At 68.3% G+C, this 108758-nt stretch carries 108 protein-coding genes and 2 pseudogenes (2 of these 110 cut by a window edge); 46 read left to right on the top strand and 64 right to left on the bottom strand.

The window, feature by feature from the left end; all coding sequences use genetic code 11:
* Positions 1–605 carry the 5' portion of an SDR family NAD(P)-dependent oxidoreductase gene (locus tag HFGMBDPB_RS24450; RefSeq protein ID WP_016450161.1) on the bottom strand. 193 nt of this gene lie to the left of the window's left edge, so the window shows 605 of its 798 coding nt (coding positions 1–605); its start codon is at positions 603–605; its stop codon lies beyond the left edge, outside the window.
* Positions 606–723: 118 nt separating this feature from the next.
* Here HFGMBDPB_RS24450 and HFGMBDPB_RS24445 point away from each other — a divergent pair, with 118 nt between their 5' ends.
* Complete coding sequence (locus tag HFGMBDPB_RS24445) at positions 724–1623, top strand: LysR family transcriptional regulator (RefSeq protein WP_016450162.1); 900 nt, start codon at positions 724–726, stop codon at positions 1621–1623.
* Between the two features lie 29 nt (positions 1624–1652).
* Here HFGMBDPB_RS24445 and HFGMBDPB_RS24440 read toward each other — a convergent pair whose 3' ends face one another.
* The 3 genes from HFGMBDPB_RS24440 to HFGMBDPB_RS24430 form a co-directional block, all read right to left on the bottom strand.
* Complete coding sequence (locus tag HFGMBDPB_RS24440; protein ID WP_017406504.1) at positions 1653–2645, bottom strand: Bug family tripartite tricarboxylate transporter substrate binding protein; 993 nt, start codon at positions 2643–2645, stop codon at positions 1653–1655.
* A 73-nt stretch (positions 2646–2718) separates the two neighbouring features.
* Entirely contained in the window at positions 2719–3561 is an 843-nt protein-coding gene (locus tag HFGMBDPB_RS24435; RefSeq protein WP_189354077.1) for an alpha/beta fold hydrolase, read from the bottom strand.
* A gap of 115 nt (positions 3562–3676) precedes the next feature.
* On the bottom strand, positions 3677–4465 hold the full coding sequence (locus HFGMBDPB_RS24430) for an IclR family transcriptional regulator (protein ID WP_074923052.1): 789 nt from the start codon (positions 4463–4465) through the stop codon (positions 3677–3679).
* Between the two features lie 274 nt (positions 4466–4739).
* Between HFGMBDPB_RS24430 and HFGMBDPB_RS24425 the strand changes: the two genes are divergently transcribed.
* From HFGMBDPB_RS24425 to HFGMBDPB_RS24410, 4 genes are all read left to right on the top strand, one after another.
* A complete protein-coding gene (locus HFGMBDPB_RS24425) occupies positions 4740–5717 on the top strand; it encodes a tripartite tricarboxylate transporter substrate binding protein (protein WP_016453777.1) in 978 nt (325 codons plus the stop codon).
* Positions 5718–5750: 33 nt separating this feature from the next.
* Positions 5751–6542 (top strand): enoyl-CoA hydratase/isomerase family protein, encoded by a 792-nt coding sequence (locus HFGMBDPB_RS24420; protein ID WP_212646469.1) that lies wholly within the window; start codon positions 5751–5753, stop codon positions 6540–6542.
* Between the two features lie 4 nt (positions 6543–6546).
* Entirely contained in the window at positions 6547–8649 is a 2103-nt protein-coding gene (locus tag HFGMBDPB_RS24415) for an acetate--CoA ligase family protein (RefSeq protein ID WP_212646468.1), read from the top strand.
* Between the two features lie 72 nt (positions 8650–8721).
* Entirely contained in the window at positions 8722–10059 is a 1338-nt protein-coding gene (locus tag HFGMBDPB_RS24410) for an MmgE/PrpD family protein (RefSeq protein WP_047326045.1), read from the top strand.
* Positions 10060–10082: 23 nt separating this feature from the next.
* On the opposite strand, the gene ssuD is transcribed toward HFGMBDPB_RS24410, so the two are convergent.
* The 14 genes from ssuD to HFGMBDPB_RS24340 form a co-directional block, all read right to left on the bottom strand.
* A complete protein-coding gene (gene ssuD / locus HFGMBDPB_RS24405) occupies positions 10083–11237 on the bottom strand; it encodes an FMNH2-dependent alkanesulfonate monooxygenase (protein WP_016450170.1) in 1155 nt (384 codons plus the stop codon).
* Entirely contained in the window at positions 11234–12394 is a 1161-nt protein-coding gene (locus HFGMBDPB_RS24400) for a sigma 54-interacting transcriptional regulator (protein ID WP_212646467.1), read from the bottom strand. The genes ssuD and HFGMBDPB_RS24400 overlap by 4 nt, the downstream gene beginning before the upstream one ends.
* Before the next feature lie 9 nt (positions 12395–12403).
* The gene (locus HFGMBDPB_RS24395; RefSeq protein ID WP_043791122.1) at positions 12404–13585 is read right to left on the bottom strand and encodes an acyl-CoA dehydrogenase family protein; all 1182 of its coding nucleotides are present in this window, start codon (positions 13583–13585) and stop codon (positions 12404–12406) included.
* Positions 13582–14199: an FMN reductase gene (gene msuE, locus HFGMBDPB_RS24390; protein ID WP_212646466.1), complete on the bottom strand. Its 618-nt coding sequence runs from the start codon at positions 14197–14199 to the stop codon at positions 13582–13584. Before msuE ends, HFGMBDPB_RS24395 begins: the two co-directional genes overlap by 4 nt.
* 271 nt (positions 14200–14470) lie before the next feature.
* Entirely contained in the window at positions 14471–15781 is a 1311-nt protein-coding gene (locus HFGMBDPB_RS24385) for an acyl-CoA dehydrogenase family protein (RefSeq protein ID WP_212646465.1), read from the bottom strand.
* Between the two features lie 125 nt (positions 15782–15906).
* Positions 15907–17271, bottom strand: a complete 1365-nt coding sequence (locus HFGMBDPB_RS24380; protein WP_212646464.1) for an LLM class flavin-dependent oxidoreductase — start codon at positions 17269–17271, stop codon at positions 15907–15909.
* Positions 17272–17296: 25 nt separating this feature from the next.
* Positions 17297–18121: a MetQ/NlpA family ABC transporter substrate-binding protein gene (locus HFGMBDPB_RS24375; RefSeq protein ID WP_012203704.1), complete on the bottom strand. Its 825-nt coding sequence runs from the start codon at positions 18119–18121 to the stop codon at positions 17297–17299.
* A 25-nt stretch (positions 18122–18146) separates the two neighbouring features.
* On the bottom strand, positions 18147–19424 hold the full coding sequence (locus tag HFGMBDPB_RS24370; RefSeq protein ID WP_046988047.1) for an SfnB family sulfur acquisition oxidoreductase: 1278 nt from the start codon (positions 19422–19424) through the stop codon (positions 18147–18149).
* Between the two features lie 5 nt (positions 19425–19429).
* The gene (locus HFGMBDPB_RS24365) at positions 19430–20722 is read right to left on the bottom strand and encodes an SfnB family sulfur acquisition oxidoreductase (protein WP_212646463.1); all 1293 of its coding nucleotides are present in this window, start codon (positions 20720–20722) and stop codon (positions 19430–19432) included.
* An 83-nt stretch (positions 20723–20805) separates the two neighbouring features.
* A complete protein-coding gene (locus tag HFGMBDPB_RS24360) occupies positions 20806–21468 on the bottom strand; it encodes a methionine ABC transporter permease (protein ID WP_012203707.1) in 663 nt (220 codons plus the stop codon).
* A complete protein-coding gene (locus tag HFGMBDPB_RS24355; RefSeq protein WP_212646462.1) occupies positions 21440–22612 on the bottom strand; it encodes a methionine ABC transporter ATP-binding protein in 1173 nt (390 codons plus the stop codon). The genes HFGMBDPB_RS24360 and HFGMBDPB_RS24355 overlap by 29 nt, the downstream gene beginning before the upstream one ends.
* Positions 22613–22635: 23 nt before the next feature.
* On the bottom strand, positions 22636–23442 hold the full coding sequence (locus HFGMBDPB_RS24350; RefSeq protein ID WP_016454128.1) for a MetQ/NlpA family ABC transporter substrate-binding protein: 807 nt from the start codon (positions 23440–23442) through the stop codon (positions 22636–22638).
* A 47-nt stretch (positions 23443–23489) separates the two neighbouring features.
* A complete protein-coding gene (locus HFGMBDPB_RS24345) occupies positions 23490–24305 on the bottom strand; it encodes a MetQ/NlpA family ABC transporter substrate-binding protein (protein ID WP_016449091.1) in 816 nt (271 codons plus the stop codon).
* Between the two features lie 267 nt (positions 24306–24572).
* Positions 24573–25145 carry a MarR family winged helix-turn-helix transcriptional regulator gene (locus tag HFGMBDPB_RS24340; RefSeq protein WP_016454129.1) on the bottom strand — a complete coding sequence of 191 codons (573 nt, stop codon included), beginning with the start codon at positions 25143–25145 and terminating at the stop codon, positions 24573–24575.
* A 141-nt stretch (positions 25146–25286) separates the two neighbouring features.
* Here HFGMBDPB_RS24340 and HFGMBDPB_RS24335 point away from each other — a divergent pair, with 141 nt between their 5' ends.
* The 4 genes from HFGMBDPB_RS24335 (at position 25287) to HFGMBDPB_RS24320 (ending at position 28194) form a co-directional block, all read left to right on the top strand.
* Positions 25287–25745, top strand: coding sequence for a VOC family protein (locus tag HFGMBDPB_RS24335; protein ID WP_012203712.1), 459 nt, complete (start codon positions 25287–25289; stop codon positions 25743–25745).
* 39 nt (positions 25746–25784) lie between these two features.
* On the top strand, positions 25785–26471 hold the full coding sequence (locus tag HFGMBDPB_RS24330; protein ID WP_209802696.1) for a flavin reductase family protein: 687 nt from the start codon (positions 25785–25787) through the stop codon (positions 26469–26471).
* Between the two features lie 10 nt (positions 26472–26481).
* Positions 26482–27285, top strand: coding sequence for a 2-oxo-hept-4-ene-1,7-dioate hydratase (hpaH, locus tag HFGMBDPB_RS24325; RefSeq protein ID WP_209802694.1), 804 nt, complete (start codon positions 26482–26484; stop codon positions 27283–27285).
* A gap of 138 nt (positions 27286–27423) precedes the next feature.
* A complete protein-coding gene (locus tag HFGMBDPB_RS24320; RefSeq protein WP_013803947.1) occupies positions 27424–28194 on the top strand; it encodes an SDR family oxidoreductase in 771 nt (256 codons plus the stop codon).
* Between the two features lie 18 nt (positions 28195–28212).
* Here the strand turns inward: HFGMBDPB_RS24320 and HFGMBDPB_RS24315 are convergent, their stop codons facing one another.
* Complete coding sequence (locus tag HFGMBDPB_RS24315) at positions 28213–29220, bottom strand: AraC family transcriptional regulator (protein WP_016449087.1); 1008 nt, start codon at positions 29218–29220, stop codon at positions 28213–28215.
* A gap of 192 nt (positions 29221–29412) precedes the next feature.
* Here HFGMBDPB_RS24315 and HFGMBDPB_RS24310 point away from each other — a divergent pair, with 192 nt between their 5' ends.
* The 8 genes from HFGMBDPB_RS24310 (at position 29413) to cutA (ending at position 36384) form a co-directional block, all read left to right on the top strand.
* Complete coding sequence (locus tag HFGMBDPB_RS24310; RefSeq protein WP_012203717.1) at positions 29413–30204, top strand: SDR family oxidoreductase; 792 nt, start codon at positions 29413–29415, stop codon at positions 30202–30204.
* A gap of 36 nt (positions 30205–30240) precedes the next feature.
* On the top strand, positions 30241–31536 hold the full coding sequence (locus HFGMBDPB_RS24305; protein WP_212646461.1) for a styrene monooxygenase/indole monooxygenase family protein: 1296 nt from the start codon (positions 30241–30243) through the stop codon (positions 31534–31536).
* Between the two features lie 14 nt (positions 31537–31550).
* A complete protein-coding gene (locus HFGMBDPB_RS24300; protein ID WP_212646460.1) occupies positions 31551–32078 on the top strand; it encodes a flavin reductase family protein in 528 nt (175 codons plus the stop codon).
* Positions 32079–32137: 59 nt separating this feature from the next.
* Positions 32138–33373 carry a dienelactone hydrolase family protein gene (locus tag HFGMBDPB_RS24295; RefSeq protein WP_016449084.1) on the top strand — a complete coding sequence of 412 codons (1236 nt, stop codon included), beginning with the start codon at positions 32138–32140 and terminating at the stop codon, positions 33371–33373.
* A gap of 144 nt (positions 33374–33517) precedes the next feature.
* Complete coding sequence (locus tag HFGMBDPB_RS24290) at positions 33518–34063, top strand: MarR family winged helix-turn-helix transcriptional regulator (RefSeq protein ID WP_123692842.1); 546 nt, start codon at positions 33518–33520, stop codon at positions 34061–34063.
* Positions 34056–34889: a class II aldolase/adducin family protein gene (locus HFGMBDPB_RS24285; protein WP_257786537.1), complete on the top strand. Its 834-nt coding sequence runs from the start codon at positions 34056–34058 to the stop codon at positions 34887–34889. The genes HFGMBDPB_RS24290 and HFGMBDPB_RS24285 overlap by 8 nt, the downstream gene beginning before the upstream one ends.
* An 18-nt stretch (positions 34890–34907) precedes the next feature.
* The gene (locus HFGMBDPB_RS24280) at positions 34908–35933 is read left to right on the top strand and encodes a 2-dehydropantoate 2-reductase (RefSeq protein ID WP_212646459.1); all 1026 of its coding nucleotides are present in this window, start codon (positions 34908–34910) and stop codon (positions 35931–35933) included.
* A 52-nt stretch (positions 35934–35985) separates the two neighbouring features.
* Entirely contained in the window at positions 35986–36384 is a 399-nt protein-coding gene (gene cutA, locus HFGMBDPB_RS24275; RefSeq protein ID WP_133072566.1) for a divalent-cation tolerance protein CutA, read from the top strand.
* Here the strand turns inward: cutA and HFGMBDPB_RS24270 are convergent.
* On the bottom strand, positions 36371–37360 hold the full coding sequence (locus HFGMBDPB_RS24270; RefSeq protein WP_096915397.1) for a Bug family tripartite tricarboxylate transporter substrate binding protein: 990 nt from the start codon (positions 37358–37360) through the stop codon (positions 36371–36373). The genes cutA and HFGMBDPB_RS24270 overlap by 14 nt on opposite strands.
* 254 nt (positions 37361–37614) lie before the next feature.
* Positions 37615–38835: a signal recognition particle-docking protein FtsY gene (gene ftsY, locus HFGMBDPB_RS24265; RefSeq protein ID WP_047326032.1), complete on the bottom strand. Its 1221-nt coding sequence runs from the start codon at positions 38833–38835 to the stop codon at positions 37615–37617.
* A 28-nt stretch (positions 38836–38863) separates the two neighbouring features.
* Between ftsY and HFGMBDPB_RS24260 the strand changes: the two genes are divergently transcribed.
* The 4 genes from HFGMBDPB_RS24260 to coaD all read left to right on the top strand — a co-directional run bounded on the left by HFGMBDPB_RS24260 (position 38864) and on the right by coaD (position 43065).
* Positions 38864–40342: a M16 family metallopeptidase gene (locus HFGMBDPB_RS24260; protein WP_212646458.1), complete on the top strand. Its 1479-nt coding sequence runs from the start codon at positions 38864–38866 to the stop codon at positions 40340–40342.
* A gap of 26 nt (positions 40343–40368) precedes the next feature.
* Positions 40369–41730 (top strand): M16 family metallopeptidase, encoded by a 1362-nt coding sequence (locus tag HFGMBDPB_RS24255; RefSeq protein ID WP_212646457.1) that lies wholly within the window; start codon positions 40369–40371, stop codon positions 41728–41730.
* Positions 41727–42434: a 16S rRNA (guanine(966)-N(2))-methyltransferase RsmD gene (gene rsmD, locus HFGMBDPB_RS24250; RefSeq protein ID WP_070080628.1), complete on the top strand. Its 708-nt coding sequence runs from the start codon at positions 41727–41729 to the stop codon at positions 42432–42434. Before HFGMBDPB_RS24255 ends, rsmD begins: the two co-directional genes overlap by 4 nt.
* Before the next feature lie 130 nt (positions 42435–42564).
* On the top strand, positions 42565–43065 hold the full coding sequence (gene coaD / locus HFGMBDPB_RS24245) for a pantetheine-phosphate adenylyltransferase (RefSeq protein WP_016449072.1): 501 nt from the start codon (positions 42565–42567) through the stop codon (positions 43063–43065).
* Positions 43066–43118: 53 nt separating this feature from the next.
* Here the strand turns inward: coaD and HFGMBDPB_RS24240 are convergent, their stop codons facing one another.
* From HFGMBDPB_RS24240 to HFGMBDPB_RS24220, 5 genes are all read right to left on the bottom strand, one after another.
* The gene (locus HFGMBDPB_RS24240) at positions 43119–44237 is read right to left on the bottom strand and encodes a zinc-binding metallopeptidase family protein (protein WP_212646456.1); all 1119 of its coding nucleotides are present in this window, start codon (positions 44235–44237) and stop codon (positions 43119–43121) included.
* A 165-nt stretch (positions 44238–44402) separates the two neighbouring features.
* Complete coding sequence (locus tag HFGMBDPB_RS24235; protein WP_012203732.1) at positions 44403–44723, bottom strand: BON domain-containing protein; 321 nt, start codon at positions 44721–44723, stop codon at positions 44403–44405.
* A 70-nt stretch (positions 44724–44793) separates the two neighbouring features.
* Positions 44794–45183: a hypothetical protein gene (locus tag HFGMBDPB_RS24230; protein WP_016449070.1), complete on the bottom strand. Its 390-nt coding sequence runs from the start codon at positions 45181–45183 to the stop codon at positions 44794–44796.
* A gap of 111 nt (positions 45184–45294) precedes the next feature.
* Entirely contained in the window at positions 45295–45456 is a 162-nt protein-coding gene (locus tag HFGMBDPB_RS24225; protein ID WP_013803930.1) for a DUF1328 domain-containing protein, read from the bottom strand.
* A gap of 244 nt (positions 45457–45700) precedes the next feature.
* A complete protein-coding gene (locus HFGMBDPB_RS24220) occupies positions 45701–47050 on the bottom strand; it encodes a sensor histidine kinase (RefSeq protein ID WP_016449069.1) in 1350 nt (449 codons plus the stop codon).
* A 143-nt stretch (positions 47051–47193) separates the two neighbouring features.
* On the opposite strand from HFGMBDPB_RS24220, the gene HFGMBDPB_RS24215 reads away from it, so the two are divergent.
* On the top strand, positions 47194–47826 hold the full coding sequence (locus HFGMBDPB_RS24215; protein ID WP_012203736.1) for a response regulator: 633 nt from the start codon (positions 47194–47196) through the stop codon (positions 47824–47826).
* 89 nt (positions 47827–47915) lie between these two features.
* Here the strand turns inward: HFGMBDPB_RS24215 and HFGMBDPB_RS24210 are convergent, their stop codons facing one another.
* The 4 genes from HFGMBDPB_RS24210 to gpmA all read right to left on the bottom strand — a co-directional run bounded on the left by HFGMBDPB_RS24210 (position 47916) and on the right by gpmA (position 51559).
* Positions 47916–48314, bottom strand: a complete 399-nt coding sequence (locus HFGMBDPB_RS24210; protein WP_013803928.1) for a response regulator — start codon at positions 48312–48314, stop codon at positions 47916–47918.
* A 119-nt stretch (positions 48315–48433) separates the two neighbouring features.
* On the bottom strand, positions 48434–49186 hold the full coding sequence (locus HFGMBDPB_RS24205; RefSeq protein WP_212646455.1) for a HesA/MoeB/ThiF family protein: 753 nt from the start codon (positions 49184–49186) through the stop codon (positions 48434–48436).
* Positions 49187–49257: 71 nt separating this feature from the next.
* Positions 49258–50694: a S41 family peptidase gene (locus HFGMBDPB_RS24200; RefSeq protein ID WP_016449067.1), complete on the bottom strand. Its 1437-nt coding sequence runs from the start codon at positions 50692–50694 to the stop codon at positions 49258–49260.
* A gap of 121 nt (positions 50695–50815) precedes the next feature.
* Positions 50816–51559 carry a 2,3-diphosphoglycerate-dependent phosphoglycerate mutase gene (gene gpmA / locus HFGMBDPB_RS24195; protein WP_016449066.1) on the bottom strand — a complete coding sequence of 248 codons (744 nt, stop codon included), beginning with the start codon at positions 51557–51559 and terminating at the stop codon, positions 50816–50818.
* Between the two features lie 98 nt (positions 51560–51657).
* Here gpmA and HFGMBDPB_RS24190 point away from each other — a divergent pair, with 98 nt between their 5' ends.
* The 4 genes from HFGMBDPB_RS24190 (at position 51658) to HFGMBDPB_RS24175 (ending at position 54127) form a co-directional block, all read left to right on the top strand.
* Positions 51658–52065 carry a rhodanese-like domain-containing protein gene (locus HFGMBDPB_RS24190; protein WP_016449065.1) on the top strand — a complete coding sequence of 136 codons (408 nt, stop codon included), beginning with the start codon at positions 51658–51660 and terminating at the stop codon, positions 52063–52065.
* Between the two features lie 88 nt (positions 52066–52153).
* Positions 52154–52411, top strand: a complete 258-nt coding sequence (grxC, locus tag HFGMBDPB_RS24185) for a glutaredoxin 3 (RefSeq protein WP_016449064.1) — start codon at positions 52154–52156, stop codon at positions 52409–52411.
* A 129-nt stretch (positions 52412–52540) separates the two neighbouring features.
* The gene (gene secB / locus HFGMBDPB_RS24180; protein ID WP_013803924.1) at positions 52541–52996 is read left to right on the top strand and encodes a protein-export chaperone SecB; all 456 of its coding nucleotides are present in this window, start codon (positions 52541–52543) and stop codon (positions 52994–52996) included.
* 120 nt (positions 52997–53116) lie between these two features.
* Entirely contained in the window at positions 53117–54127 is a 1011-nt protein-coding gene (locus HFGMBDPB_RS24175; RefSeq protein ID WP_017404234.1) for an NAD(P)H-dependent glycerol-3-phosphate dehydrogenase, read from the top strand.
* 190 nt (positions 54128–54317) lie between these two features.
* On the opposite strand, the gene lysA is transcribed toward HFGMBDPB_RS24175, so the two are convergent.
* Entirely contained in the window at positions 54318–55571 is a 1254-nt protein-coding gene (gene lysA, locus HFGMBDPB_RS24170; RefSeq protein WP_212646454.1) for a diaminopimelate decarboxylase, read from the bottom strand.
* A 102-nt stretch (positions 55572–55673) separates the two neighbouring features.
* Between lysA and HFGMBDPB_RS24165 the strand changes: the two genes are divergently transcribed.
* A complete protein-coding gene (locus HFGMBDPB_RS24165) occupies positions 55674–56603 on the top strand; it encodes a LysR family transcriptional regulator (RefSeq protein ID WP_212646453.1) in 930 nt (309 codons plus the stop codon).
* Between the two features lie 16 nt (positions 56604–56619).
* On the opposite strand, the gene HFGMBDPB_RS24160 is transcribed toward HFGMBDPB_RS24165, so the two are convergent.
* The 6 genes from HFGMBDPB_RS24160 to HFGMBDPB_RS24140 all read right to left on the bottom strand — a co-directional run bounded on the left by HFGMBDPB_RS24160 (position 56620) and on the right by HFGMBDPB_RS24140 (position 61568).
* Complete coding sequence (locus tag HFGMBDPB_RS24160) at positions 56620–56832, bottom strand: DUF3079 domain-containing protein (RefSeq protein WP_017404237.1); 213 nt, start codon at positions 56830–56832, stop codon at positions 56620–56622.
* Between the two features lie 45 nt (positions 56833–56877).
* Positions 56878–57729, bottom strand: coding sequence for a pantoate--beta-alanine ligase (gene panC / locus HFGMBDPB_RS24155; RefSeq protein WP_016449059.1), 852 nt, complete (start codon positions 57727–57729; stop codon positions 56878–56880).
* A gap of 74 nt (positions 57730–57803) precedes the next feature.
* Positions 57804–58685, bottom strand: a complete 882-nt coding sequence (panB, locus tag HFGMBDPB_RS24150) for a 3-methyl-2-oxobutanoate hydroxymethyltransferase (protein ID WP_012203749.1) — start codon at positions 58683–58685, stop codon at positions 57804–57806.
* Between the two features lie 87 nt (positions 58686–58772).
* Complete coding sequence (locus HFGMBDPB_RS29845) at positions 58773–59654, bottom strand: hypothetical protein (protein WP_249343669.1); 882 nt, start codon at positions 59652–59654, stop codon at positions 58773–58775.
* Positions 59655–59681: 27 nt separating this feature from the next.
* Positions 59682–60335, bottom strand: coding sequence for a hypothetical protein (locus tag HFGMBDPB_RS29840; RefSeq protein WP_249343667.1), 654 nt, complete (start codon positions 60333–60335; stop codon positions 59682–59684).
* Between the two features lie 3 nt (positions 60336–60338).
* Positions 60339–61568, bottom strand: coding sequence for an ATP-binding cassette domain-containing protein (locus tag HFGMBDPB_RS24140; protein WP_074923072.1), 1230 nt, complete (start codon positions 61566–61568; stop codon positions 60339–60341).
* A 165-nt stretch (positions 61569–61733) separates the two neighbouring features.
* On the opposite strand from HFGMBDPB_RS24140, the gene HFGMBDPB_RS24135 reads away from it, so the two are divergent.
* From HFGMBDPB_RS24135 to HFGMBDPB_RS24115, 5 genes are all read left to right on the top strand, one after another.
* Entirely contained in the window at positions 61734–62459 is a 726-nt protein-coding gene (locus tag HFGMBDPB_RS24135; protein WP_026062088.1) for a Crp/Fnr family transcriptional regulator, read from the top strand.
* Between the two features lie 221 nt (positions 62460–62680).
* Positions 62681–62992, top strand: a complete 312-nt coding sequence (locus HFGMBDPB_RS24130) for a DUF4148 domain-containing protein (RefSeq protein WP_016449055.1) — start codon at positions 62681–62683, stop codon at positions 62990–62992.
* Between the two features lie 189 nt (positions 62993–63181).
* Positions 63182–64351, top strand: coding sequence for an aminodeoxychorismate synthase component I (gene pabB / locus HFGMBDPB_RS24125; protein ID WP_209802656.1), 1170 nt, complete (start codon positions 63182–63184; stop codon positions 64349–64351).
* A gap of 14 nt (positions 64352–64365) precedes the next feature.
* Positions 64366–65001: an aminotransferase class IV gene (locus HFGMBDPB_RS24120; protein ID WP_017404243.1), complete on the top strand. Its 636-nt coding sequence runs from the start codon at positions 64366–64368 to the stop codon at positions 64999–65001.
* A 138-nt stretch (positions 65002–65139) separates the two neighbouring features.
* Positions 65140–66123 carry a Bug family tripartite tricarboxylate transporter substrate binding protein gene (locus HFGMBDPB_RS24115; RefSeq protein WP_212646452.1) on the top strand — a complete coding sequence of 328 codons (984 nt, stop codon included), beginning with the start codon at positions 65140–65142 and terminating at the stop codon, positions 66121–66123.
* 48 nt (positions 66124–66171) lie between these two features.
* Here HFGMBDPB_RS24115 and HFGMBDPB_RS24110 read toward each other — a convergent pair whose 3' ends face one another.
* The 10 genes from HFGMBDPB_RS24110 to HFGMBDPB_RS24065 all read right to left on the bottom strand — a co-directional run bounded on the left by HFGMBDPB_RS24110 (position 66172) and on the right by HFGMBDPB_RS24065 (position 73228).
* On the bottom strand, positions 66172–66810 hold the full coding sequence (locus tag HFGMBDPB_RS24110; protein WP_212646451.1) for a tRNA-uridine aminocarboxypropyltransferase: 639 nt from the start codon (positions 66808–66810) through the stop codon (positions 66172–66174).
* Positions 66811–66825: 15 nt separating this feature from the next.
* Positions 66826–67185, bottom strand: coding sequence for a 5-carboxymethyl-2-hydroxymuconate Delta-isomerase (locus tag HFGMBDPB_RS24105; protein WP_012203756.1), 360 nt, complete (start codon positions 67183–67185; stop codon positions 66826–66828).
* A gap of 31 nt (positions 67186–67216) precedes the next feature.
* Positions 67217–68434 (bottom strand): 8-amino-7-oxononanoate synthase, encoded by a 1218-nt coding sequence (bioF, locus tag HFGMBDPB_RS24100; protein WP_212646450.1) that lies wholly within the window; start codon positions 68432–68434, stop codon positions 67217–67219.
* Positions 68431–69132: a dethiobiotin synthase gene (gene bioD, locus HFGMBDPB_RS24095; protein WP_043790591.1), complete on the bottom strand. Its 702-nt coding sequence runs from the start codon at positions 69130–69132 to the stop codon at positions 68431–68433. The genes bioF and bioD overlap by 4 nt, the downstream gene beginning before the upstream one ends.
* Complete coding sequence (gene bioA / locus HFGMBDPB_RS24090) at positions 69129–70451, bottom strand: adenosylmethionine--8-amino-7-oxononanoate transaminase (RefSeq protein ID WP_016449048.1); 1323 nt, start codon at positions 70449–70451, stop codon at positions 69129–69131. Before bioA ends, bioD begins: the two co-directional genes overlap by 4 nt.
* Positions 70452–70478: 27 nt before the next feature.
* On the bottom strand, positions 70479–70859 hold the full coding sequence (gene panD / locus HFGMBDPB_RS24085) for an aspartate 1-decarboxylase (protein WP_016449047.1): 381 nt from the start codon (positions 70857–70859) through the stop codon (positions 70479–70481).
* A 151-nt stretch (positions 70860–71010) separates the two neighbouring features.
* On the bottom strand, positions 71011–71376 hold the full coding sequence (locus tag HFGMBDPB_RS24080) for a 6-pyruvoyl trahydropterin synthase family protein (protein WP_016449046.1): 366 nt from the start codon (positions 71374–71376) through the stop codon (positions 71011–71013).
* 8 nt (positions 71377–71384) lie between these two features.
* Complete coding sequence (gene queE, locus HFGMBDPB_RS24075) at positions 71385–72023, bottom strand: 7-carboxy-7-deazaguanine synthase (RefSeq protein ID WP_212646449.1); 639 nt, start codon at positions 72021–72023, stop codon at positions 71385–71387.
* Positions 72024–72082: 59 nt separating this feature from the next.
* The gene (locus HFGMBDPB_RS24070; protein WP_026062089.1) at positions 72083–72949 is read right to left on the bottom strand and encodes a segregation and condensation protein A; all 867 of its coding nucleotides are present in this window, start codon (positions 72947–72949) and stop codon (positions 72083–72085) included.
* 75 nt (positions 72950–73024) lie between these two features.
* Complete coding sequence (locus HFGMBDPB_RS24065; RefSeq protein ID WP_016449043.1) at positions 73025–73228, bottom strand: DUF3460 family protein; 204 nt, start codon at positions 73226–73228, stop codon at positions 73025–73027.
* A 46-nt stretch (positions 73229–73274) separates the two neighbouring features.
* On the opposite strand from HFGMBDPB_RS24065, the gene bamE reads away from it, so the two are divergent.
* Both bamE and HFGMBDPB_RS24055 read left to right on the top strand, forming a co-directional pair.
* Positions 73275–73772, top strand: coding sequence for an outer membrane protein assembly factor BamE domain-containing protein (bamE, locus tag HFGMBDPB_RS24060; RefSeq protein WP_016449042.1), 498 nt, complete (start codon positions 73275–73277; stop codon positions 73770–73772).
* A 173-nt stretch (positions 73773–73945) separates the two neighbouring features.
* Positions 73946–74596 carry a YitT family protein gene (locus HFGMBDPB_RS24055; protein WP_016449041.1) on the top strand — a complete coding sequence of 217 codons (651 nt, stop codon included), beginning with the start codon at positions 73946–73948 and terminating at the stop codon, positions 74594–74596.
* 2 nt (positions 74597–74598) lie between these two features.
* On the opposite strand, the gene HFGMBDPB_RS24050 is transcribed toward HFGMBDPB_RS24055, so the two are convergent.
* The 4 genes from HFGMBDPB_RS24050 to HFGMBDPB_RS24035 form a co-directional block, all read right to left on the bottom strand.
* Complete coding sequence (locus HFGMBDPB_RS24050; RefSeq protein ID WP_016454162.1) at positions 74599–74883, bottom strand: hypothetical protein; 285 nt, start codon at positions 74881–74883, stop codon at positions 74599–74601.
* A gap of 12 nt (positions 74884–74895) precedes the next feature.
* Positions 74896–76962 carry a methionine--tRNA ligase gene (gene metG / locus HFGMBDPB_RS24045; protein ID WP_034366112.1) on the bottom strand — a complete coding sequence of 689 codons (2067 nt, stop codon included), beginning with the start codon at positions 76960–76962 and terminating at the stop codon, positions 74896–74898.
* A 139-nt stretch (positions 76963–77101) separates the two neighbouring features.
* Complete coding sequence (locus tag HFGMBDPB_RS24040) at positions 77102–78340, bottom strand: patatin-like phospholipase family protein (RefSeq protein ID WP_012203769.1); 1239 nt, start codon at positions 78338–78340, stop codon at positions 77102–77104.
* A 56-nt stretch (positions 78341–78396) separates the two neighbouring features.
* Entirely contained in the window at positions 78397–78957 is a 561-nt protein-coding gene (locus tag HFGMBDPB_RS24035) for a restriction endonuclease (RefSeq protein ID WP_034398227.1), read from the bottom strand.
* A 138-nt stretch (positions 78958–79095) separates the two neighbouring features.
* On the opposite strand from HFGMBDPB_RS24035, the gene apbC reads away from it, so the two are divergent.
* Positions 79096–80187: an iron-sulfur cluster carrier protein ApbC gene (apbC, locus tag HFGMBDPB_RS24030; RefSeq protein WP_012203771.1), complete on the top strand. Its 1092-nt coding sequence runs from the start codon at positions 79096–79098 to the stop codon at positions 80185–80187.
* 19 nt (positions 80188–80206) lie between these two features.
* Positions 80207–81166 (top strand): LysR family transcriptional regulator, encoded by a 960-nt coding sequence (locus HFGMBDPB_RS24025; protein ID WP_212646448.1) that lies wholly within the window; start codon positions 80207–80209, stop codon positions 81164–81166.
* Here the strand turns inward: HFGMBDPB_RS24025 and HFGMBDPB_RS24020 are convergent.
* The 5 genes from HFGMBDPB_RS24020 to HFGMBDPB_RS24000 all read right to left on the bottom strand — a co-directional run bounded on the left by HFGMBDPB_RS24020 (position 81163) and on the right by HFGMBDPB_RS24000 (position 87050).
* Entirely contained in the window at positions 81163–83487 is a 2325-nt protein-coding gene (locus HFGMBDPB_RS24020; RefSeq protein ID WP_212646447.1) for a xanthine dehydrogenase family protein molybdopterin-binding subunit, read from the bottom strand. The genes HFGMBDPB_RS24025 and HFGMBDPB_RS24020 overlap by 4 nt on opposite strands.
* A 107-nt stretch (positions 83488–83594) precedes the next feature.
* Complete coding sequence (locus HFGMBDPB_RS24015; RefSeq protein WP_212646446.1) at positions 83595–84272, bottom strand: N-carbamoylsarcosine amidohydrolase; 678 nt, start codon at positions 84270–84272, stop codon at positions 83595–83597.
* A complete protein-coding gene (locus HFGMBDPB_RS24010; protein WP_012203775.1) occupies positions 84269–85354 on the bottom strand; it encodes a 2,5-dihydroxypyridine 5,6-dioxygenase NicX family protein in 1086 nt (361 codons plus the stop codon). The genes HFGMBDPB_RS24015 and HFGMBDPB_RS24010 overlap by 4 nt, the downstream gene beginning before the upstream one ends.
* A gap of 50 nt (positions 85355–85404) precedes the next feature.
* Positions 85405–86250: an alpha/beta fold hydrolase gene (locus tag HFGMBDPB_RS24005; RefSeq protein ID WP_074923075.1), complete on the bottom strand. Its 846-nt coding sequence runs from the start codon at positions 86248–86250 to the stop codon at positions 85405–85407.
* A gap of 11 nt (positions 86251–86261) precedes the next feature.
* Complete coding sequence (locus HFGMBDPB_RS24000; RefSeq protein ID WP_043824574.1) at positions 86262–87050, bottom strand: maleate cis-trans isomerase family protein; 789 nt, start codon at positions 87048–87050, stop codon at positions 86262–86264.
* 323 nt (positions 87051–87373) lie between these two features.
* On the opposite strand from HFGMBDPB_RS24000, the gene HFGMBDPB_RS23995 reads away from it, so the two are divergent.
* The 4 genes from HFGMBDPB_RS23995 to HFGMBDPB_RS23980 all read left to right on the top strand — a co-directional run bounded on the left by HFGMBDPB_RS23995 (position 87374) and on the right by HFGMBDPB_RS23980 (position 93890).
* The gene (locus HFGMBDPB_RS23995) at positions 87374–88531 is read left to right on the top strand and encodes an FAD-dependent monooxygenase (protein ID WP_016449030.1); all 1158 of its coding nucleotides are present in this window, start codon (positions 87374–87376) and stop codon (positions 88529–88531) included.
* Between the two features lie 108 nt (positions 88532–88639).
* Complete coding sequence (locus HFGMBDPB_RS23990; protein ID WP_016454170.1) at positions 88640–89197, top strand: (2Fe-2S)-binding protein; 558 nt, start codon at positions 88640–88642, stop codon at positions 89195–89197.
* Positions 89194–92220 carry a cytochrome c gene (locus tag HFGMBDPB_RS23985; RefSeq protein WP_212646445.1) on the top strand — a complete coding sequence of 1009 codons (3027 nt, stop codon included), beginning with the start codon at positions 89194–89196 and terminating at the stop codon, positions 92218–92220. The genes HFGMBDPB_RS23990 and HFGMBDPB_RS23985 overlap by 4 nt, the downstream gene beginning before the upstream one ends.
* Positions 92221–92573: 353 nt before the next feature.
* Positions 92574–93890 (top strand): MFS transporter, encoded by a 1317-nt coding sequence (locus tag HFGMBDPB_RS23980; protein WP_016454172.1) that lies wholly within the window; start codon positions 92574–92576, stop codon positions 93888–93890.
* 90 nt (positions 93891–93980) lie between these two features.
* On the opposite strand, the gene HFGMBDPB_RS23975 is transcribed toward HFGMBDPB_RS23980, so the two are convergent.
* The gene (locus HFGMBDPB_RS23975; protein ID WP_016449026.1) at positions 93981–94424 is read right to left on the bottom strand and encodes a MarR family winged helix-turn-helix transcriptional regulator; all 444 of its coding nucleotides are present in this window, start codon (positions 94422–94424) and stop codon (positions 93981–93983) included.
* Positions 94425–94723: 299 nt separating this feature from the next.
* Here HFGMBDPB_RS23975 and HFGMBDPB_RS23970 point away from each other — a divergent pair, with 299 nt between their 5' ends.
* Genes HFGMBDPB_RS23970 through HFGMBDPB_RS23960 form a run of 3 tightly spaced genes read left to right on the top strand, consistent with a single transcriptional unit; the run spans position 94724 to position 100134 of the window.
* Positions 94724–96943, top strand: coding sequence for a formate dehydrogenase subunit gamma (locus tag HFGMBDPB_RS23970; RefSeq protein ID WP_212646444.1), 2220 nt, complete (start codon positions 94724–94726; stop codon positions 96941–96943).
* A gap of 12 nt (positions 96944–96955) precedes the next feature.
* On the top strand, positions 96956–99892 hold the full coding sequence (gene fdhF, locus HFGMBDPB_RS23965) for a formate dehydrogenase subunit alpha (protein ID WP_212646443.1): 2937 nt from the start codon (positions 96956–96958) through the stop codon (positions 99890–99892).
* On the top strand, positions 99892–100134 hold the full coding sequence (locus HFGMBDPB_RS23960; protein WP_212646442.1) for a formate dehydrogenase subunit delta: 243 nt from the start codon (positions 99892–99894) through the stop codon (positions 100132–100134). Before fdhF ends, HFGMBDPB_RS23960 begins: the two co-directional genes overlap by 1 nt.
* Here the strand turns inward: HFGMBDPB_RS23960 and HFGMBDPB_RS23955 are convergent.
* On the bottom strand, positions 100131–101015 hold the full coding sequence (locus tag HFGMBDPB_RS23955; protein ID WP_071954523.1) for a LysR family transcriptional regulator: 885 nt from the start codon (positions 101013–101015) through the stop codon (positions 100131–100133). The two genes, HFGMBDPB_RS23960 and HFGMBDPB_RS23955, sit on opposite strands and share 4 nt — an antisense overlap.
* A 72-nt stretch (positions 101016–101087) precedes the next feature.
* Between HFGMBDPB_RS23955 and HFGMBDPB_RS23950 the strand changes: the two genes are divergently transcribed.
* On the top strand, positions 101088–102044 hold the full coding sequence (locus tag HFGMBDPB_RS23950; protein ID WP_202758654.1) for a DMT family transporter: 957 nt from the start codon (positions 101088–101090) through the stop codon (positions 102042–102044).
* Positions 102045–102060: 16 nt separating this feature from the next.
* On the opposite strand, the pseudogene HFGMBDPB_RS23945 reads toward HFGMBDPB_RS23950, so the two are convergent.
* The 5 genes and pseudogenes from HFGMBDPB_RS23945 to HFGMBDPB_RS23925 all read right to left on the bottom strand — a co-directional run.
* A pseudogene (locus HFGMBDPB_RS23945) lies at positions 102061–102891 on the bottom strand (Bug family tripartite tricarboxylate transporter substrate binding protein); the annotation flags it as partial.
* A 278-nt stretch (positions 102892–103169) separates the two neighbouring features.
* Positions 103170–104085 (bottom strand): annotated as a pseudogene (locus tag HFGMBDPB_RS23940) (dioxygenase family protein).
* A 47-nt stretch (positions 104086–104132) separates the two neighbouring features.
* Positions 104133–105125, bottom strand: a complete 993-nt coding sequence (locus HFGMBDPB_RS23935) for a Bug family tripartite tricarboxylate transporter substrate binding protein (RefSeq protein WP_046984479.1) — start codon at positions 105123–105125, stop codon at positions 104133–104135.
* 42 nt (positions 105126–105167) lie between these two features.
* Positions 105168–105446, bottom strand: a complete 279-nt coding sequence (gene catC / locus HFGMBDPB_RS23930; RefSeq protein WP_012203794.1) for a muconolactone Delta-isomerase — start codon at positions 105444–105446, stop codon at positions 105168–105170.
* Positions 105447–105474: 28 nt separating this feature from the next.
* Complete coding sequence (locus HFGMBDPB_RS23925) at positions 105475–106662, bottom strand: muconate cycloisomerase family protein (RefSeq protein WP_043790607.1); 1188 nt, start codon at positions 106660–106662, stop codon at positions 105475–105477.
* A 282-nt stretch (positions 106663–106944) separates the two neighbouring features.
* On the opposite strand from HFGMBDPB_RS23925, the gene HFGMBDPB_RS23920 reads away from it, so the two are divergent.
* The gene (locus HFGMBDPB_RS23920) at positions 106945–107205 is read left to right on the top strand and encodes a hypothetical protein (protein ID WP_212646441.1); all 261 of its coding nucleotides are present in this window, start codon (positions 106945–106947) and stop codon (positions 107203–107205) included.
* A gap of 107 nt (positions 107206–107312) precedes the next feature.
* Positions 107313–108455, top strand: a complete 1143-nt coding sequence (locus HFGMBDPB_RS23915; protein WP_212646440.1) for a hypothetical protein — start codon at positions 107313–107315, stop codon at positions 108453–108455.
* Positions 108456–108622: 167 nt separating this feature from the next.
* Here HFGMBDPB_RS23915 and HFGMBDPB_RS23910 read toward each other — a convergent pair whose 3' ends face one another.
* Positions 108623–108758: the end of a TonB-dependent siderophore receptor gene (locus HFGMBDPB_RS23910; RefSeq protein ID WP_212646439.1), read on the bottom strand. 2246 nt of this gene lie beyond the right edge of the window; only the last 136 of its 2382 coding nucleotides appear in the window; its start codon lies off the right edge, out of view; the stop codon is at positions 108623–108625.

The following is a 108758-nucleotide window of genomic DNA, read 5'->3' as shown; positions in this document are numbered from 1 at the left end:
CGCGCTTGCACCATGGGGGTGTGCAGCTGGCCCGGCACCACCGTGTTCACGCGAATGCCGTCAGGCGCATGCTGCACGGCCACCACGCGGGACAGGTGGATCACGCCGGCCTTGCTGGCCGCATAGGCGACCTGCGCGCTGCCGGTCCAGCGCAGGCCCGAGGTGGACGCCACGTTGACGATGGCGCCGCTGCCGCGTTCGACCATGTGCGGGAGCACATGCTTGCAGGTCAGAAAGACGCTCTTGAGGTTGATGTCGATCTGGCTGTCCCAGTCCTGCTCGCTCAGCTGAATGGGGCCGCCGGCTGCGGAGCCGCCCACGTTGTTGATCAGGATGTCCGGGACGCCCCAGGCCTGCAGGCAGGTCTGGACCATGGCCTTGACGCTGGACGAGTCGGTGACATCGCAGATGCAGGTCGTGATGGACGCTGCCGCCTCGCCGGCCAGGGACAGCGTTTCGTCAAGCCGCGCCTGGTCACGGTCCACCGCCAGCACCTTCGCGCCTTCCTCCGCTAGGCGCACGGCCATGGCCCTGCCGTTGCCCCAGCCTGCTGCCACGCATCCGGCCCCCGTAACGATGGCTATCTTGGACTTGAACCTGCTCATTGGCTTTCCTCATGTGACACGGTGGAGCCGCTGTGGCAAGCGGCGATGCAGGCCAGTTTGCGATCGATGCCGGCAAAGTTAAACTGGATGGCGCCTATACCAGCTATGTTGAATACCTATGGATCTGCGCCAACTGGAGTACTTCGTCGCCGTGGTGGAGCACGGCAGCATCAGCCGCGCGGCCGTGGCGCTGAATTTGGCGCAGCCGAGCGTGAGCCGCCAGATCGCACTGCTGGAAGAGGAGCTGGGGCAGCGGCTGCTGGACAGGACAGGGCGCGGCGTGGCAGCAACCGCGGCCGGGGAGACACTGCTGTCGCATGCACGCACGATGCTCAACTCGGCCAGCCAGGCGCTGTCCGATCTCAAGGAAATGCATGCCGAGCCCGTCGGCAGCGTGGTCGTGGGCCTGCCCCACCGGGTGGCGGCAAGCCTGGCCGTGCCGCTGATACGGGAGTTCCGGCGCCGGCTGCCGCATGCACTGCTTTCGGTGGTGGAGGGGCTGAGCCTGTCCTTGCGTGAGGGAATGATTGCGGGCCGCATCGACCTGGGTCTGATGTTCGACCCCGCTCCGACGCCCCTGCTGTCCTACGAACCCCTGATGCGCGAGTCCATGCTGCTGGTGGCTCCCAAGGGCTACCGGTTGCCTTCGCGCATCGGCCTTTCGGCCCTGGCGGACTTTCCGCTGGTGCTGCCGGGCACCCATAACCCGATACGCAGCCTCGTGGACGCCGTCCTGCTGCCGCGCAAGATCCGGCTGAACGTGGTGGCCGAGGTGGGGGCCGTGCACACGGCGCTGTCCGTGGTGGAGGAGGGACTGGCTTGCTCCATTCTTCCGGACAGTGCGTTGAATCTGGCCGGTGCCCGCACTGGCATACAGTCTGCGCCCATCGGCCCGCCGGCCATACGCAACCAGCTCGTGCTGGCCATGCCCAGGGCGCGTCCCGCGAACCGGCTGATCGCGGAAACCGCCAAGTTGCTGCGCGAGCTTGACTTTCGCAAGGGCGCCCGCGCCGTGTAGGGCATGCCTCCCGGATCGGAAGCGGCAGGTCAGTCGATGCGGATGCCCGCTTCCCTGACGGCCTTGCCGATCTTGTTCAGGTCGTCAGCGATCAATTTCCGGAACTGCGCAGGACTGGACTTCGCGGGGACAAAGGACAGTTCGGCGAACCTGGATTTCAGCGACGGCGCCTCCACGGCCTTTGAAATTTCGGTGTTCAACCTGTGGGTGATGTCTGCGGGCAGGCCGGCCGGGCCCCAGATTCCGTACCAGGACAGGAGCTCGAACCCGGCAATGGTGCCCTCCGCCAGCGTCGGCACATCGGGCAGCGACGGGACGCGGGTCTTGCTGGTGACGGCAAGGGGCCGCAGACGGCCGGCCTGCACGAAGGGCATGACACCCGGCATGGGCGAGATGGCCGCGGAGACATGGCCGCCGATCACGTCCGTCAATTGGGGAACGGCACCCTTGTAGGCGACGATGTCCATCTGCAGGCCAAGGGCCCGGTTCAGCATCTCTTCGCTCAGGTGGCTGGTGGTACCCAGGCCGGAAGTCGCCCAGGTGTACTTGCCTGGATGGGCCCTGGCCAGTTGCACGAACTCTGCCACGGTCCTGACGGGCAACTCGTTGGTGACCGCCACGATCAGCGGCACGTACCCGATTTGCCCCACGGGCGTGAAGTCACGCTCGGCGTCATAGGTTTTCTTGGAACTGACCAGCGGCAGGTAGGCATGGCTGGAGGCATTGAAGATGAGCGTGTATCCGTCAGGCTTGGCCTTCTTGACCTGCAGGGTTCCCAACAGGCCGGAAGCCCCCGGAACGTTCTCGATCACGATGGCCTGGCCCAGCTGCCTTTGCAGTTGGTCGGCCACCAGGCGGCCCACGGTGTCGATCGAGCCACCCGGCGTGTACGGAATCACCATGCGGATCGGCTTGCCCGGATAGTCTTGCGCGCCCACCAGGGTGCAGGTGGCCCAGGCAGCACAGGTCATGGCGATCTTCCAGGTTTTCCTGATGGCGGCTGCGGGCGTGTGGATGGTCATCGTTGTCTCCTGAGCACTGTTTCTGTCCGGCGCATCCCCGAAGGGGCCGGGTGTCTTGCGGGCAAGGGCTGGCCTAGGCGGCGTACACGCGGCGCGTGAATGCCGCAATGGCGTCTGCCATGGCAAGGGGCTGCTCGGGCGCCAGGGCGTGGCCCGCGTCGGCAATCACCTGTTCCGTCACCCGCTCGCCCAGGCAGGACTTCATCACATGGGGGATCACGACCGCGTCATGTTCGGCCCGAAGGTCCAGTATGGGAACGGTCGTTCCTGCGCTGAAGTAGTCATCGACGGGCGTGACGCGCCGTGCATGGCCTTGCGCTTCATGGGCCTGGGCGTTCCACCCGTCCAGCCAGGCGCTGGGGTCATGTCCCGGGGCAAAGAAGGCGCGGCGCAGGCAGTCCAGGCGCTGCTCCCTGGACAGCCGTGCATCGCCCGCGCCGTCGATTGCGTCCCGCAGGCGGCCATACGGCATTTCGTCCGATCCCGGCGGCAGCTTGCCTGCCGAGGCGGCGGCCATGACGACGCCGCGCACCAGGTCCGGCCTGTCGGCCGCCAGCATGCGCGCCGGCTGGCTGCCCCAGGCATGACCCACGACCACGACAGGGCCGGTGGCTTCGTGGTCGATGACGGCCGCGACGTCGGCTGCGAAGTCATGCAGCGTCAGCCCCTGCATGGGGCCACGGCTTTGGCCTATGCCCCGAGGCTCGGGGCGCAGTACCCGCAGCCCTTGCGCCTGCAGATGGCGGGCAACGACGTCGTAGTCCCGGCCGGAACGGGCCAGCGATGGCAGCATGCAGACGACCGGCCCTGCGCCCTGGTCCGCATACTCGATTTGAATCTCGTCCTTCGCAGCCTGCGGGCGGTAGCGCACGAGCCGGCGAGTGACGCCGGTTGTCTCCAGATGGGTGTTTGTCATGCCGCCAGTCTGGGTTTCGGGCGCCATTGCGATAAGGCAATGCAGCCTATATCAGCTATGTTTTTTCCCTATGCAAAGCGGGCCGCCCGCAGGTGCGTGGAACGGCGGGCAAACCTCACCGTTTCTCCAGCAGGCTCTGAATCTGGCGGCCCAGCTGCAGCAACGCCGGGTGCAGCTCCTGCACGATGGCTGGCACAGGCTCCGTCGTGGACACGCTGCAGTTCAGGACATAGATGGCATCGGGTGTCACCAGCGGCGTGGCCAGTGCAACCACTTCCGGCTGCCACGATGCAGCGCAGAAGCCTTGGCTTTTCACGGACCTGATGGCCGCCTGGATCTGTTTTTCCAGGTCGCGCCATTGGGCGCCTCTCTTGAGCCTGAAGCTGTCGAACAGTGCCTTGCGCCTGGCAGGCGGCGCCACGGCAAGGTAGGCACGGCCCAGCGACGTCAGCTCCATGGGCACGCGCTGACCCGACACCACATGCCTGAGCACAATCCGGCGGTTGTAGCGGATCGATTCCAGATAGACCATCTCGTCCCTGTCGGGACAGGCCAGGCCCACGTTGATCCTGCGTGTCTCGGCGAGGGTGCGCATCAGGGGGGCCGCCATCGACAGCACTGTCGATCCGGTACGCATGGCGTGCGCCAGGCTCAGGACAGCGGGAGCCAGGCGAAAGGCGCGGCTTTGGTGATCGGCCTGCAGTATGCCGCAGCCCACCAGGGTCTGCGTCAGCCGGCTCACGGTGGCCTTGGACAGTCCGGTGCGTTCCACCAGGTCGCCGTTGCCCAGCAGTTCCGACCCGGGCCTGAACGCACGGAGTATTTCGATGCCTCTTTCCAGGGAGCGGTTGCTCGGGGACTGACCGGGCTTGTCATGGAGTATGGGGGATCGCCTGTGGGTCATGTTGCTGCCGCCTGCGGGAGGACCGGTTCATCCTCGGTTGAAAGCCTGGTTCTTGCTGCACAGGCGCGGGCGCCTGATGGCGTGGAGTATTCCACCGAAAGGATGGCAGATGAAAACGCAAGTCCTGGCGCGCTCGCTGTGCGGTTTCACTGGTTGGAACATGGGGGATCACAACTGCGGTGCGTTTCCCTAAGCTTTCACCAATCCGTCGCCAGCGTCATCGCAACGCTTGCGCATGGAACGGACCTCTGCCCATAGAACCAGGAGACACACCATGCTTCGTTTCGCCGCCCGCCGTTGCGCCAGGGCCATTGCGCTCATTGCCGTGCTCGCGACTGCCTGCAACGCAGTCTTTGCAGCCTTCCCGGAAAAGCCCGTGCGCCTCGTCGTGCCCTTCGCGCCCGGTGGCGGAACCGACCTGATCGCACGCACGCTGGGGGCCGAGATGGCCAAGGACCTGGGCCAGCCCGTCATCGTGGACAACAAGCCCGGTGCCGGCACGATCATCGGCACCGACAACGTTGCCAAGAGCGCGCCGGACGGCTACTCCGTGGTCGTGGCTTCCTTCGCGCACGCCGTCAATCCGGCGCTGCAGGCCAAGCTGCCGTACGGGAGCAACAAGGCCTTCGCGCCGGTGATCCTGATCGGCCGCGGCCCCAACGTGCTGGTGGTGCCCGCCGCCAGCCCGTACAAGACGGTGGCGGACGTGATGGCCGCCGCCAAGGCCAGTCCCGACAAGCTGACCTATGCCTCGCAGGGCGCAGGAACGTCGGCGCATCTGGCGGGTGAGCTGTTTGCCAACCTGGCCAAGGTCAGGATCACCCATGTGCCCTACCGTGGCGCAGGCCCGGCACTCACCGATCTGATGGGTGGCCAGGTGGACATGATGTTTGCCACCGCGGCGGCGGTATCCACCTTCATCGACAACGGCAAGCTGCGCGTGCTGGGTGTGACCACTGCCGAGCCGTCTGCGGCCTTCAAGGATGCGCCGCCCATCGCCGTCACTGTCCCGGGCTACCGCGTCGAGAGCTGGTACGGCCTGTACGTGCCGGCCGCCACGCCCGCTGCCGTGATCGAGCGCCTGAACACTGCGGCCCGCAAGGCGGCCCGTTCGCCGGACTTCGTTCGCAAGCTGGAACACGAAGGCCTGGTGGTCAATGCCGGGCCGGCGGCGGAACTGGACACCTATGTGCAGGCCGAGGAAAAGCGCTGGGCCCAGATCGTCAGGCAAAACAACATCCATCCCGATTGATCGCATTGCCCGCGATCGCCTTGAGAGCACGCCATGAACTACGAACTGATCCAACTGAATGTCGCCGATGCGGTGGCGACCGTGACCCTGAACCGCCCCGACAAGCGCAACGCCATGAGCGATGACATGCGCACCGAGTTCATCGATGCCCTGGAGCGCGTGGCGGCAGACAAGGCCATCAAGGCCCTGGTGCTGACAGGCGCGGGCAAGGGCTTTTGCGCCGGCGGGGACATTGCCGGAATGCAAAGGCGCATGAATGCGCCTGCGGGCGAGGTGGGCTTCAACGGCTGGCAGCGCCAGCAGCGCGTGCACCACGTCCAGGCCCTGTTGCACACCATGCCCAAGCCCGTGATCGCCGCCGTCAACGGCGCAGCGTCGGGCCTGGGCGCGGACACGGCGCTGGCCTGTGATTTCGTCATCGCCAGCGAGTGGGCCAGCTTCGCCTGGAGCTATGTGCTGCGCGGCATCATCCCCGACGGCGGCGGCATGTACTTCCTGCCGCGCCGCGTGGGCCTGGCCAAGGCCAAGGAGCTGATCTTCACGGGCCGCCAGGTCAAGCTGCCGGAAGCCCTGGCCCTGGGCATCGTGGACCGCCAGGCCAGCGCCGAGACCTTGGTGGCAAACGCCCAGGCCTGGGCGCGCGAGCTGTCCTCGGCTTCTTCCACCGCGCTGGCATTGACCAAGACCATCCTGAACCAGAGCTTCGAGCTGTCTTCGCACGATGTCTTCGCACAGGGAAGCCAGGCCCAGGGCATCTGCTACACCAGCAGTGAACACCGCGCATCGGTGGAGGCCTTCCTGGCCAAGACGGCCGCCAAGGAGTGATGCCATGAGCGAAGCCATTGCCAAGCTGCTGTCGCCGCGCAGTGTCGCCGTCATAGGCGCCTCTGCCGACCTGAAAAAGACCACGGGCCGCCCGGTGGCCTACCTGCAAAAGCACGGGTTTGCCGGCCGCATTCTTCCCGTCAATCCGCGCGTGGAGCGCATCGGCGATCTGGCCTGCTATCCCGATGTGGCCTCGTTGCCTGAAGTGCCCGATGTGGCCGTGGTGCTGCTGGGCGCCGAGCGTGCGCACCAGGCCGTCAGGGAGCTGTCGGCGCTGGGCTGCGCGGCAGCCATCGTGCTGGCCAGCGGCTATACGGAAACGGGCGAGGACGGGGCGCACCGCCAGCGGCAGCTGATCGAGGCGGCCGGCAGCATGCGCCTGCTGGGGCCCAACACCATCGGCCTGGTCAACCTGACCGACCGGATCGTGCTGTCGCCCTCGGGCGCGCTGGAGATGGACGAGTTCCCCGTCGGAGGCATTGGCGTCGTCTCGCAAAGCGGCGGCATCCTGGGCTCGCTGCTGTCGCGCGCCGCCGCGCGTGGCATCGGGCTGTCCAAGCTCATTTCCACCAGCAATGAAGTGGATCTGGAACTGGCCGACTTCATCGATCACCTGGCCGATGACCCGGCCACCAAGGTGATCGCGCTGTATGTGGAAACGGTGCGCCATCCCGCCAGGTTCCGTGCCGCCTGCCTGAAGGCCGCGCGTGCCGGCAAGCCCGTGGTGGCCTTCAAGATCGGCCGCTCCGAGGCCGGCGCCAAGGCCGCCGTATCGCACACGGGCGCCATGGCCGGAGCCGATCGCATGTACGACGCGCTGTTCCGCCAGGTCGGCGTGATCCGTGCGCACAGCTTTGCCGACCTGCTGGACGTGCCCGCTGCGCTGGCCACGGGCCGCAGGCTGCGCGGTAGGCGTATCGCCATCCTGACTTCCACCGGCGGTGCGGGCACCCTGGTGTCGGACGATCTGGGCGTGGCCGGATTCGACACGCCTGCGCCGGACGAGGCGACGGCCGATGCACTGCGCGCGCTGCAGACCGGCAGCGAAGCCGTGCTGGACCGCAACCCCATCGACGTGACCCTGGCGGGCCTGCGTCCCGACCTGCTGCGCGGCGCCATCAATGCCCTGCTGGCAAGCCCCAGCTACGACGCGCTGGTCATCATCGTCGGCTCCTCCAGCCTGGCCATGCCCGAGCTGCTGGCCGGCGCCATCCAGGACTGCCTGCCCCACTCCGACAAGCCGGTGCTGGCCTACGTCAGCCCGCATGCGCCGGAAATCGGCGCGCTGCTCACGCAACGCGGCGTGCCGGCCTTCGCTGCGGCGGAAAGCTGCACGGCCGCGCTGGCGGGCATGCTGCGAGTCAACGGCTTCCAGGGTGCGCCTTCCGAGCTGGTCGTCGGCAAGCACACCCTGCAGGAACCGGATCTGCCCGTCGGCTGCCTCGATGAAGCGCAGGCCAAGTCCGTTTTCCGCCGCTTCGGCGTGCCGTGCGCGGCCGAGCGCGTGGTGCATACCGCCGAAGAGGCCGAAGCCGCCGCGCGCGAACTGGGCGGCCGGGTGGTGCTCAAGATCCTTTCGTCCCGGATCACGCACAAGAGCGATGTGGGCGGTGTCGCCGTCGGCCTGACGGCGCAGACCATAGGTGCCCGGTTGGGCGCGATGGTGGCCGACGTGCAGGCCAGGGCGGGTGTGCGCCCGGACCGGTTCCTGGTGCAGCAGATGGTGACCGGCGGCACCGAGCTGATCCTGGGCCTGCACAAGGATGCGCTGGGCACCGCCGTGATGCTGGGCATGGGGGGCGTTGCGGCCGAATTGTTCCAGGACACCACGCTGCGCCTGCTGCCAGACGATGGGACACAGTTGGGTGTGCTGAGCCGCTCAGAAGCGCTGGACATGGCCAGGGAGCTCAAGACCTGGCCGCTGCTGGACGGCTTTCGCGGCCGCCCCAAGGCGGATGTCGATGCCCTGGCCGATGCCATCGTCGCGTTCTCTGCGATGGCCGCCCAACTGGGCGACCGCGTGATCGAGGCGGAGATCAACCCGGTGTTCGTGCTGCCGCAGGGCCAGGGCGTGTGCGCTGCGGATGGTGTGCTGGTTCTGGCTTGAGGGGCCGGCCACTGCACATTTGTGCCAAAAAAGTGAGACTGCCCCGGCCAGTGTTCATCCAGGAGACCACGCATGCATGCGACCGAAGTGTTCGGACAATTTGCCTCTCGATACCAACGCACCGAGCTTCCCGACACCGTCATCCACCACGCCAAGCGGGCCGTGATCGACTGGTATGCCTCCCTGTTCCCGGGCCTGGGCTGCGCGCCTCTTGCACAGTTGGAACAGGTGCTTGCCGAGGATCTGGACCGCGGGTCCTGCCGGCTTGGAAACGGCCGCATGGCCACGGCGCGGGCGGCGGCACTGTTCAACGGCTCGGCGGCCCATGCCGCCGAGGTGGACGACAGCTTCCGCGATGCCATGTACCACCCCGGGGCCGCAACCATTGCAGCGGCGTTGGCGGCAAGCCAGCAGGCAGGGGCCAGTGGCCTGGAATTCCTGCGTGCCGTGGTGCTGGGCTATGAGGTCTCCACCCGCATCGGAGTGACCCTGGGCCGGGCCCACTACCGCTTCTGGCACAACACCGGCACCGTGGGCGTCTTCGGGGCAGCGGCGGCCGCAGGGTATGCGCTGCGGCTGGATGCAGGGCCATTCGCCCATGCACTGGCCACGGCGGCCACCTTCTCTGCGGGTCTGCAGCAGGCATTTCGCATGGATTCGATGTCCAAGCCCCTGCATGCCGGGCGCGCAGCGGAGGCCGGCCTGCTGGCTGCGCAACTCGCGCACAGGGGGGTGACGGGATCGCTGGATGTGCTGGAGGGGGAGTCGGGCCTGGGCCGCGCTGTCAGCGACGGACCCGACTGGTCAGGCATCGGGGACACGCTGGGCAGGGACTTCCACATCACCCGGCTCACCTTCAAGAACCATGTCGGCTGCGGCCATACCTTTGCGGCCATCGACGCCGCGCTGGCTCTGCGCAGCCAGCATGCCCTGCGGGCGGACGACATCTGCAGCGTGGCCGTGGCCACCTATGGCCCGGCCCTGGATATCGCCTGCTACACCGATCCCGTGACCGAAAACGAAGCGCGCTTCAGTCTCCGGTTCGTGGTGGCGACGGCCTTGGTCCATGGCAGCGTGCGAATGTCCGCTTACACCCCCGAGCGCCTGGCCGATCCCGCCGTGCGCGCGATGCTCGAGCGCGTCCAGGTCTCGGTGGACCCGCAAATCGATAGGGCCTTCCCGGGAAAGAGATCGGCGCGCCTGGAAATCGTTGCCAGGGATGGACGCCGCCATGTCTGGTTGCAGCCCGATCGCAAGGGCGATCCCGAACTGCCGTTGTCGGATGGGGAGCTGGAGGACAAGTTCATGGAGCTTGCCGCTCCCGTCGCCGGCGCGGGACGTGCCCGGCAGCTGCTGTCAAACATCTGGGGGCTTGAGCGGGCGAGCTGCCTGCGGGGTCTTGCGGTCTGACAAGGCGCAAGCCCGGGGGCGGCTCACGATGCAGACTGCCGGCGCTGGATACTGCGGATGTCGAAGGCGCCGCCGGTCTGGGCCTGGTCGCTGGTGGTGACGGCCTGCTTGCCGAGCAGGGGGAAGACCAGCTCGGCAAAGCGGATGGACTCCTCCAGGTGCGGGTAGCCCGAGAGCACGAAGCTGTCCGCACCCAGCGCGGCGTATTCGCGCAGGCGCTCGGCCACGGTGGCCGCGTCGCCGACCAGGGCCGTGCCCGCGCCGCCGCGCACCAGGCCCACGCCGGCCCAGAGGTTGGGCGCCACCTCCAGCCGGTCGCGCCGCCCGCCGTGCAGCGCTGCCATGCGCGACTGGCCCACGGAGTCCATGCGCGCATAGCCGGCCTGGGCGCGGGCGATGTCCTCGTCGGTGAGCTTGCTGATCAGGCGCTCGGCATCGGCCCAGGCCTCCTCGTTGGTCTCGCGCACGATGACGTGCAGCCGCACGCCCAGGCGGACCTGGCGGCCCTGCTGCGCGGCGCGGCGGCGGATGTCGGCGAACTTTTCGGCCACGGCGGCGGGGGGCTCGCCCCAGGTGAGGTAGGCGTCCACCTGGCGCGCGGCCAGGTCGTGGGCGGCGTCCGAGGAGCCGCCGAAGTACAGCGGCGGATGCGGCTTTTGCACCGGAGGAAAGAAGTTGCGGCCCTGCTTGACCTTGAAGTATTTGCCGTCGAAATCCACGGCCTCGCCGGCCAGCAGGCGGCGCCAGATGGTGAGGAACTCATCGGCATAGGCATAGCGTTCGTCATGGGCCAGGAAGATGCCGTCGGCCTCCAGCTCGGTGGCATCGCCCCCTGGCACCACGTTGAGCAGCAGGCGCCCGCCCAGGGCCTGGTCCAGCGTGGCGGCCTGGCGCGCGCTGGAGACGGGCGCGCCCAGCGAGGTGCGCAGGGCCACCAGCAGCTTGATGCGCTGCGTGACGGGCACCAGGCTGGAGGCGACCACCCAGGGGTCCAGGCAGGAGCTGCCGGTGGGGATCAGCAGGCCGTCGTAGCCCAGCTCCTCGGCCGTGACGGCGATCTGGCGCATGTAGGCGTTGGTGGGGGCGCGGCCGAAGTCGGAGGTGCCGAGGTAGCGCGTGTCGCCCGAGGTGGGCAGGAACCAGAAGATGTCTGGCGATGCGTGGGGGTCTTGGCTCATGGGATCTCCGGGGACGATGGAAAAGACGGTGGCGCGGCCTCGCCCGGCACCTGGCCCAGGCGCTGCAGCCGCGCGCGCACCACGCTGCGGCTGATGCCCAGCTGGCGTGCGGTCTGCACCTGGTTGCCGCGGTTGCGCTGCCAGGCCTTGAGCAGCAGGGCGCCCAGCACGTGCTGCTCCAGGCCTTCGGCATGCACGTCGCACAGGCTGTCCAGCGCTTCGCCCAGGGCCAGTTCGGCGGCGGCGGCCTGGGCGCCGTGTTCGGCCTCGCGTGTGGGGACGGGATCGGGCTCGCCCTGGCTGCTGGCGATGTGCAGGTCGCCCGCGCCGATGTGCATGCCCTGGGTCAGCAGCAGGCTGCGGTGGATGACGTTCTCCAGCTCGCGGCTGTTGCCGGGCCAGTCGTGCTCCAGCAGCTTGCGCTGCGCGTCCTGGCTCAGTGCCATGGGCGCGTAGCGCATGCGCTGGCAGTAGCTCGCGATGAAGTGGCGCGCCAGCGGCAGGATGTCGGCCGGGCGCTGGCGCAGCGGCAGCACGGTGAGGGTGACGACATCGAGCAGGTAGTACAGGTCTTCGCGAAAGCGCCGCGCCGCCACCTTGGTGTGCAGCGGCGCGCTGCTGGCCGCGAGCACGCGCACATCGGCCGGCGTGCGCTGGCTGGCGCCGATGCGGGTGACCGCCTTGTCCTGCAGCACGCGCACCAGCTTGCTCTGGATGTGCAGGGGCAGGTCGTCGATCTCGTCCAGCAGCAGGGTGCCGCCGTGGGCGTCCTCGAAGCGGCCGGGCAGGTTGCCGAAGGCACCCGTCAGCGCACCGCTTTCATGGCCGAAGAGCTCGGCGTTGATCAGGGCCTCGGACAGCGCGCCGCAGTTGACGGCGACAAAGGGGCCGTGGCGGCGCGGGCTCAGGCGGTGGATGTGGCGGGCCACCATTTCCTTGTCGGCGCCGCTGTCGCCCAGGATGAGGACGCCGGCCTCGCTGGCGGCCACCTGTCCCATGGTCTTGAGCAGGGCCTGCGAGGCCGGGTCTTCCAGTATCCACGGCGCGGGCGCGGCGCCGTCATCGTGCGCGGCAGAGGCTGCGGGCGCGGGCGCAGGTACGGGCGCAGGTGTTGCCGAGGACTTGCCGGGCGGCCAGGTGGGCAGACGGGTGTTCATGGCGCGGCGTCACGAGTAGAAGCTGGGCTGCGGATGGGTTCCGTTGAGCACCCAGTCGCCCAGCTCCTGCAGCTTGTAGTGCAGCGGGTCGTGCAGCGTCTGCGTGCGCAGGTTGCGCCAGAAGCGGTCAAAGCGCAGCGCCGCGTGCGTGGCGCGCGCGCCCGTGGCCTCGAAGATGCGGCTGGACAGGTCCAGCCCCGAGCGCGTGGTGGCAATCTTGGCGGCCGTCACGGCTACGGCGACTTCGCCGCGCTCGTGGGCGGTCAGCGCCGGGCCACGGCGCCAGGCGGCGTCAAAGCGCTGCGCGGCCTGCAGGGTCAGCAGGCGCGCGCCTTCCAGCGCGGCCCACAGCTCGCCATACAGCGCCTGGATGTGGGGGTCTGCGCCGGCTGCATCGGCAGGGGACTTGAACCAGGGCCGTGCCTCGTTCAGCGTGTAGCCGCGCGCCTGCTCCAGCGCGCCCTGGGCAATGCCCAGGAACAGATGGGCCAGGATGAGCTGGGCCAGCAGCGGGCGCAGCGCGGCATGGGGCGTGGACAGCGGGCCGGGGTCCAGCAGCAGCTCGGCCGCCTCCACGCGCACGCGCTCGAACAGGGCCGAGCCGCTGTCGGTCTGGCGCTGGCCCATGTTGTCCCAGTCGCGCAGCAAGGTGATGCCCGTGCGCTCCGTGGGCACCACGCCGATCAGCAACTGGCCGCTGTCGGCATCGATGGCCGAGGCCACCAGCATCTGCGAGTCCAGTGCGCCCGATGTGAAGCTCTTCTTGCCCGAGAACTCCCAGTGGCCGGGCTGGCGCGTGGCCGTGGTGCGGCGGTCCAGCGGATTCAGCGTATTGCCCCAGAACCAGCGGTGGCGCGCCGTCTGCAGCAGCCAGGGCCGCCACTGGGCGGGCTGGCCGAACAGCTGCACGGTGGCCAGGTGCAGGTGCTGGAAGCCGTAGACATGGGCCAGCGAGCCGTCTGCCGTGGCCAGGATGCGCACCGTCTCCAGCGTCTGCACCCAGTCCGCGCCCAGGCCGCCCAGCGCGCGCGGAATGCTCAGTGCCAGCAGGCCGCTGGCGCGCAGCGCATCGCGCTCGGCCTTGGGCGTGCCGCCTGCGGCATCGCGCAGGGCCGCCGTGGCGGCAAGGCGCTGCGCCAGATCCTGCGCAGTGGCTATCGGGTCCGCAGGGACGGCCTCTGACTGGCTCACGCGGGCTGCCCGGCCAGGGCCAGGTCGGCGGCTTCGGGAACGGGCTGCTGTACCTCGGCCTGCACCAGCTGCTGCAGCGCACCGCGCAGCACCGGGGCCGACAGCTGCACGGTCAGCTCGATGCGCTGGCGCAGCGATTCGCTGTGGACCTGGCCGTCCTGGATGTCCTCGGGCGTGGAGTACACGCCAATGGGCAGGGTGAGGGCCGAGAAAAAGCCGAACAGCGGGCGCAGCTGGTGGTCCAGGATGAGGGCGTGGCGCGGGCTGCCGCCGGTGGCGGCCAGCAGCACGGGCGTGCCCTGCAGCGCGTCCAGGTCGATGAGGTCGAACAGGTGCTTGAGCAGGCCCGGCAGGCTGGCGCGGAAGACCGGGGCGCCGACGATGAGGAAGTCGGCCTGCTCGATGGCTTCGATGGCCTGCAGCGTGGCCGGCGGCAGGTCGTTCTTGGACAGGGCCGCGCCCAGGTGGGGCTGCAGGTCCAGCAGGTCGATGACCTGTGCCTGCAGCGGCAGCTCCTGGCCCAGGCGGGCATGCAGGGCGTCCAGCAGGACACGGGTGCGGGAGGGGCGGCTCAGGCTGCCATTGACGATGACAGTCTTCAGCGATCGGCTCATGGAAACTCCTTGGCGTGGGTTCCAGGAGGCAGCGCGGCATGCGGTTTGCGAAGACTGCCAGCCCGGATGAGGTGGGATGGATGCCTTCATTACAGGGCCGAACGCCGGTATGGCGAAAGAAACTTAACGCATTTGCTTATCGGTTTGGGTGCCTTGGCAAGTGCTTGTTTCTGAAAGGGATTTTGTGGCGCATGGCATGTGCTAATGCGTTCTGGCGATATGCGCACGGCCGCTGCGCCCGTCCCTGCGCAGCGCGGCCGCGCAAGGGCCTTCAGCCCGCCACGCCCGTCACGCCCGTCACGCCCACGTGCCAGTAGTAGATGGGGTCGGCGCCGTTGAGCAGGATGTCGCCCGCCGAGCGGGCCTTGTACAGCACGGGGTTGTGCGAGGCCAGGGTGCGCGCATTGCGCCAGTGGCGGTCCAGTGCCAGGTCTTCGGACAGGGCGCTGGAGCCGCCCACCTCGAACAGCCGCGCGGCCGCCTGCAGCACGGTATCGACCACGGCCACCTGGGCCTGGGCTGTGCGCAGCTCCAGGGCATGCAGCTGCTGCAGCGGCACCTGGCGCCCGGCCTCGCGCTCGCGCGCGATGCGGCCCAGCTCGGCGGCCACGTCGGCCACGGCCAGTCCCGCGATGTAGGCCGTGCCGGCCAGCTGGCCGACGATGTGCTGCACCAGCGGATCGTCCTTGGGCAGGGTGGCGCTACCGTGGCTGAACACGCGGCGGCGCGCCTGCACATAGGCAATGGCATCGCGCTGCAAGGCCCGGGCAATGCCGGCCAGGGTGGCCAGGTGGGCCAGCTGGAAATAGGCCACCAGGGGCGTGGGCTGGGCGCGCGGGAAGCGGATCACGGCGTCGTCGGGCACGCGCACCTGGCTGAGCACGGTGGTGCCCGAGCCGGTCAGGCGCTGGCCAAAGCCGCGCCAGTCATCGAAGCGCTGCACGCCGGCCTCCGAGGTGGGCACGACGGCGTGCACGGTCTGGTCTTCCTTGCCCGGCTCCACCGCGCGCGCCACCACGGTCACCCAGTCGGCATACAGCGTGCCCGTGCTGTAGAACTTGCGCCCGTCCAGCCGCCACCAGCCGGGCTGCGCATCGGGCACCAGGGTGGTCTGCAGCGTGCCCAGGGTGCCTGCGCCCACCTCGGTGGTGGCATTGCCGAACACGGCGCCGCGCGCGGCCAGCGGCAGCCAGCGGGCCTGGGTGGCGGCATCGCGGTCGATGAGCACGCGGTCCAGAAAGCCGAAGTGCGGGCGCAGGATCTGGGCGACGTTGGAGTCGGCCTCGGCCAGCTCGGTCCACAGCGCAAACAGCTGCTCCACGCTGGCGCCGGCTCCGCCAAGGCGGCGCGGCACGCGCAGCGCGGTGAAGCCGCTGTCACGCAGCCAGGCGATGGGTTCATGGGCCAGGCTGCGCGTGCGTTCGCGCTCGGCCGCACCCTGGGCGATGCGGTCGAACACGGGGCGAAAGCGTGCTTGCAGGGATGGCAGCGAGGGCGCGTCGGGATCGGCCGGGCCGTCTGTGGTTGGGCCGGGCGCCGCGTAGGCCGCAGGCTCGGTGGCGCAGGGGAGGGTGGTGGTCATGGCTTTGCAAATTCAAAGGCCCGCCAACCCGGCCTGCCTGCAAGGCAGGGCCGGGCCACGGGCCGGTGGGGAGAGGGGGGCGAAGGCCTGCAACGCTGCCAGCGCCTTCAACGCCTTCAACGCCTTCAGCGCCGCCAGCGCGCGGCGGCGTGGCTGGCGGGCAGGCGGTCGCCCTGGCCGAACAGGCGCTGGCGCAGCGTGGCGTCGTCGCCGTAGCTGGTGCGGTAGCGGCCCCGGTTCTGCAGCTCGGGCACGACCAGACGGGCGAAGTCTTCCCAGGTCTCGGGCGCGACGATGCGCGTCAGGTTGAAGCCGTCGATCTCGCCCACGTCGATCCAGCGCTCCAGCTCGTCGGCCACCTGGGACGGGTCGCCCACGATGGTGGCGTAGCGGCTGCCCAGCGTGAACTGCTCCAGCAGCTTGCGCCGCGTGGTCCAGCCCTGCTTCTGGGCGGCCTGGGCCGCCGACTGGATGGCGTTGGTGTTGCCGAAGGAGATGGGGTCGTCCAGCCCGTACTGCGCAAAGTCCACGCCGGTGCTGGCGGCAAAGTGGGCCAGCCCGCTTTCCGCGCTGGCGTGGGCCAGGTAGTCGGCGTATTTTTCGCGCGCCTCGGTCTCGGTACGGCCGGGCACCACGGCCACGCCGGCGTAGATCTTGATGTCCTCGGGACGACGGCCCGCGTCCACGGCGGCCTGGCGCAGCTGGCGCGAGGCCTCGCGCGCGGCCTCGGGCGTGCGCGCGCCGATGAAGATGCCCTCGGCATGCCGGCCTGCAAAGCGCAGCCCGCGCGGCGAGGTGCCGGCCTGGAACAGCACGGGCGTGCGCTGGGGCGAGGGCGCGCTCATGTGGATGGCGTTGGCACGGTAGAACGGCCCCTCGTGCACCACCGGGTGCACCTTGCCGGGCAGGGCGTGGATGCGCCGCGCCTTGTCGGCGATCACGGCACCCTCTTCCCAGCTGCCTTCCCAGAGCTTGTAGGAAAGCTCCAGGAAGTCGTCGGCGCGGTCGTAGCGGCTGTCGTGCTCGGCCAGGCCGTCCTGGCCCAGTCCGCGCGCGCCGCTGTCCACATAGCCGGTGACGATGTTCCAGCCGATGCGGCCGTTGGTCAGCTGGTCCAGCGTGGTCACGTCGCGCGCGAAGGTATAGGGCTGGTGCGCGCCCACGGTGGCCGTGAGGCCGAAGCCGATGTGCCGCGTCACCGCCGCCATGGCCGAGACCAGCAGCCAGGGGTTGTTGACGGGCAGCTGTATGCCTTCGCGCAGGGTCAGGTCCACGCCGCCCTGGTAGACGTCGTAGTAGCCGACCACGTCGGCGATGAAGATGCCGTCGAACAGGCCTTCCTCCAGCACCCTGGCGATGTGGGTCCAGTAGGCCAGCGTGCCGTACTCGGTGGAGCGGTCGCGCGGATGGGTCCACAGGCCGTGGTGTATGTGGCCCACGCAGTTCATGTTGAAGGCGTTGACGTGGATGTGGCGCTTGGCTTGCGTCATGGGGCGGGTCCTGCAGTCCGTTGCGTCAGTTCTTCAACCAGGCCAGGCGGTAGAGCTTCTGGTCGTTCAGGTAGAAGGCGTGGATGGTCTTGCGCACCACGTCGGAGTTTTTGTAGATGTCCAGGAAGCGGGCGATGCGCGGGTCGGCCGCGCGGTCGCTGCGGGCCACGAACTGGATGGCCCAGGAGTCGTCCTCGTAGCTGGTGTAGGCCAGGCCCTTGCTGGCATCGAAGGCCTTGGAGGCGATGATGAAATACGGAAAGCCCTGGGCCAGGTCCACGTCGGGCGTGGTGCGGGCCAGCTGCGGGCCCTCGATCTCCACGAACTGCAGCTTCCTGGGGTTGGAGACGATGTCCGCCTGGGTGCCCAGCAGCCCGGTGTCGGGGCGCAGCGTGATCAGGCCCGCGTGCTGCAGCAGGCGCAGGCCGCGGCCCACGTTGACGGGGTCGCTGGCAATGGCCACCTTGGCGCCCGTGGGCAGGTCGGCCAGGGATTTGTGGCGCGTGGAGTACAGGCCCAGGTAGGACAGGATGCCCGCCTGCACGCTGGTGAACTTGAAGCCCTTGCTGCGCGCTGCATTGGCCAGGTAGTTGCTGTTCTGGTAGTAGTTGAGGTCGATATCGCCCGCGTCCAGCGCCACGTTGGGCGTGGCCCAGTCGGTGAATTCCACCACCTGCACGTCCAGGCCCTGCTTCTTGGCCTCCTTGGCGGCGGCTTCCACCGAGTCCGCGAAGATGCCCGGCACCACGCCGATCTTCAGGGGCGCGGCCAGGGCGCTGCCCGCGAGCAGGGCAGCGCCCAGGAAGGCGGCCAGCCGGGGCCAGAGGGTAGGGGAGGTCGTTGTCATCATTGCATTCCTGTGTCGTTGATAAAGGTCAGAGCGCGCCATGGCGCGGCGGGCGTATGCCGTTGAGCACGTAGTTGCCCACGGCGTGGTATTTCCAGCGCACGGGGTCGTGCAGGGTGTGGGTGCGCGCGTTGCGCCAGAAGCGGTCCAGGCCCTGTCCCGCCAGGGTGGAGGCCGTGCCCGCCAGCTCGAACAGCTTGCTGCCCGCCAGCAGGCTGGCGCTGGTGCTCAGCGCCTTGGCCTGGGCCACGGCCACCGAGGCAGCGGCCACGCTGTCGTCCGTGGGCGCGCGCTGGGCGGCGTCCACGGCCAGGGCCGCGCGGGCCACCAGGGCATCGGCGGCGCGCAGGCGCACGTGGACATTGCCCAGTTGCTGCAGCAGCAGCGGGTCCTGCGTGGCGCTGGCCACGCCCGCGTCCACCCAGGGCCGCGCATGCTCGCGGATGAAGGGCAGGGCGGCCTGCAGCGCGCCGTGGCCAATGCCCGCGTCCAGGGCGGCATGGATGATCTGGGCAAAGGGGCCGATGGTGGTGGGCCGCTCGAAGGAACTGGTGAAGGGCACCACCCATTCGGGCTCCACGCGCACGCGGTCGAACTGCACGGAGCCGCTGCCCGTCACGCGCTGGCCGAAGCCGTCCCAGTCGTCGGTGACGGTGACGCCGGCCGCATCGCGCGGGATGAAGACCAGATACATGCGCTCGCCGTGCCCCGGCGCCTCTTCCTGCGCGCTGACCAGGGTGGGAATCCAGTGCGCGAACAGGGCGCCCGTGCAATAGAACTTGCGCCCCTGCACGAACCAGCCGCCGCTGTCGCGCAGCAGCCGGGTGCGGCGCTGGAAGTCGCGGTGGCCGATCTCGGCCAGCGCATTGCCCAGGCGCTCGCCGCGCAGCACACGGTCATAGAAGAAGGCCTTTTGCGCGGGCGATCCGCCCACGCGCAGCACTTCCAGCGAGTAGTAGTGGTTCTGCGGAATGTGGCCGAAGTTGCCATCGGCCGCCGCAATCAGGGCAATGGCCCGCGTCAGCGTGGCCGTGGACACGCCCGCGCCGCCGTACTCCCGGGGAATGGTGATGCCCCACAGGCCGCTCTGGCTGAACTGCTCCACCTCCTGCCAGGGCAGCAGGCGGTCGCGGTCGCGCGCCAGCGCGCCGGGGGCGATGAGGGCGGCAAAACTGCGGGCCGCTTCCAGCGCCTCGGCCTCGCTGCCGATGATGTGGGCGGGCCGGGCCGGAGGCGCTGCGGGAGCGGGCTGGCTGCCCGGCGTGGAGGCCAGGGCCTGCAGCTCTTGGGTCGATGTCTGTGTCATGGCGGTCAGTTCCACTGGTGGCGGCGCGGCAGGGCGCCGTTGAGCAGGTAGTTGCCCAGCAGGTGGTATTTCCAGCGCACGGGGTCGTGCAGCGTGTGCACGCGGGCGTTGCGCCAGTGGCGGTCCAGGCGGTGGGCAGCGCGGCTGGCCGAGGAGCCGGCCAGCGCGAACAGGTGCTCGCCGGCCTGCAGCGCGGCCTCGGTGGTGAGGATCTTGGCCTCGGCCACGGCCACCGAGGCCTGGGCGCTGGCCTGCTCGTCCACCGCGCCACCCGCCGCTGCAGCAAGCGTATCCAGCGTGCGCGCGGCCTCCAGCAGCACGGCATAGGCCGCATCCACCTCGATCTGCAGCTGGCCGACCTCGTGGATGAGGTGGGGATCGTCGCTGGCGCGCGCCACGCCCGAGTCCATCCAGGGCCGGCTCTTGTCGCGCACGAAGTCCACCGCGTCGCGCAGCGCGCCCTGGGCAATGCCCGCGTCGATGGAGGCCTGGATCAGCTGCGACACCGGGCCGGACAGCGAGGGCGTGGCCTCGAACTGCCAGGCAGGCACCACGTCCTCGGGCTGTACCTGCACCTGGTCCAGCTGCACGCTGCCGCTGGCCGTGGTGCGCTGGCCGAAGGAATCCCAGTCGTCGAACACGGTCACGCCCGGCGCATCGCGCCGCACCCAGACCTGCACGATGCGGCCCTCCTCGTCCTGGGCACGGAAGGGCACCCAGTGCGCGAAGGCCGAGCCCGTGGAGTAAAAGCGCGTGCCGCTGACGCGCAGGCCGCCTGCCGCATCGCGCGACAGGCGCGCCGTGGCCTCCAGCACATGCGCGGCGCGCCCCTTGCGTTCCGGCCCGGCATTGCCCAGGCGGTGGCCGGCCAGCACGTCGGCGAACCAGCGGCGCTTCTGGGGCTCGCTGCCCATGTCCCGCAGGTTCTGCAGCACGGCGAAATGGTTCTGCGGAATCTGGCCCAGCGAAGGGTCGGCCGCGCACAGCGTGACGAAGACCTGGGCCAGCGTCTCGTACGAGGCGCCCAGGCCGCCGTAGGCGCGGGGCACGGTGATGGCGCCCAGCCCGCTGGCCGTGTGGCGCTCGATTTCCTGCCAGGGCAGGCGCCGCTCATGGTCGCGGGCGGCTGCGTCCACGCGCCATTCATCGGCCAGGGCCTGGGCGGCCTGCAGGGCCTCGGCCTCGCTGGTGATGCGGTGCGGTGTGGAGGGCGGCAGGGGCAGGCGCCGCAGCGCCCCGCCCGGGGTGTGGTGTGTGTTGCCGGGCAAGGCTGCGCCCAGGGCATCCGGTGTGGTCATTCCGTGCCTCGTTGCTGAGTCGGTGGGGAGAGGGCCGCCAGGCGGCGGCCCCGGAGGGAAAGGCGTGGTGCCTGTTTTCAGCGTCAGCGGCTGCGCAGCCGGCGCACGTAGCGGTCGCCCAGCACCTGGACCACGGTGACCAGCGCGATCAGCACGGCAATCACCAGCAGCATCACCTGGGTGTCAAAGCGCTGGTAGCCGTAGCGGATGGCCAGGTCGCCCAGGCCGCCCGCGCCCACGGCGCCGGCCATGGCCGAGGAGCTGATCAGCGCCACCAGGGTGATGGTGAAGCCGCCCACGATGCCGGGCAGGGCCTCGGGCAGGTAGACGTGGCGCACGATGTCCCACTTGCGGCAGCCCATGGCCTGGGCGGCTTCGATGAGGCCGGGATCGACCTCGCGCAGGCTGACCTCGACGATGCGCGCGAAGAACGGCGTGGCGCTGATGGCCAGCGGCACGATGGCCGCCCACACGCCGATGGTGGTGCCCGTCACCAGCCGCGTGAACGGGATCAGCGCCACCAGCAGCACGATGAAGGGCGTGGCACGGAAGCCGTTGATCACGCTGCCCAGCGCGCGGTGCGTGCGCGGCGAGGCCAGGAAGCCGCCGGGCGCGGTGACGATGAGCAGCACCGCCAGCGGAATGCCCGCTGCCAGCGCGATGCCGCCCGAGACGCCGACCATCATCAGCGTGTCGGCCAGCGCGTTGCCGTAGCGCTCAATGGGAATGGACAGATTCAGCGACATATCCGAGATCCTTGATGTCATGCGCAATGGCCGCCGGGCCCTGCGTCAATGTGTGCCAGTCATGCGCGGCCGTGCCGCCGCCCAGCGCGATCAGCAGCTGCCCCTGGGCATGGCCCTGGATGCGGTCCACGCCGCCATGCAGCAGGCGCACCCGGCCGCCCAGGGCCTGGGCGATGCGCGGGAAGTCGGGCTCCAGCCCGTCCTCGCCGCGGTAGGCCAGCTGCAGGATGCGTTCGTGGCGGCCTGCGGGCGCGGTGCTCAGCAGGCGCTGGCGCAGGTCGTCGGGCAGGCCGTGCTGCAGCGGTGCCAGCAGGGCGCGCGTGGCCGGGTGCTGCGGGTTGCCGAAGACCTTCCAGACCTCGCCCAGCTCTGCGATGCGGCCCTGCTCCAGCACCAGCACGCGGTCGGCGATCTCGCGGATCACGCTCATCTCGTGCGTGATCAGGACGATGGTGATGCCCAGCTTGCGGTTGATGGTGCGCAGCAGCTCCAGGATGGACTGCGTGGTCTCGGGGTCCAGGGCCGAGGTGGCCTCGTCGCACAGCAGGATCTCGGGGTCGGTGGCCAGGGCGCGGGCAATGCCCACGCGCTGCTTTTGCCCGCCCGACAGCCGGCTCGGATAGGTGCCAGCCTTCTCCTGCAGGCCCACCAGGGCCAGCAGCTCATTGACCCGCGCATTGATGCGTGCGCGCGGCAGGCCCGCCACCTGCAGGGGCAGGGCCACGTTGTCATGCACCGTCTTGGCCGACAGCAGGTTGAAGTGCTGGAAGATCATGCCGATGCGCCGGCGCAGCTGCACCAGCTGCGATTCGTCCAGCGTGCCGATGTCCACGCCGTCGACCCGCACCTGGCCGCTGCTGGGCTGCTCCAGCCGGTTGATGGTGCGCAGCAGGCTGGACTTGCCCGCGCCGCTGCGCCCGATGATGCCGAAGATGCTGCCCGGCGCGATCTCCAGGCTGATCGCGTCCAGCGCCTGTACGGGTCCTGCCGAAGACTGGTAGGTCTTGCCCACGCCGCTGAAGGCCACGGCGCCGGGTCCGCGGATGGATTCCCGCGTGCTGCCGGCCGCTGCCGATGAGCGCCTGCCCGCCTCATGGGCCGGCCTGTCCGCCAGGGGCTGCCTGGCTGCAATGCTGGTTGACATGGCTGAAGTCCTCCCCGTGCCGCTCAGGGCTTGACCCAGGCCAGGTTGTACAGGCGCTTGTCGTTGGAGAAGGCGCGCTGGGCCTCGGCCTTCACCGCATCGGAGTTCTGGTAGATGCGGATGAACTTCTGCACCACGGGGTCCTGCGTGCGGTTGGCCTTGACCACGAACTGGATGGAAAAGCGCGCATCCTCGATGCCCGAATACGCAAGCCCGCTGGACGGATCGAAGGCCTTGGCCGCCACGATGAAGTGCGGGTAGCCCTGGGCGATGTCCACGTCGCCCGTGATGCGCACCAGCTGCGGCCCCTCGACCTCGACGAAGCTGAGCTTCTTGGGGTTCTCGACGATGTCATTCAGGCTGCCCAGGTAGCCCACGCCGGGCTTGAGCTTGACCAGCCCCACCTTCTGCAGCAAGAGCAGGCCGCGCCCCTGGTTCACGGGGTCGTTGGCAATGCCCACCTTGCCGCCCTGCGGCACCTGGGCGATGGCCTTGTGCTTGAGCGAGTACAGGCCCACGTTGGCCAGGATGCCCGTGCCCGCGCTGGCCAGCTTGTAGCCGTTCTTCTGGATGGCGTTGTCCAGGAAGGGCTGGTGCTGGAAGTAGTTGATGTCCAGGTCGCCCGAGTCCACGGCCACGTTGGGCGTGGTCCAGTCGGTGAACTCCACCACCTGCACATCGATGCCCTGGGCCTTGGCCTCCCTGGCGGCCACGGCCACCGAGTCGGCGTAGGCGCCGGGCACCACGCCGATGCGCAGCTTGTCGGCAGCGTGGGCGGAGAACAGGGCCAGGGCGGCCAGCGGGGCGATCAGGGCACGGGAAAGCTTCATCGGGATCTCCGGAAAAAAAGGTTCGAAAAAGGCAGGAAGGGGCCGCGTCACGGCTTGCGCCACGGCAGGCTGTACAGCCTGTCGTTGGCGGCGAATGACTTGTGGATCTGCGCCTGCACGGCGCCCGAGGTCTGGTAGATGCGCACGAACTGCGCAATGCGCGGGTCCCGGGCGTTGTCCTGGCGCGAGACGAAGCGGATGGCGTAGTACAGGTCGTCAATGCCCGAATACAGCAGCGCATTGCCGGCCACCTGCGGCCGCCCGGCGTTGACGAAGTGGGCCGGGTAGCCCTGGGCCAGGTCCACATCGTCCAGCGCGCGCACCAGCTGCGGCCCTTCGATCTCGACAAAGCGCAGCCTGCGCGGGTTGGACACGATGTCGTCCAGCCCCGCGCGCGGGCCCTTGCCTTCGCGCAGCTGGATCAGGCCGGCCTTCTCCAGCAGCAGCAGGCCGCGCCCCTGGTTGACGGGGTCGTTGGCCACGCCGACGCGCGCACCCTCCTTCAGGTCGGCAAAGCGCTGGGTCTTGAGCGAGTACAGGCCGATGTTGGGCAGCAGGCCCGTGGCCACGCTGGTGAAGGCATAGCCGCGCTCGCGGATGGCGTTGTCCAGGAAGGCCTGGTGCTGGAAGTAGTTGAGGTCGATGTCGCCGGCCGCCAGCGCCGTGTTGGGCGTGGTCCAGTCGGTGAACTCGATGACCTGCACGTCCAGCCCCTGGGCGCGCGCCTCCTTGGCGGCGACCTCCACGGAGTCGGCCAGCGAGCCGGGCGTGACGCCTATCTTCAGCGCGGCGGCCGCCGCAAGGCCGGGCAGCGCCAGCGTGGCGGCGAGCGACCAGAGCAATGTGTTTCTGCGCGTGGGCAAGGCGTGGTTCCTCCAGCTCGGCCAGGCCCGGCGCCGGCGCCCACATGGCGCCTGCCGGCATGGCCTCTGAAGGCATTGCAACACCCGGCCCCGGCGCGCACCACGACGGAATTCACATTTCCTTATAGCGAGCCATGCGCGGCGCAAGGCATTGATCGCAAAGGAAATTTTGCACAGGCAAGATTGAGCTTATGCCCGCGCGAAATATGGCACCGCGCCGGCTGCGCAGGCTTGCGGCAGCCAGGGAGGCCTGCCGCGCTCGCAGGATCAAGCGCCCTGTTGCGCCTTCATCCTCGTCCAGGCCTTGAAGAGGATGGACTGCAGGCTGGCGCGCTCGCCCTCGTCCAGGTAGTCGACCAGGGACTCGCACATGCGCCAGAAGGCCGGCAGCGCGCGGGCCAGCACCTCGCGGCCCTGGTCGGTGAGCGCCAGGTCGAAGCTGCGGCGGTCTTCCTGGCTGAGGCTGCGCGCCAGCAGCGAGCGCTTTTCCAGCCAGTCCAGCAGGCCCGTCACCGACGAGCGCGTCACGCCGACGTAGCTGGCGATATAGGACGGCGTGACCACCGTGTCGCCCAGCAGCCCGCGCTCGGCCAGGCCGAAGATCATGAGCACGTCGAGCTTGCTCTCGGACAGGCCGAACGCCTGCAGCGATGCGTTGGCGCGCTGCTCCACATCGTCGGCCAGCCACAGCAGCAGCAGGCCCAGGCCGGCGGCCGGCGTGTCGGTGCCGGGCTGCGCGGTCTCGGCCATCAGGGCCAGGTGCGGGCGCAGCGCTTCGGGGGCGTTGGCGAGGGGGGTGGAGTCGGGGGCCGGTGCGGCAGCGGTCTTGCGCGGACTCATTGGAGTGGATGGAAGCGGTTGAGGCCGGGATGAAGCCGGGAGAAGAAAGGGCGGTTGATTTTACGGCTTTCATATATTACGCTTTATGTATAGTACGTTAATCGTATTATTTGGCAGCACACAAATATGCAAGGACATCCCATGCCCATCAAAGTTCTGGAACTCCACCATGTCGGGTTCGGCGTCAACCACGCCCAGGCCGACGCCATGCTCGACTTCTACCGCGAAGTGCTGAACCTGCCCCAGGACGCCGCGCGCTGGAAGATCCCCGGCATCTACGGCTCCTGGATCAACCTGCCCAACGGCAGCCAGTTGCACATCCTCGGCAGCGAGGGGCCGTCGCGCTATGCGCAGGGCCCGGGCAAGGACCCTGTGTCCAACCACATCGCGCTGGCCGTGGACGACATCCTCGGCGCCGAGCAGGAGCTGCAGGCGCGCGGCGTCGATTACTTCACGCTGGACAACGTGGCATCGCCCAGCCTCAAGCAGCTGTTCCTGCGCGACCCGGCCGGCAACCTGGTGGAACTGCACCAGTCCAATGCGCGCGCCCCGGGCATCGCCCAGGCCGAGCAGGACGCGGCGCGCGCCGGCAACGAGTGACGCGACGCCCTCCCTTTTTCCCTTCCCCTCCGGATTCCCATGTACTTTGAAATGCAATCGCTCAACAGCGAGCAGCGCAGCAACATCCTGCACTCCCTGGTTCTGCCCCGTCCCATCGCCTGGATCAGCTCGGTGGACGGGGACGGCACGGTCAACGTCGCGCCGTTTTCCTTCTTCAACGCCATGTCGGGCGATCCGCCGCTGCTGTGCGTGTGCATCGGCTCGCGCCAGGGGGTGCTCAAGGACACGGCGCGCAACATCGCGGCCACGGGCGAGTTCGTGGTGAACCTGGTGTCCGAGCCGCTGGCGCGCCGCATGGCGGTGACGGCCATAGAGTTCGGCGCGCAGGTGGACGAGTCGGCCCAGGCCGGCCTGGTCCTGGGCGATGCCCGGCGCGTCAAGGCGCCGCGCATCGTGGACAGCCCTGCGTCCTTCGAGTGCCGCGTGCGCCAGATCATCGATATCGACGGCGTGCGCAGCCTGGTGCTGGCCGACGTGCTGGCCGCCCATGTCATGGATGCGGCCGTGGTCGATGGCGAGCTCATGTACTTCGACCCCGCGCCCATGGAGCTGATCGCGCGGCTGCAGAACCCCGGCTGGTATGGCCGCGTGGGCGATGCCTTCCAGATGCCCACGCCCTCGGTGGCGCAGTGGGATGCCATGCAGCGCCAGGGCGTGTCCGACAGCTACCTGGCCTGGACCGACGATGGCGCCGCCGCGCGCTGAAGGGCCGCCCATGCTTGCGCAACACACCATAGACAGCCTGGCGGCCGAGCTGCACGCCAGCGAAAAAAGCCGCGTGCAGGTCCGGCACTTTTCCCGCCGCCATCCGGACATGACGGTGCAGGACGGCTACGCCATCTCGCGCGCCTGGATTCGGCTCAAGCGCGCCGAGGGCCGCACGGTCAGGGGCCACAAGATCGGCCTGACCTCGCGTGCCATGCAGCAGGCCGTGCAGATCACCGAGCCCGACTACGGCACCCTGCTGGACGACATGTTCTTCGAGCCCGGCGGCGACATTCCCTTTGCGCGCTTCATCGCTCCGCGCGTGGAGGTGGAGCTGGCCTTCGTGCTGGGCCGCACGCTCAAGGGGCCGGGCGTCACCCTGTGCGATGTGCTGGCCGCCACCGACTGGGTGGTGCCCGCCGTGGAAATCATCGACGCCCGCATCGAGCAAAAGGACCGCGATACCCAGGCCATGCGCACGGTGCGCGACACCATCGCCGACAACGCGGCCAATGCCGGCATCGTCATGGGCGGGCGGCCCGTGCGCCCAGACGCGGTGGACCTGCGCTGGGTGTCGGCGCTGCTGCAGCGCAACGGCGTGATCGAGGAATCCGGCGTGGCGGCCGCCGTGCTCAACCATCCGGCCACGGGCGTGGCCTGGCTGGCCAACCGGCTCGCGCAATGGGATGAGCAGCTGGACGCAGGCCAGGTGGTGCTGGCCGGCTCGTTCACGCGGCCCGTCACGGCCCAGGCCGGCGACAGCTTCCATGTGGACTACGGGCCGCTGGGCTCCATTGCCTGGCGCTTTGCCTGAGCTTCGTCCGCAGTGCGGCGATGGTGTCGCCTGCGGCACAGTCCGCAGGCCCGGCGCGTCGCCGACAATGCAGCGGCGCCGCCCGCCACCGGTGCGCGGGCGGCGGCTGCAATACATGCACTACAGGATGGACAAGCAATGGAGATGAAGAACGCAAAGACGGCCGTGGTCACGGGCGGAGGAACCGGCGTGGGCAAGGCCGTGGCGCTGGCCCTGGCGGGCGCGGGCTACCAGGTGGTGGTGGCGGGCCGCCGCCAGGCGCCGCTGGATGAGACCTGCGCCGAGGCCCAGGCAAAGTACGGCGCGGGCGAGCGCATGCTGGGCATTGCCACCGATGTCAGCGACCCGGCTGCCGTGGAGCAGCTGTTCGCGCGCACGGTGCAGCGCTTCGGTCGCGTGGACCTGCTGTTCAACAACGCCGGCCGGGGCAATCCGCCCGGCTCCTTCCTGGACTGGACGCCCGAGCAGTGGCGCGAGGTGGTCGATGTCAACCTCAACGGCATGTTCTATTGCCTGCAGCAGGCGTTTCGCACCATGCGCGACCAGTCGCCGCGCGGCGGCCGCATCATCAACAACGGCTCCATCTCCGCGCATGCGCCGCGCCCCAATTCCAGTGCCTACACGGCCACCAAGCATGCCGTCATGGGCCTGACCAAGACCGCTGCGCTGGACGGCCGTGCCTACGACATCGCCGTGGGCCAGATCGACATCGGCAATGCCATGACCGAGCTGGCATCGCGCATGGCCAAGGGCGTGCCCCAGGCCAATGGCGAGATCGCGGTGGAGCCGCTGATCGACGCGGATGTGGTGGGCCAGTCCGTGCTCTACATGGCCAGCCTGCCGCTGGAGGCCAATGTGCTGTTCCACACGGTGATGGCCACCAAGATGCCCTTCGTGGGCCGGGGCTGAAACGGCAAAGGCAGGCCCTCAGGCCTGCACGCGGCGGCTCGCCGTCTCGGACGGGAGCTCGCCGAAGCGGCTGCGGTACTGGGCCGCGAAGTGGCCCAGGTGCAGGAAGCCGTATTTCTGCGCCACGTCGCGCACGCCGGAGCCGGCTGCGGCGCCCGGGCCCTTGGCTGCCTGGAGTTCGGCGCGCACCCGGTCCAGCCGCAGCTGGCGCAGGAAATCCATGGGCCCCATGCCCGCGTGCTGGCGGAAGGCGGCCTGCAGCGTGCGCGCGCTGCAGCCGGCCTCGCGGCAGACATCGGCCAGCGACAGGGGCTGGTCGGCATGGGCCTGCATGTACTCCTGGGCCTTGCGCACGCCGCGCGGCAGCAGGCTGCGCCGGCTGTCCCCGGCCAGTGCGCGGCTGTGGCTGTGCGTGGCCGACATCAGCAGGCTGGTCAGCAGGTATTCCTCCGCATGCCGGGCCAGCGCCTGTGTGGCCTGCAGGGCGTTGCCCGCATCCAGCGTGTGCCGCAGGCAGTCGATGAAATGCACCAGCGGTGCCAGCGCCGGCTGGTCCAGCGGCACGCCCAGATCGAACACCAGGGGCCGGCCTGCGGGCGCCTGCAGCAGCGCCTCCAGCCGCGCCACCAGGGCGGGGCGGGCCATGCGCACGATCAGGTGCGGGCTGTCGTCGGCCCAGCGCATGGACAGCGGCTCGGTCGGCGAGGGCAGGGAGGCCAGGCGCGGCGTGGCATCCACCTGCTGCGCGCCGCAGCGGATCTCGGCACTGCCGCGCAGGGGAATCTGCAGCAGGAAGAAGTCCCGCAGGTAGCCGGGCTCGATGTGCACGCCGGGGCCGTACTGCACATAGTTCAGGCTGACGTTGCGGGAAAGCGGCGCGCTGTGGTGGCAGGCGTCCAGCTCGGCGCGCGGGCGCAGCATGCCCAGGCCATGCGGACAGAAGACGCGCGCCACGCTTTCGCGGGCCTCGTCCATGTCGTGGCTCTCGAAAAGCCGGTAGCGCTGCAGGGGCAGCGGTGTGTGCATGGCGTGTTCCATAGGCTGGGCAGAACGTAGCAAAAACCACCCGCTCCCACAATTCGGACCATTCCCCGGGAGCCAATTTCTGCGCGCCAGGGACAGTGCCTGCGCTTGCCGGATGCCTGCGCGGCCCGGGCCCCCGTAACGTGTGCTGCACAGGCCAGCCCGGCCTGGCATCCACACGGGAGAACAAGCGTTATGTTCAAGGGACTCGAAGGCAAAAGCGCCATCGTCACCGGCGGCTCCACCCTGATAGGCGCCGGCGTGGTGCGTGCGCTGCACGCGGCCGGCGTGAAGGTGGTCATTGCCGACATCGATGCCGACAACGGCCAGGTGCTGGCCGATGCGCTGGGCGAGGGCGCGCTTTTCGTGCGCACCGACATCACCGACGACGCGCAGGTCGCCGCCTGCGTTCAGCAGGCATGCAGCCGGCACGGCGGCGTGCACATCCTGGTCAACCTGGCCTGCTCCTATGTGGATGAGGGCCTGCAGTCGCCGCGTGCCGACTGGCTGGCCTCGTTCAACGTGAACGTGGCCAGCGCCGTGGCCATGCTGCAGGCCGTGCACCCGCACATGGTGGCCGCCGGTGGCGGGGCCGTGGTGAACTTCACCAGCATCTCCTCCGAGGCCGCGCAGACGGGTCGCTGGCTCTACCCGGCCAGCAAGGCGGCCATGAAGCAGCTCACGCGCAGCATGGCCATGGACCTGGCGGCCGATGGCATCCGCGTCAACAGCGTCTGCCCGGGCTGGACCTGGTCGGCGGTGATGGACCGGCTCAGTGGCGGCGACCGCGCCAAGACCGACCGCGTGGCCGCGCCCTTTCACCTGCTGGGCCGCGTGGGCGATCCGCATGAGGTGGCCCAGGTGGTGCTGTTCCTGTGCTCGGACCATGCCAGCTTCGTGACGGGGGCCGACTATGCGGTGGACGGCGGCTACGGCGCCATGGGGCCCGAGCGCGCCGTGGCCGCCATTCCCCAATTGATGGACTAGTACGCAGTACGGACACGGAGCCGCAAGGAGACAGCCATGAAGAAAATCGCCATCGTCGGAGCCGGCCAGTCGGGCCTGCAACTGGGCCTGGGCCTGCTGGCCGCGGGCCATCAGGTCACGATACTGAGCAACCGCACGGCGCAGGACATCGCCCAGGGCCGGGTCATGTCCAGCCAGTGCATGTTCGACAGCGCGCTGCAGATAGAGCGCGGCCTGGGCCTGGACCACTGGTCGCGCGAATGCCCGGTGGTCGAGGGCATCGGCCTGTGCGTGCCGCATCCGGCGCAGCACGGCGGGAAAGCGGCCGACAAGGCCATCGACTGGGCGGCGCGGCTGAACGCGGGCGCGCAGTCCGTGGACCAGCGCCTGAAGATCCCCGCATGGATGGACGACTTCCGCCGCCAGGGCGGCGAGCTGGTGCTCAAGGACGCGGGCATCGCCGAGCTGGAGGAATGCACGCGCAGCCATGACCTGACCCTGGTTGCCAGCGGCAAGGGCGAGATATCGAGGCTGTTCGAGCGCGATGCCCACCGCTCGCGCTTCGACCAGCCCCAGCGCGCGCTGGCGCTGACCTATGTGACGGGCATGAAGCCGCGAGAGCCGTTCTCCGCCGTGTCCTTCAACCTGCTGCCGGGCGTGGGCGAGTATTTCGTGTTTCCGGCGCTGACGACCACGGGGCCCTGCGAGATCATGGTGTTCGAGGGCGTGCCCGGCGGCCCCATGGACTGCTGGGGCGATGTGAAGACACCGGAGCAGCACCTGGAGCGCAGCCGCTGGATCCTCGACACCTTCGTGCCCTGGGAGGCCGAGCGCTGCCGCGACATTGCGCTGACCGATGACAACGGCATCCTCGCGGGCCGCTTCGCCCCCACGGTGCGCAAGCCCGTGGCCACGCTGCCGTCGGGGCGCAAGGTGCTGGGCATGGGCGACGTGGTGGTGCTCAACGACCCCATCACGGGCCAGGGCTCCAACAACGCGGCCAAGTGCGCCGACACCTATCTGCGCAGCATCCTGGCGCGCGGCAATGGCGACGGAAATCGTGACGGAAATTGCGCCTTCGACGCCGCCTGGATGCAGCAGACCTTCGACCGCTACTGGTTCGGCTATGCGCAATGGGTCACGCAGTGGACCAACATGCTGCTGGCGCCACCGCCACCCCATGTGCTCAAGCTGCTGGCCAGCGCGGGCACGCTGGCACCGCTGGCCAGCGCCTTTGCCAACGGCTTCGACGACCCGCGCACCTTCTTCCCCTGGTTCGCGGACGCGGGCGAGGCAGACCACTACATCGACAGCTGCGCGGCCATCGCCGCCATGGCAGCCGTCCCCGCCTAGCCGCAGAGGCCGCCATGAGCACATGCGACACCCCGGCCGCCGCCACGGCCTGCTCCTTCGATCCGCGCGAGCTGCGCAAGGCCTTCGGCCAGTTCACCACGGGCGTGACCGTCATCACCACGCGCGCGCCGGACGGGCGGCGCGTGGGCATGACGGCCAACTCGTTCTCCTCGGTCTCGCTGGACCCGCCGCTGGTGCTGTGGAGCCTGGCGCGCCAGGCGCCCAGCGTCTGCGATTTCCAGGGTGCCAGCCACTTCGCCATCCACGTGCTGGCTGCGGGCCAGCACCTTCTGTCGCGGCGCTTTTCCACGCCGCAGCAGGACAAGTTCGGTGGCCTGGACTGCGCGGAAGGCCCGGCCGGCGTGCCCCTGATCGATGGCGTGCTGGCCCGCTTCGTCTGCCGCAACATCCGGCAATACGATGGCGGCGACCACCTCATCTTCATCGGCCAGGTCGAGCGCTGCGAACGCTTCGACGGCGAGCCCCTGGCCTTTCACGCGGGCTACTATCAGGTGACGGTGCGGCACCCCGAATGCGTATGACGGGCCATGAAAAAAGCGGCACCGCAGCTTTCCCCACCCTTTGAAACGGAGACAGACCCATGCAGCAGAAAGAACCCCCGGCCAGCCGCCATGTGCGCATCAACGCGCTGGACGGCAGCGGCAGCTTCAACGCCTACCTGGCCGTGCCGGCCTCGGGCAGCGGCCCCGGCCTGGTGCTGGCGCAGGAGATCTTCGGCGTCAACGCCACCATGCGCGAGGTGGCCGACTACTACGCCGAAGAAGGTTACGTGGTGCTGGTGCCCGACCTGTTCTGGCGCCAGCAGCCCGATGTGGAGCTGGGCTACACGCCGGCGGACTGGGAGCGCGCTTTCGGTTTCTACAAGGGATTCGACGAGGCCCTGGGCGTGCAGGACATCCAGGCCTGCCTGAACGCCTTGCGCCAGCGCCCCGAGGTCACGGACGGCAAGGCCGGCGTGCTGGGCTTTTGCCTGGGCGGCAAGCTGGCCTACCTGGCCGCCTGCCGCACCGATGCCGATGCGGTGGTCGGCTACTACGGCGTGGGCATCGAGGCGGCGCTGGACGAGGCCGAGCGCATCCGCTGCCCGCTCACCCTGCATGTGGCCGAGCTCGACGCCTTCTGCCCGCCCGAGGCGCGCCAGCGCATCGTCCAGGCGTTGGGCGGGCGTCCCGGCGTGGCCGTGCATGTCTATCCCGGCGTGGACCATGCCTTTGCGCGCAAGGGCGGCGACCATTTCCACCGCGCCTCGGCCCTGATGGCGCATGAACGCAGCATTGCGACGCTCAAGTCCGCCATCGGCCCGCATTTCGACCTGGCCGCGCTGTGGGACAAGCACTGCGAGTACGAGTTCGCCACGCGCAACGTGGACGACACCATGGCCACCATGGTGGCCGAGCCCTATGTGAACCACATCCCCACCATGACCGGCGGCGTGGGCTTCAGCAACCTGCACGCCTTCTATACGAACCACTTCGTCAACAGCAATCCGCCCGACACGTCGCTGACCCCGATTTCACGCACGGTGGGGGCCTCGCAGGTGGTGGACGAGATGCTGTTCTGCTTCACGCACACCACCGAGATCCCGTGGATGCTGCCCGGCGTGCGGCCCACGGGGCGGCGCGTGGAGATCCCGCTGCTGGCCGTGGTCAAGTTCCGGGGCGACAAGCTCTACCACGAGCACATCTACTGGGACCAGGCCAGCGTGCTGGTGCAGGTGGGCCTGCTGGACCCGGCGCTGCTGCCCGTGGCGGGCGTGGAGACGGCCCGCAAGCTGCTGGACGAGACCCTGCCTTCCAACGAACTGCTCAAGCGTTGAGCGCGGCGCGGGCGCACGGGTTTCACCCTGCGCCCGCTGGCGGCCTGCAGGCCGCCAGGGCTCTCAGGGTTGCCACCAATGTTGATATGTCAACATTGGTGGATCATGCGGCCATCGCAATCGCCGCCCGATTCCCTCCGCCCAATGCCCCGCCCACGCACATCCACGATCCCTGCCGCCGATGCCGCCACCGGCCCTGCACCGGACACGCAGGTCTGCCCCCAGACGCTGGCGCTGGAGGACTTCATCACCTTCCGCCTGGGCGCGCTGTCCAATGCGCTGCAGACCCAGGTGACGCGCCACTACATCGCGCCGGCATCGCCCGTGGGGCTGACCGAGTGGCGGCTCATGGGCCAGATCCAGCGCCATGGCGAGCTGCATGCCAGCGCGCTGTCGCGCCTGAGCCTGATGGACAAGGCCCAGATCAGCCGCGCGCTGCAGCCGCTGATCGACCGGGGCTGGGTGCTGCGCCGCGCCGACCCGCAGCACGCGCGGCGTCACCTGCTGCAGCTGAGCGAAGCAGGGCAGGCGCTCTTCGACGAAGTGCTGTCCCGCGCACGCCCCTACCAGGCGGCCCTGCTCAATGCCCTGACGGCAGATGAGCGCGCCATGCTGGACCGCATCCTGGACAAGCTGGGCCGTGCCTCCCAAGCGCTGGACCAGGGGCTGGACCAGGGGCTGGATGCCTGATTTCCCCACAAGCCACTGCACAACCCACCTCAAGACCCACCTCAGAACCCACCCCACGAGCCACACCATGAATTGCTCCATGCACCCTGAAGAGCGGGCCGCCCGCATCGAACTGGCCGCCTGCTACCGCGTCTTCGCCATGCTGGGCTGGGACGAACTGATCTACAACCACATCACGGTGCGCCTGCCCGACAGCGTGACGGGCGGTGAAAAGCAGTTCCTGATCAATCCCTTCGGCCTGCATTACGAAGAGGTCACGGCCAGCAACCTGGTGCGCATCAATGTGCGCGGCGAGGTGCTGGACGGCTCGCGGCATCCGGTGAATCCGGCCGGCTTCGTCGTGCATGCGGCCATCCACGACGGACTGCCGGGCGCCCACTGCGTGATGCACACGCACACCACCTCGGGCATGGGCGTGGCCTGCCTGGAGCAGGGCCTGTCGCAAAGCAACTTCTACAGCGCCCAGCTGCACGGCATGGTGGCCTACCACGACTTCGAGGGCATCACCATCCATGCCGACGAAGGGCCGCGCCTGCTGGCCAGCATCGGCCACCGCAAGGCCGTGATCCTGCGCAACCATGGCCTGCTCAGCTGGGGCAGCGACCTGCCCCAGGCCTTCGTGGTGCTGTGGACGCTGCAGCGCGCCTGCGACGTGCAGATGGCCACCCTGTCCATGGGCGCGCCGCGCATGGTCTCCGACGCCATGGCCCAGCGCTGCAACGAGGACTCGCTGACCTTCAACGCCAGCCACGGCGGTGCCCGCGATGTGTTCGACCATCTGGTGCGCCGTGTGAACCGGCGCGACAGCAGCTATCTCGATCTTTGAACCCGGAGCTTCCCTCGCATGACCATGGAACAGACAAGCATTTCATTCGACAAGGCCTGCATCTTCGGCGCCGGTGCCATCGGCGGCTGGATGGGCGCGGCCCTGGCCCGCGCCGGCTGCCAGCTCAGCGCCGTGGCGCGCGGCGCCGCGCTGCAGGCCCTGCGCACCGAGGGCCTGACCCTGGTGCACGGCGAGCAGCGCGAGCACTTCGCGCTGCGTGCCGAACAGGACCCGGCCGCCCTGGGCGTGCAGGACCTGGTCATCATCTCCGTCAAGGCGCCGGGCATGCCCGATGTGGCCGAGCGCATCGCCCCGCTGATCGGCCCGCAGACCGTGGTGCTCACGGCCATGAACGGCGTGCCCTGGTGGTTCCTGCACGGCGGTGTCGATGCCAGCGTGCGCGGCAAGCAGCTGAAAGCCGTGGACCCTGAAGGCCGCATTGCGCAAGCCATACCGCTGGGCCAGGTGCTGGGCTCGGTGGTCCATGCCAGCTGCTCCAACGATGCGCCCGGCGTGGTGCGCCGGCACTTCGGCAACAGCCTCATCCTGGGCGAGCCCCTGGCCACAGGGCCCGGCCAGCCGCCCACGCCGCGCCTGGCGGCACTGGCCCAACTGCTGCAGCGTGGCGGCATCGAGGCCAAGGTCTCCGACAACATCCAGCGCGACGCCTGGTACAAGCTCTGGGGCAACATGACCGTCAACCCCGTCAGCGCGCTGACGGGGGCCACCTCGGACCGCATCCTGGGCGACGACCTGGTGCGCGGCCTGATCACGCGCGTGATGCTGGAGGCCAAGGAGATCGGCGCGCGCATCGGCCTGCCCATCAACGAATCGCCCGAAGACCGCCATGCGGTCACGCTCAAGCTGGGCGCCTTCAAGACCTCCATGCTGCAGGACGTGGAAGCGGGCAAGCCCGTGGAACTCGATGCCCTGGTGGGCGCGGTGCGCGAAATGGGCCAGCTGTGCGGCGTGGACACCCCGTTCACCGATGCGCTGCTGGGCTTGGCGCGGCTGCAGGCGCGGCAAAAGGGGCTGATGGCCTGACGCCGCAAGGGCCAGTACCGGCCTGCAGCACGCAACCGTAGACTACGCCTCCATGACTTCCGCCAAGAACCCCGCCTCGCCCTGGTCCACGCTGTGCGTGGTGGCCACCACCGTCCCCAGCGCCGAGGAGGCCGCCCATCTGGCGCGCAGCCTGGTGCAGCAGCAGGCCGCGGCCTGCGTGCAGGTGGAGGCCATCACCTCGCACTACGTGTGGGACGGCGAGATGCACGCCACGCCCGAGTGGCGGCTGGTCTGCAAGACCTTGCCCGACGTGCTGGAGCGCCTGGCCCGGCTGCTGCGCGCCGGGCACAGCTACAGCGTGCCGCAGATCACCATGCGCACCGAGCGCTGCATGGCCGACTATGCGCAGTGGCTGCGCTCCCAGGTCTCGACCCGGGACGTGGCGGACACTGCAGAAAGGGTCGCCGCGCCCCGCATCACTGCGGCGTGACGTTGGCGGCCTTGATCACGGGCACCCAGGTCGCTGTCTCCTTGCGGATCAGCTCGCCGAAGGCGCTGCCCGTGACCACCCAGGGCTCGATCCCCTGCAGGTCCAGCTGCCTGACCACGGCCGGCGTGTTGAAGATCTCCTGAATATCCTTTTCCAGCTGCTTTAGCACGGCCGGCGGCGTCTTCTTTGGCGCCATCACGCCGTACCAGGACGAGATGGCAATGCCCGGCACGCCCGCCTGGGCCAGCGTGGGCACCTCGGGCAGGTACTTGCTGCGCGCCGGGTCGGTCACGGCCAGCGCGCGCAGCTTGCCCGACTGCACATGCGGCAGCAGCGCGGGCACATTGCCCACGATCATCGGCACCGTGCCGCCCAGCACATCGTTGAGGCCGGGCGCCGTACCCTTGTAGGCCACGTGCAGGATGTCGGCGCCGGTCTGCTGCTTGAACAGCTCGCCGGCCAGATGCAGGCTGGAGCCCACGCCGGGCGAGGCATAGCTGATGGTGGCCGGCCTGGCCTTGGACAGGGCCACTAGCTCCTGCACCGTTTTGGCGGGCACGCCGGGGTGCACGGCGATCACATTGGCCGCCTTGGCCAGCGAGGCCACGGGCGCGAAGTCCGCCTCCACGCTGTAGCCGGGCCTGGCCAGCAGCGTGGGATTGATGGTCAGGTTGCCCTGGGGCACGACCAGCAGCGTATGGCCGTCCGGCGCGGCACGCTTGACCATGTCGATGCCGATATTGCCGTTTGCCCCGGGCTTGTTCTCCACCACCGAAGTCTGCTTGTAGCGCTCGGCCAATCCCGTGGACAGCAGGCGGGCCAGCGCATCGACCGGGCCTCCGGGCGGAAAGGGCGCGACGATGGTGAAAGGCTTGGCGGCCAGCTGCTGCTGCGCGGCGGCATCCTGGGCCAGGGCGCTCTGGCATGCGGCTGCTGCCAGCAGGGCGGCAGCGCCGAGCAAGGTGGGGGCTTTCATGGGGAACTCCGGGGAACAAGGCAAGGCAGGTACAAGCAAAAGAAATGCCTGAGGGCTATCGATTGTTTCTTGTATAAAACAACGTTCTTCTTATAAATCAACGCAAAGCATAAAACCTGCGGCTTGATTCGAATCAAGGGAAAACCCTTGCCTGCATGCCTGCATGCCTGCATGCCTGCGCCTTCGCTGCGCTCGCATGCCCATGAAAAAAGGAGCGCAGCGCGCTCCTTTGGGTGGTGGTGTGCCGGGTGGCCTCAGGACAGCAGCGCCTGCGCGAATTCCCTGGCGTTGAAGGTCTCCAGGTCCTCGACCTTTTCGCCCACGCCGATGAAGTACACGGGGATCGGCCGTTCCTGGGCAATGGCGGCCAGCACGCCGCCCTTGGCCGTGCCGTCGAGCTTGGTGACGATCAGGCCCGTGAGCTGCAGTGCATCGTCGAAGGCGCGCACCTGGGCCAGCGCGTTCTGGCCGGTGTTGCCGTCGATGACCAGCAGCACCTCGTGCGGTGCCGTGGCATCGGCCTTGGTGACCACGCGGCGGATCTTGCGCAGCTCTTCCATCAGGTGCAGCTGGGTGGGCAGGCGGCCCGCCGTGTCCACCAGCACCACATCCTTCTTGCGGGCGCGGCCGGCGGTGACGGCATCAAAGCTCACGGCTGCAGGATCACCGCCTTCCTGGCTGACGATCTCCACCGTGTTGCGGTTGGCCCAGACGCCGAGCTGCTCGCGCGCGGCGGCGCGGAAGGTGTCGGCGGCAGCCAGCAGCACGCTCTGGCCTTCGTCGGCCAGATGCTTGGTCAGCTTGCCGATGGAGGTGGTCTTGCCTGCGCCGTTGACGCCAGCGACCATGACCACGGTAGGCTGGTGCTCGCCGATGATCAGCGGCTTTTCCAGCGGGCGCAGCAGGTCGGCCAGTGCATCGGCCAGCAACGCCTTGACGGCGGCGGGGTCGGTGGCCTTGGCTTCCTTGACGCGGCGGCGCAGGTCGGTGAGCAGGTGCTCGGTGGCCTTGACGCCGGTGTCGGCCATCAGCAGGGCGTCTTCCAGCTCTTCGTACAGCGCATCGTTGATCTGCGTGCCGGTGAAGACCGTGGCGATGCTGCTGCCGGTCTTGCGCAGTCCGGCCTTGAGGCGCTGCATCCAGTTCTGGCGGCTGGCGCCTTCGGCTTCGGGCTTGGCCGTGGGCTCGGGTGCGGCAATGAAGTCGGCAGGCGCGAGCGTGGAAGCAGCAGCAGTGGGTGCAGTGGGTGCGGCAGGCGGGGCGGCATCGCCCTTGCCGCCGCCGAAGGGCTTGCGCCACCAGGCGCTGCCTGTGTCGGCTGCGGCCGGTGGGGCAGGCGTGCCAGGGGGCAGGTCTGGGGCGCGGTCCTGCGGCGGGGTTGCGGGAATGCCGGCCTCTTCAGGTGCGGCGCTGCTGTCCGCCGGGGAAATCTCGGCGGAGGAGGGGGTGGGCTTTTTCTTGAAAAAACTGAACATCGGCAGGTTCTTAGAATCACAGCATTCTATGAAACATGCACTCACCCTCCTGGGCTTAATGGCCTGCATGGGCACCGGGGCTGCTTTGGCAGCCCCGGATGCATCCTCTTCCTCCCCTTCGTCACTGCTGCAGACGGTGGCCAGCCAGGCCGCAGGCGGCCAGCGGTCCGCCACAGCAGCGCAGCAATTCACCCTGAAGAACGGCATGCAGCTCATCGTGCAGCCCGACCGGCGCGCGCCCACGGCCGTGCACATGGTCTGGGTGCGCGTGGGCGCCATCGACGAGGTGGACGGCACCTCGGGCGTGGCCCACGCGCTCGAGCACATGATGTTCAAGGGCTCGCGCAAGGTGGCGCCCGGCGAGTTCTCACGCCGGGTGGCGGCCCTGGGCGGCCAGGAGAACGCTTTCACCAGCCGCGACTACACGGGCTACTACCAGCAGATTCCGTCCAGCCGGCTGGAGGAAGTGATGAAGCTCGAATCCGACCGCTTCGCCAACAACCACTGGCCCGACAGCGAGTTCAAGAAGGAGATCGAGGTCATCAAGGAAGAGCGCCGCATGCGCACCGAGGACCAGCCGCGCGCCGTGCTCATGGAGCAACTGATGGCGGCGACCTTCATGGCCTCGCCCTACCACCGGCCCGTGATCGGCTGGATGAGCGATCTGGACGCCCTGACGCCCGGCGACGTGCGCGATTTCCACAGCCGCTGGTATGTGCCCGGCAATGCCACCGTCGTCATTGCCGGTGATGTGGACGTTGCCAAGGTCCGCGCCTGGGCAGAGAAGTACTACGGCAGCATTCCCGCACGCGCCGTGCCGGTGCGCAAGCCGCGCACCGAGCCTGCGCAGATCGGCATCCGCCGCATCGAGGTCAAACAGCCGGCCGAGCAGGCCCTGGTGGCACTGGCCTTCCGTGCGCCCTCGCTGACGCGCGTCAGCGATCTGCAGGCCGATGACCGCGATGCGCTGGCGCTGCTGGTGCTCTCGGCCGTGCTCGACGGCTATGACGGCGCCCGCCTGGAGCGGGCCCTGGTCCAGGGCGAAGGCCGCGTGGCCGACGGCGCGGGCAGCTCCATGTCGCTCATGAGCCGCGGCCCCGGCCTGTTCATGCTGACGGGCGTGCCCGCCACCGGCAAGACTGCGGCCGAGGTCGAGGCCGCGCTGCGCGCCGAAGTGGCCAAGGTCGCCAAGGATGGTGTGGAGCCCGCCGAGCTGGAGCGCGTGAAGACGCAGTGGATGGCCTCCAATGTCTACGAGCGCGATTCGGTCATGGGCCAGGCCCAGAGCCTGGGCAATTACTGGATACAGGGCATGCCGCTGGATGCGGAAGACCAGTTGCTGACCCAGCTGCGCACCATCACGCCCGATGACGTCAAGCGTGTGGCTGCCAAGTACTTTGGCGATGACCAGCTCACGGTGGGCACCCTGGTGCCGCAACCCCTGCCCGAAGGCGGCAAGCCCCGTCGCCCCGATGCGGGTGCCGGCATCGGCGGACCCCTGCATTGATGCCCCCGAAGCACGCTGGAGTGAAGATGAAGAACATGAAAAAAATGGTGGCCAGCACGGTGTTGGCAGGCGTGGGCCTGGGCTTTGGTGCCACGTCCGCATGGGCCTTGCTGCCCATCCAGCACTGGACCCAGCCCAGCGGGGCGCAGGTCTGGCTGGTGGACAGCCCGGGCATTCCCATGGTCGATGTGCAGATGGATTTCGACGCCGGCAGCCGGCGCGATCCCGCCAACCAGGTCGGCCTGGCCAGCGCCGTGGCGCTGATGGCGTCCAAGGGCGTCACGGCCCAGGGCAGCGCGCCTGCTCTCGATGAAAACGGCCTGGGCCAGGCCTGGGCCGATCTGGGTGCCAGCTTTGGCGCCCAGGCGGGCCGCGACAGCTTCAGCTACGGGCTGCGCTCCCTGACCGAGCCCGCGCTGCTGCAGCGCGCCGTGGCCCTGGCCGCGCGCCAGATCGCCAGCCCCAGCTGGCCGCAGGATGTGTGGCTGCGCGAGCGCGAGCGCTGGACTGCGGCCATCAAGGAGTCGGACACGCGCCCCGGAACGGTGGCCGGCAAGGCCCTGAGCCAGGGCGTGTTCGGCACCCACCCCTACGGTGCGCGTGCCACGGCCGAGAGCCTGTCGCGCATCGACCTGTCGGACATGCAGTCCTTCCACCGCCGGCTGATCGCCGCCTGCCGTGCCAAGGTCAGCATCGTCGGCGCCGTCAGCCGCGAGCAGGCCGACCAGCTGGTGCAGCAACTGCTGGCTCCGCTGCAGGCGGCGCAGGGCCAGGATGCGGGCGCCTGCGCTCCGCTGCCCGACGTGCCCAAGGTGCAGGCGCTCAAGGCGCCGGTCAACGAGAACATCCCCTTCGCCTCGGCCCAGGCGCAGGTGCTGATCGCCCAGCCCGGCATTGCACGCAACAGCCCGGACTTCATGGCCGTGCTCGTGGGCAACCACATCCTGGGCGGCGGCGGCTTCACCTCGCGGCTGACCGAGGAAGTGCGCGAAAAGCGCGGCCTGAGCTACAGCGTCTACAGCGACTTCTCGCCGGGCCTGGACGCGGGTGCCTTCACGATCGCCCTGCAGACACGCCCCGACCAGGCGGCCGAGGCCTTGAAGGTGTCGCAGGACACGCTGCGCCGCTTTGTCGCCGACGGCCCGACCGAGAAGGAGCTCAAGGCCGCCAAGGACAATCTGATCGGCGGCTTTGCGCTGCGCATAGACAGCAACCGCAAGCTGCTGGGCAATGTGGCCAACATCGCCTGGAACGGCCTGCCGCTGGACTATCTGGAGCACTGGACCGAGCGCGTGCAGGCGCTGACCGTGCGTGATGTGCGCGAGGCCATGCAGCGCATGCTGCAGCCCGATCGCATGGTGACCGTCGTCGTGGGAGGCAAGCAATGAGCCGCAACAGCATCAAACTGCATACCCCTGCCGGCAAGCGCTGGCTGGAAAAGGCCACGGCCGAGGCCGCGGCGCCCAAGGCGCCTGCCGCAGCACCGGCCGCAAAGGCAAAGGCGGGCAAGCCGGCACCCTCGGGTGCGGGCGAGGTCCGCATCATCGGCGGCCAGTGGCGCCGCACGCGTCTGCCCGTGGCGCAGCGCCCGGGCCTGCGCCCCACGCCGGACCGCGTGCGCGAGACCCTGTTCAACTGGCTGGGCCAGGACCTGACGGGCTGGCACTGCCTGGACGCCTTCGCGGGCACGGGTGCGCTGGGCTTCGAGGCCGCATCGCGCGGCGCGACCAGCGTGCTGATGAACGAGCAGGACGCCGCCCTGGTGCTGCAGCTGCAGCGCCTGCGCGAGCGCCTGGACGCCCAGTCCGTGCGCGTGCTGCGCGGCGATGGCCTGGGCTGCCTGCGCCAGGTGGCGCCGGGCACGCTGGACCTGGTGCTGATCGATCCGCCGTTCGACCATGCCGAGCTGTTCGAGCCTGCGCTGAAGGCCGCTGCGCTGGCCGTCTCCGCCCAGGGCTATGTCTATCTGGAGGCGCCCCAGGCCTGGACCGAGGAGCAACTGGCCGAGGCTGGCGGCCTGCAGCTGTTCCGCCATCTCAAGGCGGGTGCCGTCCACGCCCATCTGCTGCGCAAGGCCGCGCAGGACGAGTAGGCTGGCGCCGCAGCCGTGTTCCAGCGCAGGAATGCGGCTGTCGCGCAGCCGACGGGCCATGCTGCAGTGCAATGCATAATGCGCCATCCGTGCCGGACCAGGGCACGCGCAGCCAAGGAAAGTGAACGCCATGAGCCACGACGTGATTGCCGTCTACCCCGGAACCTTCGATCCGATCACGCTGGGCCACGAAGACGTGGTGCGCCGTGCGACCCAGCTGTTCAGCCACGTCATCGTGGCCGTGGCGGCCGGCCACCACAAGAAGACCATGTTCAATCTCGAGGAACGCATGGAGATGGTGCGCGAGGCCGTGTCCATCTATCCCCATGTCCAGGTCGAGAGCTTTCATGGCCTGCTGCGCGACTTCGTGGTCGAGCGCGGCGGCAAGGCCATGGTGCGCGGCCTGCGCGCGGTCACCGACTTCGACTACGAGTTTCAGCTTGCCGGCATGAACCGCACGCTGATGCCCGAGGTGGAAACCGTCTTCCTCACGCCCAGCGACCGCTACCAGTTCATCAGCAGCACCTTCGTGCGCGAGATCGCCACGCTGGATGGCGAGATCGACAAGTTCGTCTCGCCCAACGTGCGCACGCGACTGCTTGAGAAGGTGCAGGCCAATCGCGCTCCTTGAGAGAGGGAGGCCGGCCAGGCGCCTTGGCCCGCCCCCATGACGAGTTCACGATATCAAGCGCTCTGCGTGGCGGCACTTGCATTCACGGCCGCATGCACGAATTCCAGCTTGCGCCGCGCGCCCATTGAAAGAGCGAACGGATAGGCATCCCCGTGGCCCAGGCTGCGGTTGAGGCTGTTGGTCAGCAGTGTCAGCGGCACCCACTGGTCCAGCATGGTGCCGAAGTCCGGCCGGGCAGGGACCGCGAACGGGTCCTGCACGCACAGCGCGGCCGGCGTTCCCATGCCCGCCGCCGTGCCTGCGCCTCCTGGCAAGGTGATGCAGGTGCCATAGCTGGCCCCAGTCTCCAGCAGATCCACCATGTGCAGGTAATGGGCCCAGCTTTCGGCCCAGTCTTCCCACGGGTGGGAGGTGGCATAGGCGCTGACGAAGTTGTCGCGCCACTGCCCATCCAGCGGGCTGCGTGCGTAGTAGTTCTGCAGGGCCTGGGCATAGTCCTGGCGCTCGTCGCCGAACAGGCGGCGGAATTCCTCGATACGGCCCGCGCCCACCACCAGCCTGTCCCAGAAGAAGTGGCCGGACTCATGGCGCAGATGGCCCACCAGCGTCCGGTAGGGCTCATGCAGCGCCTGGCGGCGCCGGGCACGCTCGGCATCGTCGGCCTCCACCACGTTCAGCGTGATGGTGCCGTTGGCATGGCCGGTCATCACCGGCGCCTGCCCGGGCAGGTCGGCCAGCAGTTCGAAGCGCGGCCCGTCCTCTCCAGGCCTGGGGCCCAGGCCCAGGCGGGCCAGCGTATAGAACAGCTGGCGCTTGGCCGCCTCGATCTTGGTCCAGCGCAAGGCATTGGCCGGGTCTGACAGATCGGGCAGCCAGCGTGTCTGGCGGCAGGATTCGCACAGCGCGTGGGGGTCGTCGGCGGGCAGGGCGAAGTTGCACTGGCCCACAGGTCCCCGGTGGCTGCACATCTTGTAGAGGCGGCCTGGCGGCTTGCCTGCGCCCAGGGAGGACAGGCTCTCCCACAGCGCGCTGTCCCGCGCGCCGGAAACCGGTCGCAGGCAAGCCACATGCAGTCGCTCTGGCAGGAAGGCCAGGGTGGCGCCGCAGTGCACGCATTGAACGCTGTCGAAGAAAACCGGGTGGCCGCAGGCATCGCAGTTGAAAACTCGCATGTCGGTCACTTTACGCCGTATGCCCTGGCGCCATGAAAAATGATTCCCATGTCGCCCTGGCGCTGCAAGGTCAGATTCCCCCAACGGTGGTTTTCACCGGGGTGGCCCTGCAATGAAAAAAGGCCGGATGACACCGGCCTTTCGATGGCCCCATGGGGGCCTGCATCAGGGGCGAACCACGATGCTGTTGCGCACTTCACGCACGTTCTTGGTGGTGCGGGCGATCTCGGCGGCGCGGGCCTTTTCCGACTCCGACTTGGCAAAGCCCGACAGTTGCACCGTGCCGTTCAGGGTCTCGACGCTGATGGAGGTGGCCGAGACGCTCTTGTCCTCTGCCATCTTGGCCTTCACGGCAGTGGTGATGCCGGCGTCATCCACATACGAACCCACGGTCTGCTGGTCGCGGGCCACGGAGCAGGCGGTGGTGCCGAGCACGGTGGCGCCGGCGACGAGAGCGAAAGCGATGGCACGGGTGTACTTTTGCATGGTCAGTTCTTTCTTGGACAAGAAATGGAGGGAAACGGTAGTCGAGGGAACTCGGGGGCTGGGCTGCAGCTCACTTGCGCGAGCGGGAACTCATAAAGAACGCGGTGGCCAGGGCTGCGCCCGTGGCTGCTGCCAGCAGCATGGAGCGGCCAGGCTGCTCGATGACGTAGCGCGTAGTGGCTTCCGTGGCAGATTGCAGCTGGCGGCGGGCGCGGTCGGAGCTGTCGGCGCAGAAGTTGATTCCGCGCGTGGCCAGTTCCTGGGCACGTGCCGCGAGGTCGTCGATGACGGGATTCAGTTCACGCTCGATGGACTTCACGCCTTCCTCGGCCTTGTCCAGAGCATTTGCTGCAGTGCGGCGCGTGGTGTTGACGGCTTCCTTGGCAGTGTCTGCTACGTCCTGGGCAACGTCCTTGGCGGTATCGGCGGCTTTGTTCACGGCTTTCTCGGCTTGGCTCATTGGTTCTATCTCCTCAAAACTTGCATGAATGGGAAAGGCGGTCGGGCTGCCGGGCTGGCTGCCCGCCGGAGGCGGGCTTGGGCTGGCAGGTGGCTGAAGGCGGCGCCGCCGCTACTTCTTGATCAGGCTCATCACAAAGGTGACTACAGCCATGATCACGAAAATATAGAACAGGATCTTGGCGATGCCTACAGCACCTGCCGCAATTCCGCCAAAGCCGAAGATGGCGGCGACGAGAGCGATCACGAAAAACACGATGGCGTAGTGCAGCATGTAGAACTCCTTGGTTGTTCGTTGCCAAGAAACGGCATCTGGCTGTCAGGAGCCGAGTGCTGTTCCCATGCGATTGACTGTACCGAGCCGCCCGAGGCCGGATTGACGGTGCCCGGCGTGGCATGGCGTCAGGGTTAGGCAGGGGGTGGGTGTAGGAAAAGCGCCGGCCCGCAGTGCCCATCAAGAAAAACCCCTGCCAGGGCGGTGCCGGGCAGGGGTTGTGCGTGCAGGCGATGCGTCGTGGTCAGGCGGATGCCGGGCTCAGCGGAATGACGGCGGAGATGGCCGTGCCCTTGCCCAGTTCGGAGGAGACGGTCAGCCGCCCGCCTGCCGCCTCCACGCGATGGCGCATGCCGGCCAGCCCGTGGGAGTTGGGGCGCATGGCCGAGGTCTCGAAGCCCTCGCCATCGTCCTGGATCTGCACTGTCACATAGGTCGGGTAGTTGTGCACGGAGACCAGTACGTGGCTGGCCTTGGCGTATTTGCCGATATTGGTCAGCGACTCCTGCACGATGCGGTAGACCGTGAGCTGGGTCGACTCCGGCAGCTCCACCTGCTCCAGGTTCGCTGTGACCTCGATGCCGCTGCGTTCGCCGAATTCGCGTGCCAGGATTTCCAGCGCCGTGGTCAGGCCCAGGTTGGACAGGGACGAAGGACGCAGGTCCTCGATGATGCGGCGCTTGAGGGCAATGCCGCTGTTGAGCGTCTCCACCAGATGGCTGACGCGCTCTCCCACGTCGGGGGCGCTGAGGTCGATCTTGGATTTGAGCCGGGCCACATCGAGCTTGGCCGCCGTCAGCAGCGAGCCCAGTTCATCGTGCAGCTCGCGCGCCAGGTGGCCGCGCTCATCCTCGCGCACCTGCTGCAAGTGGTTGGCCAGCTCCGTCAGCGTGGCCGTGCGTTCGCGCACCAGGGCTTCAAGGCGGTTGCGCTCGTCACGCTGGATTTCCTGCTCGCGCTGATGGGCCTGCTGCAGCGCGTGGGCCTGGCGCAGGTACATGAAAAAGCCCAGCACGCCCAGCGCGGTCACCGTGGCAATGCCTATGCGCGACAGCGACAGCGTGTGCTCGATATCCTGCAGGTTCTTGGCCGAGCGCTCGTCTATGCCTGACAGCAGCTTGCCGGTGTAGTCCCGGATGGCATCCATGTTCTCCATGCCCACGTCCGTGAACATGACGAAGCGCCAGGCTTCCTCGTTGCCCTGGCGGTACAGGCGCAGGCTCAACTCCATCTCGCTCATCTTGCGCTCGACCTGGCGGGCCAGCGGCGTGAAGATGGCCAGTTCCTGGGGGTCGTAGATGAAGATCTGGCGCAACTCGTCCATGTTGTAGTTGATGGCCGTGATCGCCTTGCTGTAGGGCTCCAGGTAGCGCTCCTCCCCCGTAAGCAGGTAGCCGCGCAGGCCGGTCTCGGCATCGAGCATCAACCGCAACAGTTGGCTGATTTCCGAGCGGGTCGCCTGGGTCTGGGTCATGGCCTCCAGCGCCTTGGTCGAGCGCTTGTAGCTGGCCTCGTTAATGCTGACAAGCAGCACGGCCGCAACGATGGCAAATGCCAGGCTGATCGCAATTCTTCGGAAATTTATCCAACGCATAAGCATCCTCTCACCTACAAGATCTTCGCCGATATTCTGCATAATTCGTGTTATCGGCAGCCGGAGCAGTTCCTGCCCCGGCCGTTACCATATATTGTTTGCACGACCGGCGTTCCTGCTGGTCCCCCGAAAAAGAGGTATTCATGATCAGAATCGGCATTGTGGACGACCATGCAATTGTGCGCTCGGGTCTGCGTCAGTTTCTCTCGGAACATGTGGACCTGCGTGTAGTCGGTGAGGCCGCCAATGGCCGTGAGGCCATCGACTTGGTCCGAGCCCACGAGATCGACGTGCTGTTGATGGACCTGTCCATGCCCGGGCAAAGCGGCATCGATGCGCTGGCCATGCTGCGGGCCAAGGCCCCCGACATGGGCATCCTGATCCTGAGCGGATATCCCGAGGAGCACTACGCGATCAACCTGATCCGCCAGGGCGCCAGCGGCTACCTGAACAAGGAATGCGATCCCCAGGAGATTGCCGAAGCGATCCGCACCGTGGCCCTGGGCCGCCGCTACCTGACGCCGGCCGTGGCCGACCTGCTGGCCCAGCAGCTCAACCGCAAGGATGACGCGCCAGCGCATGAACAGCTGTCCGAGCGTGAGTTCCAGGTCTTCCTCAAACTCGCGCGCGGCGAAACGGCAGGTGATATTGCGAAATCGCTCTCGCTAAGCGTGAAGACGGTCAGTACCTATCGCACGCGGCTTATGGAGAAAATGGGATTGTCATCCAACAGCGATCTCACGTATTACGCGCTGAAAAACCGGCTGATCGACTGATTTCCAGTCAATAGAAAATACGGGCTGCACGATTATCAAGTCGTGCAGCCTTTTTCTTTGATGGAGAGTAAAAATGCCGTGTTTTGGGTTCAGGCTGTTTTGAGTTGATTGAGCGATGCGGCGTCGATATTCATGCAATAGTCCATGAGTGCATCGATCTCATTGGACTTGTCGAAGACCGCATCCACGCCGAGCTGGGCGCAGCGGCTGCGGATGTCAGGGGTGGCGTAGTTGCTGAGCACCACGATCTTCTGGTGCGGCTGGCGCTCGCGGCAGGCGGTGAGCACACCCAGGCCGCTGCCCTGGCGCAGGAACAGGTCGACGATGGCCAGATCCCATGCGTCGGGGTTCTGCTGAAGCCAGTCCGTCCCCGCGCTTTCCGTCTCGGCGATGCCCACGGCCTCGACATCGGCGAGTTCCTCGAGCGTGGCGATCAGGTTCTCGCGGATCGTAGGGTTGTCTTCAACAAGATAGGTGCGCAATTTCACGGCTGTATCCAATAGGGACGCGGATGGCAATCGGAGTCCGGCGGAACCCGGCCTTCATTGTCCTGCGCGACAGCGGGCGATTGTGCCAGTGGGGGATCGGCCTGGAAGTCAGCCGATTCCTACGCCTTTTTGCCGCAAACGGGACAGTCCGGCACACGGGTGGTTTGCATGCTACTCCAATCGAGGCTGCGGCTGTCGAACATGGTCAGGCGGTTTGTTGCAGGCGTGCCAAAACCCGCGATCAGCTTGAGGGCTTCGGCCGCCTGCAGCGTGCCCATGACGCCGACCACGGGGGCGAAGACGCCCATGGTCGAGCACTGCACTTCCTCGAACTGCGCCTCCGGCGGGAATACGCAGGCATAGCAGGCGCAGTTCTCGTCGCGTGGGTCCATCACCATGAGCTGGCCGTCCAGGCGGATGGCCGCCCCCGCCACCAGGGGTACCTTGTGCCGCACGCAGGCCGCGTTGATCATGTGGCGCGTGCGGTAGTTGTCCGTGCAGTCCAGCACCACCGTGGCTTGCGGCACGAGCTCGTCGAGCAGGGCATCGTCTGCGCGCTGCTGGCGGCAATCAATGCGGATGCCGGGGTTGATGGCATGCACGGCCGTGCGTATGGATTGCACCTTGGGCTGGCCCACGCGATCGGTGGTGTGGGCAATCTGGCGCTGCAGGTTGGTCATGTCCACGGCATCGTCGTCCACCAGGGTGATGCGGCCGATGCCGGCCGAGCCCAGGTACAGCGAGGCAGGCGCGCCCAGGCCGCCTGCGCCGATGATGAGTACATGCGCTGCCAGGATGCGCTCCTGGCCTTCGATGCCGATCTCGTCCAGCAGGATGTGGCGCGAGTAGCGCAGCAGTTGATCGTCGTTCATTCGCGTCTCCAGACGTGAAAAAGCCGGGCGCGGGCCCGGCTTGGTGGGAGCGCGGACTCGGTCCGCGCTCTTCAGTTTTCCTTCTTTTCGGGCTCGCGCTCGGTCAGGGTCTTGCTGACCATGACGGGCTGGCCCTTGAGGCGGTTGAGCGCCTGCTGCAGCTGGAAGTCCTTTTCTGTGCCGAACTCGGGCAAGCGGCGCTCGGCCAGGGGTTTCTTGGCCTCTTCCTCCAGGCGCTTGCGGGCTTCCTCGCGGGCCTTCTCGCGCACTTCGTCCTTGACTTCGGCGCCCTGTCCGCTGGACAGGTGCTTTTCCAGGTCGGCCTCGCGCATGCGCAGGGCAGCGAACAGATCGCCTTCAGGGGTCTCGTCCACCATCACGTCAGGAACGATGCCCTTGGCCTGGATGGATTTGCCGCTGGGCGTGTAGTAGCGGGCCGTGGTCAGCTTCAGGCCCGTGTCGGGACCCAGCGGGCGAACGGTCTGCACCGAGCCCTTGCCGAAGGTCTGGCTGCCCATGATGACCGCACGCTTGTGGTCCTGCAGGGCGCCGGCCACGATTTCGCTGGCCGAGGCCGAGCCTTCGTTGACCAGAACCACCAGCGGCAGCTTCTTGAGCGAGGCGGGCAGGCGCTGCAGCGGGTCTCCCATGCCGCGGCGGGCATAGAAGCTGGGAGAGGCCTTGTAGGTTTCCTTGCTCTCTGCCAGCTGGCCGTTGGTGGACACCACGGTCACATCGGGCGGCAGGAAGGCTGCCGAGATGGCGACGGCCGCGTCCAGCAGGCCGCCCGGGTCGTTGCGCAGATCCAGAACCAGGCCCTTCATGTTGGGTTCCTGCTTGTACAGCTCTTCGACCTTGCGCACGAAGTCGTCCACCGTGCGTTCCTGGAACTGGCTCAGACGAATCCAGCCGTAGCCGGGCTCGATGACCTTGCCCTTGACGGATTGCGTCTTGATTTCCTCGCGCGTGATGGTCACGGGGAAGCTGCGGCTTTCATCCTTGCGCAGGATGGTCAGCTGCACCTTGGTGTTGGGCTCGCCGCGCATGCGCTTGACGGCGTCGTTGAGCGACAGGCCCTTGACGGCCGTGTCGTCGATCTTGGTGATCAGGTCGCCGGTCTTGAGGCCCGCGCGGAAGGCGGGGGAGCCTTCGATGGGCGAGACGACCTTGATCAGGCCGTCTTCCTGCGTGATCTCGATGCCTACGCCGACGAAACGGCCCGAGGTGCCCTCGCGGAATTCCTTGTAGGACTTCTTGTCGAAGTACTGCGAATGCGGATCGAGGCTGGACACCATGCCGGAGATGGCATCGGTGATCAGCTTCTTGTCGTCGACCGACTCGACATAGTCGGTCTTGATCAGGCCGAAGACGGCGGACAGCTGCTGGATCTCTTCCAGCGGCAGCGGGGTCATGGCACCGCGGGCCACGGTCTGCAAGGAAACCGTGGTCAGTGCTCCGGCGATTACGCCTACGGAAACCCAGCCGGCAATTTTGATTTTCTGGCCCATATCACCCCTTTAACCGCGTCAATATACACCCGCTTGGAAAGGCAAGCGCCCGCGTGGTTCCCTAAAAACGGCGCAGCAAGCGCAATTTCCGTAGCAGGCGCTCACCTCAGGCGGGTCAGGCTCAAGCCTTGCCCTGTGCGGCCACGGCGGCAGCCGCCTTGGCGGCAGCCTCGGCATCGCCCAGGTAGTAGTGGCGAATGGGCTTGAGATCGGCATCCAGCTCATAGACCAGCGGAATGCCATTGGGCACGTTGACGCCGACGATGGCGTCATCCGAGATGCCGTCCAGGTACTTGATCAGAGCGCGAATGGAGTTGCCATGCGCGGCAACCACGACGCGCTTGCCGGACAGGATGGCGGGCGCGATGGACTCGTTCCAGAACGGCAGAACGCGGGCGACCGTGTCCTTCAGGCATTCGGTCAGCGGCACCTGGCTGGGGTCCAGCTGGGCGTAGCGTACGTCGCTGCGCTCGCTGCGCGGGTCCTGGGGCTCCAGGGCCGGCGGGGGCGTGTCGTAGCTGCGGCGCCAGACCAGCACCTGGGCGTCGCCGTATTGCTTGGCCATGTCGGCCTTGTTCAGTCCCTGCAGGCCGCCGTAGTGGCGCTCATTCAGGCGCCAGCTGTGCTGCACGGGCAGCCAGGTGCGGTCCATTTCGTCCAGCGTGTGCCACAGCGTGCGCGTGGCGCGCTTGAGCACGCTGGTGAAGGCCAGGTCGAAGTCGTAGCCTTCGGCCTTGAGCAGGCGGCCGGCGTTCTTGGCCTGTTCGACGCCGGTGGCGGTCAGGTCCACATCGGTCCAGCCGGTGAAGCGGTTTTCGAGGTTCCAGGTGGATTCACCGTGGCGGATCAGCACGAGCTTGTACATGGCGGCTTTCTAAGTCTCTCGATGCGACAAAGCTGGGCTGTCGCGGGGGCAAAAGCCAGCATTCTAGAATTGACAGGTTTGCCAACCCAAGGAATGACGTGAAATTCATCATCGATAACTGGTATTTGATCCTGATCGCGCTGGCTTCCGGCGTGATGCTGCTGCTGCCCCTGGTGCGCGGCGCAGGCGGCGGCTCGCTGACGGCGGCGCAGGCCGTGCAACTGATCAACCGCCAAAAGGCCGTGGTCATCGATGTCTCCGAGCCCGAAGAGTACGCGGCCGCCCATGCCAATGGCGCCAAGAATGTGCCGCTGGGCCAGTTCGAGGAAAAGCTGCCTGCCACCGTGAAGAACAAGGCCCTGCCGCTGGTGCTGATCTGCACCAAGGGCAACCGCGCCTCGCGTGCCGAAGGCATTGCGAAGAAGCTGGGCTACGAAAAGGCCCAGGCCCTGGCCGGTGGCCTGAAGGCCTGGCGCGATGCCGGCATGCCGGTTGAAAAGGCCTGAAGCGCCTCCAGTTGATCACGATGGAAGCCGCTGCGCCGCGTCCCCGGCGCCTGCAGCCGGCAAGCCGCCCACTCGAAGAAAGTCGCATATGCAAGCCGTGAAGATGTACACCACCGCTGTCTGCCCCTATTGCATTCGGGCCAAGCAGATCCTCAAGTCCAAGGGCGTGGAGCAGATCGAAGAGATCCGCATCGATACCGACCCTGCCGCGCGTGACGTGATGATGCAGAGCACGGGCCGCCGTACGGTGCCCCAGATCTTCATCGGCGACCACCATGTGGGCGGCTGCGACGACCTGATGGCGCTGGACGCCGACGGTGGCCTGGTGCCCATGCTGCAAAGCTGAAACACGGGCACTGCATAATGCAGGCCCAGGTGCCCGCTGCGCAACCTATTGGCAGCGGGCATTTTGTTGGTGATTTTTTTGATGCCCTGGCCGCCGTGCCAGGGTTTTTTGCCCAGAAAGACTGATTCCATGGCCGAACAGGACACTCCCGTCTTCCAGATCCAGCGCGTCTACCTCAAGGACCTGTCGCTGGAGCAGCCCAATTCGCCCGCCATCCTGCTGGAGCAGGAGCAGCCCAGCGTGGACATCCAGCTCGGCGTCGAGGCGACTCCCGTGGCCGAAGGCATCTACGAAGTGGCCGTGACGGCCACGGTGCAGACCAAGATCCAGGACAAGACCGTGTTCCTGGTCGAGGCCAAGCAGGCCGGCATCTTCGAGATCCGCAACGTGCCCGAAGACCAGATGGGTGGCGTGATCGGCATTGCCTGCCCCCAGATCATCTATCCCTACCTGCGCGGCAACGTGGCCGACGTGGTCACACGCGCCGGCTTCCCGCCCGTGCACCTGGCCGAAATCAACTTCCAGGCCATGTACGAGCAGCAGCAGGCAGCCGCCCAGGCGGACGGCAACTCGCTGCCGCAGTAAGCCGGTACCATCCCGGCCGATGAGATTTGCGCCCAGGCGCGTCGCATCGCTGTGGTACAAGAAAAGAGGCCCGAGGGCCTCTTTTTTTCATCAACGTCGCTTCTTCAACGTCGGGCAGATATGAACATTGTGGTGATTGGTGCAGGCGCCTGGGGCACGGCGCTGGCAATGAGCGCGGCCTCGCGCGATGACGGACGTGTCGTGACGCTGTGGGCGCGCGACGCTGCCCAGGCGCAGGCCATGCGGGACAGCGGCGAGAACGCGCGCTACCTGCCGGGCGTGGCGCTGCCTGCCGCGCTGCAGGTGGTGCATGGCGAGATCGACGGCCATCTGGCTGCGGCAGACCTGATCGTGATCGGCACGCCCATGGCGGCCTTGCGCGAATGGCTGGGCCGCCTGCGCAATGTGCGGGCGCCCGTGGTGTGGCTGTGCAAGGGCTTCGAGGCCGTGCCCGCAGGCGCGTCGGCCGCCGCCCATGGACTGATGGCGCACGAGGTCTGCGCCCAGGTGGCGCCCGATCTGCTGTGCGGCGTGCTCAGCGGCCCCAGCTTTGCGGCCGAGGTGGCGCGCCACCAGCCCACGGCCCTGGTGGCGGCCAGCCGGCATGCCGAGGTCAATGACGCCCTGGTCGCGGCCTTCCATGGCGATGCCATGCGCGTCTACGCCAACGCCGACATCGTGGGCGTGGAAGTGGGCGGTGCCGTGAAGAACGTGCTGGCCATTGCCACCGGCCTGTGCGACGGCCTGCAGCTGGGCCTGAACGCCCGCGCCGCGCTGATCACGCGCGGCCTGGCCGAGATGACGCGACTGGGCCTGGCCCTGGGCGCGCGGGTGGAGACCTTCATGGGCCTGTCCGGCCTGGGCGATCTGGTGCTGACGGCCACGGGCGACCTGTCGCGCAATCGCAAGGTGGGCCTGCTGCTGGCCCAGGGCCGCACGCTGGAGCAGGCCGTGGCCTCGCTGGGCCATGTGGCCGAGGGCGTGTACAGCGCGCGCACCGTGCTGGCGCGCGCGCGGCTGCTGAACGTGGAGATGCCGATCACCGAAACCGTGGTCGAGCTGCTGGACGGCCGGCTGCAGGCGGCCGAGGCCGTGCAGCACCTGATGGCGCGCGATCCGCGCGGCGAGTGATTCTTCGGTGTCCATGAAAAATGGCCCACACGCTCCCCTTGCTGCGCAAGGTCCACTGCCCCCCGAGGGGGCCGCTTTTCATCTTGGGGCGGCCCGGCGATGAAAAAGCCCCGGAGCTGGAAGGCCCCGGGGCTTTTTTGCGTCAGAAATCCTGGTGCCTGGCGCGCTACATGCCCAGTTACAGGCCCAGTTACAGGCCCAGCTCCAGACCCAGCAGTTCCTCCACCGTCTGGCGGCGGCGGATGAGGCGGGTGCTGTCGCCATCGACCAGCACCTCGGCGGCCAGCGGGCGCGTGTTGTAGTTGCTGGACATGGAGCTGCCATAGGCGCCCGTGTCATGGATGACCAGCAGGTCGCCGACCGCTGCGCCTGCCAGCGCGCGCGGCAGCACCACGCCGCCGTCGCCCTGGGTGAAAACGTCGCCCGATTCGCACAGCGGGCCGGCGACCACGGCATCGCGCAGGGGCATGGCCTGGCCGTCGCGGCGCAGCACTTCCATGCCGTGCCAGCTGCCGTACATGGAGGGGCGCATCAGCTCGTTGAAGCCCGTATCGACCAGCACGAAATGGTTGCTGCCCGCATTCTTGGTGGCGCGCACCTGGCCCAGCAGCACGCCCGACTCGGCCACCAGGAAGCGGCCCGGCTCGATCTCCAGGCCCAGCGCGTGGCCCACGATGGCCTCGGCGTCCTTGCGTGCCGCATCCCACAGGCCGTGGTAGTGGGCGGTGTCGATGGTGGCGTCGCCATCGCGGTAGGGAATGGACAGGCCGCCGCCGGCCGAGATGGCCTGCAGGTCATGGCCTGCCTGGCGGGTGGCGCGCACCAGCTCGACCATGGCGCCGCAGACCTGCTGCAGGTGGCCGTAGTCCACGCCCGAGCCGATGTGCATGTGCAGGCCGGCCAGCTTCAGGCCGCCGTCGCGGATGGCCTGCAGCGCCGCCAGCAGGTCGCTGTGCCAGATGCCGTGCTTGCTGTGCTCGCCGCCCGTGTTGGTCTTGTTGCTGTGGCCGTGGCCGAAGCCGGGGTTGATGCGCAGCCACACGGGATGGCCGGGCGAGGCCTGGGCCAGCTGGTGCAGCATGTCGATGGAGCCGGCGTTCACGGGCACCTTGTGCTCGGCCACGCAGGCCAGCGTGGCCTCGTCCATCACGTCGGCGGTGAACACGATGTCGCTGTGCAGGTCGTCGCCATGGCTGGCCGCGTAGCCGGCGGCCAGGGCGCGCAGGATTTCGCCGCGCGATACCGCATCCACCTTCACGCCCTGCTCGCGCATCAGCCGCAGGATGTGGATGTTGGAGCAGGCCTTCTGCGCAAAGCGGATGGTGTCGAAGGCCTTGAGCTGGGCGATGCGCGCGCGGATGGTGGCGGCGTCATAGACCCACAGCGGCGTGCCGTGCTGGTCGGCCAGGGCCCAGAGCTGGGCGGGCGAGAAGGGATTGGACATGGTGTCTCTTTCAGGGGAACTGCCGCGCATCATGGCGGATGGGAGTCATTCAGTCCAATGCTTGTTCTTATGGTGTCTATTTGATTTGGATATGCTCTGCCCATGCAAGACCCCGCGCTGCCGCACACGTCCCCCGAGCCCCGCATCTCCCATCGCCACCTGGAGGTGTTTCGCGCGCTCATGCTCAGCGGCAGCGCCACGGCGGCGGCGCAGATGCTGTACAGCTCCCAGCCCACCGTCAGCCGCGAACTGGCGCGCCTGGAAAGCCTGCTGGGCTATGCGCTGTTCGAGCGCGCCCAGGGCCGGCTGCGGCCCACGGCACGCGCCCTGTCGCTGTGGGCCGAGGTGCAGCGCAGCTGGCAGGGGCTGGACCGGGTGGTGGAGCATGCGCTGGCCCTGGGGCGTCCGCACCAGGCGCGCATCAACGTGCTGTGCCTGCCCGCGCTCAGCCATGCGCTGCTGCCTGCAGCGCTGGCGCGGCTGCATGCGGAGCATGGCCCCGTGGCCGTCAGCGTGGCCACGCAGGAGGCGCCGCTGCTGCAGGAGTGGATGGCCGCCCAGCGCTACGACCTGGGCCTGGCCGAACTGGCCGAGGCGCCGCCCGGCACGCGTGCTCTGGCTTTGCCCGCCATGGACGAGGTGGCCGTGCTGCCGGCAGGGCATGCGCTGGCGGCCCGCCCGGTGCTGGAGGCGGGCGACTTTGCGGGGGAGGGCTTCATCAGCCTGGCGCGAGACGACCCCTATCGCCAGCAGATCGATGCCGTGTTCGAGCAGGCCGGCGTGCAGCGCCAGCTGCACCTGGAGACCCACAGCGCCGTGGCGGTCTGCGCCATGGTCCAGCATGGCCTGGGCGTGGCCATCGTCAATCCGCTGACGGCGCGAGTCTGCGCCGGGCCGCAGCTGGTGGTGCGGCCGCTGGCGTTTTCCATTCCCTTCCAGGTCCATGCGCTGCTGCCGCTGCACCGGCCGGCCGTGGTCGAGGTGCAGTGGCTGGTGGACGCGCTCGCCGCCGAGGTGGCCGCGGTCGCTTGAAGTGGGGTGGGCGACTTCAGCGCGCCGCGTCCTTCAGGCTGGCTGCGTTGTCTGCCGCCGGCTCGGGCGGCAGGCCCCACTCCATCCAGTCGTCGCCAAAGACCTCCACCGGGTGCTGTGTGCGGTCCGATCCGTTGCCGCAGGCCAGCTCGTCGCGGGCGCAGTAGCGGTCGCAACCCCAGCAGGTGCGCTCGGGATGGGCGGGGTGGATGGGGAATTTCCTGGCCATGGCATCCAGCTTGGACCGCCATGGCCGCAGGCGCCTTGCGCTGGATCAGAACTCCAGGTTGTCGATCAGGCGCGTCTTGCCCAGGCGCGCGGCGCCCAGGGCCACCAGGGGTGCACCGGCCAGTTGCGCGCCCTCGGCCGGCGGCTGCAGGTCACGGCGCAGGCGCACGGTCAGGTAATCGGGCTCCCAGCCCTGTGCGGCCAGGGACTGCATGGCCCATGCCTCCAGTTCGGCCAGCGGAGCCTGGCCTGCGCGCGTGGCGTCGGCCAGTTGCTTGAGTGCCTGCGACAGCGCCATGGCCTGCTGGCGTTCATCGGGGCTCAGGTAGCCGTTGCGCGAACTCAGCGCCAGGCCGTCGTCGGCGCGCGCCGTGTCGCCGGCCACGATGTTCACGGGCAGGGCGAACTGCTCGACCATGCGGCGGATCACCAGCAGCTGCTGGTAGTCCTTCTTGCCGAACACGGCCGTGCCGCCGCCGCTGGCGAAGAACACGGCCGAGAACAGCTTCATCACCACGGTGCACACGCCCGTGAAGAAGCCGGGGCGGAAATGGCCTTCGAGGATGTCGGCCAGCTGCGCGTCGGGCTGGATCTTGAAGGTCTGCGGCTCGGGGTAGAGATCGGCTTCGCGCGGGGCGAACAGCAGGTCGCAGCCTTCGCTCTCCAGCTTGGCGCAGTCCTGCGCCCAGGTGCGCGGATAGCTGTCGAAATCCTCGTGCGGCAGGAACTGCAGGCGGTTCACGAAGATGCTGGCCACGACGATGTCGCCGTGCTGGCGCGCGGCGCGCACCAGGGACAGGTGGCCATCGTGCAGGTTGCCCATGGTGGGCACGAAGGCAGGGCGGCCCTTGCTGGCCAGGATGGCGCGCAGGTCGGCGATGGAGTGGACGATTTGCATGGGAAAGCGGGGAAGCGGGAAAGCGGGGGAACGGGAAGCGGGAAGCGGAAAAACGGACCGTGCAGCCTGCCGGACTACCAGGCGTGCTTGCTGTCGTCGGGGAAGCTGCCGTTCTTCACGGCATGCACATAGGCCTCGAAGGCGCCCTTGACGCTGCCCGCATCGGCCATGAAGTTGTGCACGAAGCGGGCCATCTTGCCCAGGTTCACGCCCAGCATGTCGTGCAGCACCAGGACCTGGCCGGCCGTGCCGCTGCCCGCGCCGATGCCGATGGTGTGGCAGTGCGGCAGCTCGGCCGTGAGTTCGCGCGACAGCTGTGCCGGCACCATCTCCAGCACCAGCATGGAGGCGCCTGCATCCTGCAGTTCCAGCGCATGGCGGCGCAGCGTGGCCGCGCCCTCGTCGCTCTTGCCCTGGACGCGGTAGCCGCCCAGTGCATGCACGGTCTGCGGCGTCAGGCCCAGGTGGGCGCAGACGGGCACGCCGCGCTCGACCAGGAATTGCACGGTGGGCGCGGTCCAGCCGCCGCCTTCGAGCTTGACCATGTGGGCGCCGGCCTGCATCAGCTCGCAGGCGCTGCGCATGGCCTGCTCGCGGCTTTCGGCGTAGCTGCCATAGGGCATGTCGGCGATCAGCCAGGCCGTGCCCTGCACGCGGTGCAGGCCGCGCGCCACGCTGGCCGTGTGGTAGCACATGTCCTGCAGCGACACGCCCACGGTGCTGTGCAGGCCCTGGCAGACCATGCCCAGCGAATCGCCCACCAAAATGCACTCCACGCCGGCCGCATCGGCCACGGCCGCGAAGGTGGCGTCGTAGGCGGTGACCATGGTGATCTTCTCGCCGGCCTCGCGCATCTGCGCCAGGCGCGGAAGGCTCACGGGGCGGCGCTGGGGCAGCGGCGAGGCCGGAGGGATGGTGCCGTAGGGCGTGCCGGCGGTGACGGGGGCTTGGGTCATGGGGCGCTCGGAGGGGGATGGAATTGCCGCGAGTCTATGCGATGCGCGCCGGGGGCACCTGTCCCTGAGCTGTCCTTTGCTGTTCCGTCACCTTTCGGGCAGGCCACGCCATCGGCGCCACAGCGGAGACAGCAGGGCCACGAGCATGGCCGTGCTGGCTGCCACGGCAGGCGCGCCCATCAGCAGGTCCAGCCAGTGCTGGGTATCCGTCCAAGGGCCTGCGCTGCCGGTGGGGCGTGGCAACAGCAGTCTGGACCACTCAGACCAGGCGGCGGCGAGCCATATCAGGGCCAGCGACATGCCCTGGGCCAGCAGCACCGCGCCGGCCCAGGGGCGCTTGAGCACACGGATGCGCAGCCAGGCGACCGATATCAGCGCGGCGGGAAACAGCCCCAGCACATAGAGGTTGGTGATTCCCAGCATCCCGGCCAGCACGCTGCCAAGCAAGGTCAGGACCAGGCATGCGCCCCAGGCCACCAGCTGCATGGCGGGCATCAGGCGCACCAGCACCAGGGCCAAGGCGAGGAAGAAGCCAACGCTGACTGCCGCCAGCAACTGGGACATCCTTGGCCATTCGTCGTCGCGGGACCTGTCAGCGCGCCGCAGATGGCTTTCCTGGTAGGCCGGCAGGGCCAGGCCGTAGCGCGGGTGCTGCCATTGCACATGCTGCGGCGGGCTCCACCGGCTGTCGAACCTCTCCAGCAGCATAAGCCACTCACGGTTGCTCTGGGCCAGATAGGTACCGAAGCATTTGCGCGGATCCGGCTCCAGATCCAAAGGCCTGCTGCGACCCAGGGGTGGTTTGCAGTTGGAGTTCTGCGCTCTGGATACCTTCTCGCCAGTCTCTGGTTGCGGGTTCGCTGCCAGGTAGGCGCGCCATTCCTGGGCCAGGGGGGATTGCAGCGCGCTGCGGTAGCTGGCCAGCAGGTGCTCAGCCTGGTCCTGCGCGGAGCTGGCAGACTGGCGCACATAGCCTCTGGCCTGCAATGGCTGGCCTTAGCGCTCGAGTGTCTGGGCAATCGCGGCCTGGTCTCCGCGCATCAACCAGACCAGGGCCTGGATGCCCGGGTACTTCGCCGGATCGACCTCTTCCTCGCGCAGCACACGTATCCATTCCACGAGCATGGCCGCCTGGCGTGGCGCGGCAAGCGCCTCCAGGGCTGCGACTTGCTCGACAGTCTGGGTCTGTGCACTGACATCCGTGTCCGACCATTGGCGCTGAATCCGCATTTCATAGATGGGCGAAAAGGCGATCGCAGGCGCGAACAACAGCGATAGGAACAAGGCTCCCCACAGGTACTCCCACCACAGGCCCCAGCGGCCCACGGGGGCGTGTTCGCGCCAGCGGTTGTGGATGCGCACGCGCAGCAACCACCACAGCGCCAGGCCGATCGCCACGATCCAGGCCACGACGGAGCCGATGTCCAGTGCCAATTGCTCGGGCGTTTGCTGTGCCGTGGACGCAACGCCGGGCAGGGAGCCCATCCAGCGCGCGGGTTCGGCCATCCACTGCATCCAGATGCCCAGCACCAGCACGCACCACAGCAGCGCCAGCGGCAGATACCAGTGCAGCCGCAACTGCCACAGCAGGGGGCAGCGCATCAGCACCCATTGGTCCCAGCGGTTCGTCATATCGGAAAAACGTGGCATGGCTCAGTCCCTCACGAACAGGCGGCGGGTGGATGCGGTGATGTCGCGGAAATAGCGCACGGGCATCTGTGCCTGCACGGCCTGCGCCAGGAACTGCGCTGCCGTGAAGGGCACGTGAAAACTCACGATGTGGGTCTGGCCGCTGAGCTGGTGCGTATGGGATGGCAGCCGGTCCAGCCAGGGTTTCAGTTGCGCCATGGCCCAGCCGGTCTCGAACTCGATGGCGCAGCCTTGCATGGCGGCAAAGCTCTGCTGAACGCTGCGCGGCTGGCCTTGCTCCAGGAACAGCACCTGGTCGGCCACCTTTTCCACCTCGTACAGCTGCTGTGAACTCAGCACCAGGGCCATGGGTTGCCAGGGCGAGCGCGCCAGCGACTGCAGATCGGTCAGCAGGGTCTGCTGGGCGTTGATGTCCAGATTGGCCAGGGGCTCGTCCAACAGCAGCACGCGCGGCCGGCACAGCAGGGCGCGCGCCAGCTCGAAGCGCATCTTGTAGCCCGAGGACAGCTGTTTCCACTGGTGGCCCCGGAAGGCGCGCAGCCCCAGCTGCGCGATGACCAGCTGTACCAGGCAGATGTTGCGTGGGCCCACGGCGCCATGGCTGCGCGCGGCGAATTGCAGATGGTCCATCAGGCGCCCGCCCCAGACGGCCGGGCGCTGGGGGATATAGGCGAGCTGGGTGCGCAGCAGGTAGGCATTGGCGGCAGGAACACCCCAGTCCAGCTGCCCTGCGTCGGGCGCCAGATCGGCGGCCAGCAGGCGCAGCAAGGTGGTCTTGCCGTTGCCGTTCTCGCCCACCAGTCCCAGGATGGTGCCGGGCTCCACGGCCACATCCACCGGCCCCAGCGCAAAGCCGCCGCGCCGGTAGCGCTTGACCAGTTGCCGTCCCAGTATGCGGTGCGCACGGTATGCACGGTGCGCGCTGGGAGGTGCGGAATCGGCCTGCAGCGCCTGGCCCGGGGCATGGGCGGCATGCAGGGCGTCGAAAACCTGCTGCACCAGCGCGTGGCGGGGCTCTGCGCCGGAATCGGCCGCGAGGCCATCCCAGGCGTCCAGCGCAGTCAGCAGGCTCTGCTGCACGGCGGTTTCGGCCGGCAGGGCGGCGTCTATGAGTGCACGCCAGGCCCCATGCCATTGCTGGCTGGCGATCGCCTGTTCCACGGATTGCGCCCAGGCCGCCACGGTGGCCTGCGGGCGCGCGGGTGGTCGTGCCGATTCGATGCTCGATTCCATGAAGCCCTCCCTTTTTTCTGTGCTGCGCGGTGCGGCCATCCGGGGAGCCGGACAGTGCGATTCCCGGCGCGCGACGAGTCTATGCGATCCCGCTATGCTGTACTTCCCGCGACGGACGACAGGGCCCGCACAGGCCCTGCGGATGCGCTTCAACGGTGTTGCACCATGTCCGGTTCCTTACAGACATCTCCGCTTCTTCCCGCCGTGGCCTGGCAGGGCCTGCGCCAGGTCCATGTGCTGCAAAGCCTGTCCGACGAGCGCCTGGCCGAACTGGCGGCGCAATGCCGCTGGCAGCATCTGGCGCAGCACCAGACGCTGGAGGGCGCGTACACCGATCAGCGTCTCTACATGCTCGTGCAGGGCGGCTTGCGCGTCAGCAGCTATGCCCCCAACGGGCGCGGGCTCACGCTGGGCGAGATTGCACAGGGCGTGTTCTTCGGCGGTCTGCCGCAGCAGCAGGCGGGCTGCACGGCCATGCCCCTGGTGGTGGAGGCAGGCGTCCCCAGCCTGATTGCCTCGCTGGCCCATGAGGATGTGGAAGCCCTGCTCATGAACGAGCCCCAGGTCCTGCGCGCCTTCATCGGCCGGCTCAGCGACCTGGCCGTGGCGCTGGCGCGCCGCATGGTGGATCTGGGAACGCTGTCGGTGCGCAGCCGCCTGCATACCCAGTTGCTGGAACGTGCCGAGCGCGCGGGCATCGACCAGGGGCAGGCCCTGCTGGCGCCCGCACCCCGGCAGACCGATCTGGCGCTGATGCTGGGCTCCAGCCGCGAGGAAGTGGCGCGCGAGATGTCGCGCCTGGTGCGCCTGGGCCTGCTGCGGCGCGAAGGCCGCAACCTGCGCATCTGCCATGTCGAAGGCCTGCGCGTGCTGCTCGAGGAAGCGCGCTGAGCCTTGTCTGCCGCGGCTGTTTCAAGCCGCGAAAAACACTGTTTCTAGAACGCGTGAATCGGCCTTCTGTCGAGGGGAGCACGGGTGAAAAGGCAGCGGGCCGCCCGGGCCGGATGCCAAAACACGTGAGAAAACGCACAGACGAAGAATGCTGCAGCGCCGCATAGTACGTCCATGCCGTGAGGAAATGAATGCCGAGCGGCCTTTTGAAAGGATCTGACATGCGTACCCTCTCCGCTGCACTGGCCGCCCTGACCCTGGGCCTCGCCGGCACTGCAATGGCCCAAGAAGCCGTTTCCCCCTCGTCCTCCGCCACCGCAGGCCTGAGCCGCGCCGAAGTGCTGGCCGACCTCGAGATGTGGCACCAGGCAGGCATGACCTACCTGCCCTCGCCCTCGGCTGACCGCGAAATCGGCTACAACTCGGCCGAATACCAGCGCGGCCTGGCCCGCTACCAGCAACTGCGCAGCGGCCCTGCCTACCGCGAGGCCGTGGCCCGCCTGGAAGGCCAGCACACCGTCACCCAGAAGTGATGTGAATGGATATGGGTCCGGCATGGTGCCGGGCCTGTTGGTGGAAAGCGTCCTTTCGGGACGCTTGGTTTGGCGCCCTTCGGGGCGCTTTTTTGTTTCCCTCGCTCTACACTGGGCGGCCCCGTGTCAGTGGCTGCTATCGATAGCGAAGCTGCTGATGCAAGTACAGCATGCGTTGACGGCCGTTTTGTGAAGTTTCTGATCGATTTTCCCAACCCCCATGACGGCTCGGCCGCCCGGCTGCGCCATGGCTTCGGGCCGCCGCTGCGCAGCCTGGCAGCCCATGCGCCCGAGCAGGTGCGCGGTGTGCTTGACGCCGTGCAGCAGGCTGCCCAGGCCGGCCTGTGGTGCCTGGGCTGGGTGCGCTACGAGGCGGCGGCGGCGTTTGACGCGGCCTACGCCGGCGCCCTGCATGCCACGCCGCCAGGCGAGCCGCTGGCCTGGTTTGCCGTCTTCGACGGCCCCCGGCCCTGGCCTGAAGACGCGGACGCGGTCGAGACCGGCCCTCAGGTGCAATCTCAGGTGCAATCTCAGGTGCAATGGCAGCCCGGCCTGGAGCGAGCCGATTTCGATGCCGCCATTGCGCGCATCCACGAGGCGATTGCGGCCGGTGACTGCTATCAGATCAATTACACGGCCCAGTTCATGGGCCGGCTGCTGGGCGACATCCCATCGCTGTTCGCCGCGCTGCGACGTGCCCAGCCCGGCGGCTACGTGGCCTGCATGGACAGCGGCGACGAGCAGGTGCTGTCCGTCTCGCCCGAGCTGTTCTTCGACTGGGATGGCGAGCGCATCCTCACGCGCCCCATGAAGGGCACGGCGCCGCGTGGCGCCACGCCTGCACAGGACGAGGCGAATGTCCAGGCCATGCGGTCCTCGCCCAAGGAGCGGGCCGAGAACGTGATGATCGTGGACCTGCTGCGCAACGATGTCTCGCGCATTGCCGAGCCTTTCAGCGTCCAGGTGCCGCGCCTGTTCCATGCCGAACCCCTGCCCACCGTGTGGCAGATGACGTCCGACGTGCAGGCGCGCACGCGGCCCGGCACCGGCCTGGCGGACGTGTTTGCGGCGCTGTTTCCCTGCGGCTCCATCACGGGCGCGCCCAAGCGCCAGGCCATGCGGCTCATCCACGAGCTGGAATCGGGTCCGCGCGGCGTCTACTGCGGGGCCGTGGGCGTGGTGCGGCCCGGCACCACCGCGGGGCGCGTGCACGCCACCTTCAATGTGCCCATACGCACGGTGGTGGCGCGTGGCACGGAACTGCGCTGCGGCATCGGCAGCGGCATCACCTCGGGCGCCGAGGCGCCTGCCGAATGGCAGGAATGGCGCCACAAGAGGGCTTTTCTGGACAAGGTGTGAAAGGGCGTGCAGCCATGGCGGATACGGACTTCGATTTCGACATTCTGGAAACCCTGGCCCTGCGGGATGGCGGTTTCATCCACCTGCAGCGCCATGTGACGCGCATGCAGGACGCGGCGCGGCATTTCGGCCGGCCCTGCACGGATGCCGTGCTGGAGCAGGCATTGCAGCAACTGCGCCAGGCGCACGCCAGCGGCCACTGGCGCGTGCGCCTGGCGCTGGATGCCACGGGGCGGATACAGACCCAGGCGGCGCCGCTGCCGCCTTCGGCCACGCCTGTTCGGCTGGCGCTGGCCGACCGGCCCATCGCCAATGCGGTGGCGCGTGGCGACTGGGTGCGTTTCAAGACCTCGCGCCGCGCGCACTACGACAGCCTGCAGCCCACCGATGCCTCGGTGTTCGACACCGTGCTCCACAACGAGGACGGCGAGATCACCGAGGGCACGCGCGGCAACATCGCCGTGCTGCTGGCGGGCCGCTGGGTGACCCCGCCGCTGTCCAGCGGCCTGCTGCCCGGCGTGGGCCGCGCGGTGGCGCTGGACGAGGGCCGCGTGGTGGAGCACCCGGTGCGGCTGGACGACCTGCCACGCGTGCAGGGCTGGGCCTTCGTCAACAGCCTGCGCGGCTGGCTGCCGGCGGTCCTGCGCTGAATTGCAGGCCAGGGCCACGGGCGGAACTCATGGTTTTCAGGGATGGATTCCACAAGGCAATGTCAGACAATCGGTGAATATTGTTGAGCAATATCATTTTTATTGTTGGCTGATGCCTGCCTCCCCTGAGATCGATCCATGCATGAATTCCATATTTCCCGCCGCGCGCTGATCAGCGCCGCGGCTGTCCTGGCGGCGGGCCCGCTGTGCGCCCAGACCACCTATCCCAACAAGCCCATTCGCGTCGTCGTCGGCTACGCGGCAGGCGGCTCGGTCGACCTGGTGGGGCGCGTGGTGGGTGACATCCTGGCCAAGCACCTCAATGCGACCGTCGTGGTCGACAACGTGCCCGGTGCCGCCGGCGTGGTGGCCGCGCAGCGCGTGGTCGGTGCCAAGGCCGACGGCTATACCCTGCTCGCAGGCTCCAGCAACGAATTGGCGGGCACGAAGTTCGTCAACGCCGCGCAGAAGTACGACCCGGCCACGGACCTGACCGGCATCGCGCTGACCGGCGTGCTGCCCAACCTGTGGGTGGCCGGCACCAAGATGCCGGCCAGGACCCTCGACGAGTTCATCGCCCTGGCCAAGGCCCATCCCGGCAAGTACAGCTACGGCAGCCCGGGCATCGGGTCCACGCCGCATTTCTCGGGCGAGCTGATCAAGAAGATGGCCGGGGTGGACATCGTCCATGTGCCCTACAAGGGCTCGGCCGCGATGACCAGCGACCTGGCGGGCGGCAACCTGGACTTCGCCATCGTCTCTCCCTCGGTGGCGGCTCCGTTCATCCAGAGCGGCAAGATCAAGGCCCTGGGCGTGACCACGGCCCACCGCATCGCCATGATGAAGGACGTGCCCGCACTGGGCGAGAACGCAGCGCTCAAGGGCTACGCGCTGAGCGGCTGGTTCGGGCTGGCGGGTCCCAAGGACCTGCCTGCCGATGTGGTGGCCAGCCTGCAGAAGGCCTTGAAGGCGGGCCTGGCCGATCCGGCGATGCGCGCGCGCCTGGAAGGCGCGGGCATCATTGCCCCCACGGGCGACGAAAACCTGGGCCAGATCATCCGTACCGACATGGGCAAGTACGCCGAACTGGTCAAGTTTGCCAGGATCACGCCGGAAAACTGAAGCACGGCCGGCCGCCATGAAAAACGCCTCGCTCCCCGAGGCGTTTTTTCATTCGGGCCTGTGCCGGGCATGCAGGGACAGCAGCCCCTCGAACGCATCGCGCAGCGGCTGCAGCGACGGGCCGGCAGGCGCCAGCCGTTGCAGCGCGCAGGATGCTGCCTCCAGCGTGGACAGCTGGCCCGGCGCATGGGCCTTGCGCAGCGCGCCGTAGCGCGACGCGGGAAGGTCGCCCTGCAGTGCCAGGCGCGGCAGGCCCTGCAGGCCGGGGTTGAGGTAGAGCATCTTGCGGCTCTTGCGCCAGGTGGCGTCCAGCACCACCAGGCGCAGGGCCTCGGGGCATGGCGCGGGCTGCGGCCAGGGCGCTTGCCTGGCCAGGCCCAGCTGGTCGCCGTGCGGCGTTTCCGGATAGAGCAGTACGGCCTGTCGCGGGACGTCGCCCGCCTGCCAGGGCGCGTGCAGCAGTGCCTGCAACTGCGCTGGCTCGAAGGCCTCGCCCACCGCCAGGCGGCTGGCGGGCAGGCACAGGTGCAGCAGCCGGCCCGTGCCCTTGGCCTGCAGTTCTTCCTCGGGATGCTGGAGCACCAGCAACTGCACCGCATGCGGCACCGGCTGCACCAGGGGGCACAGGCAGGTGCGCTCAGGGCGCAGGCATTGTGCGCAGCGTGCGCGGGTGCTCACGGCGGACAAGGCCTGGCGCCTGCCTTACAGGCGACCCTTGTAGTAGCTGGGCTTGTCCATGTCGGCGATTTCCACGCTGAGCTGGACCATCATGCCGGCCGGCTGGGGCGTGAGGCGGCGCAGCACCGCGGCAATGCCTTCGGACAGTTCCTTCTTGGCCGTGTCGGTACGGCCCGCCAGCAGGCGCAGCTGCACGTGGACGAAGCCGCGATTGGCCGGTGCCGAGCCGATCTCGAACTGGCTGACCGGCAGCAGGCGGGCCTTGACGTCGGCCTCGTCCAGGATGCTGGGGTGGCCGCAGACGAAGGCGTTGAGTTCGGTCAGCAGTTGCTGGCCGGGCAGGCCGGCGAGGTTGTCGGTGTATTCGACGTAGAGATGGGGCATGGATGTCTCCGTTCCGGTGGTGAAGAGGGATTCAGGGCAGGGGTGGGGCCAGGCGCGAGACCTCGTCCAGCGCCGTCAGCAGCAGCTGCACGTCGATGCGCGTGTGGGAGGCCGACAGCGCGATGCGCAGCCGCGCCGTGCCTTCGGGCACGGTGGGCGGGCGGATGGCGGGCACCCACAGGCCGCGCTCGCGCAGGCCTTCCATCACGGCCAGGGCCGTGGCGTTGGAGCCTATGACCAGGGCCTGCACGGCGGTGCGCGAAGGCAGCAACTGCCAGCCCGTGCGCGCCAGCAGCGGCGTGAGGCCGGCGCGCAGCTCGGCAATGCGTTCGGCCAGGGACTCGCGGCGCTCGTCCTCGGCCTCGATCAGGGCCACGCTGGCCTGCAGCGCGCTGGCCAGCATGGGCGGCGCGGCCGTGGCGAAGATGTAGCTGCGCGTCTTTTGCAGCAGCCACTCGACCAGCATGTCGCTGCCCGCGACAAAGGCGCCGGCCACGCCAGCGGCCTTGCCCAGCGTGGCCATGTAGAGCACGCGCGGCGAGGTGTTTGCGCCCGTCAGTCCCGCCTCGGCCAGGCTGCCCCGGCCTTGTGGGCCGAGCACGCCGAAGCCATGCGCGTCGTCGAGCAGCAGCAGCGCGTCGTACTGCTCGCACAGCGCCAGCAGGCCGCGGATGTCGGCCACGTTGCCATCCATGCTGAACACGGCATCGCTGATGACCAGCTTGCGCCGGGCCGTGCTGGCGGCCAGTTGCGCGGCCAGGTCGCCCAGGTCGGCATGGGCATAGCGGTGGACCTGGGCGCGCGACAGGCGTGCGCCGTCGATCAGGCAGGCGTGGTTGAGCGCATCGGAGAACAGGGCATCGCCCGCGCCCACCAGGGCCGGCACGATGCCGGCATTGGTGGCGTAGCCCGCATAGAAGTAGAGCGCACGCGGCAGTTGCACGAAGTGCGCCAGCTGTTCCTCCAGCGCGGCGTTGGCCGTGCTGTGGCCGCTGACCAGGGGCGAGCCGCCCGAGCCCACGCCAAAGGCCTGGGCGCCCGCGCAGGCGGCGCGCACCAGGGTGGGGTGGCCGGCCAGGCCCAGGTAGTCGTTGCTGCAAAAGGCCAGCATGGGGTGGCCGTCCACCTCCATGTGGGCGCCGCTGGCAGCGCCCTGCAGCGGCGCCGTGGCGCGGCGGCGGCGGCGCAGGTGGGCCGCGTCGAGCTCGGCGATGCGCGCGGGGATGTCGTCCAGCCAGGAGCCGCTCATTGCCATTGCTCCGGCAGGGTGTAGGTGGTGGCGCGCGGGTCGGGGTGCTGCTGGAAGGGGATGTCGGCCAGCAGCGGCGCCTGCAGTTGCCGGTCCAGGTGCTGGCGCAGCCAGGCCATGTTTTCCTCGGGCACCAGCATGGCGGGGTCCACGCGGCTGGCAATCCAGCCGGCCAGGCGCAGTCCGCGCGCGCGGATGGCCTCGGCCGTGAGGGCGGCGTGGTTCAGGCAGCCCAGCCGCAGGCCCACGACCATGACCACGGGCAGGTCCAGCGCGCAGGCCAGGTCGGCGCCCGAGAGCTGGTCGGACAGCGGCACAAGAAAGCCGCCCGCGCCTTCCACCACCACGGCGTCGGCCTGTTCGGCCAGGCGCCGGTAGCTGTCCACGATGTGTGCGATCTCTATGGAGCGGCCCGCGCGCTGCGCGGCGATGTGCGGCGACATGGGATCGGGCAGCAGCACGGGGTTGTCGAGTTCGGGCGGCACGGCCAGGGTGGAGGCGGCGCGCAGCGCCAGCGTGTCCTCGTTGGCCCAGCCGCCGTGGCCGTCGGGCTCGGCGCCTGCGGCCACGGCCTTCATGCCCACCACGCGGGCATGGTGGCGGGCCAGCGCATGCAGCAGCCCGCAGGAGGCCAGGGTCTTGCCCACGCCCGTGTCGGTGCCGGTGACAAAGCAGCCAATGGTGCGGTGGGCGTTCACGAATGGTTCTCCTGGGCCAGGGTGTCTTCAAGGGCCGCCAGCGCGCTGGCGGCCAGGTGCTGCACGGCTTCTTCGTCCAGCAAATAGGGAGGCATGGCGTAGAGGGTGTTGCTGATAGGGCGCAGCAGCAGCCCGCGCTCCAGCGCGGCTGCGCTGTAGCGACGCGAGAAGTCGGGCAGCGAGGTCTGCACATCCCAGGCCCAGATCATTCCCTGGCGCCGTGCGTGGCGCACGCGGGCGTGCTGGTTCAAAGGGGCGAAGGCGCCGTCCAGCGTTTGCGCCAGCGCGAGGTTGGCGTTGATGGCATCGGTCTGCTCGAACAGCTCCAGCGTGGCCAGGGCCGCACGGCAGGCCAGCGGGTTGCCGGTGTACGAGTGCGAGTGCAGGAAGCCGCGCGCCACGGAATCGTCGTAGAAGGCGGCGTAGACGGCCTCGGTGGTCAGCACGGCCGACAGGGCCAGCGTGCCGCCCGTCAGGCCCTTGGACAGGCAGATGAAATCCGGCCGGATGCCGGCCTGCTGGTGGGCGAACATGCTGCCCGTGCGGCCGAAGCCCACGGCGATCTCGTCCACCACCAGGTGCACCTCGTAGCGGTCGCACAGGGCGCGCGCCAGGCGCAGGTATTCGGGGTCGTGCATGGCCATGCCGGCCGCGCACTGCACCAGCGGCTCGACGATGAGTGCGGCCGTGGTCTCGTGGTGCTGCTCCAGCCACTGGCGCAGGCCTTCGGCGGCGCGCCGTGCCACATCGACCGGGCTTTCGCCGCCTTGCGCGCCGCGTGCATCGGGGCTGGGCACGGTGTCGGCCAGGCGCACCAGGGGGGCATAGGCTTCGCGGAAGATGGGAATATCGGTCACGGCCAGCGCGCCCACGGTTTCGCCGTGGTAGCCGCCGGCCAAGCCGGCAAAGCGGCTCTTGGCGGGGCGGCCCAGGTTGCGCCAGTAGTGCGCGCTCATCTTGAGGGCGATCTCGGTGGCCGATGCGCCGTCGCTGCCGTAGAAGGCATGGCCCAGGCCGGTGAGCGTGGCCAGTCGTTCGGACAGCTCCACCACGGGCGCGTGCGTGAAGCCGGCCAGCATCACATGGTCCAGCCGGGCGAGCTGGTCGGTGAGCGCGGCCTGGATGTGCGGATGGCTGTGGCCGAAGAGGTTGACCCACCAGGAGCTGACGCCATCCAGGTAGCGGCGTCCTTCGGTGTCGTGGAGCCAGGGGCCTTGGGCACGCGCGATGGCGATGGGGGGCGCGGCCTCGTGCCGCTTCATCTGGGTGCAGGGGTGCCACACAGCCGCAAGGCTGCGGGCGGCAAGCGATTGAGTCATCGCGCGATTGTCACACCGCAGCGCAGCTCACAGCTGCTGCGTGGGCACGTGGTGGCGCAGCTCGACCTGGCGGTTGGCATCGTCCACGAAAACCAGCTGGGGCCGGTGCTCGGCCACGTCGGTCTCATGCACCTGGGCAAAGGACGCAATGATCAGCAGATCACCCACGGCAGCACGGCGCGCGGCCGAGCCGTTGACCGAGATCATGCCGCTGCCGCGCTGGCCCTTGATGGCATAGGTGACGAAGCGCTCGCCGTTGTCGATGTTCCAGATGTGCACCTGCTCGTTCTCGACGATGTTGGCAGCGTCCAGCAGGTCCTCGTCGATCGCGCAGGAGCCTTCATAGTGCAGCTCGCATTGCGTGGTCTTGACGCGGTGGATCTTGGATTTGAGCAGGGTGCGGAACATGTTTTGTCTCTCGAGGGGGCGCTTGGGCGCGATCTTGACGGTGGCGGGGACTGGCAAAAAAAGCCACCAAGTCTATCTGCGAACCGCCAAACCCATGATGGCCGTGGAGTTGCTCTTCGGGGGGCGGCTCTCTGGCAGGCCTGGCTTGAGGTCAGCCCAGATCCAGCACGCAGCCATCGCCGATGCTGTCGCGCCATACGCGGATGCGGCTGGGAGCGGGCTGCAGGTCGGCCAGGGAATCGGCAATGAACAGGCACAGGTTTTCCAGCGTGGGCTTGCCCAGGCCGGGGATTTCGTCGAGGAAGCGGTGGTCCAGCGCGTCGCCCAGGGTCTTCAGGCGCGAGCGCAGGTAGCCCAGGTCGATCACCATGCCGTTGTCCGGGTTGCGCGGGCCGGTGACGCTGACTTCGGCGTAGTAGGTGTGGCCGTGGATGCGGCGGCTGCTCTCGGTCTCGATGGCGCGCTCCAGCGTGTGGGCGGCGTCGAAGAAAAAGCGCTGGTGAACGGTGAACTGCATGGCAAAAATCAGCGGATGCCGGTGAGCTTGTGGGTCTGCAGGCTCAGGCGCCAGGCCGGGTGCTGCAGGCATTGCGCTATGCAGGCGGCCGTGTTGTCGGCCTGCAGGACGTTGTCCATGGGCTGCAGGAAATAGTGGTCGAAACGGGTGTCGGCCTCGATGGCCTGCAGATCGAAGCCGGGCTGCGGCCAGACCAGCTTGAGCTCCTGGCCGCTGCGCTGCACCCAGTCGGCGCCCGCCTTGGGGCTGATGCACAGCCAGTCGATGCCCTCGGGCGCTGCCACGGTGCCATTGCTTTCCACGGAAATGCGAAAGCCGCGCGCATGCAGGGCCGCGATCAGGGGCTCGTCCACCTGCAGCAGGGGCTCCCCCCCGGTCAGCACCACCATGCGGTGCCGGCTGTCGCCGGCCGGCCACTGGGACAGGATGCGTTCTGCCAGGGCGTCGGCCGTGGCGAACTTGCCGCCCAGCGTGCCGTCGGTGCCCACGAAGTCGGTGTCGCAGAACTGGCAGATGGCGCTGGCGCGGTCCTGCTCGCGGCCGGTCCAGAGGTTGCAGCCTGCAAAGCGGCAGAACACGGCCGGCGTGCCGGCCTGGCCGCCCTCGCCCTGCAGGGTGTAGAAGATTTCTTTGACGCTGTAAGTCATGGTGCATGGAGGCCGGTGGTGCCGGCCTGTCGGTGTGCGCGTGCCTGTGTCCGTGCCCGCTAGACGGGCGTATAGGCCAGGCGCACGTAGATGGGCGCAAAGGCTTCGGCCTGGGTGATCTCGATCAGCGTTTCCTTGGCCAGCTCCAGCAGGGCGATGAAGGTCACGACCAGCACGGTCGATCCCTTCTCTGGCTGGAACAGGGTCTCGAACTCGACGAAGCGCCGGCCCTGCAGGGCCTTGAGCACCTGGCTCATGTACTCGCGCACCGAGAGTTCCTCGCGCGTGATCTTGTGGCTTTGCACAAGCTTGGCACGCTTGAGAATGTCGCGCCAGGCCGATTGCAGCTCGGCCACGTCCACATCGGGGAAACGCGGCTGCAGGTTCTGCTCGATATGGACCTGGGCCCGGAGGAAGTCGCGCCCGTAGTGCGGCACCTGGCCCAGCTGTTGGGCAGCGAGCTTGATCTGCTCGTACTCCAGCAGGCGGCGCACCAGTTCGGCGCGCGGGTCCTCGGCTTCCTCGCCATCGTCCTGCTTCTTGGGCGGCAGCAGCATGCGCGACTTGATCTCGATGAGCATGGCCGCCATCAGCAGGTACTCGGCCGCCAGCTCGAGGTTGCGGCTGCGGATTTCGTCGACATAGCGCATGTACTGGCGCGTCACGTCCAGCATGGGAATGTCGAGGATGTTGAAGTTCTGCTTGCGGATCAGGTACAGCAACAGGTCCAGCGGCCCTTCGAAGGCTTCGAGGAAGACCTCCAGCGCATCGGGTGGGATGTACAGGTCCTGCGGCAGGGCGAACAGCGGCTCGCCGTACAGGCGCGCCAAAGCCACCTGGTCGATCACGACCGGTGAATCGTCGCCAGGAGCGGGGGATGCGGCGCCGGCGCCCGCAGGCGCCAGTGCGGACTCAGCCTCGGCCATGCCTTGCTGCGCAGGCATCAGCTGCATGCGCACGGTGCCACAGCGAAACAGGCTGATGTGTCATTGCAGCCGAAATCAGGAGTTCGTCTGGTAGACGTAGGGCTTCTGGTCCACGCGGCCGGCGCGCAGGTCTTCCCAGACTTCGTGGTTCACGTCCTTGTCCCACAGCAGCGAGCGGCCGGCCAGCTGCTGGCTGGGCAGCTCGGGCTTTTGCTTCTTCAGCTCGTTGATGAAGTTCGTGGCGTCGGAACGGTAATCGGGGCGGCGAAAGAATGACATAGTCTGATAACCTCCTGAATCGCGTGATTTTACCGGGACACCGCCGATGAACCTAGTCTCCCGTCTTCTGGGCGTTGCCGTGGCCGTGATGGGCATGCTTGGGCTGCCCGGCTGCGATCCCCAAAACATCAAGGAACTCGAAGAAGGCCTGTCCACCGAGGCCGACGTCCGCGCCCGCTTTGGCGAGCCCGAACGCATCTGGACCGAGCCCGACGGCTCGCGCACCTTCGAGTACAACCGCCAGCCCGCCGGCAGCCGCAACTACATGATCACCATCGGCACCGATGGCCGCATGAGCGCGCTGCGCCAGGTGCTGGCGCCGCACAACTTCGAGAAAATCCGCCCCGGCATGGACGAGGAGCAGGTGCGCCGCATGCTGGGCAAGCCTGCCAAGGTCACCACCTACCAGCTCAAGCAGGAAACCGACTGGGACTGGAACTACATCGATCCCCCCACGCGCGACATGGAGTTCACCGTCACCTTCGGCCCCGACGGCCGCGTGCTGCGCAGCGCCGGCCGCGAGAAACTGCACGGCGGAGCCTGACAACAGGCCCTTGCAAGCTCCTGCAAGCCCCTGCGGCGCGCTGTACCCTGCACGCCACAGCGCGCCGGGGCAACAGTCTCTAGAATCCGGGTTTGTACCTATGACACCCCATGGGTACGGTGAAGGCCCCGAACCGGGGCCTTTGCGACGATAGATCTGTCATCACCCCGACAATGTCCACGCCCTCCCTACCCGCTGCCGCGCCCGCTGCGCCTGTTTCGGCCACCGCTTCGCTGCGCCATGGCCTCTTCGAGGATGTCCAGGCCCTCTTCACCGGAACCCTGTTCGTGGGCATCGCCATGATGATGTTCGCCCAGGCGGGGCTTTTGACGGGCAGCACGGCGGGCCTGGCCTTCGTGCTGCACTACGCCACGGGCTGGCCGTTCGGCCTCATCTTCTTCGCGATCAACATCCCGTTCTACTGGTTTGCCTGGACGCGCGTGGGCCGCACCTTCACGGTCAAGACCTTCATCTGCGTGGGCGCGCTGTCGCTGATCACCGAAATGGGGCCGCGCCTCATCCACATCGACTACCTGCACCCGGCCTTTGCCGCGATTGCGGGCGGCCTGCTCATGGGCTCGGGCCTGCTGTTCCTGGCGCGCCACCGCTCCAGCCTGGGCGGCGCCACCATCGCCTCGCTCTACCTGCAGGACCGCTACGGCATCCGCGCCGGCAAAGTGCAGATGGCCATCGACTGCTGCGTGGTGCTGCTGGCGCTGTGGGTGGTGCCCTTCGAGCGCGTGGCCTGGTCGGTGCTGGCGGCCGTGATCATGGGCGTGTTCCTGGCCGTGAGCCACCGGCCCGGGCGCTACGCCGGGCAGTAGCCTCAGGGCGTCAGGGGCTGCCCATCGGGCGTGCGGTAGCGGACCGTGATGCCGCTGTTGTCTGCGGTTGCCCCGTCATCGCTCATCGCATCGACGGCCTTGCCCACTCCCTTGCCGACGATTTTTGCCGTGCCCACGGCCGCATCCGCGGCCAGCCCCACGGCCGAGGCCGTGACGCTGACCGCCGTGGCGGTCACGGCCACCACGGTGCAGCCGGACAGCAGGGCCGCGGCGCACAGGCAAAGAAAAGCCCCCAGGGCCGGGGACCGTGAGGGCTTGCGGGACATGGATGCCTTGCTTCAGTGGATGCGCATGCCGGGTGTGGCGCCTGGGAAAGGCTCCAGCACGTAGATGCCGGGGTTGGCCTTCTCATCGGCATGGCTGGCGGCCAGCACCATGCCTTCGGAGATGCCGAACTTCATCTTGCGCGGCGCCAGGTTGGCCACCATCACGGTGAGCTTGCCCTGCAGCTGCTCGGGCTGGTACATGCTGGAGATGCCGGAGAACACGTTGCGTGTCTTGCCTTCGCCCACGTCCAGCGTGAGCTGCAGCAGCTTGGTCGAGCCTTCCACGGGCTTGCATTCCACGATCTTGGCGATGCGCAGGTCCACCTTGGCGAAGTCGTCGATGCTGATGGTTTCGGCAATTTCCTCGCCACCGGGCAGGACCTTCTCGACCACGGGCTCGGGGGCTTCGAACAGGGCCTCCAGCTGCTTGACGTCCACGCGCTGCATCAGGTGCTTGTACAGGCCGATGGCATGGCCGGCGCCCAGCAGGCTCTGTGCGTCGGCGAACTGCAGCGGCGCCACGTTCAGGAAGCCTTCCACCTGTTCGGCCACGGCCGGCAGGATGGGCTTCAGGTAGATGGTCAGCAGGCGGAAGGCCTCGATGCAGGTGGTGCACACGTCCTGCAGGCGGGCGTCCATGCCTTCCTGCTTGGCCAGCTCCCAGGGCTTGTTGGCATCCACGTATTCGTTGACGCGGTCGCACAGCTGCATGATCTCGCGCACGGCGCGGGCCGTGTCGCGGTTCTCGAAGGCCTGGACGACGGCCTCGCTCTGGCCACGCAGCTGGGCCAGCAGGGCCTGGCCATCTTCGCTGACCGTGCCCAGCTTGCCGTCGAAGCGCTTGGCGATGAAGCCGGCCGCGCGCGAGGCGATGTTCACGTACTTGCCGATCAGGTCGGAGTTGACGCGGGCCATGAAGTCATCGGGGTTGAAGTCGATGTCTTCATTCTTGCCGTTGAGCTTGGCGCCCAGGTAGTAGCGCAGCCACTCGGGGTTCATCTGCAGGCCCAGGTACTTGAGCGGGTCCAGGCCGGTGCCGCGGCTCTTGCTCATCTTCTCGCCGTTGTTCACGGTCATGAAGCCGTGCACGCAGATCTTGGTGGGCGTCTTGCGGCCGCTGAACTTGAGCATGGCGGGCCAGAACAGCGTGTGGAAGGTGATGATGTCCTTGCCGATGAAGTGGTACTGCTCCAGCGCGGGGTCGGCCATGTAGGCCTCGTAGTCCTCGCCACGGCGGTCCAGCAGGTTCTTGAGCGAGGCCAGGTAGCCCACGGGCGCGTCCAGCCAGACGTAGAAGTACTTGCCCGGCGCATCGGGGATCTCGATGCCGAAGTAGGGCGCGTCGCGCGAGATGTCCCAGTCGCCCAGGCCCTCGCTGGTCGTGCCGTCCGGGTTGGTGCGCACGCTGAACCATTCCTTGATCTTGTTGGCCACCTCGGGCTGCACGTGCTGGCCGTCCTGGGTCCACTCGGTCAGGAATTCCACGCAGCGCGGGTCCGACAGCTTGAAGAAGAAATGCTCCGAGCTCTTGAGCACAGGCTTGGCGCCGGACAGCGCCGAGTAGGGGTTGATCAGGTCGGTGGGCGCGTAGACGGCGCTGCAGACCTCGCAGTTGTCGCCGTACTGGTCCTTGGCGTGGCAGCGCGGGCATTCGCCCTTGATGAAGCGGTCGGGCAGGAACATGTTCTTCTCGGGGTCGAAGAACTGCTCGATGGTGCGCGTCTCGATGAAGCCGGCAGCCTTCAGGTCCCTGTAGATCTGCTGGGCCAGCGCGTGGTTCTCGGGCGCGTCGGTGTTGTGCCAGTTGTCGAAGGCGATGTGGAAGCCGTCCAGGTACTGCTTGCGGCCTGCGGCGATGTCGGCCACGAACTGCTGGGGCGTCTTGCCGGCCTTCTCGGCCGCAATCATGATGGGCGCGCCGTGGGCGTCATCGGCACCCACGAAGTTGACCGCGTTGCCCTGCATTCGCTGCGCACGCACCCAGGTGTCGGCCTGGATGTATTCCATGATGTGGCCGATGTGGAAGTTGCCGTTGGCGTACGGCAGGGCGGTGGTGACGAAGAGTTTGCGTGCGGTCATGGATGGCGGCTTTCTCGGGGGAACCTGACATTCTAGAAGGGCTGGGCGGTTGTGGGGCGGCGATGGCTTTTTCCGTGCAGGCGGACATACGGGGAGTTGTTGAGGGCCTTCGCTGCGCCAGGCCTGTTGGCTGCAGGCGTCAGCTGGCGACCAGCGGGCGCTGCCAGCCCAGGAACTGCTCGATATCGCTGCGCCGCGCCAGCGCGTCGCGCCGGCCCAGGGCCATGAGTTCGCGGGTGAAGCTGCGCTCGAACAGCAGGTAGCTGGCCAGGGCGGCGCCGCGCGGGTCGCTGGCGTCCTGGCGCACGCCCAGGGCGCCCAGCAGGGTGCGCATGGGCAGCGGCAGCTGGCCCACATGGCGCGCGGCGATGGCGTCTATGCGTTCGGACGGCGAGATGACCAGCAACTGCAGCGGGCGCAGCCGGCTGCGTTCGCGGTCGGCGGGCGGGATCAGGGCCAGCGTCTGGTTGATGCGCTCGGCGCGCTCCACGTCCAGGGACAGGGCGTCGAGGAAGATGCTGGACAGCGTGTGGCCCGCGATGTGGGCCAGCGACGGGTAGCTTGCGCCTTCTGGCGGCGGCCTGGCCGGCGGCTCGGTGCGCCGGCCCGCGCCCACGACGAGGATGCGCTCGGCGCCCAGGTGGATGGCGGGCGCCAGCGGCGCGGTCTGGCGCATGGAGCCGTCGCCGAAGTACTCGGTGGCGCCGTCCAGCGGCAGCGGCGTGGCCGGAAAGATGAAGGGGATGGCCGAGGAGGCCAGCAGGTGCGCGTGCGTGATCTGGGCGGCCGCGGCCTTGCGCTGGTTGCGCACCCAGGGCTGGAGCTGGTCCTGCGCCTGGCAGAAGGTCACGTGCTCGCTGGTGGTGTAGCTGGAGGCGGACACCGCCAGCGCGCGCAGGTGGCCGTCCGCGATCAATTGCGGCAGGCGTTCCAGCGGAACCAGGCCGCGCGACAGCAGCCGGCCCAGCGGCTGGTTGTCCAGCAGCGAACGCGGGCGCATGCGGCCCCAGCGCGCCAGGGCCCAGCCCAGCGACAGCAGGGTCAGCCAGCGCGCGCCGCTGCGCAGCACGCTCAGCGAGTCGGACAGGTAGATGTCCTCGGGCCGCAGGTTGCGCCAGATGCGCGACATGCGGCGCACGGCCCGGTCGAAATGGTCGCTGCCGCAGGCCAGGGCCGCGGCGTTGATGGCGCCGGCCGAGGTGCCGACCAGGATGGGGAAGGGATTGGGGCCATGCTGCTGGCCGCAGGCGCGGCGTATTTCGGCAATGGCCTCCAGCACGCCGGCCTGGTAGGCGGCGCGGGCGCCCCCGCCGCTGAGCAGCAGTCCGGTGCTGGGGGGAGGGAGGCTGGAGTCGGGTGAGGGCGCGGCATCGGGCATGCCTGGAGTGTGCCGCGCGCCGGCCGTCATCAGATCAGGGGATGACCCCGAAGGGATCAGGCCTTGGCCAGCAGGGAGCCCAGGTCCTTGCCGGAGATCAGGGCGATGCCCTGCTGCTTGGCCCAGGCGGCTGCATTCTCGGCCGGCGGCTGCAGCGACAGGTAGCAGACCGTGGCCGCATCGCGCGCCTGGCCTGCGGCCAGCAGGGCGCGCAGCGGCTCCATGCCGTGCACGCCGGCCTTCCAGCGCTTGGCGCTGGCCACGGTGGTGCGGCCTTCGCGTTCCAGCACGAAGTCGGCGCCGTCCTTGTCGGACAGGCGGGTCACGGTGTAGCCCTCGGCCTGCCAGGCGCGATCGAGCCGATCGGCGAACTCGCGCCAGCTTTGCTGGGCGGCGATCTCCAGGGCCTGCTCCACCTTGGCGGGGCTGGGCGCGCGCAGCTGGCGCCAGGCGGCAACGCAGCCTATGCCGAAGAAGGGCAGGGCGGTGATGGCGGCGAACGGCGCGATGTCCTTGGGCAGCAGCGCCGTGGACACCAGGGTCACCAGCGCGGCCAGCGCGATGCTGATCCACCAGCGCGAGCGCAGCAGGATCGCGAACAGGGAGTTGTGGGCCATCTTGAATTTCACGGGGCGGATCTTTCGCGGAAAAAGGCGGGAACAGGGGCCGCAAAGGCAGCAAGGCCCGCATTGTCTCGCGTGAGCGAGGGGATGGTGCCTTGGATAGACTATCCGGCTCTAGGAGTAATCAAAGCAATGGCAGTCACAGAACAAGCGCTCTTGGCCGCGCTCTCCAGCGTGCTCGACCCCCACACCGGCAAGGACTATGTGAGCACCCGCGCCCTGCGCAACCTGCAGGTCACTGGGGCCGACGTGGCCTTCGACGTGGAGATGGGCTATCCGGCGCAAAGCCTGGTGCCGGCGCTGCGCGGCCAGTTCGTCGCGGCGGCCAAGACCGTCGAGGGCGTGGGCAATGTCTCGGTCAACATCACGTCCAAGGTCGCCGCGCATGCGGTGCAGCGCGGCGTGCAGTTGCTGCCGGGCGTCAAGAACATCATCGCCATCTCGTCCGGCAAGGGCGGCGTGGGCAAGAGCACGACCACGGCCAACCTGGCGCTGGCGCTGGCCGCCGAGGGCGCGCGCGTGGGCATCCTGGACGCCGACATCTACGGCCCCAGCCAGCCCATGATGATGGGCATCTCGGGCCGCCCCGAAAGCCCCGACGGCAAGACCATGGAGCCCATGGAAAGCCACGGCGTGCAGGTCATGTCCATCGGCTTCCTGGTCAACAACGACCAGGCCATGATCTGGCGCGGCCCCATGGCCACGCAGGCGCTGGAGCAGATGCTGCGCCAGACCAACTGGAAGGATCTGGACTACCTGCTGGTGGACATGCCGCCCGGCACCGGCGACATCCAGCTGACGCTGGCCCAGCGCGTGCCCATGACGGGCGCCGTGGTCGTCACCACGCCCCAGGACATCGCGCTGATCGACGCCAAGAAGGGCGTGAAGATGTTCGAGAAGGTGGGCGTGCCCATCCTGGGCCTGGTGGAGAACATGGCGGCCCACGTCTGCACCAACTGCGGCCATGTGGAGCACATCTTCGGCGCCGAGGGCGGCAAGCAGATGGCGGCCGAGTACGGCATCGACTACCTGGGCGCACTGCCCCTTTCGCTGCAGATCCGCCTGCAGGCCGACAGCGGCAAGCCCACCGTGGTGGCCGAGCCCGATAGCGAAGCCGCGCAGATCTACAAGAAGGTGGCGCGCGACCTGGCCGTGAAGGTGGCGCTCAAGGCACGCGATTTCACGAGCAAGTTCCCGACGATCACCGTCAGCCAGGGAACCTGACCCTTCTGGCGCCGCCGGCATGAACCTGCTGACCTCGATGCGGTATCTGGCGGCGCTCAACGAGCACCGCCATTTCGGCCGCGCGGCGCTGGCATGCCACATCACCCAGCCGGCGCTGTCCAATGCGTTGCGCGCGCTGGAGGAGGAGTTCGGCACGGTCATCGTGCGCCGGGGCCGCTCCTTCGCGGGCTTCACGCCCGAGGGCGATCAGGTGCTGGCCACGGCCCTGGCCATGCTGCGGGCCGAGGAAGGCCTGCGCCAGGAACTGAGCGCCGCCGCCGGCGCGCTGCGCGGGCAGCTGCGCATGGCGGCCGTGCCCACGGCCATGCCCATGCTCACGCGCTTTGCGGCCCTGCTGCGCGAGCACCATCCGGGCATCACGCCCGTGGTGCTGTCCATGAGCTCGGCCGAGATCGAGAGCGGGCTCGAAGACCTGTCCCTGGACCTGGCCCTGGGCTACAGCGCGCGCATGCCGCCGCGCGGCCCGCGCCTGCAGTCCTGGCCCCAGTACGAGGAGCACTACTACCTGCTGTGCCGCGAGTGCTGCGATGGGCAGGGCGAGGGCCGGCCCTTTGCCTTTGGCGCCGACATCGCCTGGCGCGAAGTGGCCGGCATGCCGCTGTGCCTGCTCACCCCCGACATGCACAACCGCACGGTGATCGACGAGGCCTTCGCCGCCGTGGACATTTCCGTGCAGCCCGCCATGGAAACCAACTCCGTGCTGACCCTGGTAATGGCCGTGGCGCAAGGAACGGATGGCATGACCACCGTGCTGCCCGGCGCCATGGTGGCCACGGTGCGCCACATGCCGGGCCTGGTGGCCCGGCCACTGCGCTCGCCCGAACTGGTCACGCCCATAGGCTTCATGGCCCAGCAGGGCGTGGCGCCCACGCGCGCGCTGCAGGCCGCGCTGCAATTGCAGGACGACGCCGGTTGGCGCGCGCAGTGCCTGCGGCATGCGGGGGCGCTGAAAGACTAGGCGGGTTGTGCAGTCTCTGGCGTGGCGTTCGGCGCGGCATTCAGTGCGGCGCGCACCACGTCGGGCGTGAAGGGCGCGGCGTAGAAGCGCCGGCCGGTGGCGTCGAACAGCGCATTGGCCAGCGCGGCCGGGCCGGGCACCGAGGCCGATTCGCCTGCGCCCATGGGGGGCTCGTCCTGGCGCGGCATCAGCACCACTTCGATGGGTGGCAGGTCGCGGAAGCCGATGATGGGGTAGCTGCCCCATTCGCGGCTGGCCACGCCTTGCTCGTTGAAGGCGACCTTCTCCATCAGGCTGCGGCTCAGGGTCTGGATGACGTTGCCGTGGATCTGGTGGCGCACGCCGTCGGGGTTGACCATCATTCCCGTGTCCTGGCCCACGACCAGGCGCCGCACGGCGATGCGGCCGCTGGCGGGGTCCACGTCGATGTCGATGACCCAGGCGGCCCAGGCCGCGCCGAAGCCGGGAAAGCGGCTGTGGATGTAGCGCGCATAGGCCACGCCGCGCCCGTGAAGCAGGCCGTCGGCGCCGGGGAGGCCCCGGCTTCCCGGCTGGTTTGGCTGCCAGCCCGCGTGGCGGGCCGTGGCCTCGATCAGCTCGACGGCGCGCGGGTCATCAAGGTGACGAACACGGTAGTCCACGGAGTCGGCGCCGGCCGCATGGGCCAGCTCGTCGATCATGCAATCGTGGGCAAAGGAATTGGGCAGGGCCGAGACGCCGCGCAGCCAGGATGAGCGCACGATAGGCGCCATGTCATGGCAGGTGATGCGCTGGCTGGCGTAGCGGTAGGGCGGCACGGCGGTGCGGTCGCCCATCTCCAGCGTGCGCGGCTCGCCCGGGATGCGGCCCGTGAGCAGCAGGGCCAGCAGCGGCGCGTCGTTGGAGGGGTAGCGCACGGCAAAGTCGTAGGCCAGCAGTTCGCCCCGGGCATCGATGGCCGCGCTCACGTCCATGAGCTGGGCCGTGCCCTTGGGCTCCCACTGGTGTTCCTGCTCGCGCGTGAGCTGTACGCGCACGGGCGCGCCCACGGCCATGGACAGCAGGGCGGCGTCGGCGCAGACATCGTCGGCGCAGTTGCGGCCGTAGCAGCCGGCCGCCTCCAGGCGCACGATCTCGATGCGGTCCTCGCCCAGTTGCAGCAGGCGGTCCAGGTCGGTGCGCAGCATGTGGGGGTTCTGCGTGCCGGCCCAGAGCTTGAGACGGCCCTCGCTGAAATCGGCCACGGCGCAGGACGGGCCGATGGAGGCATGCATCTGGTAGGGCCAGACGTAGCTGCGGCGCAGTTCGGTGGCCGCACCCGTGCCGACGCCCGCGAAGGCATCGTCCACAGTGCCCTGGTCCACCAGCGAGCGGTGCTGGGCGGGATTGGCGCGTATCGCCGCAGCCAGATCGGATAAGTCAGGCGCCGGCGGCACGGCCTGCCATTGCACGCGCAGTGCGCGCATGGCGGCAATGGCCTGTTCCTCGCGGTCGGCGACCACGCCGACGAAGTCGCCCTCGGTGACCACCTGCACGTTGCCGGGCAGGTGGGCCACGGAGTCGCGCTCCACTGCCACCAGGCAGCGGCCGATGAAATCGCCGCCGTCGCGGCCCGGGTGCGGAGGGCGGATGACGCGGCCATGGCGCATGCCGGGCACGCGCACATCATGGACAAAGCTCAGCTCGCCCGTGGCCTTGGCGGGGATGTCCACGCGCGCCGCGCCACGGCCGACGAGCCGGTATTCGCTGGCGGGCTTGAGCTTCACCTCCTGATCGGGCGGGGCCAGCGTCAGCTGCAGCTGCTGGCCGCGCAGCAGATCGCCATAGCCGAGTTCGCGAGCATCGCTGCCATCGGCAAAGCGCACCAGGCCTTCGCGCGCCTGGAGCCGGTCCGCTGCCACGCTCCATTGCTGCGCGGCCAGTGCCAGCAGTTGCTCGCGCGCCTGGGCGGCGGCGCGGCGCAGCGGCACGGCCGAGATCTGGATGCTGGCGCTGGCAATGGTCGGGCCCTGGTTGGGTGCGGCGGCCGTGTGGCCCAGCACCATGTCCAGGCGCTCCAGAGGCACTTCGAGTTCTTCCGCCACGATCTGCGCCAGGGCCGTGCGTATGCCCGTGCCCAGGTCCACATGGCCGTTGAAGGCCAGGGCGCGCCAACCCTGGGGCGCGGCTTCGTCGGCCAGCACGGCCACGAAGACCTCGGGCGTGGATTGCACATAGTCGGAGGCCGTGCCGGGCTGGCCGGGCGCAGGGCGCGGCGGCGCCACGGGCTGGCGCACCACGAGCAGGGTGTCGGCGCGCGTGAGCAGCTGTGCGTGCAGGGCTTGGGGCTGGGGCAGGTTCATGGGGCGGTGTTCTTCGCGGGCACGCCTTCAGGCGTGCCCTGTGCATGTTATGCACTCCGGGGCCGGCTGCGCAGGGCCGGCCCCATAGGCGCGTTGGCGCGGTGGGATCAACCTGCGGCGAGGGCGTCGGTGTCGACGATGGCCTGGCTCAGCGGCATCACGGCCGCGTACTTCTGGGCCATGTCGAACAGGTTGGCCTCGTGCGGGCCCAGGGCGCGGTCGCCGCAGCAGTCGGCCACCACCAGCGGGCGAAAGCCCGACTGCATGGCATCGACCACGCTGGCGCGCACGCAGCCGCTGGTCACGCAGCCGGCCACCAGCAGGGTCTGCACGCCGCGCTGGGCCAGCCAGGGTGCGAGCATGGTGCCGAAGAAGGCCGAGGGCGTGCTCTTGCGCACCACGTATTCGCCAGCGGCCGGGGCCAGCTGGGGCACGATGGCGCTGTTGGGGCTGTCTTCCTTCAGGGTCAGCATGCCGGGCACCTTCAGGCAGAAGATGTTGTGGTCGGCATCGTCGTCCGAGAACACGATGCGGCTGTGCGCCACGGGCCAGCCGCGCTCGCGCGCATGGGCCAGCAGGTGCTGCGTCTGCGCGATGGCTTCGGGGATGTTGCCGCCGCCGAAGACGGCCGGGTCGGCAAAGCCGTTGACGAAGTCGATGATGAGCAGGCCGAACGGGGCCTTGAGCGGCAGCGGTGTGCCGAAGCCCTGGCGTGCGTAGGCAGAGATGTCGCCCTGCACGCCCTCGGTGGGAACGCTCTGCGTGCTGGTGGTGGCGGTTGTCATGCGATGTCCTTTCCTTGCTTGGACCTTTTGGCGGCGCGCGCCAGTCCTTCCTCGTCCTGCACCACGCCGTCGATGACCGTGGGCTTGCCGTCCAGCGCCACCGAGCAGTGGCGCATGGGGATGTCGATGTGGCAGGCCGTGGTGCGGCTGCCGCCGGCCTCGTTGTTGGGGCCCATGGACCACAGGAAGTTGCCCTCGAAGGCGCGGGCGTCCATGCCGATGTGGGTTTCCTTGTTGTAGTGGGCCAGCATGGACCAGTGGGCGCGCGGCTGCAGCCCCCAGCCGATGTGGGAGACGGCATAGGCCTCGGGGTCCTCGTAGGAGGCCATGTACTCCTTGAGGATGTCGGCCTGCAGGCCGCCGCTGATGCGCGTGACGTAGCCCTTTTCGATGACGAGTTCGATGGGCTCGGTCACGTAGTCCTTCATGGGCAGCAGGATGTCGCCCCGGTCCAGCACCACGCGGCCGTTGCTCTCGCCCTCGTCGGGCCAGGTCAGCACGAAGCCGCTGGGCCAGTGGTCCCAGCGGCCGGGCTGGTCCACGAAGCCGTATTCGCAGATGGCCGGGAAGCTGCCCAGGCGGCAGCGCAGGTCGGTGCCCGCGGCCGAGGTGATGTGCATCTGCCCGGCCGCCTCGATCAGCTTGGATGCGGCCTGCACGCGCGCGCGGTCGCCCTCGGTGGGCACCAGGCGGCACAGCACCTCGGGCGGCTCCACGGCCAGCAGGATCTTGGTGCCGGTCTGCAGGATCTCGTGCTGCTCGGGCGAGAACAGCAGCGTCATCAGGTCCAGCACCAGGTCGCTGGCCTTGAGCGCGGCGATGGCGGCGGGGTTGCCGGTCAGCGGCGTCGTGCCCAGGTAGGCCAGCGAGTCGCGGCTCAGTGATTTTTCGGCATTGACGGGCGGCAGGTCCAGGCGGTTGACGCGCGCCCCCATTTCGCTGGAGGCGGCAATGGCGCAGCGCAGCGTCTGCGGGTGCGTGTCGGCGCCCGTGAGCACGGTGACGGTCTGGCCGGCTTCGAGCCGGGACAGCGTGAGCACCTGCTTCCAGGCGTGGATCAGATCGATATCGCTGACGGACATGGTCGGCTCCTTGGTGTCGCGATGGATGGGAGTGGGCTGCGGTTGGACATTCAGTCCACCCGCGCGCCGAGGAAATCGCCCAAGGCCACGTAGAACCCGGCCTCGTTGTCCCAGGGGATCATGTGGCCGGCGTTGGGCACGCGCACATGCTCGGTCTGGGGTGCCAGGCCTTGCCACTCGGCCACGTCCTCGCTGCGCACCACGTCGCCGCGCTCGGCCGTGACCAGCAGCAGCGGGTGCTGGATGCGGGGCAGGTCGGCATGGATGTCGTCACGGCCGAAGTCCTCGAAGCTCTGCACGATGGCCGGCTCGTGGCAGGTGTGCAGCCACTGGGCGCGCAGCTGGCGCTGCTCTTCGGTCCAGGTGGGGCAGAAGGCGCGCATGGCCTCGGCATCCATGCCCAGCGTGGCCTGGCGGATGGAGTCCACATACCAGGGCAGGGCGGCCGGGTAGGCGCGGCGGCCGGGGCCGGAGACCGGCGGATCGACGATGACCAGGCGCGTGAGCCCCACCGGCTGGCTGCGCGCGGCGCGCACGGCGATGCGCCCGCCCATGGAGTGGCCGACCAGCGCCCAGCGCTGCAGGCCCAGGGCCTGGGCGAAGGCGGCCACGTCGGCGGCCTGGGCATCGAGGCTGTAGTCCAGGCCCGGGCCGGAGGACGACAGGCCGCGCCCGCGCACGTCCAGCACATAGGTGTCGAACTGGCGGCCCAGGTGCTCGGCCACGAAGCCCCAGGTCACGGCCGGGCTGGTGATGCCGGGGATCAGGATGACGGCGTCGCGCTGCGCGCGTTCGCCCTCGGCGCCGCCGTAGCGCAGGTAGTGCTGGCGGATGCCGTTGGCATGGACGTTGCCGCCGTAGCGGAATGTGCTGGGGGTGCTGGAGGTGCTGGTCATGCGTGTGTTCCTCAGGCCTTGGCTGCGCTGTTGCCGGTGTCGTAGGGGTAGGCGCCCGACAGCAGCGCACCCGCGCCCGGCACCACGGGGTCCAGCCCCAGTTCCTTGAGGATGGCATAGGTGGTGGCGATGGAGGCGGTCAGCACGGGCTTGCCGGTCTGGGCCTCGACCTGGGCCACGGCCGGCAGCGAGGGCATCTGCACGCAGGCCGACAGCACGATCACGTCGGCGTCGGCGTAGTTCATGCCGGCCACGATGCCGGGCAGCTTGGCGGGGTCGTGGCGGCCCACGTCCAGGTTGTCGGGGATCTCCAGCGCGCGCCAGTCCACGATCTCGAAGCCTTCGGCGGCCACGTAGTCCATGACCAGCTGGGTCAGCGGAATCATGTAGGGCGCCACCAGAGCGATCTTCTTGGCGCCCATGACCTTGAGCGCTTCCACCAGCGCGCCGGCGCTGGTGATCACCGGGGCGGTGGCGCCATTGCTGGCCGTGCGCTCGGTCAGGCGCTGCTGCGAGACGCGGTGGTAGCCCTTGCCCATGGCCATGATGGCCACCAGGCAGGCATAGCCCAGCACGTCCACGCGCGCGTCGCTCAGCTCCAGCGCGCAGCGGTCGCTTTCGGCGTCCATGGCGGCCAGTTCCTCCTTCTGGACCTTCTTCATGCGCATGCGGCTGGAGTGGAAGGTGAAGCGGTCCTGCGGGCGCAGCGTGGAGTGGGCCTGCAGCATGGCCGGCACCTCGGTCTCCATGGTGGTGTTGGAGCTGGGGACGATCTGGCCGATGCGGAACGTTTTGGTCATGGACTTGCCTTTGCGAAGTTTCGAGGGTTTCTGATCAGAATCAACTGAGTGTGTACGCTTTATTCTTGCAAAAGACGTGCCGCCTTGCAAATGAGAATTTTCTCGGGGTTTGTACTTATTTGGTGCAGAAATTGCACCAAAAATGGCGAACTTCAATTTATTCTGCCGCACTATGGTGCATGCGTCGATTTGAAAAATTCAAGCGCATACACCTGAATTAAGTGTTTTGTTGCCTGGCACGCTTCCTGCTCTACACCCTGCAAGGACGCGCCGAAGCAACGGTTGCCCCGTCTGGCTTTCAACATTCCTGCAAGGAGAAAACTGTGTCTCAATCCCCTCGAATCGCCGTTGTCGGCGCCGGTCTCGGCGGGGCTGCAGCTGCCAAGCTGCTGCTCCAGGAAGGCTTCAATGTCCGCGTCTATGAGCAGGCGCCCAGCTTCTCGCGCCTGGGAGCCGGCATCCACGTCGGGCCCAATGTGATGAAGATCCTGCGCCGCATCGGCATCGAGGACGCGCTCAACGAGCAGGGCTCGCATCCCGACTACTGGTACAGCCGCCACTGGCAGACGGGCGACGTGCTGGCCCAGATCCCGCTGGGCGACTACGCCGTCAAGGAATACGGCGCCAGCTACCTGACCGTGCACCGTGGCGACTTCCATGCGCTGCTGGTCGAGGCCCTGCCCGACAGCGTGATGGCCTACGGCAAGTTCCTGACCAAGGTGGAGGACCGCGGCAACGTGGTGGTCATGCACTTTGCCGACGGCACGACCGAGGAGGCCGACATCGTCATCGGCGCCGATGGCGTGAACTCCCGCATCCGCGAGGAACTCCTGGGCCCGGAGCTGCCCAAGTACGCGGGCTACCTGGCCCACCGCGCCGTGTTCCCCACGCCCGAAGTCAAGGCCGGCATGCTGCCCTTTGACGCCTGCGTGAAGTGGTGGAGCGATGACCGCCACATGATGACCTACTTCGTCACCGGCAAGGCCGACGAGCTGTACTACGTGACCGGCGTGCCCGTCGAGAAGTGGGACCTCAACGACCGCTGGCTGCCCAGCAGCAAGGAAGAGATGCGCGAGGCCTTCTCGGGCTGGCATCCCACCGTGCAGGCACTGATCGACGCCACCGTGGAAGTGACCAAGTGGTCGCTGCTCGAGCGCGATCCGCTGCCGCTGTGGAGCCGTGGCCGCCTGGTGCTGCTGGGCGATGCCTGCCACCCCATGAAGCCCCACATGGCCCAGGGCGCCGCCATGGCCATCGAGGACGGCGCCATGCTGGCGCGCTGCCTCAAGGAAGTCGGCGCGCACAACCATGAGCTGGCCTTCGCCCTGTACGAAGCCAACCGTGCCGAGCGCGCCAGCAAGGTGCAGCGCATCTCGCACGACAACACCTGGCTGCGCACCAACGAAGATCCGTCCTGGTGCTTTGGCTACGACGTGTTCAACGTGCCCCTGGTCGAGCCCAAGGTCAAGGCAGCGGCCTGATACTCGCTGCCTTGCCGGACGAGGGGAGGGGAGGGAATCCCCCCACTCCTGTCCGGCCGCAGAACGCCGACATCCTGAACCGCAGCCAAGTTGCAAGAGCCTCGTCCCATGGGAACCCCAGTCCATCCAAGCAGTACCCCCAGCCCCATCCGCCTGCAGGTCAATGCACGCGCATGCGAGGTACCGGCAGCGCCCGGGACGGCGCTGCTGCATGTGCTGCGCAATGACCTGGAGCTGAACGGGCCCAAGTACGGCTGCGGCCTGGGCGAATGCGGCGCCTGCACGGTGCTGATCGATGGCGTGGCCGCGCGTTCCTGCGTGATCCCCGTGCGGGCGGCCGTGGGCCGCGAGGTCACCACGCTGGAAGGCCTGGGCTCGCGCCAGTGCCCCGGCCCCACGCAGCAGGCCTTCATCGACTGCCAGGCGGCCCAGTGCGGCTACTGCCTCAACGGCATGATCATGACGGTGGAGGCCCTGCTGCGCCGCAACCCCAATCCCACCGAGCAGGAGCTGCGCAACGAGCTGCACCACAACCTGTGCCGCTGCGGCACGCATGTGGAAATCATGCAGGCCGCCCTGCGCGCCGTGCAGCTGCGTGCGCAACGCGCCGCGCTGCAGGCACCCCCCGGTTTTCCATCTTCCAGCGCGGGCGAGGTCCAGCCATGAGCCCGGCCGGCCACACACCCGCCCTGCCTTCCGACCTGCTGCACGGCCTGGCACTGCGCCCGCCCGTCGCGGCCTGGGACGGTCTGCGCTACCGGGGCAGCGTGCCCCTGCATGCACGGCTGCAGGACGCCCAGGCCATGGCTGGCGTGGTGGCCGCGGTGCAGCGCGGGCATTTTCTGGGCGTGGTGGCCGTGGCGCCTGTCCATGCCCGGCAGGCCGCTGCCAGCCTGGCCCCTGCCTGGGACGACCGGCAGGAAGCCAGGGCCGCCAGCGCGCCCCGTGCTGCCGACAGAGCCGACAGAGCCGACAAGGCTGGCAAGGCCGACCTGCCCGATGCCGGCCGCTATGTCTGGCGCATGGCGGCGCCCGTGTCTTGCGAGGGTGCCGCACGCGCAGCCGTGTGGTGCCTGGACGGCCATGCCAGCGTCTGGCTGCCGCCCTGCGACGCCGGCGTGCGGCAGATGATCGGCCGCGAACTGGCCGCATTGCTGCAATGCCCCGAGTCCGCGCTGCGGCTGTTCAGCCTGCCGGCCACGGCGGCCGGCACCCCGCATGTGCTGGATCTCATGGACGCAGCGGCCGATGCGGCCCTGCTGTCCCAGGCCGTGGGCCGGCCTGTCAGCGTGGCCTGCGAGGCCTGGACTGCTGCGGGCAGCGCAGACAGCCGGGAGCTGGTGCTGCGCGTGGATGCGCAGCCTTCGCAAGGGCTTGAGGCCGACACGGTGGTGCAGCCTCAGCCGGGCAATGCATCGCCGCAGCCAGACCTGCTGCTGTCCGACACGCCCTGGGCCGTGCGCCCCAGCATGGCGCGCCTGTTGAGCCAGCCCGAGCTGGCGCGCGCCGCGGCCCTGGCCACCGTGCTCGATGCCGGCGAAGTGCAAGAGCGCAGGCTGGCCGCCAGCCTGCGGCATGCCGGCGTCGATGATCTGAATGCCGCCCAGGTCTTTGCCCGCGAAAGCCACTGGCATGAGCAGGCGCTGGACCAGGGCCGTGACCCGCTGCAATGGCGGCTGCAGCACCTGCCCGAAGGCCCGGTGCGCGATCTGGCCCGGCAGGTGGCCGAGCGTGCGCAGGCATCGCAGCAGGCACCATCCCACCAGGGTGCCGACGGCCGCCTGCTGGGCCGGGGCTTTGCCACCGCCCAGCTGCAGACCCTGGATGCGCAGGGCACCGACCTCCATGCCTGGAGCGCCTGGGTGGCCGAGGTGGCCGTGCACCCGCAAACGGGCGAGATCGAAGTGACCCGCGTCGTGGCCGGCCATGACAGCCGCAGCCTGCAGGCGGCGCAGGCCGCCAGCACGCGGCCCGAGATCGTCCAGCAGGACCCGCAACTGCTGGCCGATGCGCGCCGGCTGCTGGGCACGGCGCCCGCTTTTGACGACTGGGCAGGGGCCACAGCCTCCGCTGCTTCTTTCGATGTGATCGCCAAGCCCGGCTCCGACCTGGCGCAGCATGCGCCTGGCGATGTCGCGGTCATCCGCCAGGGCGATCTGGCGCTGGATGGCGTGGCCACGCTGCCCGCCGCCGCCGCCATTGCCAACGCCATTCACCATGCGACAGGCGTGCGCCTGCGCGAAGTGCCTTTCCAGCCCGAGCAGCTGCGCCTGGCCCTGGCGGGCGAGGGTGCCGGCAGGCCCGGTGCGGCGCGGACCGGCCGTGGCTGGGGCTGGCTGGCCGCAGGCGCCGCAGGCCTTGCCGGCATGGCGGCCATGGCCTGGCCACTGAAGCCGGCCCTGCCGCTGACCGACGGGCCCGATGTGTCCCTGTACTCGCCGCAGGCCCTGGAGCGCGGCCGCCTGGTGGCGGCTGCGGGCGACTGCGTGGTCTGCCACACGGCCCCGGGCGGCGCGGCCAATGCCGGCGGCTTCGGGCTGGAGACGCCGTTCGGCACGATCTACTCCACCAACATCACACCCGACAACGAAACCGGCATCGGCCGCTGGTCCTACGCGGCCTTCGAGCGCGCCATGCGCCACGGCATCCACCAGGATGGCAGGCAGCTGTACCCGGCCTTCCCGTACACGGCTTTCGCCAAGCTCAGCGATGGCGACCTGCAGGCCCTCTACGGCTACCTGATGTCCCAGCCCGCCGTGAAGGCCAAGGCGCCCGAGACGCAGCTGGCCTTCCCCTACAACCTGCGCCCGGCCATGGCGGGCTGGAACCTGCTGTTCCACGACGCCACGCCCTTCAAGGCCGACCCTGCGCGCAGCGCCGAATGGAACCGGGGCGCCTACCTGGTCGAAGGCGCGGGCCACTGCGCGGCCTGCCACTCGCCGCGCAATGCGCTGGGTGCCGAAAAGACCGGCATCCACTACCTGGGCGGCGGCGAGGCCGAAGGCTGGACGGCGCCCGCGCTCAATCAACTGGCCGGGGGCAAGCTGCCCTGGAGCCGCGAGGAGCTGTACCAGTACCTGCGCACCGGCTTCTCGGCCCGCCACGGCGTGGCGGCCGGCCCCATGGCGCCCGTCATCCACGGCCTGGCCCAGTTGCCCGAAGCCGATGTGCGCGCCATGGCCACCTATCTGATGGAGTTGCCGGGCCAGGCCCCACAGGCACCACAGGCCGCCCAGGCCGCCCAGGCCGCCCAGGCCGCCCAGGCCGCCCCGGCCATGCCGGCACCGGCGCCGGCCGCCGTGCAGGCGGCGGCGCCTGCGGCGCCACCTGCCATGGCCCTGGACCGCCACGCCAATGGCGAGCGCATCTACCAGAACGCCTGCGCGGTCTGCCATGAGGCGGGCAGCGGTCCCACATTGTTCGGCGTCAAGCCGCAGCTGGCCCTGAACACCAACCTGCACGCGGCCAGCCCCGACAACCTGGTCCAGGTGATCCTGAACGGCATACAGGCGCCGGCCGACGATGCGCTGGGCTACATGCCCGGCTTCGGGGACAGCCTGGACGACAGGCAGATCGCGGACCTGCTCGGATATTTGCGCGAACGATTTGCACCGGAGGAAAAAGCTTGGCCAGACGACACGAAGACGATTAACCGGCTGCGCATGCAGGCACAGGCGCATGCGCACTGAGGGCGGCAATGGGCAGCAATGGGCGGCGGCATGGGCGATGCCGCGGATATGGACACCTTGCCCTGGAATCTCTCCAGGGCCTGGGTCCTGACATCTGATGCTGGGGACGGGTGATGGGCAACAACGGACGGCGCTGTCGATGTGCAGCCTGTCCGCAATGCGCCCATCGCCCGGATGCAGAGACCGACATCCTGAATTTTTTCATCGGGCCATGGAGATGGCGCCGAGGGAGCGGTTCGCTCCGGATGTGTGAAGGGTGGAAGGCACGGCAGGAGACGGCAACACAAGCTGAACGGCCTTGCCTGGGAAAAGACAGATTCAACAATTGCGATGGCTAGAAAAGGAGTCCCTGCATGTCATCTACATACATTTCGGTGGAAAAAGGCATCCAGACAGCGGGTGTCGGCAAGTTCCAATATCGGCTGTTCGTCATCTTCGGGCTGGTCTGGCTGGCCGACGCCATGCAGGTGCTGTCCATCGGCTTCAGCGCGCCGTCCATTGCCAAGACCTTCGGCAAGACCGTGCCCGAGGCGCTGCAGACCGGCACCTTCTTCTTCATCGGCATGCTGATCGGTGCCTTCGTCTTCGGCCGCCTGGCCGACCGCATCGGGCGCCGCCCGGTGCTGATGATGGCCGTGGTGATCGATGCCTTCGCGGGCGTGGCCTCGGCCTTTGCGCCCGAGTTCGCCTGGCTGCTGGTGCTGCGCTTCATCACCGGCATCGGCGTGGGCGGCACGCTGCCCGTGGACTACACCATGATGGCCGAGTTCCTGCCCAGCGACCGCCGCGGCCGCTGGCTGGTGCTGCTGGAATCGTTCTGGGCCGTGGGCACCATCTTCCTGGCCATCCTGGCGCTGGTGGCCGTGTCCTGGGGTGACGATGCCTGGCGCGTGATCTTCTTCGTGACCGGACTGCCGGCGCTGATCGGCGTGGTGCTGCGCTTCTACATCCCCGAGTCGCCCATGTTCCTCAACCGCAACGGCAAGTCCGAAGAGGCCCGCAAGGTGCTGCAGCGGGTGGCCAAGGTCAACGGCACCACGGCGGAAATCCCCGCGCTGCAGCCTGAAAAGCAGGAGCGCAAGTCCATCCTCGCGCTGTTCAACGGCGGCCTGCGCCGCCGCAGCCTCTCGCTGTTCCTGGCCTGGGCGCTGATCTCCATCGCCTACTACGGTGTCTTCGTCTACCTGCCCGTCAAGCTCAGCAGCGAGGGCTTCGCCTTCATGCGCGGCCAGGTCTTCCTGGTGGTGCTGGCCCTGGTGCAACTGCCCGGCTTTGCGCTGTCGGCCTATGGCGTGGAGCGCTGGGGCCGCAAGCCCACGCTGATCGGCTTTTTGCTGCTCAGCGCCGTCGGCTGCATGTTCTACAGCCTGGGCTCGTCGCCCTTCGTGGTCATCGGCTCCACCCTGCTGATGAGCTTCTCGCTGCTGGGCACCTGGGGCGCGCTGTATGCGTTCACCCCCGAGGTCTACCCCACCGACCTGCGTGCCAGCGGCATGGGCATGGCCGGCGCCGTGGCGCGCTTCGGCGGCCTGTTCGCCCCGGCCATCATTGCGCCTATCATGGCCACCCACTTCACACTGGCCCTGGCCGTGCTGTCCGCCATGCTGGTGGGCGGCGCCCTGTCGATCTGGGCCGTGGATGTGGAATCGCGCAACCGGGCGCTGGATTGATGACGGCCTGAGCTGACTGAAAGGTCGGCTCAGCAAAAAGGCCAGAAGGATTTGTCCTTCTGGCCTTTTTTTTGGGGAGGCTGCAAGGGCTCAGTCGGCCTCGCCACCTTCCAGCATCTTCTTGAGCAAAAAATCCAGCGCCAGGCGCTCGGCCGGATTGAGCTTGCCGTAGGTGCTTTCGGTGATCTGCTTGGCGAAGGGCTCCATGTCGCGCACCAGGTCCTGGCCGGCCTCGGTGAGGTTGATGACGACCTTGCGGCGGTCGATGCGGTCATGGTCCACCTGCACCAGTTCGCGCTGCTTGAGCCGGTCCACCACGCCGCGGATGGTGGCCTGGTCGATCACGGTGGCTTTGACGATGTCGGCCAGCGAGCTGCCGCTGTTGTCGCGCACGGAGCACAGCACCACGAATTGCGCGGCGGTGAGCTGCGAGTCGGGAATGTATTGCTGGAAGAGTGCAGTGTGGCGCTGATAGACACGCCGCAGCAGGTGGCCGATCTGGTCTGAAAAATGATAGCCATCCTGTGGCGTCATGGCTGATGGCTGGTGGTTCATGGTGCGCGTGAGCTTATCAAAATTCACACCAAATACCGTGTGATTTGCGACAAGCCGGGCGCATTTGCCAAGTGGCGCAAACCCGCGCTGGCTGCGGCATCCGCAAGGCCCGGGCAGCAGGCGCAGCACTGCCCGGCGGCTCATTTGCCGATTGAATGGCGCAATCATCCGTTTGAATTTGACGGCTTGCCCGGCAAGGCTTGAAATGGGCATCAGAGACAAAGCGCCAGCGGACCGGACCGCGCCGCTCCCCACAACGAAAGCCAGCAGGGACACCCATGCCAGCCACACAAGGGAAGATCATTCCCATTGCCGTCCTCAATGCCGCTGTTGCCGGCAGCGCACTCGGCGCCCATGAGCGCGAGGCCGTCGAGCACGCCATTGCCGTCCACGCCCGGCGCCCCGGCCCCCTGATCGAGTTGCTGCACGACGTGCAGGACATGCTGGGCCATATCCCCGAAGCCGCCGTGCCGCGCATTGCCGATGCGCTGAACCTCTCGCGTGCCGAGGTGCATGGCGTCATCTCCTACTACCCCCATTTCCGCAGCACGCCAGCGGGCCGCCATGTCCTGCAGGTCTGCCGCGCCGAGGCCTGCCAGTCGCGCGGTGCCGACGCGCTGCTGGCCCACGCAGGCCAGGCGCTGGGCTGCGGATCGAGTGGGCATGGGCATGCAACCAGTGCCGATGGCGCCGTCACGCTGGAGCCTGTCTACTGCCTGGGCCTGTGCGCGTCATCGCCTGCCGTGATGCTCGATGGCCAGCCCCATGCGCATGTCACGGCCAACGGCCTGGATGCACTCATCGCGCAATGCCGCCAGCCGGAGCAGACTGGCGAGCCGGTGGCCCAGCCTGCGCATGCAGGGACAGGGACAGGGACAGGGGCAGGGGCAGGGGCAGGGGCAGGGGCAGGGGCAGGCCCCGGGGTGCGCGTCTATGTGCCCCGCGATGCCGCTGCGCTGGCCGTGGGCGCTGACGCCGTGGCCGGTGCCCTGCAGCGCGAGTGCGCGGCGCGCGGCCTTCAGGTGCAGATCGTGCGCAACGGCTCGCGCGGCCTGCTGTGGCTGGAAACCCTGGTGGAAGTCGAGACGCCCGAAGGCCGCGTGGCCTACGGCCCGGTCACGGCCGATGCGGTGCCGGGCCTGATCGATGCCGGAATGCTGCAGGGCGGCAGCCATGCGCTGTGCCATGGACTGACCGAGGCCATTGCCTACCTGGCGCGCCAGGAGCGCCTGACCTTTGCGCGCGTGGGCGTCATCGACCCGCTGGACCTGTCCGACTACGCATCCCATGGCGGCTGGCAGGGGCTGGAGCGCGCGGCGCGCATGGAGCCCGCGGCCATCGTGCAGGAGGTGCTGGATTCGGGCCTGCGCGGCCGTGGCGGTGCGGCGTTTCCGGCCGGCATCAAGTGGAAGACCGTGGCCGCCGCAGCGAGGCCGCAAAAGTACATTGCCTGCAACGCCGACGAGGGCGACTCGGGCACCTTTGCCGACCGGCTGCTGATGGAAGGCGATCCCTACACGCTGATCGAAGGCATGGCCATTGCTGGCCTGGCCGTGGGCGCCACGCAGGGCCTGGTCTATGTGCGCAGCGAGTATCCGCATGCCATCGCCACCCTGCGCGAAGCCATTGCGCGCGCCGAGGCCGCAGGCTGGCTGGGCCGCGACGTGGCCGGCAGCGGGCGGGCCTTCCACATGGAGGTGCGCAAGGGCGCGGGCAGCTATGTCTGCGGCGAGGAAACGGCCATGCTGGAGAGCATTGAGGGCCGGCGCGGCATCGTGCGCGCCAAGCCGCCGCTGCCGGCCATAGCGGGGCTGTGGGGCCGGCCCACGGTGATCAACAACGTGATCACGCTGGCCACGGTGCCGCTGATCCTGGCGCGCGGTGCGGCCTTCTACCAGGGCTTCGGCATGGGCCGCTCGCGCGGCACGCTGCCGTTCCAGCTGGCCGGCAACATTGCGCGCGGCGGCCTGGTGGAAAAGGCCTTCGGCCTGAGCCTGCGCGAGCTGGTGGAAGACTTCGGCGGCGGCACGGCCACCGGCCGCACCGTCAAGGCCGTGCAGGTGGGCGGCCCGCTGGGCAGCTATGTGGCGCCGGCCGACTGGGATGCGCCGCTGGACTACGAGGCCTATGCCGCCAAAGGCAACGTGGTGGGGCACGGCGGCATCGTCGTGCATGACGACACGGCCGACATGGCGCAGCTGGCGCGCTACGCCATGGAGTTCTGCGCCATCGAGTCCTGCGGCAAGTGCACGCCCTGCCGCATCGGCTCCACGCGCGGCGTGGAGGTCATCGACCGCATCGTGCGCGCCGGCAGCAACCCTGCCGCCCACGCCGGCCACGCCGGCCAGGTGGCCCTGCTGGAAAGCCTGTGCGACACCATGCAGCACGGCTCCATGTGCGCCATGGGCGGGATGACGCCGTATCCCGTGCGCTCGGCGCTGAACCACTACCCCCAGGACTTCGGCATCGAGTCCACCACGGCCGCAGCGGCTGCCTGAACGGAGAACACCATGCTCGACCATTTGAAGCAAGCCGACTGGGGCACGCCCGCCAGCCCGTCCGAACGCCTGATCACCCTGGAGATTGACGGACGCGAGGTCTGCGTTCCCGAGGGCACCTCGCTGATGCGCGCGGCCATGGAAGGCGGCGTCAGCGTGCCCAAGCTGTGCGCCACCGACAGCCTGGAGCCCTTCGGCTCCTGCCGCCTGTGCCTGGTGCAGATCGAGGGGCGCAAGGGCTTTCCGGCCTCGTGCACCACGCCGGCCGAGCCGGGCATGAAGGTGCGCACGCAAAGCCCGCAACTGCAGGAGCTGCGCCGCGGCGTGATGGAGCTGTACATCTCCGACCATCCGCTGGACTGCCTGACCTGCAGCGCCAACGGCGACTGCGAACTGCAGGACATGGCCGGCACCGTGGGCCTGCGCGAGGTGCGCTACGGCTTCGACGGCGCCAACCATTTCAAGGGCCAGGCGCGCGCCGAGGTCGATGACTCCAACCCGTACTTCAGCTACGACCCCAGCAAGTGCATCGTCTGCAACCGCTGCGTGCGCGCCTGCGAGGAGACGCAGGGCACCTTTGCGCTGACCATCTCGGGCCGGGGGTTCGAGTCGCGCGTCACGGCGGGGCAGGGCGGCAGCTTCATGGACAGCGACTGCGTCAGCTGCGGCGCCTGCGTGCAGGCCTGCCCCACGGCCACGCTGCAGGAAAAGACCGTGACCGAGCTGGGCCAGGCCGGGCACAGCGCCATCACCACCTGCGCCTACTGCGGCGTGGGCTGCGGCTTCAAGGCCGAGATGAAGGGCGAGCAGGTCGTGCGCATGGTGCCCTGGAAGGACGGCCAGGCCAACGAGGGCCATGCCTGCGTCAAGGGCCGCTTTGCCTGGGGCTATGCCACGCACAAGGACCGCATCACCCGGCCCATGGTCCGCGCGAAGATCACCGACCCCTGGCGCGAAGTGAGCTGGGAAGAGGCCATTGCCCACACGGCCAGCGAGTTCCGCCGCATCCAGGCAAAGCATGGCAAGGATTCCATTGGCGGCATCACCTCCTCGCGCTGCACCAACGAAGAGGCCTACCTGGTGCAAAAGCTGGTGCGCACGGCCTTCGGCAACAACAACGTCGATACCTGCGCGCGCGTGTGCCACTCGCCCACGGGCTATGGCCTGGGCCAGACCTATGGCACCTCGGCCGGCACGCAGACCTTCAAGTCCATCGAGCACACGGACGTGGTCATGGTCATCGGCGCCAATCCCACGGCCGCGCACCCGGTGTTCGGCTCGCGCATGAAAAAGCGCTTGCGCGGCGACGGCCGGCGTGTGGGCGCCAAGCTCATCGTCATCGACCCGCGCGAGATCGAGCTCGTCAAGTCGCCCCACATCCGCGCCGACTACCACCTGCAGCTGCGGCCCGGCACCAACGTGGCCATGATCACCTCGCTGGCCCATGTCATCGTCACCGAAGGCTGGCTGGCCGAGGACTACATCGCCGAGCGCTGCGATGCCAAGTCCTTCGCGCAGTGGAAGGAATTCGTGGCCCGGCCCGAGAACTCGCCCGAGGCCATGGCCGAGGTCACCGGGGTCGCTCCCGAACTCGTGCGCGGCGCCGCGCGCCTGTATGCGTTGGGCGCCGAGGACCACCCAGCGGGCCGCCCCGTCAACGCGGCCATCTACTACGGCCTGGGCGTGACCGAGCATGCGCAGGGCTCGACCATGGTCATGGGCATTGCCAACCTGGCCATGGCCACGGGCAACGTGGGCCGCGAAGGCGTGGGCGTGAACCCGCTGCGCGGCCAGAACAACGTGCAGGGCTCCTGCGACATGGGCTCCTTCCCGCATGAGCTGCCCGGCTACCGCCACATCTCGGACAGCACGGTGCGCGCCGAGTTCGAGGGGGCCTGGGGCGTGGCGCTCAGCCCCGAGCCCGGCCTGCGCATTCCCAACATGTTCGAGGCGGCCCTGGCCTGCAGCTTCATGGGCCTGTACTGCGAGGGCGAGGACATCGTGCAGTCCGACCCCAACACCCAGCATGTGACGGCCGCGCTCTCGGCCATGGAATGCGTGGTGGTGCAGGACATCTTCCTCAACGAAACCGCCAAGTACGCCCATGTCTTCCTGCCAGGCGCCTCTTTCCTCGAAAAGGACGGCACCTTCACCAATGCCGAGCGCCGCATCTCGCGCGTGCGCAAGGTCATGGCGCCGCTGGCCGGCTATGCCGATTGGGAAGTCACCCAGCTGCTGGCCAATGCGCTGGGCTACGCCATGCACTACACGCACCCGAGCGAGATCATGGCCGAGATCGCCGCGCTCACGCCCAGCTTCGCGGGCGTGAACTACGACAAGATCGACCGGCTGGGCAGCGTGCAATGGCCCTGCAATGACAGCACCGAAGAGGCCGGCACTTCCATCATGCACAGGGACCGCTTCGTGCGCGGCAAGGGCCGCTTCATCATCACCCAGTACGTGGCCACCGACGAGAAGGTCACCCAGCGCTTCCCGCTGCTGCTGACCACGGGCCGCATCCTCTCGCAATACAACGTGGGCGCCCAGACCCGGCGCACGCACAACAGCCACTGGCACAGCGAGGACCGGCTGGAAATCCATCCGCATGACGCCGAGGACCGCGGCATACGCGACGGCGACTGGGTCGGCATCGCCAGCCGCGCGGGCGAGACCGTGCTGCGCGCCACCGTCACCGAGCGCATACAGCCCGGCGTGGTGTACACCACCTTCCACTTCCCCGAATCGGGCGCCAACGTCATCACCACCGACAGCTCCGACTGGGCCACCAACTGCCCCGAATACAAGGTCACGGCCGTGCAGGTGCTGCCCGTCCCCCAGCACGCCCAGCCGTCCGACTGGCAGCGCGGCTTTGCGCGCATGCACGAAGAGCAGATCGGCCTGTTGCAAGCCGCGCAGGCAGGCAGCATGGCCGTGGCAGGGGGCAAGTGATGGACAGCGCCAACCTGGTCCGCATGGCCAACCGCATCGGCGAGTTCTTCGAGGCCATGCCCGAGCGCGACGAGGCCCTGCAGGGCATTGCCGAACACATCCGCAAATTCTGGGAGCCCCGCATGCGCGCCGAACTGACCCGCGTGCTGGCCAGCCCCGACGAGGCCCAGGCGCTCAAGCCCATCGTGCGCGAGGCGCTGGTGCTGCATCCGCTGACCTTGCCGTCGGCGGCGCAGGCTTAGCCAAACTGCTTCTTCTTCGCCATCTCCCGCGCCAGTTCCACAAAGCCGGCAGCGGCCGGCGACAGGCGCTCCATGCTGCGCACGGCCAGGCCGGTGACGCGGCGCTGGCGGGGCGCGAGGCTGCGGTAGACCATGCCTTCAGGCGCCTGCTCGGGCACGGCCAGGCGTGCGGCAATCGCAATGGCATGACCCTGGGCCACGAAGCCCTGCATGGAGGACATCTGCTCGAAGTGGTAGATGGCCGCAGGCTGGGCGCCGGCCTCGGCCAGGAAGCGGTCGATGTGCGCGCCCGACCCGGCCGAGGTGCGTACAAAGGCCTCGCCCTGCAGGTCGGCGGCGCGGATGCTGCGCTGGGCCGCCAGCCGGTGCGATGCGGGCAGCAGCGCCACCAGTTCGTCTTCCACCAGGGGCACGGTCTCGAAGCGCTCGTCGGGCAGCACGACGAAGCCGATCTCCACGCGCCGCTCCAGCAGCCACTTGACCACGGTGTCGTCATTTTGCTCGTCGATCTGCACCAGCACGGCGGGCTGGCGGCGCCGGTACTCGGTGATCAGCGGGGGCAGCAGCCGCAGCGAAGAGGTGGCGCCGAACGAGGCCACGCGCAGCGTGCCGCGCGCCATGCCGCGCTCGGCATCGGCCTCCTGCCGCAAGGCCTCCTTTTGCTGGAGGATGTCGTTGGCGCGCTGCAGCAGCCGCGTGCCTGCGTCGGTCAGTGGGGAGTGGGGGCCTTCGCGCCGCACCAGCTGCACCTGCAGCTCGCCTTCCAGCGCGCGCAGGGCATGGCTGACGGCGCTCTGGGTAATGCCCAGCAGCGCGGCTGCGCGCGAGAAACTGCCGGCGCGGGCCAGCGCCGCGAACACTTCGAGCTGGGTGAAGGTCATGGGATCACGGTGTCCAGGTCATGAGCATTCGCTCATTTGTCTATGAATCAATATGAGCACATAGTACGCGCCATGAATTTTCAACGCTTCTTCGGTCCCCACCTGCGGCTTGTCGGCATGGCCCTGCTGTGGGGCGCTTCCTGGCCTGCGGGCCGCGTGGTGGCACAGAACATGCCGCCGCTGGCAGCCGCCAGCCTGCGCTTCCTGCTGGCCGCCGCCGTGCTGCTGCCCTGGCTGTACTGGGCCGGCGGCATGGCCGGTCTCAGGCACTGGAGCGCCAGGCGCTGGCTGGGCATGGCGGCCGCTGGCGCCACGGGCGTGTTCGGCTATGCGGCCTTTTTCCTCATGGGGCTGCAGCATGTGCCGGCCGGCAAGGCGGCCCTGGTGATCACGCTCAACCCCGTGCTCACGCTGGCGCTGGCGGTCTGGCTGTTCGGCGAGCGGCTCAACCGCACCATTGCCCTGGGCATGGCCCTGGCGGCCTGCGGCGCCGTGGTGGTGATCTCGCATGGCCAGCCGCTGGCGCTGCTGCAGGGATCGGTGGGCGCCGGAGAGCTGCTGATCCTGGGCTGCGTGGTGTGCTGGGTGACCTACACCCTGATCGGCCGCTGGCTGCTCACAGGCGTCGATGCGCTATCGGCCACGGCCGTGACCTCGACCATGGGCGCGGCCATGCTGCTGGTGGCCAGCCTGGTGGTGGAAGGGCCGGCCGGCCTGCAGGCTGCCGTGCTTGGCAACGGCACCGCCTGGGGTGCGCTGGCCTTCCTGGCCTTCGGCGCCACGGCGCTCGCCTATGCCTGGTACTTCGACGGCGTCAAGGCGCTGGGCGCGGGCGCGGCCTCGGGCTACATCACCCTGGTGCCCGTGATCGGCGTGGCGCTGTCGGCGCTGTGGCTGGGCGAGAGCATCGATGCCAGCATCGTGCTGGGCGGCGGCATGGCCGTGGCCGGCACGGCGCTGATGAACTGGGGGCGCAGGCCTGCGGCTGCGGTGCACGTGGTTGCCAAGCGCACCGCAGTCCAGAGCTGAACGGACTCCGTCCGGTTCAATCCAGCGAGGCGCCCGAGGTGCGCACGCGCTCGCCCTGCACCTGGTAGTCGCGCGCCAGGAAGTCGCGGTATTCGGCGGGGCTGGAGGCCACGGCCACGTAGGAGAACGCGTCCACCTGGGTCTTGCGGAATTCGGGCTCCAGCAGCACGCGGCGCACATCGGCGGCGATCTTCTCCACCAGGGGCGCCGGCGTTCCAGCCGGTGCCAGCAGGCCGATGTTGAAGACAGCCTGGATGTCGCGCACGCCGGCTTCCTTGAAGGTGGGCACATCCGGCAGGGCGATGCTGCGTGTCTCCGAGGACACGGCCAGGGCCTTGAGCTTGCCGGACTTGATGTGCTGCTCGATCACCGACACGCCCAGCACCGCTGCGTCGATCTGGCCGGCGATGACTTCGGGGATCAGCGGTGCGGCGCCCTTGTAGGGCACGTGCACCATCTCCAGCCCTTCCTGCTTGGCGAACATGGCCAGCGGCAGGTGCACGATGCCGCCCGCGCCCGATGAGCCATAGGTCAGCGGTTTGGTCTTGCCTGCCTGGCGTGCCTGAGCGATGAACTCCTGCAGCGTGCCGGCCTTGGAGCTCTGGGGCACGAAGAAGACCATGGGCACGCTGATCAGGCGGGAGATGGGGGCGAAGTCCTTTTGCGGGTTGTAGGGCAGCTTTCTGTACAGGTGCGGGTTCATGGTCAGCGACGCTTCGGTCGCGGCGAACAGCGTGTAGCCGTCGGGTGCGCTCTTGGCCACGTACTCGGCCCCGATGATCTCGTTGGCGCCTGTGCGGTTGAGGATGACCACGGGTTGCGACCAGACCTTGTTCAGGCGCGTGGCCAGCGCGCGTGCCAGGTTGTCCACGGGGCCGCCGGCCGCGTAGGGCACGACGATGTTCACCGGCTTGGAAGGAAAGGCTGCCGGAGCCTGGGCGTGGCCCAGGGCGGGCACGAGGGCCACGGTGGCGGTCAGCAGGGTTGCGGCGATGCGATGCAGGCTGGACATGGTGTGGGAAGCGGATGCGGTGAAGCAGGCCGCACTCCAAGGGGCGGCCTGCTGTGGAACGGACGAAGCGAAAAAAAATGGCAGGCCGGAAGGCCCCGGAAGGTGGCGGAGCCTCAGGCGCGCACACGCTCCATGCGTGGTCAGCGGCAAGGACTCGCCTTCGCTGACTGCGGGCTGCAGCACGAAGTCGAAGCGCGTGCGGACGAAAGGCGCGTTCACGCCCAGCGTCTCGTAGCCGGCCGGCGCCACGCCGCGCTCCAGCTCGACGATCAGGCCGTCGCGCGTGGCGAAGGCGAAGTCGTCGTCCAGGTAGGTATCGCCGGGCAGGTTGACCTGGGTGGTCAGCGTGCGCATGCCGGGTGCAACCACGAGGAAGTGGATGTGGGCGGGACGATGGCCGTGGCGTCCCAGCGCGTCGAACAGTTCCGAGGTGGGGCTGTCCGGCGGTATGGAGTAGCCGGGCGGCACATAGCTGCGAAAGCGGTAGCGGCCCTGGTCGTCGGCTTCTATGCGGCGGCGCAGCTCGTAGGGCTTCATGCCCGGGAAGAAGTGCGAGTAGCCGCCCTGGACATTGGCATGCCAGACATCGATGAGCGCATGCGGCAGAGGCTGGCCGTCAAGATCCAGCACCCGTCCTTCCATCACGAAGACCTCGCCCTGGGGTTCGCCCTCGTCCAGGCGCGCTTCCGCTTGCGACAGCGGTGCACCGGCCACGAACAGCGGGCCTTCGATGGCGCGCGGCGTGCCGCCCGCACGGCCGGCACGCGCATCGGCCTCGTCGCTGCGGATGTCCAGCAGCCGGTCGAAGCCCAGGCCTGCCGTGATCAGTCCCAGCTGGCCGCTGCTCCCCAGTCGGCCCAGCCAGTCCACTGCGGCCCAGAACTCGTCGGGCGTGACATCCATCTCGTCGATGGTGTGGAACAGATCGCTGACGATGCGCTGGGTCAGCGCCCGCACGCGGTCGCTGCCAGGGGCGATCTGCTTGCTGTTGACCAGATTCAGCAGCTGGTCCTGGGACAGTTCGGACATGTTTGTCTCCTCGTGGTTTTATGGGATGTCCTGGAAAAGAGAAGCGCTCAGTCCATGCTGATGTTGCGCTCCGTGATCACCTTGGTCCAGCGCACGGACTCGGCCTGCAGGTGCCTGGCCGCTTCCTCGGGCGTGGAGCCCACGACTTCGGCGCCGATGGCCTTGAAGCGTTCGAGCACGTCGGGCTGCTTCATCTCGGCCACGAAGACCTGGTTGAGCTTCTTGACGATGGCTGGCGGCGTGCTGGCGGGCATGAAGACGGCGAACCAGGGCGAGACCTCGTAGCCCTTGATGCCGGCCTCTTCCATGGTGGGCACGTCGGGCATGCTGGACGAACGCTTGGCCGTGGTCACGGCCAGGGCGCGCAGCTTGCCCGACTGGATGTGCGGGCGCGCCGAGGTGATGGAGTCGAACATGTAGTTGACCTGTCCGCCCAGCAGGTCGGAGACGGCCGGGCCCGATCCCTTGTAGGGGATGTGCAGGATGTCCACGCCGGCCAGCGAGTTGAACACTTCGCCTGCCAGGTGGATGGAGGTGCCGTTGCCGGCCGAGGCATAGGTCAGCTTGCCGGGCGAGGCCTTGGCGGCGGCCACCACGTCGGCCACGCTCTTGACGTTGGGCTGGGTGGAGTTGGTGACCAGGATGTTGGGCACCACGGCCAGCACGCCCACGGGGGCGAAGTCCTTGATCGGGTCGTAGCTGAGCTTGCGGTACAGCGGCTTGTTGGTGGCCATGCCGATGGAGGTGATCATCAGCGTGTAGCCGTCGCCGGGCTGCTTGGCCACGAAGTCGGCGCCGATGTTGCCGCCGGCGCCGGGACGGTTCTCGATCACGAAGGGCTGGCCCAGCGTGCGGCCGGCCTTCTCGCCCAGGGTGCGCGCGATGGCGTCCATGGCGCCGCCCGGCGGGAAGGGCACGATCCAGCGGATGGGCTTGCTGGGCCAGTTGGCCTCGGGGGCCTGCGCATGGGCGGCGGGCATCACGGCGGACAGGCACAGGCCTGCGGCTGCGGCGGTCAGAAAACGGCGTTTCACATTCACTTCAGTTGTCTCCGAACAATTTGGTCTTGGTTTGGGCTGTGCTCAGGCGATGGCCGAGGGATGGCGGGCCAGCGGCGTGACCTGGATGTCCATGTAGGGGAACAGCGGCAGGCCCTGCAGCAGCTCGTGCAGCTCGTCGTTGGAGGCCACGTCGAACACGCTGTAGTTGGCGTACTCGCCCACCACGCGCCAGATGTGGGGCCAGCGTCCGTCGTGCTGCAGCTGCTGGGAATAGGCCTTCTCGCGGGCCTTGATCTCGGCTGCCACGTCGGCGGGCAGGTCGTGGGGGATCTTCACGTCCATGCGGACCAGGTAAAGCATGTTTGTCTCCAGGAGGAATGAAAGGAATTCAGGTCGCAGCCCCGGTCCGGGCCTGCCCCATGTCGAAGTGCTGCGGCTGGCTGCCGGCCAGCGCGCGGTCGAAGCGCGCCAACTGCTGCAGGTCGATCTCCAAGCCCAGGCCGGGCCCGTCGGGCAGTTGCAGCTCGAAGTCGCGGATGGCCATGCGCTCGGTGACGATGTCGTCCACCAGCAGCTGGGGGCCGAACAGCTCGCAGTTGTAGTGCTGCCCGCCCAGCGTGGCAAAGACATGGGCCGAGGCGGCCGAGCCGATCGAGGTCTCCAGCATGGTGCCGCCGTACCAGCCGATATCGGCCGCCTGGGCAATGGCCGCCACCTTGCGCGTGCGCAGCAGGCCGCCGTGCTTGGCCACCTTGAGCGAGAACACATGGCTGGCCTGCTCGCGCGCCAGGCGCATGGCGTCGTAGGGCGTGCACACGCTCTCGTCGGCCATGACCAGGGCGCCGTGCAGCGTGGCGGTCAGCTCGCGCAGCGCGGGCACGTTCCAGCCGGCCACGGGCTGCTCGATCAGGGTCACGCCGGCATCGATCAATTGCGGCAGAAAGCGCCGCGCCGTGGCGCCGTCCCAGGCCTGGTTGACGTCCACGGTCAGCGTGGCGCGGCCCTGCAGGCCGCGCGCGATCTCGCTCACATGGGCCACGTCGGCCTCGGGCGTGCGCGCGCCGATCTTCATCTTGAAGATGCGGTGGCGCTTTTGCTCCAGGCGCAGATGGGCCTCGGCCAGGTCGCGCTCGATGTCGCCGCTGGCCAGCGTCCAGGCCAGGGGCAGGCTGTCGCGCTGCTTGCCGCCCAGCAACTGCCACACGGGCAACTGCAGGCTGCGCGCCACGGCGTCCAGCAGCGCGATTTCCACGGCGCTCTTGGCAAAGGCATTGCCCTTGCAGGCCAGGTCCATGCGCGAGAGGCAGGCCTCGAAGCGCGCGCCGTCCTGGCCGATCAGGCTGGGCGCCAGGTGGTTGGCGATGGCATGGTGGATGCTCTCGGGCGATTCCTCGTTCCACGACGGGCCGCCAATGGTGGCGGCCTCGCCAAAGCCCGTGGCCCCGTTGCGCAGCCACAGCTGCACGATCACCGGGCTTTGCCGGCTGATGGAGCCGAACGACAGCTTGTGCGGGCGGATGGTGGGAATGTCGAGGATCCGCGCCTCGATGCGCTCGATCAGAAAACGGTCTTGCATGCCACAAGCGTAGTGGCATGTATTGCACTGTTCCAGTGAATTATTTTCCAGGAATTGTTCTATGAAATCGATAAATTGAGTGCGTGCGGCAATCCGTCGTGCCGACGGTGTGCCGTCACTCTAGAGGCTGCCGGGCCGGTGGGATGTGGCAGGCTGCACTGGAGCGCTTGCGCCAGGGGAGGCAGCAGACAGCGGCAAACCCGCCTGACCCTGCAGCCAATGCAGGAGCGGATGAATTGCGGTGATGCAGTGCGCAGTCTGGCGCGATGATTCGGCGATGAAGTGCTGGCGGCCGATGTGACGGATTCCGATGGCGAGAAAAAGATCTCGGTCTATCTGAAAAGGCAATCCGGCAAGCAGATGGCCAAAAAACTGGGCGTGAGCAAGATCAATGAATTCGCGAGCACGGAAGAGGCTTCCTATTTCAAGGAGACCAGCAAGAAGACCACCTTGATGGTGTGCTCGGCCGATGAATTGCACATCGGCAATTCAGGAAAGAGCATCCGCTTCAATTCGGCAGTGGCTTGCCAGATGATCAAGTGAAGCGGCATCGGTATGCCACGCACCGGATCGTGAAGAAGAGGCCGCAACGCAGGAAACCAAGCGATGATGTGGACGGAGGGCACGTGCAATTGGCCGAGAATGCAGGAATGCAAAATACAAAGCGCTTCACATTCGGTATGCGTAGCTTGCACACCGCGTGTGCATCCCTGTATGCAGCGGCCATTGTGCCGCTGCTTTCTTGCCTGGTGGCAGCGAGTCCAGCGCAGGCCCAGGCACTGTCCGTTCAGGTTCCCCATGGCCTGGATGGCTCGGCTGCCATGCGGGAAAACATGGCGTACGGTGTAGATCTCTGGTTGATGGCTCACGATAATGCGCGCCGTGTACTGCTGCTGGATCGCTGCACCGCACTGGATCGGAAGTTTCCCCAGCAAGCTGCGCCAGCAATGGTTGCGGCAAGCACGGAAGTCCTGCGCTGGATGACAGGCGAAGCATATTCCGATCTGCCGCCGGAGCCCTATTCGGTAGCCGTGCGCGAAATGCTCCCGGTTCTGGCAAAGCACGCGTTCAGCGAAAAGGAGCTTGCATCGTGGGATACATTGCGCAATTCACCGCAGGGCCGTAGAGGGCGGGCCATACGAGAGGTCCAGTTGGCGCTGACAAAGGCGGCCGGCAGCCTGGTCGACGTGAGTTCAGGGCGCTATTGGAACTGGCCGTTGGCGCGAGCAGCGCGGCTTGCCGATGCCCATGGCCTGAGAGAGCAGGTCGATGCAGCATTCGAGGCGCTTGAGCCCGGAGCCGCCGCATGGCTGCGCGGTGTCAGTGTCGTTCCCGGGGAAACGCCGGCAGATGAAAAGTTCACGGGCCGCATCGCTGCTTCCGGCACGCTGTTGGCCCAGCATTTCATCGATGGCCTGGCACCCTTGGACAAGGAGGCGTATGAGCGCATCGAGCAAGTCAAGTTGCTGTATCGCTGGATAGATATCACGCAGGCGCTCAATCGTTTCGCCGCCAGGCCCAATCTGCCCTTCTTGCGCGGAGAGCCTATTCCCGAAACCGTGGCTGGCTTTTGTGACAGCGTGGGCTTGCCATCGTGCCAGCCCGGCGGTGAACTGCACACGGCCATCACCGGATACCAGGTGGCTACCGGCAATGCCGCACGCAGCGATGTGCCGATGAATACCACCCGTCGCATCGTGCATGGCCTGCCTGCCTCAGGTTGCGGCCCGATGTCCGGACCAGCCTATGGTGCCAGAGGCAGGCACTCGGCGAGCTCGGTGTCCGCGCCCTAGCCTTCTGTACCAGATGTCTGCCACCATGGAAATGCCCCGGGCGATGGCCAGCCCCAGGTGGGCAGGAGGCTCTGGCGCCGCGCGCCGCCCATGTTGCCACCTCCTTGCAGCGAGGCTTGGGCTGCATGGCGGGCTGACAGGGTGGCTCGGCGCGCGGCTGGGCACCTTCAGAAACTGCTGCGCAGCGTGACCATGATGCTGCGCGGCAGGCCGTAGTAGTTGCTGCGCGTGGCCGTGCCCACGCGCTCCCAGTAGACCCGGTCGAACAGGTTGTCGATGTTCACGGCCAGCTTGACCTGGGGG

It is taken from the genome of Delftia sp. PE138 (assembly GCF_018320755.1).
Classification (GTDB): Bacteria; Pseudomonadota; Gammaproteobacteria; order Burkholderiales; family Burkholderiaceae_C; genus Comamonas; species Comamonas tsuruhatensis.
Note: the sequence above shows the minus strand (reverse complement) of the source record. Positions and strands in the feature narration are given on the sequence as shown.

Coding starts and splice junctions, on each gene's coding strand:
- panD (WP_016449047.1), bottom strand. CDS start 70,859: ATGTTCCGCACCCTGCTCAAATCCAAGATCCACCGCGTCAAGACCACG.
- HFGMBDPB_RS24035 (WP_034398227.1), bottom strand. CDS start 78,957: ATGGCCCACAACTCCCTGTTCGCGATCCTGCTGCGCTCGCGCTGGTGG.
- HFGMBDPB_RS24135 (WP_026062088.1), top strand. CDS start 61,734: ATGTCCGGTTCCTTACAGACATCTCCGCTTCTTCCCGCCGTGGCCTGG.
- HFGMBDPB_RS24175 (WP_017404234.1), top strand. CDS start 53,117: ATGAACATTGTGGTGATTGGTGCAGGCGCCTGGGGCACGGCGCTGGCA.
- apbC (WP_012203771.1), top strand. CDS start 79,096: ATGGCAGTCACAGAACAAGCGCTCTTGGCCGCGCTCTCCAGCGTGCTC.
- HFGMBDPB_RS24330 (WP_209802696.1), top strand. CDS start 25,785: ATGTACTTTGAAATGCAATCGCTCAACAGCGAGCAGCGCAGCAACATC.
- grxC (WP_016449064.1), top strand. CDS start 52,154: ATGCAAGCCGTGAAGATGTACACCACCGCTGTCTGCCCCTATTGCATT.
- panB (WP_012203749.1), bottom strand. CDS start 58,685: ATGACCCAAGCCCCCGTCACCGCCGGCACGCCCTACGGCACCATCCCT.
- HFGMBDPB_RS24410 (WP_047326045.1), top strand. CDS start 8,722: ATGCATGCGACCGAAGTGTTCGGACAATTTGCCTCTCGATACCAACGC.
- coaD (WP_016449072.1), top strand. CDS start 42,565: ATGAGCCACGACGTGATTGCCGTCTACCCCGGAACCTTCGATCCGATC.
- cutA (WP_133072566.1), top strand. CDS start 35,986: ATGACTTCCGCCAAGAACCCCGCCTCGCCCTGGTCCACGCTGTGCGTG.
- HFGMBDPB_RS24230 (WP_016449070.1), bottom strand. CDS start 45,183: ATGAGCCAAGCCGAGAAAGCCGTGAACAAAGCCGCCGATACCGCCAAG.
- HFGMBDPB_RS23960 (WP_212646442.1), top strand. CDS start 99,892: ATGGACAGCGCCAACCTGGTCCGCATGGCCAACCGCATCGGCGAGTTC.
- catC (WP_012203794.1), bottom strand. CDS start 105,446: ATGCTTTACCTGGTCCGCATGGACGTGAAGATCCCCCACGACCTGCCC.
- HFGMBDPB_RS24440 (WP_017406504.1), bottom strand. CDS start 2,645: ATGACCATCCACACGCCCGCAGCCGCCATCAGGAAAACCTGGAAGATC.
- HFGMBDPB_RS24220 (WP_016449069.1), bottom strand. CDS start 47,050: ATGCGTTGGATAAATTTCCGAAGAATTGCGATCAGCCTGGCATTTGCC.
- HFGMBDPB_RS24070 (WP_026062089.1), bottom strand. CDS start 72,949: ATGGCCGAGGCTGAGTCCGCACTGGCGCCTGCGGGCGCCGGCGCCGCA.
- HFGMBDPB_RS24280 (WP_212646459.1), top strand. CDS start 34,908: ATGACCATGGAACAGACAAGCATTTCATTCGACAAGGCCTGCATCTTC.
- HFGMBDPB_RS24130 (WP_016449055.1), top strand. CDS start 62,681: ATGCGTACCCTCTCCGCTGCACTGGCCGCCCTGACCCTGGGCCTCGCC.
- HFGMBDPB_RS24380 (WP_212646464.1), bottom strand. CDS start 17,271: ATGACGCAAGCCAAGCGCCACATCCACGTCAACGCCTTCAACATGAAC.
- HFGMBDPB_RS24425 (WP_016453777.1), top strand. CDS start 4,740: ATGCTTCGTTTCGCCGCCCGCCGTTGCGCCAGGGCCATTGCGCTCATT.
- HFGMBDPB_RS24255 (WP_212646457.1), top strand. CDS start 40,369: ATGAAGAACATGAAAAAAATGGTGGCCAGCACGGTGTTGGCAGGCGTG.
- HFGMBDPB_RS24335 (WP_012203712.1), top strand. CDS start 25,287: ATGCCCATCAAAGTTCTGGAACTCCACCATGTCGGGTTCGGCGTCAAC.
- HFGMBDPB_RS24005 (WP_074923075.1), bottom strand. CDS start 86,250: ATGACCAGCACCTCCAGCACCCCCAGCACATTCCGCTACGGCGGCAAC.
- HFGMBDPB_RS23985 (WP_212646445.1), top strand. CDS start 89,194: ATGAGCCCGGCCGGCCACACACCCGCCCTGCCTTCCGACCTGCTGCAC.
- bamE (WP_016449042.1), top strand. CDS start 73,275: ATGAACCTAGTCTCCCGTCTTCTGGGCGTTGCCGTGGCCGTGATGGGC.
- fdhF (WP_212646443.1), top strand. CDS start 96,956: ATGCTCGACCATTTGAAGCAAGCCGACTGGGGCACGCCCGCCAGCCCG.
- HFGMBDPB_RS24445 (WP_016450162.1), top strand. CDS start 724: ATGGATCTGCGCCAACTGGAGTACTTCGTCGCCGTGGTGGAGCACGGC.
- lysA (WP_212646454.1), bottom strand. CDS start 55,571: ATGTCCAATCCCTTCTCGCCCGCCCAGCTCTGGGCCCTGGCCGACCAG.
- HFGMBDPB_RS23955 (WP_071954523.1), bottom strand. CDS start 101,015: ATGACCTTCACCCAGCTCGAAGTGTTCGCGGCGCTGGCCCGCGCCGGC.
- queE (WP_212646449.1), bottom strand. CDS start 72,023: ATGACTTACAGCGTCAAAGAAATCTTCTACACCCTGCAGGGCGAGGGC.
- HFGMBDPB_RS23915 (WP_212646440.1), top strand. CDS start 107,313: ATGCAAAATACAAAGCGCTTCACATTCGGTATGCGTAGCTTGCACACC.
- HFGMBDPB_RS24285 (WP_257786537.1), top strand. CDS start 34,056: ATGCCTGATTTCCCCACAAGCCACTGCACAACCCACCTCAAGACCCAC.
- rsmD (WP_070080628.1), top strand. CDS start 41,727: ATGAGCCGCAACAGCATCAAACTGCATACCCCTGCCGGCAAGCGCTGG.
- msuE (WP_212646466.1), bottom strand. CDS start 14,199: ATGAGCCGATCGCTGAAGACTGTCATCGTCAATGGCAGCCTGAGCCGC.
- HFGMBDPB_RS23975 (WP_016449026.1), bottom strand. CDS start 94,424: ATGACGCCACAGGATGGCTATCATTTTTCAGACCAGATCGGCCACCTG.
- HFGMBDPB_RS24435 (WP_189354077.1), bottom strand. CDS start 3,561: ATGACAAACACCCATCTGGAGACAACCGGCGTCACTCGCCGGCTCGTG.
- HFGMBDPB_RS24415 (WP_212646468.1), top strand. CDS start 6,547: ATGAGCGAAGCCATTGCCAAGCTGCTGTCGCCGCGCAGTGTCGCCGTC.
- HFGMBDPB_RS24260 (WP_212646458.1), top strand. CDS start 38,864: ATGAAACATGCACTCACCCTCCTGGGCTTAATGGCCTGCATGGGCACC.
- ssuD (WP_016450170.1), bottom strand. CDS start 11,237: ATGAGCCAAGACCCCCACGCATCGCCAGACATCTTCTGGTTCCTGCCC.
- HFGMBDPB_RS24420 (WP_212646469.1), top strand. CDS start 5,751: ATGAACTACGAACTGATCCAACTGAATGTCGCCGATGCGGTGGCGACC.
- HFGMBDPB_RS24355 (WP_212646462.1), bottom strand. CDS start 22,612: ATGTCAACCAGCATTGCAGCCAGGCAGCCCCTGGCGGACAGGCCGGCC.
- HFGMBDPB_RS23990 (WP_016454170.1), top strand. CDS start 88,640: ATGGGAACCCCAGTCCATCCAAGCAGTACCCCCAGCCCCATCCGCCTG.
- HFGMBDPB_RS24240 (WP_212646456.1), bottom strand. CDS start 44,237: ATGCGAGTTTTCAACTGCGATGCCTGCGGCCACCCGGTTTTCTTCGAC.
- HFGMBDPB_RS24025 (WP_212646448.1), top strand. CDS start 80,207: ATGAACCTGCTGACCTCGATGCGGTATCTGGCGGCGCTCAACGAGCAC.
- HFGMBDPB_RS24295 (WP_016449084.1), top strand. CDS start 32,138: ATGCAGCAGAAAGAACCCCCGGCCAGCCGCCATGTGCGCATCAACGCG.
- bioF (WP_212646450.1), bottom strand. CDS start 68,434: ATGAGCGGCTCCTGGCTGGACGACATCCCCGCGCGCATCGCCGAGCTC.
- HFGMBDPB_RS24235 (WP_012203732.1), bottom strand. CDS start 44,723: ATGCAAAAGTACACCCGTGCCATCGCTTTCGCTCTCGTCGCCGGCGCC.
- metG (WP_034366112.1), bottom strand. CDS start 76,962: ATGACCGCACGCAAACTCTTCGTCACCACCGCCCTGCCGTACGCCAAC.
- HFGMBDPB_RS23950 (WP_202758654.1), top strand. CDS start 101,088: ATGAATTTTCAACGCTTCTTCGGTCCCCACCTGCGGCTTGTCGGCATG.
- HFGMBDPB_RS24105 (WP_012203756.1), bottom strand. CDS start 67,185: ATGCCCCATCTCTACGTCGAATACACCGACAACCTCGCCGGCCTGCCC.
- HFGMBDPB_RS24370 (WP_046988047.1), bottom strand. CDS start 19,424: ATGACACAGACATCGACCCAAGAGCTGCAGGCCCTGGCCTCCACGCCG.
- HFGMBDPB_RS24015 (WP_212646446.1), bottom strand. CDS start 84,272: ATGACAACCGCCACCACCAGCACGCAGAGCGTTCCCACCGAGGGCGTG.
- HFGMBDPB_RS24205 (WP_212646455.1), bottom strand. CDS start 49,186: ATGAACGACGATCAACTGCTGCGCTACTCGCGCCACATCCTGCTGGAC.
- HFGMBDPB_RS24040 (WP_012203769.1), bottom strand. CDS start 78,340: ATGCCCGATGCCGCGCCCTCACCCGACTCCAGCCTCCCTCCCCCCAGC.
- HFGMBDPB_RS24050 (WP_016454162.1), bottom strand. CDS start 74,883: ATGTCCCGCAAGCCCTCACGGTCCCCGGCCCTGGGGGCTTTTCTTTGC.
- HFGMBDPB_RS23970 (WP_212646444.1), top strand. CDS start 94,724: ATGCCAGCCACACAAGGGAAGATCATTCCCATTGCCGTCCTCAATGCC.
- HFGMBDPB_RS24385 (WP_212646465.1), bottom strand. CDS start 15,781: ATGACCACCACCCTCCCCTGCGCCACCGAGCCTGCGGCCTACGCGGCG.
- HFGMBDPB_RS24200 (WP_016449067.1), bottom strand. CDS start 50,694: ATGGGCCAGAAAATCAAAATTGCCGGCTGGGTTTCCGTAGGCGTAATC.
- HFGMBDPB_RS24290 (WP_123692842.1), top strand. CDS start 33,518: ATGCCCCGCCCACGCACATCCACGATCCCTGCCGCCGATGCCGCCACC.
- HFGMBDPB_RS24160 (WP_017404237.1), bottom strand. CDS start 56,832: ATGGCCAGGAAATTCCCCATCCACCCCGCCCATCCCGAGCGCACCTGC.
- HFGMBDPB_RS24310 (WP_012203717.1), top strand. CDS start 29,413: ATGTTCAAGGGACTCGAAGGCAAAAGCGCCATCGTCACCGGCGGCTCC.
- bioA (WP_016449048.1), bottom strand. CDS start 70,451: ATGACTCAATCGCTTGCCGCCCGCAGCCTTGCGGCTGTGTGGCACCCC.
- HFGMBDPB_RS24010 (WP_012203775.1), bottom strand. CDS start 85,354: ATGTCCGTCAGCGATATCGATCTGATCCACGCCTGGAAGCAGGTGCTC.
- panC (WP_016449059.1), bottom strand. CDS start 57,729: ATGCAAATCGTCCACTCCATCGCCGACCTGCGCGCCATCCTGGCCAGC.
- ftsY (WP_047326032.1), bottom strand. CDS start 38,835: ATGTTCAGTTTTTTCAAGAAAAAGCCCACCCCCTCCTCCGCCGAGATT.
- HFGMBDPB_RS23980 (WP_016454172.1), top strand. CDS start 92,574: ATGTCATCTACATACATTTCGGTGGAAAAAGGCATCCAGACAGCGGGT.
- HFGMBDPB_RS24400 (WP_212646467.1), bottom strand. CDS start 12,394: ATGAACACCCGTCTGCCCACCTGGCCGCCCGGCAAGTCCTCGGCAACA.
- HFGMBDPB_RS24120 (WP_017404243.1), top strand. CDS start 64,366: ATGGCGGATACGGACTTCGATTTCGACATTCTGGAAACCCTGGCCCTG.
- HFGMBDPB_RS29840 (WP_249343667.1), bottom strand. CDS start 60,335: ATGCCACGTTTTTCCGATATGACGAACCGCTGGGACCAATGGGTGCTG.
- HFGMBDPB_RS24270 (WP_096915397.1), bottom strand. CDS start 37,360: ATGAAAGCCCCCACCTTGCTCGGCGCTGCCGCCCTGCTGGCAGCAGCC.
- gpmA (WP_016449066.1), bottom strand. CDS start 51,559: ATGTACAAGCTCGTGCTGATCCGCCACGGTGAATCCACCTGGAACCTC.
- HFGMBDPB_RS24225 (WP_013803930.1), bottom strand. CDS start 45,456: ATGCTGCACTACGCCATCGTGTTTTTCGTGATCGCTCTCGTCGCCGCC.
- HFGMBDPB_RS24165 (WP_212646453.1), top strand. CDS start 55,674: ATGCAAGACCCCGCGCTGCCGCACACGTCCCCCGAGCCCCGCATCTCC.
- secB (WP_013803924.1), top strand. CDS start 52,541: ATGGCCGAACAGGACACTCCCGTCTTCCAGATCCAGCGCGTCTACCTC.
- HFGMBDPB_RS24305 (WP_212646461.1), top strand. CDS start 30,241: ATGAAGAAAATCGCCATCGTCGGAGCCGGCCAGTCGGGCCTGCAACTG.
- HFGMBDPB_RS24020 (WP_212646447.1), bottom strand. CDS start 83,487: ATGAACCTGCCCCAGCCCCAAGCCCTGCACGCACAGCTGCTCACGCGC.
- HFGMBDPB_RS24430 (WP_074923052.1), bottom strand. CDS start 4,465: ATGACCCACAGGCGATCCCCCATACTCCATGACAAGCCCGGTCAGTCC.
- HFGMBDPB_RS24315 (WP_016449087.1), bottom strand. CDS start 29,220: ATGCACACACCGCTGCCCCTGCAGCGCTACCGGCTTTTCGAGAGCCAC.
- HFGMBDPB_RS24320 (WP_013803947.1), top strand. CDS start 27,424: ATGGAGATGAAGAACGCAAAGACGGCCGTGGTCACGGGCGGAGGAACC.
- HFGMBDPB_RS24360 (WP_012203707.1), bottom strand. CDS start 21,468: ATGTCGCTGAATCTGTCCATTCCCATTGAGCGCTACGGCAACGCGCTG.
- HFGMBDPB_RS24300 (WP_212646460.1), top strand. CDS start 31,551: ATGAGCACATGCGACACCCCGGCCGCCGCCACGGCCTGCTCCTTCGAT.
- HFGMBDPB_RS24350 (WP_016454128.1), bottom strand. CDS start 23,442: ATGAAGCTTTCCCGTGCCCTGATCGCCCCGCTGGCCGCCCTGGCCCTG.
- HFGMBDPB_RS24055 (WP_016449041.1), top strand. CDS start 73,946: ATGTCCACGCCCTCCCTACCCGCTGCCGCGCCCGCTGCGCCTGTTTCG.
- HFGMBDPB_RS23925 (WP_043790607.1), bottom strand. CDS start 106,662: ATGCAAGACCGTTTTCTGATCGAGCGCATCGAGGCGCGGATCCTCGAC.
- HFGMBDPB_RS24065 (WP_016449043.1), bottom strand. CDS start 73,228: ATGTCATTCTTTCGCCGCCCCGATTACCGTTCCGACGCCACGAACTTC.
- HFGMBDPB_RS24000 (WP_043824574.1), bottom strand. CDS start 87,050: ATGACCAAAACGTTCCGCATCGGCCAGATCGTCCCCAGCTCCAACACC.
- hpaH (WP_209802694.1), top strand. CDS start 26,482: ATGCTTGCGCAACACACCATAGACAGCCTGGCGGCCGAGCTGCACGCC.
- HFGMBDPB_RS24375 (WP_012203704.1), bottom strand. CDS start 18,121: ATGATGACAACGACCTCCCCTACCCTCTGGCCCCGGCTGGCCGCCTTC.
- HFGMBDPB_RS24140 (WP_074923072.1), bottom strand. CDS start 61,568: ATGGAATCGAGCATCGAATCGGCACGACCACCCGCGCGCCCGCAGGCC.
- HFGMBDPB_RS24215 (WP_012203736.1), top strand. CDS start 47,194: ATGATCAGAATCGGCATTGTGGACGACCATGCAATTGTGCGCTCGGGT.
- HFGMBDPB_RS24365 (WP_212646463.1), bottom strand. CDS start 20,722: ATGACCACACCGGATGCCCTGGGCGCAGCCTTGCCCGGCAACACACAC.
- HFGMBDPB_RS24340 (WP_016454129.1), bottom strand. CDS start 25,145: ATGAGTCCGCGCAAGACCGCTGCCGCACCGGCCCCCGACTCCACCCCC.
- HFGMBDPB_RS24080 (WP_016449046.1), bottom strand. CDS start 71,376: ATGCAGTTCACCGTTCACCAGCGCTTTTTCTTCGACGCCGCCCACACG.
- HFGMBDPB_RS24115 (WP_212646452.1), top strand. CDS start 65,140: ATGCATGAATTCCATATTTCCCGCCGCGCGCTGATCAGCGCCGCGGCT.